Genomic DNA, 115,343 nt, shown 5'->3' on the forward strand with positions numbered 1-115,343 from the left:
GCCGCGTGAATCGTCGAGGGCGGTCCTTACTACCTGGTCCATGTTGTAATATTTGTAGCGGCCAAGGCGTCCCCCGAAGGTGAAGCGAGGGTACTCATCTGCAAGCTCCAGGTAGCGCTCCATCAGCAAGTTATTACGATCATCATTCATAGGATAGTAGGGCTCATCACCTTCCTTCCAGCTGGCAGGATATTCTCTGGTAATGACAGTACCGTTTCCCTTTCCAAATTCAAAATGCTTGTGCTCTATGATCCTGGTATAGGGCACTTCTTCTGCTGTGTAATTAACTACGGCGCAGCCCTGATAATTGTCAATATCAGGAAGGACCTCCGTCTCAAACCTAAGGGATCTGTATTCCAGATAGCCCAGCCTATGATCAAAGAATTCGTCTATCATGCCGGTGTATACGCAGTGTTCAAAGCTATCCCCGCTTCGGGAAATAATAGGCGCATCCCCGGTTATAGTCTTTTTATCAACAAGGTCATCAAAGAAAGTACCTGTCATGACAGTGATATTGTCATCACATCGTCCCCCATCTATGCCCAGGAGCTTTTCACATATCAATGTATAACCGCCCACAGGGATACCCTGATAGGGATCGTTGAAGTAGTTGTTATCATATATAAAACGGAAGGGGAGCCTCTTTATGATAAAAGAAGGAAGCTCGCTGCAGGGACGCCCCCACTGCTTTCTGGTATAACCGGCGATGAGCTTCTCATATATGTCCCTTCCTGCCAGCATCAGTCCCTGTTCTTCAAGACTCGCAGCTTCAAAAGAGGCAATATCTTCTTCCGTGACATTATCACAGCCCCTCTTATGCAGGATCTCTATTACCGCTTCCCTGCTCTGCCTGTCTATGATCTGCCTGGCTTCATCAGGAGTCTTTATCCCCCACATCTTGGAAAAAGTGTTCATGTTAAAGGGCAGATTATAGAGTTCATCATGATATACGGCAACAGGGCTGTTAACATAATTATTAAAACGAGCAAACCTGTTCATATAATTCCAGACTTCCTCATCCGAAGTATGGAAAATATGAGCTCCGTACTCATGGACAGTGATACCGTTCACATCACAGGTCCTGATATTGCCGCCTATAGCATCTCTCTTGTCTATTACCAGGCATTTCATGCCCTTGTCAGCAATCTGCCTTGCATAAACGCAGCCATACAGGCCGGCTCCCACTATAAGATAATCATATTTCATAGCTTCCACTCCTCATAAAATAAAAGACCGCCTGATCTTACAGACGGTCCCAAAAATATTCACTGATAATAGATCACAGCAGCTTATTGAGCTCATCAATATTAGCAACGTCTGTAGCTCTCTTATTCTCTGCCTGGATCTGAAGATATACTTCTTCTCGGTAGATCGGGATCTCCTTAGGTGCTGCGATACCCAGTTTAACCTGATCCCCCCTGATCTCAAGTACAGTTACCTGAATATTGTTGTTGATAATGATAGCTTCATTTTTCTTTCTTGACAGTGCAAGCATCTCTTGTCCCTCCATGACTGCGACTTTTTCCACATCCGCTTTATCTTAGCACGCATCCGGCCTTTTCGCAATATGAAAAATATCGCATGGGTATATATTCTTGGACAAAGATCACAAAAATACATAATTAATACTTAGATTTTGCCTTCATTGGCCTCTTTCATCTTTTTGAGGATCTCATAAACAGGCTGTTTTACCTCATATCTGTCATCATCTACGATAACCTGAACCGCATTTCTGTTATCGGTATTGATGATGAAGGGGCCCCTGAGATTGGCAGTCATCTTGGTCAGATCATGAGGAACAGTGATGGTTACCAGTATCAGAAGATTATCACTTCCAATGGGCTTAACATCCTCAAGTACATCATCATCGATGAGAGGATCATAATGCTCATCCACATGAAGAGGATCTATCACAGGCATGGCAAATGAAGGCTCATCAATGGATTGGAGCCACTGAATGTTGTGGGAACCTTTGTCTTTATCATACATAAGGGCAAAGCGCTTGAGATCAGGAAAACCTATGATTCCCTTAGGGAAGGTCAGAATCTTGTCATCACTGATATGTGCTTCTCCAAAAATTCTTGTATTAAGTTCCATGTTTGTCCTCCATTGCAGCCACTTAAAGCGACTATATTCATATAATATGAAAATATTGTATTGCTTTTCAAAACCATATTTCGGACAAATATACCAATAACATTATAGGTATATAAAAGAATTCGGAAATCGATATTTTGCTTCGCAAAATATCTTTTTTCCTCATCCTTTGGTATATACTCTACATAATATGATGATATACGATCTGCTACGCTGCTTTGCAGCTCTCGCAGATCTACAAATTCAATTAATCTACATAATATGATGATATACGATCTGCTACGCTGCTTTGCAGCTCTCGCAGATCTACAAGAATTCGGAAATCGATATTTTGCTTCGCAAAATATCTTTTTTCCTCATCCTTGTTACGGTCATGAAAGCAAGAATCGCTTCATGCGAGCATGAGCGATTCTTGCTTTATGACTCGTATATCATCATATGTATTTCATCAGGCTCTCGCTCATGATCTTGCTGGTGGCCATGAGGGATGACTGGTAGGTGAGCTCTGCGGTGGACAGGTTGGTAGCTACTTCTGCCAAATCTATATCCTCATTATCGGACTGCAGCGTCTTAAAGGTAGTCAGCTGATTCTGGAGCCTTGACTGGATCATGGACAGGCGCCTTGACCTGGTACCGTTTTCGGTAACGGCCACATTGGCCTTGTTCAGTGCTTCCTGGAAGCCTGTGATCTTATTGCCAAAGCCTTCCTTGAGCTCATTCTTCAGATTGTCATATACCTTCTGAACTGCATCTATTTCTTTTTGTATATTATCCTTTTTAGTAGGATCGGTCTCAGCAGACTTGGTCTCCTTCATGGTATTCAACATGGAATAATACTCGGTCATCTGGTCCACGATTCTCTGGAGATCCTCTACATTTCTCTTGACTGCCGTTGTGAATACCTCGTCAGCAGTAGTATTTACAGGTATCTCCTGACCATAACCCACATCATATTTCATGATATGATCGGCATTTCCTCCGTTATACTGGATATTGATGCCATTATCCACATTCCTGCATTTCATCAGGTTCTCAGGCCTGATGTCACCTGTTTCCCATGCAGACTTATCATAGACTACATCTATGGTATTGGCATTGACCAGTCTTCCCAGTCCTCCCAGCTTCTGCCTAAGGGCCTCAGACAAAAGCACCTCGCCGGAAGTGGAATTTACTACATAAGCATACTCGCCTTCTCCCTTCATGTTCGCCAGCTTTTCATATACTTCATCTATAACTTTAGCTTCTGTTGTAGCCTGGTCAATCACCTGTACTATAGTCCCATCATCCAGCTCTATACCGGGCTTTAATACAGTTTCTATATAAGAGCTGTGGATACTGCCGTTGGATGCCAGATTGACCACATTGGGAGTAGTTGTAAGAGTAGCACCCTTGGCGCTCTTCTCATCAGTTATCTGATAAGTACCGTCAGTATTTACCGTTGCTATATAATTGGTTCCCGTGATCACCATCTTATACGGGCTCTCAGAAGCTCCGGGCAGAGGCACAGTGAGTACTGACTCACCTGTTGTTCCCGGGGTAAAAGATACTTCGGACAGCTCCAGTGTAGAGATACTGGTAGTGACCGCCTTGATCTTGCCCACACCCATCTCATAGGCGCCACTCTTGTCGCCGCCTACCAGTACGCCGTTTTTATCCAGCTGAACGGTGCCCAGCATCCTGACTTCTCCGCTTTTACTCACATTCTCTATAGAGATGGTATAGCCCTTGGCCTTGCCTTCAAAGTCATCTATCCTGGTAGCAACATAGGAAGTGGTAGTTCCATCAGGCTCATCTACAATGATCTTATTCTCAGTAGTGGGGATACATGCCTTATGTGTGACGCCCTCAGCATCCTGATAAATGATATTCAGCGCATCCTGAGTACCCTTCTTGTGAGTTGTAGCTTCATCCAGTGTATAGAGCTTGGTGGTAGCAGATACATTCATGGATTCCCTGAAGCGAAGTGCTATATCTGCGATATAGTCTTTGTCAGGACCCACGGAAGTCTCAAGATTGTCATAGGAGAGCCTGAGCCTTCCAACCTCTACGCTGCTGATATCAGACTGAGCTACGAATTTATTGTCGCCTGCCGCAAGCTTGTATGCGCCAAGGAGTCTGGTAGATTTGTCCAGATCTCCTGCATTAAATTCATCATTGATATCTTCGTAGTAGGAGGTATCTACACCAGGGAAGGTAAGAGCTGTGTCAGTCCTGTAGCCGGTAAAGATATATCTTCCTGCGTAATTCTCATTACCTGTGGAATAATATTCATCAGACAATGCAGCCATCTCGGTCAGTATGGTCTGTACATCCTCCAGCTTCTCATACTGATTGACGCCCTTATTGGCCTGCTGTATAAGAGCCGTGAGCACGTCTGTGACTGTAGAGAGGGAATCCTGGGTAACATCCAGCCAGCTCTCAGCATCCTTGGCATTCTTTTCATAATACTGACTCAGCTCAGTAACATTGCTTCGAAGGCGCAGTGCTCTGATAGCTATAACAGGATCATCCGAAGGCCTGGTCAGCTTCTTGCCTGTGGCGATCTGAGTATTCAGATTGTCCTCGATGTTCTTGTTATTGTTGATGTTAAACATGGAATTGTTCTGCATTATCCTGTTAGTAATTCGCATTTATATCCTCCAACGGCTCGCAACCTTCGAGCCACTGCTCGAAGTTGCCCTGTAAACTCTTTGCGTTTACAGATTCATACACCGGTTTCAAGAATCAGTCTGTCGTATATCTCTGAGAAGGTCTGCACAACCTTGGCACTGAGCTGATATGCATTCTGGAACTTGACCAGATTGGCAGCCTCTTCATCTTCATCAACGCCCATAATGGACAAGCGCTGATTATCAATGGTATTGGCCAGGGAGGTATAGGTATCCTCCATGGTTTTGGCATTACTCTTATTAAGTGACGCATCAGCCAGTATCTTGTCCAGGAACTCTCCTGATGCGGCGCCTCTGAATATCTGCTTGTTGTTAAACATCTCCTTGAGATCTTTCAGCACCCCAAATTCATCTGCACCCTCTGTAATATCTGCCTTGGTGGATAGGAGGCCGGAATCCTTGACCAGAGAGGAATATACTGCAAAATTCTCAGCTGTGAGGAAATAGTAGCCATAGCTGGTGGATGTCAATTCGCTATAGGTATACTGAGCAGCAATATCTCTGGAGCCTACAGACCTATCACCTGTGAGCATATAGGAGCCCTGACCGGAATCCGATGTAAAGCCATTAGCCATAATACTGTTCACGGATCCTGCAAAATTTCTGACCCACTGGTTCATTTGGGACATATAGTAAGGAATACCCTGGTAATTGATGGAGCAGCCGATGGCTACATTTTCGCCGCCGCCCTGCTTGATCCTGGTGGTATCCACCAAGGTACCGTCATCATTTCTTTCACTTAAGGTAAATCTGTACGTAGAATCACCGTCATACTCCCAGGAATCATATTCATAGGTCCTGGTGCCGACTTCTATGACGCCCATTCCGGGAATGGTACATCTGGCCATATCCTTTAGATATCCATCTGATACACTGACTGTCAGTACTCTGGTATCTGCATTCCAGAAGCTGGACTGACCATTAAAGAACTCCTGGTTATTACCATCTCTCATCTCGATGAGACCCTTTAACTTACCGCCAATATTGGCATTATAAAGGTCAAAATCACCGATAAAGATGTTGCTGCCTTCCTCATAATCGCTGCGGACCCACTTGATATCATAGAGGCCGTCCACATCATTCTGGTTTCTGCTCTCATCTTCTCCTCTGGCTATGCAGTGGAGCTTATTATAGCTGTAGGTATCAACCAGGCACTGTCCGCCGGCTATCCACACTTCATATCTGGTAGCTCCTGTCCAGGAGTCTTCATCATAGGTAACTTCATTTTCACCTTCGGAATTGACCACTACCTTCTGGGGATAGATCTTGGACTCCTTGACCTCAACAGACACGTACTCAGAGAGCTTGTCCACCAGGGCGTCTCTTTTGTCTCTCAGGTCGTTTGCCGTAGTCCTTGTCATCTCAACTACGTTGATCTGCTCGTTGAGAGTAGCTATCTCACCTGCTATGGAGTTGATATCATCACAGGTAGTCCTTATCTCAGAGTTGATATCTGACTGAAGGTTTTTGAGATTGGTACTGAGAGTATTAAAATACTCTGTCACTGAAGACATGGATGATACAAAGGTCGCCTTGTTGGTCTCAGTGCCTGCTGATGTCATTACCGATTCCAGACTGGCTTTCATCCGGGTAAAAAGAGATGAGAATCCGGTGGTACCGTCATCTTCAAGATACTGTTCAATAATACCGCTGTAGTAGTTCTTTTCCTGATACTGCCCCAGCAAAGTCTCGTTGTCCCTATATCTCCTATCGTAAAATTCATCTCTGACTCTCTCGATAGCAATAGTATCTACACCTGCGCCTGCACATCCGTAAGTTGTAAAAACACGGAGAGCTGCGCTGGCTTCCTGAGTCACCTGCTGCCTGGAATAACCCTCGGTATTAACATTGGAGACATTGTTGGCTGTGGTGTTAAGTGCTGCATTGGCAGCCCTCAGTCCGGATGCCGCGATATTAAGTCCAAAAAATTGTGATGCCATATCTTCTCACCTCTTATGCTGCAAGCTATCAGCGACCCAAAGTTGTCACTATATGCTCAAGCATCTCGCTTACTACATTTATGAAACGACTGGATGCGTTATATGCATTCTGAAACTCTATCATGTACTCCAACTCTTCATCACTGGATACTCCTACTATCTGCTCTCTTGCGGCAGAAATTGTAGCTACGGTCATCTCCTGATTCTCTGCCAGAGTCTTGTTGACATTACCTGTATTTGCCACCTGGGAGATCATGGCGTTGTAGTAATCCAGCATATCAACCTTGGTGGTAACACTGGGATTAAGAGTGTATATCTCATCGGTAAAAACGCTCTTTAAGGCCGCAGCCGCAGCCGCATCCTCTTCTCCATCAAGAGTGATAAAGGTATTAAGGGTAGGTGTCTGGAGAAGGAGCTCATTTACCTTGGTATTGGTAACGGAAAAACCTGTCTTCACAGTTCCGGCAGGCATCATCTCAAATCCGCTGGTTTCAGAGCCTATATCATATTTCAGACAGTCTGTATCATCCATCTGGACAAAGATGTCATAGTTGGAAGGAGAATCCTTGCTTGCAGGATTCTTTAACCTGGCCAGGGTAGCCGGATTGGAAGCAGCTTCTTCAATAGCTCTGTTGACCGCCGTGACGATATTGTTGTACATCTGATCAAACTCTGCTTCCAGGTTCATGATGACTGACTGGCTGATATTCTGGTTGTAATATTCTCCTGTGGAATCCTCAGTGATATCATGCCAGGTAGCATGATGATCGCCCCTTGCCAAAAGAGTGGACCTTAGTTCTCCCACATCTGTATTCGCAACAGTGGATACCGTCTGGGTCAGATCATAGACCCTGGCTCCGCTGATATCTACTTTCTTATTGCCGTCCTCATCTCTGTACTGCTTGCCTGCATATTCCCAATATACCGTGATAAAGCCTTCGCTGCTCTCATCAGTATCACAAGCCAGATGATGAACGTTATCTGTCAGTACCAGCTGAGTTCCCTCAAAGCTGACATTGACAGTTCCAAACTTATCCTCTTCGTATTCAATATTTCCCAGCTCTCCCAATCTATCCAGGAGCTTATTTCTGGTATCTCTAAGGTCATTGGCATGCTCTACGCCGCCTGTCTCTATAGCTGTGATCTTGAGGTTCAGCTCATGGATGGCATCTGCTGTATCATTGATCTCATCCACAAGCTTTTTTACTTTGCTGTCCAGATTGTTCTGGTAATCTGTAAAGCCTTTATACACGGCCTTGGCACTCTCGGTAAACTCTGCACATCTGTTGATAAATGCTGACTGATTAACTGCGCTTGTAGGATCCTTGGACAACTCCTGTACTGCAACCCAGAGGTTATTGAGATTCTCCTTGAACTCTGCGCCGTTCATTTCCTGAAGCTGGTCTTCCACATGCTCCAGAGCCTTGGCAGATACATTGTAGAATTCGCTCCTTCCGCTCTCTTTTCTGTAAGAGGCATCCAGAAAAACGCTTCTGACCTGTTTACAATTCACATATGCACTTCCCAGGCCTATCTGCTTGTGAGCAACCGCCGGATCCATGGAGATCGTGTCATAATGTCTGTCTCCCTGGGATACCTGCTGCCTGGTGTAGCCTTCAGTACCAATATTAGCCAGGTTGTGGGCCGTGGTGTTTAAGGCATTTTGTGAAGTTTGAAGGCCGGTAACACCGACGTAGAGATTGGACATTAACATACGCACTTCTCCTTAAATTCCAAATTCCCCGCATGCCAGCATGCAGTGTTTGAATGATTTATCTAAGAATGATATACGAATTGCTCTTGACTTTAGTCATTTTCTCGCAATTCTTTAAATGTCGATTGATCCACTTAAGAATGATATACGAATTGCTCCATGACTTCGTCATTCTCGCAATTCTACAAATATTCGGAAATCGCTATTTGCTTCGCAAATTGCTTTTTTCCTCATATTTGTTAGGATCATCAATTCAAAATGTCTTGCATGCAAGCATGCAGTCATTTTGAATTGTGATACCTATATCATTTAAAAAAGCAGACACATTAGCTGTCTGCTTTGGGAACTACCGAGCGAAACGCCTTGTTACTGCCTGGCATCAAATCTGCCGCTACCGGTTCCAATCAGATCACCTGATGTGCCTGCTGCTTTGTTATAGTTTGCCGTTTCGGGAGCATTGCCTGCCTGCTGAATGATGTTCATCTCAAACTGAACCATCTCAAGTGCGCTGTTTAACAGCTCCTGATTCTGACTGTTAACTCTGCGCACCTGACCGGCGGTGGTAAATAACCTGTCCCGCACTTCTGCCAGCCTTTTCTGCTCCGATGGCCGCTTATCCAGCACGCGAACCAGATCGGTCAGTTTCAATGTCTCAACATCCTTGTTCAGTACTGCTGCAATATCAGACATGGCGGAAAGTCTTTTCTTCTCCAGTTTCTGGATCTTTCCTACGCTTGCCTGCTCCTCATCCGTGATTTGCGAAAGTTTCTCAAGATCTTCGGCCGCTATGACCAAAGTCTTTTTACTCGATAATCCCAAAAGCTCCTGATATGCTTCACACTCCTGATCCAGAATCTCTATAAGATCTTCCATCAGACTAGCCATGGGGTTATCTCCTTTTTTACAAAAGTGATAATTAACTAAAATGATCAGTCAAAGTATGCGATCATCTTGTCTGCGAAATCTTCTGCTTTTACTTCGTAGGTTCCGCTGTCAACCCGATCCTTAAGAGGAGCGATGAGCTCTTCTCTCACATCAGGTGCGTTCTTGATAGCCTGCTTGGCAACCTGGAAGTCACGACCAAAGGATGAGATCTGTACATTGTCTGTACGTACAGCCTTATCCTGTTTTTGGACCGGCGACACTTTAGCCGGGTTGTAAACCTGCTGAACCTGATTATATGCCTCGATACGCATTGCTTTCTCCTTTCCGGGGAGTTCTTTCTTGGACCTCTGGTACTGATGTGGCCGCCCGGAGAGCGAACCCTGCACTTGCCGACCTCCTTGTCTCCAAAAGCGAGTGCTTACTTCTGTTCTTACTTCATTTATCGGTAGAAGTCCTATGAACTTTAGCCCCGACAGCAATTTATTCGCACATAGTAGCATGTTTATAGCTTGTACCATAAGCCTCTGCTGGATTGTGACCATAGTACAATCTTTTTAACAAGCTCTGTTCACTTAAGGCATCCTTCCTTGTGCGAAATAAACAGCTGCATCATCTCTTCGGCTCTTCTTCTGGCCGAAATCACCAATAGCTGCACATTTGTTCATCCTGTCATCCTACATACAATACGTTTGGCATAGAAGCATATGTCAGGTCGATACATTTGATGTCATCCCCGTTCATACATTCCCCGTTTATGCCTTTTTCCTCCTTCCTGATTTAAGCTACAGCTCCTCACACTCTCCTCCACGTGCCCGTGACTTTAGTCCGGTCACACTTTTTTGCCCTTTGGTAGCGGCTGGTATCAAGCGCTGCGTTCACGTTCCTTTTTAAGTCTCTTATTTACATACAAAACACTATCCGCACGGCGTATCAGGGATCTGACGGAGCGGTTGCCCTGCTCGTTTCTCACCCAGCCAATGGATATGCTCAGTTCATAGGGACTCCTGCTGCTATGGTTCTCAACTGCAAGAGTCATATTGATGCAGTCACAAAGCCGGTCCACTTCCTCATCGGAATCGGTCTCCATGACTATGATGAACTCGTCACCTCCAAAGCGTGCTATGAAGGGACGGCCCATAACTCCTCCGCAGGCTTTCCTCAGGCAGGAGGCCACTCGTATAAGTGCCTGGTCTCCTTCATCATGGCCAAAGGTATCATTGATAGCCTTGAAGCTGTTCATGTCCATCATCAGAAGGCATACCCTGCCTCTAAGAGGAGTGGACAATCTGTGCCAGAGGTAACTGTAGAATTCATTACGGTTGTTAAGCCTGGTAAGAGGATCCAGGGATATCAGCTCGTTTTGACAATCCAGATACATGCCAAACAAATAAAACATTATAACTGCAAGCGGCAATATCTGTGTAGAGTCCAAAACGGCAAAAACTATCACCGCTATAGCGGACAGAACCCTGGCAGCTCCATCCATTATCCTACCCATCAGACCACCGCAGAAGGGCAGGGAATAACGCAGGAACTTGAAAGTATAGAGTACAAAAAATACCATCGTCAGCGCCAATATTATGAAATAGAGCACAGTCAAAAAGCCCGAAAGTACATTTAATACCTTCAGTTTGGACGAAGCGCTGATAAATCTAAGGAAATTGAGGAATATAAGAATAGTACCTCCCATGAGAATGACTCTATAAGTCCTGGGCTTATTCTTATTAGAATGGTAACGGCCAATGTTATATACGATCATTCCGCATACAAGCGCTCCAAAGCCATGGAACACAGCGGTTACAAAAAGCAGCTCCATACCTTTTCCTCCTCCATTTTTTCATACTCCCGGGTATCCTTATCGAAGCAAAATCCTGAGCAATGCTCATTTTTCCCCTTTGCCTCGGATTCCCACTTACCACACTCCGGGGAGTTTATCGGATGCTCTCTCCCAAAACTTTATAGCTGTTTTAAAATTTTTTTGAAAAATTTTTTGACGGCTCTTTATAGCCTTATATATTAAATTATGAGGTAGGTGTCAAAACAAAAAATGCCCTCTTTACCATTTTACCGGTAAAGGGGGCAGATCATATTTTTGACAAGTATATCAGCAAATATTATTTATCATTGGGATCAAGGGGCTTACCCTGAGCGATCTCAAGGTCTACACCTGTCTCGTTGGGGAGGTTGTCCTCAAACTTGTAATCCTTGCCCGGCAGTACTGCATTGAGGAATATACCTACCAATGAGCCTGTAGCCAGACCGGAGAAGGATACATCTCCGAAAGGAAGAGGAAGAGCACCTGCTGCGGAATAGCTGATACCAATGGTCAGTACCATGATCATAGCTGCAATCAGTACGTTACGGCTCTTGGTGAAGTCCACGTGAGTCTCAACCAGGTTCCTGACACCTACTGCAGAGATCATACCATAGAGAACCAGTGAGATACCGCCAATGGTACCGCCGGGCATTGTCTCAATGATAGCTGCAAACTTTGGGCAGAAGGACATCAGGCAGGCAAAGCATGCTGCAAGACGGATAACTGCAGGATCATATACCTTGGTCAGTGTGAGCACACCTGTATTCTCACCATAAGTAGTATTGGCAGGTGCGCCAAAAAGTGAAGCAAGTGCAGTTGCAAGACCGTCACCTGTCAGAGTCCTGTGAAGACCGGGATCCTTGATGTAATTGCGGTCAACTGTTGATGAGATAGCTGAAATATCTCCGATGTGCTCCATCATGGTAGCAAAAGCGATAGGCACGATAGTGATAATGGAAGTGATGAGATATCCAGTATTGCAGTTGCCAATAAGAGAGAATACTGTACTCTCCATGCGGATAGGAAGTCCGATCCAGGGAGCTGCAGCTACAGCATCAAAAGCGATCATCTCGATGCCTGCCATATCCATGACAAGAGCTACAAGATAAGAACCAAGAACGCCCAGCAGGATAGGTACGATCCTCACCATGCCTCTGCCCCAGATATTGCAGCAGATCACGATAACGATAGCTGTCAGAGCAGGGATCCAGTTCCAGTTATCAGAACAATTATTGATAGCTGAAGGTGCAAGATTAAGGCCTATTGATATGATAATGGGACCTGTTACAACAGGCGGGAAGAACTTCATGACTCTGCCTGCGCCAAAGGTCTTGAAACAGAAAGCAAGTACCAGATACAAAAGACCTGATACAGCAACACCTGCGCATGCATAAGGCAAAAGCTCGGTATTGGATGATCCATCTGCCATAAGAGGTGCTACAGCAGCATAGCCTCCCAGAAATGCAAAAGATGAACCAAGGAATGCAGGGACCTTACCCTTAGTGACCAGATGAAAGAGCAGTGTACCCAGACCTGCAAAAAGCAGTGTGGTAGACACGCTCAGACCTGTGATGATAGGAACCAGTACAGTTGCGCCGAACATGGCGAACATGTGCTGAAGTCCCAGTACCAGCATCTTGGGCGTACCCAGTTTTCTGGCATCGTAAATAGCTTCTTCACCGACTTTGACGTTAGACATGAAATCCTCCTCCCAATATTTTCACTTTGAACGGTTACTCAAATCCTTGTATATTATAATGCATGCCAAGAGGATTTCAAGCATTATTTTATGGCTGGCGGAAGTGCAGCTGCAGAAGTTATTTTATACGCTCGCTGCACTTCAAATGGCGTTTTTACTAAATTCTTCCGCAGCCTTCTTTTCAATACGCCGCACTCGAAAGAACTCGCATGGCTTCGCCCTGCTCAGACAACTTTCTCGTGGGCGCTTTGAAGGCTGCGTATGAAGAATTAGTAAAAAACTATATTCTTGGATAAAAAATCCAAGAATATAGGCCATTTGAAGTGAATGCTCGCTTAGTAAAATAATCTTCTGACGCTGCATGCTACTGACATCACGTGCGAGCAGAACTAAAAAAGGAAACTGCATCCATGTATAATGCAGCTTCCTTCATATATTCGTACATTCTTTATTATGAGATAGGTATCAAAAGTTCCTTTTAGCCCTTACTTCAGATTATTTTACTTCAAATGTCTTTTCCAACTTTTCATCACTAAAGCTGATAAGCTCGGACATTTCAAACTCAACCGGCGAATCGCTTGTTAGCGTATATGCTTCCTGACAATCTTCAATCGTTACTCCCGGCTTTATCTCCTTTTGAGATATCCCTGCATCATACATGTCGTCATCCAAAGCGATGGCAGTATCCAACTCAATTCCATCCTGATAAGCTTTAGAACTTAGCGACCATAATGCAGACTGAGCCTCATCCGAATTGTTTGTAAAATCATAATGAATGACAATCATTGGATTGCCTTCATAATCCTCGCCAAACGTTGCATCATTTATTTTTACGTGATAATCGCCCAGATCTCCCTCATCGCTAGTCGTGGCACTTTCTTCCTCTTCTGGTGCCTCGTCCTCTACAGATTCAGCTTCCTCTTCTGCTTCTGATGCTTCTTCTATTTCCTCAGCATCCTCAGGTTCTGATGTTGGCTCAACCTCTTCTTTTTCCGGTTCCGCAGTTTCTTCTTTTTGAACCTCTGTACTTGTTGCCGTTTCCGATACAGCCGTATCACCGGATGAGCTTCCGCATGCAACGAGCATGCCGCACATAGTAAATGCCATTACCGCCATGATAAACTTATTCTTCATTCATGCCTCCTTATGTTTTTTATCTAAAACAATTGCTAATACTGCCATTACCAAGCATATTGCGCCCCATCCTGCCCATATCTTAAGGTCTCCATAGCTTCCTGCACCTGCAAAACCAATCACCACAGCTATTGCATATAATACAATCAGTGCTATATTTCCCCCTTTCTTCTCACTTTTTCTGGTAGCAATAGATACGATTCCACCGGCCAGCAACATCACCGCCACAACCAAACCGGCAGTTCCGCTAACTTCACCATTTTCCGATAGTGCATTTGATAATCCTGCCGCGCAAGACTGAAGTGAAATTATCAGAAACAGTATGATATTCAGTATTCCAGACACAAGTTTCCATATTTTCATAAACCGTACCTCCTTATTTAGTTTACTTATCGGAATTTATACTCAATATATTAAGTATAGTCAACGAATTAACTATGCTACTGTTTCATAAGAGGTGAAAATCAAATGATTTCATATCAGCCTTTTTATGAAACACTCCAAAAAAGAAATATTACTGAATATGAGCTTATTTTTAAGCATGGTATATCTGCCAACACGCTTCATCGCATGAAGCATGGCAAGCCTATTACCACCTCTACTTTGGATACACTCTGCTTTATTCTGAATTGCTCTGTCGAGGAAATCCTTTATCACGATAAAAGCCAGTAAATGTACTGTACAGGCATTGTATTTTATCAATCTAACCAATTAACAATATTCTCGATCATCATATTATTCTCATGTGTATATTGATCTGAAATAGTTCTCTGTTGTCTGCCGGCAAAGATGCCAAACTAAATCATTTCTTTTTATTCCCAAAGTATTAAACTAATAGTATATAAAATATCATTTAAAAAGATTCGAAATCACAAGCATGTAATTCTTAATTTTATAATCTCGGGGGGGGGAGAGGAACACAATGAATAGACAACTATATCTACATATGATTAGTAAGACTTGGCAAACTCTCACCGCTATACTACTGTTTTCTTTTCTCATAGGCGTTTTCCCCTGCACAGACAGCAATATAATAGCCTTGGCAGCTTCCGAAGAGGCGAACATAGCTGCCGCGACCACTACAATCTCTCAGCTTGAAGAAGCCCAGCGCGCTGCCGCCATGGAAAGCGCAGAGGCAAACAGAGCTGCTGCTATAGAGACAGAGACCAAACGTCTCAAATATGAATCTGTTTACAGAAAGCTTGCCGACGGCATGGATATCAATCTTCTGATAGTAGGGGACAGCATAGGTGCGGGCTCCGGAGCATCAGATGATGAGCACAAATGGGCCAATATCCTGAAAGCAGGTCTTGAAGAAGAATATGGAGTTGCAGTCAATATGACCAATGTCTCCATGGGAGGCAATGCTTCTTATGCTGGATATGTCAGGACAATGGAGCTGGCAGCAAGCGCTGATAAAACAGGGAAAGATAGTGTCAGCAGGGAATTGGCAGATGGAGTTCCTGCAAGCGGGGAATTTACAGCCCGCGAAGACTTTGACCTTGCCATCCTTTGTTATGGGCACAATGACAGCAAGAAGAACTTTAGCCTCTTTTACGAATCTATCATCCATGCTCTGAAGATAAGCTATCCTCGCATCTCCATTATCTGCATCCAGGAATCCAGTCAAAAAGAATACACAGAAAAAATGCAGGCCATCAGCATGATCGCAGAGCATTACGGCCTGCCCGTGGTTGATACCATTGCACCCTTTCAGGACGATTATCAGAACCTGGTGAGTGACCATATCCATCCCAATGATGCAGGGCAAGAGATCTACTATGAGTGTGTGAAGTGTCTTATTGATTCACGAGTGAGTCAAAGACAAGGTCATGACCCATCCGGCATAGCTGTCATAGATGAGAGAATGGATATTTTTGATTCCTTTAGATATTATCCCCCTGAGCTCTTTGAGAGAGAAGGAAATACCCTCACTCTCTATACGCAGGATGCGGGGACAATACTTGGAATGGACTTTAAGATGACTCCCGGACTTAATTCATGCCGGGTGATCATAGACGGCGAGGAATATAGCACTGCTCAGTTTAACTTCAAGCAGGATTACAAGCAGCGCCACATCAAGGTCATCAATGGCTGGCCTGAGGGAAGCTCTTTTGAGATCAAAAAAGCCATCAGCATCGAATTCACAGACGATGCCGATGGCAAATACAGAGCCGATAACTTTGCGGGACTGATGATAAGCGGGTAAGTCAGATCATACGCTCTTTGACGATATTATGCACAAACACGTCGAACCTTGGCAGTGTGAAGCAGATAATTCCATGTGTAGAGACATCTATCAGGCCCTTGTCACGAAGCCTTGCCCTGTATTGAGCAAACTCGTTTTGCTTTTTGGAAGTGATCTCCAGCAGTTCAGATACCGGCATACTTTCTTTTTGTACTATATGTGTCATGTACCATTTATCCGTTTCTGAAAGCTCTGACCATATCTTCTTATATACATAGTGGCTAAGCGCTTCATCCAGGCGCAGCAGTACCCTATCAGTAACTGTGTGCTTATCCTCTTCCCAGACATACTTCCCCAGTGCCTGATAAGCAAAGGGATAGCCTCTTGTGATCAAGGCCATCTCCATAGCAGCTTCATAAGATATCTTCAGCACGCTTGAATATCTCTCAGCTATAAGAGTCAGATTTAAAGGCTCCATTTCATACTGGGTAGCTCTATATAAAAAAGTGAGATTCTTTTCATTTTTGAGATCATGGATATTCTTATATAGGCCGGCCATCAGTAAATATACAGGCAGGTCTTCTCTGATCAATATCTGAAAGCTGCTGGCAAATTCTCTCATATGTGAAGTATTGGATACCTCATCTACAGTAACCAACAGCCTTTTATGCTGTCTGCCAATTTCCTTTAGTATGATCTCAAGCGCCGATTCTATATCTGCAACAGGCGCCTTGCTGCTGATGTTCAGACCGATTCCAAATTTTGACAGATTAACCGAAGCATCGATAAAAGCACTAATGAATTCTCTGCTGTCATAGAGCTTTCCCACCAGACTCTCCAACATATTTCTCTCAGAGTTAAGTCTGACAATGATCCAGTCGTTCATTTCTGCAATTATCTTTTCAATAGAGGTCATGGTAACCGTTTTGCCGCTTCCTCTGGTTCCTGTCAGCATGAAGCAGTTATTCTGCGCCGCATCATCAGTCAGTTCCTGGACTATTTCATCGATCAACAGTTCTCTGCTTATGTATTGAGTTGGGACTTTCCCAAAATTGATAACAAAAGGATTACGTTCCATAGTACCTCTCTTTTATATATTTCTATATACTTTTAAAATTCTATATATTTTTATATACTTCTATATATTCTTATATACTTTTGTATTAATTATATATTTCTATATACTTTTGTCAACCTATCCTCTTTTGCAATGAATTCGTCATCAACTCAAAAAGCCCTCCAATACCAATAGCTTCTTAAACAAGAAAACCAAAGGTATTGGAAGGCTTTTATAAATCGATTATTTGATCAGTTTCCAAGGACCCCAATATCCGCTATCTGAAGGCCTGTCTCCCTGAGTCCACCAACGGGCCTGATATGTCTTGCCCTTGTAGGTGACCAGTTCGCCGCCATAATATACGGTTTTTCGGTTCCATGCCGGAACAGAGGGCTCGGGAGCTGTCTGATCATCAGCTGCTGCTCCAGTGGAAAATTCCACGTTCTTTACCTCTAGCCTAAGCTTAGAAGATGAGGAATTGTATTCTCCGTCTATTCCGCCGCCGAAAGCATAGTAAAGAGATAATGATCCCCTGTAATCTGCGGGGATGGTCACGGTCCTTTCATAGCTGTACTGCTGCCCAGCCTTTAAGCTCACTGTATCAGCCGCCAGCTCTGCGTGATCATCACCTTCAACTTTTATGAATACCTTCTTATCAACATTTGATGTAAGAGTAGAACGGAAAGTATAGGTCTTTCCTGCTTCGTACTTTAGATCTGCAAGAGATGCCTGAGCGCCCCACATGTCGCTTCCAATGGCGCTAAGATCTGCCACAAATCCGTCTTTGGCACTATTCTTTACATCAATCTTTCCCTTGCTGCCTGCCCAGCTGCCCACTTCTCCGGTGAACGTCCCTCCGTTGTCAGCCACAAGGTCCACCTTCTTGCCATCTGAGGGCTGAGAAGGCTGAGTACCCGGATCGGATGGCTGCTGGGGATCAGAAGGAGCGGTGCTTGTCACGCGTTTATATGCGCGGACATAATCTACTTCCATGGTCGCAGGGATCTGGCTGTCATCGATGTCAAAGCCCGGCCAGTCTCCGCCTATAGCCAGATTCAGTATCACATACTGGTCAATGGAAAGAGGCGCCTTTAGAGCATTGTCCTTAAGGTCCATGGTTGAATACTTGTAGTCATCCACATACCAGGTGATCTGGTTCTCATCTCTTTCTATTCCATATGTGTGCCATTTGGTGATATCTATATAGTGCCCGTAGGTACCACCTGATGTGCTGTCATTTTCTTTTCCGGGTGTTGCTGAGGGCCAATGAGCTGAACCATAGACTATGCCCTCATCATTGATGGTTTCCAAAACATCGATCTCGCCGCATTTGGGCCACTGCTGACCATTACTGCCCATCAGCCAAAATGCAGGCCATGCGCCCATAAAACTGGGCAGCTTTATCCTGGCTTCAATTTTGCCAAGCCCCAAAGATACTTTACCTTCAGTATTTAGTCTTGCAGAGGTATATGCCATACCCTGATAGTTTTCCTTGCGTGCAGTGATCTTCAAAGTTCCACCGCTCACTGCAATGTTGTTTGGACTATCAACGTAATACTGCAGCTCATTATTCCAGCCGCCGTAACCGTTAACCTCTACATTCCAATTGTTCCTGTTGAGTGAATTTCCATCGAACTCTTCACTCCATACCAGTTCATACTGATCCGCAGCTTTTGCGCTAATTGCAGTTGCAGCTGATAACAGACCGGCTGCTGCAATGGAAAAGGTTGACAGCGCAAGCATCAACTTCATAGTTGTTTTGTTTTTCATCGCTTTAATGCTCCTATTTTTTATTGCCAATTGATGAAATGCGCGAATCACTTAACCCTATTCTTTTCTAACACTACGACTGCAGTTTTCGTGTGAACACGGGCGAAACCCCCATTCCGCCCGTGTTCACGATTTTAACATATGCTAAGGGGCAAAACAATTAGTGGTTTAGCGCAACACCTTCCCCACAAAATTGATTATTTTTAACATGTGAGTCACCCAATGACTCTTAATAGCCGTATACCGACATCTCGTAGATGGAGTAGCCGTACTGGGTAGTCCTCTGCCTGCCGTATACTCTTACGTATCTGGCGCTTACGCTGTCAAAATCTGCGATGATGCTAGCGCCATCTTTGCCATTCTCTTCTCTGTATACCTCTGACCAGTCATCGCCATTTGCAGATACTTCGATGCTGTAATCCTTGCCAGCTGCGGTTTCCCAGTCAATTGATACTGAAGAAACGTTCTTTACTTCTCCCAGGTCTGCCATGATCCACTGGTCATCAAGGCCATGGGTGCTCTCCCACCTGCTGCCTGCATTGTCATCAAAGGCATTGGCTGCGCTCTGCATCTGAGTAGATGCATCATAGCCTGTTACGTTGAGCTCTACAACTTCCTGGTCTCCGGATCCATTTCCGCCTGAACCGGAACCATTATCTCCTGAACCTGAGCCGCCACCCTGGGAACTTCCATCCTGGCCATAGATCCTGAATTCAAATATGGAATAACCGTACTGGGTAGTCCTCTGCCTGCCGTATACTCTTACGTATCTGGCGCTTACACTATCAAAGTCTGCAGTGATACTATCACCATTCTTGCCATTATCAACTCTGTATACTTCTGTCCAGTTATCACCATTTGCAGATACTTCGATGCTGTAGTCCTTGCCTGCTGCAGTTTCCCAATCTATCTCTACTGAGGATACAGTCTTTACTTCTCCCAGGTCTGCCATGATCCACTGGTCATCAAGGCCATGGGTGCTCTCCCACCTGCTGCCTGCGTTGTCATCAAAGGCATTGGCTGCGCTCTGCATCTGGGTAGATGCATCATAGCCTGTTACGTTAAGCTCTACTGCATCCTGATCACCGGAGCCGCCCAAGCCGCTTCCGCCGGAGCCTGAACCACCTGAGCCGTTGCCAGCTATGGGAGCAGGCATGGTATAGATCCTGCCATCCTCTACAGGATTGCCATTGTCTCTATATGCCTCACCTGCAGGTGTAAGAGCACCTGTTGCATATCTCCAGAGGCCGTAATTAGCATCATCAAAGTCAAAGCCTGCATAACGTACTACATAATCTCTTTCATCCAGCATAGGCATTACTGCTTCCCAGAACTCCTTGGTGCCGTTGTCGCCTGTAGCTGTTACCCACTGACCATGAGTAGAGAACTCAGTGATCCAGATAGGCTTATGATAGGTTTCCCATGTGTAATCGACTACATTGTCGATAAACCAGTCTGCCATAGCCTTGCCGCCAAAGTCCTCAGGATAGCAGTGGATAGCGATGAAGTCATAATCCATGGCAGGATCTGCGGCTACCTTGGCAGCGAAAGGCTGGAACCAGTCTGTGGAAGCCTTGGGCCAGATAGCTGATACAGGAGAACTGATGAGGATCCTGTCATCCTGACAGCCCTTGAATGCTTCGTATACTTCATCCACAGTCATGTTGCACTGATCTGTGAAATCAGGCTCATTAAAGGTCAGTACATAGTCATAACCCTGATCAACCAGTTTATTGATCCTATTCTGTGCTGCAGAAGCGCTGGTCTCTTTCCATATCATAGGTACGAATTCGGTATTGGCATACTGGCTTCCTGAGCTCTTTGTCTCAGACCAGTTGTAATACCAGCCAAGTCCCAGGGCATCAAGATCCAGGTTTTCGCCCATATCTGTTGCAAGGCCCAGGCCCTTCTTGGTCACACCAAATCTGATGGTATCTGAATCCAGAGAACTTCCATCATCAAGGATAGCTCTTATTGTAAGTGAATAGTACTGTACTCCTGTTGTGTAATACTCTGCATTTCTATCTGTTGTCTGAGCTACTTCTTTGCCATTTACATATACCAGGTAATTCTTTACATTCTTGCCGGCAGGAGCATCCCAGCTGATGTTTACAAGGCCTGCGCCCACTGTCTCGTAGTGCTCAGGGCTTGTTATGTCAAAAGCGCCTTCAACCTTATCTACTCTTTCTCCCGGCTGGGGCTGGGGATCAGGATCGGGCTGATATGTTCCTTCTGTTCCATAGAGCTCAAACTCATAAATGGAATAGCCGTACTGGGTAGTTCTCTTTGTGCCGTACATCCTTACGTAGCGGGCTTCTTTACCACCAATTTCAGCTTCAAGAGTCTCGCCGCTCTTACCGTTTGTTACTGTGACAACATCTGTCCAGTTCTTGTTATCCTTGGATATCTGGATCTTATATTCTTTGCCTGCAGCTGTCTCCCATGTGATCTTAGCGCTATCTACAAGCTTTACTTCGCCAAGATCAAGAGTGATCCACTGATTGTCCTGTCCGTGAGCACTCTCCCATCGGCTGCCCATGTTATCATCAATAGCATTAGCTGCCTTCTGAAGCTCAGTGGAAGCGCTGGCAGCCACTACTGTAAGCTTGTCTCCGTAGATAGGACCGGGTACAGGTATGGAATCATCCTTTTCATATACATAATGTATTCCTGTCTTATCTGTAAAATCTTCATCAGTAGGCTGAGTGCTCCTAACTGTATGATAGGTATCTCCGTTGTTCTGATTAGGTCTTATGGTAGTCACGCCGTTTACTGCGCTTACGATACCGGGAGTGGTCATGACGCCGGGCTTTTCTCCGGTGCCTGTGCCGTTGACAATAGACTGTATACCACCGGTAACGCTTGTATTACTAAAGGTATTGATCATAGCATTCTCTACTATGACGCCGGGCTTATTAGGTATCTCCACAGCTGTATCCAGTCTGCAGTCCGCACCGTTTGTATTGATGAATACCTCATAGAGATCCAGGCCTACAGCATAGTGAGTATCTACATTATTGCCTACCTTATAGCCTGCATAGCCGTTCTTTGTACCATTGTGGCTCTTCCAGAGGTTCTGATCAGTGCAGTCATAAGGGGTCTCATACTGGTAAAAATAGCATTTGCCGCCGTTACCCAGCCACAGTGTAGAGTATTCTTCGAAATGCTCATCAAAAAGTCCGTATACTGTCACATCATCGCCGTTTACTACAATACCGTTTTTGGCCACATTTTCATTCCAGGATACGCCGTCGCCGTGATCTGCTCTCCAGATCCAGAAATGGTCACCAATAACGTCATCACTGTTGATGACAAGGCACATATCTGCTGAAGCAACGCCTGCGTATACACCGCCCACTCTAAAGAAGAGGTCAGAAAGAGTGATAGGATCAGCAGAATGGTCCCCGGCTGCATCCTCGTTACCAACCTGAAGCAGCACCTTGGAATAGGATGAAGCATCAAAGATAAGTCCGGAAATGCTGATACCGTCTGCATCCTCTACCCACATGGCAGCCTGGTCATTTTCAGGGATAATGGTAGCCATACCATAGCCCAGGACTACTGTGCCGGGATTGGTCACCCTGATAGGCTCTTCCGCATAGTAGATACCGGGAGTAAAGAGGATATTCTTGCCGGCATCAAGCTGCTTATTAATATCTGCTGCTTTGTCGCCCTCTTTTGCAACATAGAAGCTGTCAAGGCTAAGACTCTCACCCTGGCCCATATTGGTCATTGTCCAGCTGGTGCCTCTTGCATTTCTCCTGAGAGCGGGCACAAATACCTTGTATTCATCATTATCAAGGTAGAGGAAAGGCTTCTCTTTAACAGCGGGAGAATTACTAAGCTGAGTGGTCTTGCCGCCGGATGCCCAGTCTGATGTTCCATTTCCACCAAGGAGAGCATCGCCTGCAGAGAGATTACCACCTTCTACGCCCTGGAGTACAAAGTTCCAGTTAACACCGTATGCATTGCCGCCGATGCTGGAGTTTCTCATATAATACTGCTGCTGGGAATAGGAGCCTGCATCCTTCACGAATTTGCAGTCAGCAGCATAGCCGCCTGATGCCCAGCCGTACCACCAGTCAAATACGGCATTTCTCTCTACATAGAGTCTTCTGGCCGGAGCAGCCTGTGATACTGCCCACTGGAAAGCAAAATATACATCTGCATTATTATCAAGATCTATGATTGAAACGTTCTCAATTGAACGCCAGAAATTACAGGTAGCATTGTTATCTGCCAGAAATGCAGGTGTGCTGGCATTAGCAAGCTTAACCTCTGTAGGGAGCTTGCCAAGGCCTGCGATCTGTGTATAGAAGCCCACGTTCATATCCTGAGTATCTGTGTAATCTCCGGGCTTGAACATCAGCGCATATCTGCCCTTGCCAAACTGAGCCTTCTCCTGAATGTCATAGATCTCGCTGACCTTGGAATCAATGGCAGAAGCAGGATCATCATCAGAGAAAAAGATCATATTGTCGCCAAAGATCTGGCTCTCAAGAGAGATGATCTCTTCTGATACAGTAGCTGATCCGTTCTTTGCTGTTATTTTGTAGTAGTTGGAATACTTTGATCTGTTAGGAGAAGTATCTGTATAAGATGTCCCTGATACATCAGCAAGATAGCTGTAATTACCAAATCTTGAAGATGCTCTTTCAATGCGATAGGAACTAGCCCCGTTTACCTTCTGCCAGCTAAGCTTCATGCCTGCAGAGGAATAGCTGATCGACGCCTGTGATGCGCCTGCCGCCTCTGCCTGAAGACTCACAGGCAGCTTACTGCCAGCCGGCATTCCGGTCAGCAGCAGTGATGCAGCTATGATGGCTGCACCGATCTTACCCAAAAACCGTTTCATAATAGTACCTTCCTTTCTTACTCCTTCTTTGGTTACCTTTTTTATTGGCACCACCCCTAACGAATAATCCCCGTCGTGTTTCCATATCAACTGGTATAGAAACTTTTTCATCATTGTAGGAGCTTGTAAAGGTTGAAACAAGGTTTTTGGGTGTAATCTTGCATTTGTCATACTAAATATGAAAATAATACACCATGCACCTGCGGCTTATTTTCAAATTCCATTAGCGATTCTTGATCACTACTTTCTTTCCGGAAAAAGCCATGCCAAATCTGATTATTTTATCAACGCCTTCTTTAGCCATCTCCATATCATAATTATTCTGATCAATTTGATCCAAGGCATCATCAGCAAGCTTATCCAACGCTTTTTCCGTAAGCGATCTTTCCCATTTCACTTCGATTATCACTCCGGCATTTCTTCTATTTCTGGGAAACATACAAATATCATATCTTCCATCACCGGATTCACGATTAGATCTTATTTTGTAATCGTTATCCATCAATGCTATGAGACCCAGGAGCAATCCGTGATAAAAGCCTTCTGCACCGGTATCAAAAAAGCTCACCGTTTTAAGCATATATTCTCTTATATAATCCTGTAATTTCAAAATATCATTAGCATAAATGCTTTCCGCTATTCTATTAGCTGTCGTTTGAGTAATAGTGCCCATTTGTGAAAAATATGAAAGTATCTCACTTTTAAATACAGCGTTGATTTCCTTATTTGGTATAGTGATCTCACATAGATAGCTCCCATCATCCCAAAGTTCCTTTTTTTCAGCTTTGAGATATCCTGCCACCATCAGAAGACTGTAAATATTCTCAGGATTGTCTGTAAGCGATCTGTAAGCTGTCGTCTGATTCAATTTGGCAATAACTTTTTCGCCCTGCATAAGCAGGTAGAGCTTTTGCGAAATATCATCAGAAGCCACTTTCATCACATCCTCAAGTATCTCATTTTTACCTGTATTAGCCCAATATGCCCCAGGCTGGCATCCTTTAGAGATATAGTTTATGACCGACCAAGGATTGTATATTCCTTTCTCTCCAAAAAGATAACCATCATACCATTCCTTAAGCTCAGTTTCCTTGTTTGATATTCCATAATATGACATCATGTCATGTACTTCATCATCAGTAAATCCAAAATAGCTGTCATATTCTTTATCAAATATCGTATTTACTGAGAGATTATTCATTCCACTAAAAATACTTTCCTGTGAAATCCTCAGAATACCCGTCAAAAAACCATAGGTCAGATATTTATTATCTTTGAACGCACCGGAAAAGAAATTACGCATAAACCCAATGATCTCATCATAATAATCCGACGCATAGCCTTCCTGTATGGGAGTGTCATATTCATCTATTATTATTATGGGACTTATTCCATGATGAACAAAAAGCATTCTCGAAAGATTTTCCAGTGCTGATGAAAGTTCAACTTCACCAGCTTCTCCATTAACAACTTTTAAATAAAAAGCTTTTTCGAATGGCTGAAGCTTTGAACTTGTAGATAGTTCATAATGTCTTCCAAACTCAACCTGCAATAAGGAAGCAATCTTAGATAACGTATCTTGAAAAGAATCAAATTTCACATCCTTAAAAGTCAAAAATACAACAGGATATTTACCTTGATGTCTCCTATAATCATCGCCGCATCTCCATATCGCCTTGTCCCTAAAGTAAACGCTTGTGTCATTTTCGGAGATTTCAAAAAATACGCGCAGCATATCCATATTTAAGGTTTTGCCAAATCTCCTTGGTCTTGTAAATAACGAAACAAGAGGTTTAGAGTCAAGAAAATCTTTTATCATAAGTGTCTTATCAACATAATAATAATCCGCTTGTGCTCTTATATAGTCAGATATTCCGATAGGTAAAGGTTTTCTTGCTGCTCGCATATAGTTCTTGGCATACTTTCCGCTGGAGATTCTTCCATCTGCAGGGCGCAAAGAGTCATCGGGAATAATCCACATTCTGCCTTTTTTATACGCACCTGATATTTTCCCTTTATTACATAAATTAACAACTGTTCTTTCACTTATACCCCATTCTTTAGCCTTTTCCTTAACTGTTTTCATAGAAAACCTCCAAGATTTTTCCTGTTAAGTAAATTATATGCGTTATTCGGCAATATATCAAATAAATAATGACATCTTGCCGAATAACGCATGTATATTTTGCAATATAGCTATATCTTTGTCAGGCATCGAACACTAGTCATTCTGCCCCGCAAGCTTATCTATGCTGATGCAGTAATCTGAAAAGCCACTTTCCTGGGACACATACATGGTATAGGTCTCGCCTCCCCTGGCATCATCAAAAGTCAGATTTTCACCGTTGTTACAATAATCATAGGCAACACGTTCTCCCAGATGATCATATATACTGATACCAACATTGGCATCACTCATCATCCCGGATAATTCAAAGCTGTATATCCCATCTGCAGAAGGAGTAAAGCTGTAGATATTACACTGATCCCTATATTCTATACTGTCAGTCAAAAGTGTGACAGCTGATATATCACGACATTCCTTTTGCTTTCCAATGTTAATGGTATAGCTGCCATAATCCGAATACTGCCTGATCTCAAGGCTGTAGCTGTCATTTGGCGTCATGTCGTATACAGTCACGCCTTCACCGTTGTTGCTAATGCCGTCATAAGCAAGCCTCTCTCCAAGAGAGTTATATATATACATACCGAAGCCTGTCCCGGCATATACTTCTGAGAGTTCAAACCTGTAGGTCCCTGCATATGGAACAGTGAAAAAGTATCTGTTGACCTGGTCGCTATATTCTATGCTATCTGTCAGACTAGTGCATGATGTTATGTCCATTGGCACCTTAGGATATCCAATAGCCAAAGAATATGAGCCAAAGTCGTCTCTCTGAGATACCCTGACCTCATAGCTCTCTCCTGCCTGCACATCATACAGGGTCAGGCCCCCTCTGGCGAAAATATTATAATCATAAGAGACCTTATAGCCCAGAGAATCATATACCTCAAGATCCAGGGACAATTCTGCCCTGATATCGTCTATGTCTATCCTGTATTCGCCGTTTGCCGGAGCAGATATCTGATAGATATCCACCTGACCCTCGTATGTGATATCACCCTGATAGCGATCGATCCTGGTCCCTTCAGCAGCAAGATCAGAGCGCAGAATGGGATCTATACTAAGGAAATGTTCTTCCTGTGCATCTGCCACTATTGCAGAATCCACTGTTGCCTCCACATCTATGACGCCTATATCAGACTGATCATCCCCAGAAGTGGTCGTAGCCACAGGCTCCTCAGCTATAGCTTCATCTGCGCCGGCTTCATTTACTTCAACTGCGGATTTTTCTTCATCCGCAGGTGAGTCTTCTATATCGCTGGCTTTTGCCGAATGTGGCAGCGGATCATCTGGTATATCACGATCGCGTGAGGGAATGATCTGTTCAATACGGTTAGCGGCGGCACTTGCAACCACTTCAAATCTCTGCCATAAATAGTCAAAAGACCAGCTATTAAGCATAGAACAGATCAAAATGCCCATAAGAATAAGTCCTATGATCAGTACGTTCTTACGGGAAAGGAATCTGTCAATGTGCTTTAGGATGCTGCTATCCGGAAAAACCTTGGACAGCTTACCAACCAGATAATTTACCACAATTGCGCTAATGATAAACAAAAAAGTGCAGAAAAAAATAGACATGCAGAGACACCTCCCCTCAAGAAGTCAAAATGCGCCTTGTATATTGTATCAGAATTATAATCATACAAGTAGTATAAAAAGCACATAATGCAGAACATGGACCACATCTGAAGATTGGTATTGTAAAAGATTTTTTTATATAAAATTTATGCTCCGCTCTCATAAGAGACCGGAGCATGTTTTACAGTCAAATACCTGCATGTCTGACGTTTAGTTCGCAAAATGCAAACATCAACGAATAAGATTACCACCTGAATAATAATCTCAGGATTTTAGACACCAATTTCACCACAGTTTTGATCACTCTTCTTACAATAACCTGCATGGGAGGAACTACAGGCTTTGCAGGTTCCTGAGGCTTGTCCTCTTCTGCGTCATCTCCTGTGTTTTCATCAGAGGGCGTATCTTCATTATGATCATCTTCATTTTCTGAAGGATTTCCTGAATCTTCACCGCTGCCTGTACCGGTTCCCGGATCTGTTTCACTACCGGTCTCTGTATCACTGCCTGTTTCTGATCCTCCTTCACCCGGAGTGGGATCATCTGTATTATCACCATCTACAGGCTCTGTGACCTCTCCCTGATCATCACCGCCGTTATCACCTGTACCGCTTTCATCCTCGTCAGTTATATCTATGAGGGTGATGTCATCGATATAGATATCATGCTTATCTGTGATCCTCTTGCCATCTACAGATCCCATGGTGATGCCAAATCGGCAATAATCATCTGAAGGGTAATCCATAGTGAATTCAGAACTGATAGTCTGCCAATCAGGTCCTATCTCTACAGAGCCGGTATTACTGTAATTCTGCCAGCTTCCTTCATATTCCTGAACACAATAGGAAACAGCCCTTTCTATGCTGGACTTTGCCTTGAAGGACAGTCTGTATTTTCTGCCATTTTCCAGGCGCACACCATCCTGGATCAGCTGGATATACCAGGGATTGGAGCCGTCATCCATAGTATCCTCGATAGAGATAATGAATGTATTATCAGTCTCATCAGTGTCTGCTATTACATAAGAAGCATTAATGGGAGCCTGTACATATGCATAGTAGCCGGTCATGCCAAGGTCAAAAGAGCCATTCCTTATCAGCGCGCCATCGCTTAGCCTGATGTCATCAAGATAGTATGTCCCCGGCTTATTAAATATGATCTCCAAATAGGACTCTTCCCTTGAATTATCATTATTAAATGTCAGTTTTGAAGAATATTTCTTGCTTTCACCAGTGACTTCAGGCCTGTATTCTTTGCCGGATACCCTTAGGAGGATACCATCAGAGGGCGCCTCTCCTTCAGTCCTTGCAGTAAATGAGAGTTCGTAAGTGCCTTTTACAAGAGGGGAAAGAGCGCTCTGAGATAGCTTAATCTCCCCTGCGCCATCAGGAACCACAACCTTTAGTTCTCTCTTATTATCACTATTGGTCACTGATATCTGTTCCTTATCAGCGTCACTGTATTCCCAATATCCCAGTCTCTTGTCACCCTGGTCAAAAGAGCCATTGTAGATATAGTTGCCGTCTGCCCTGACTTCTTTTACCAGCTGCTCTATGACCTCTTCTCCGGACTTATGGATGATCCTGACATTAGAAATAGTCACAGGCGCTGTAGAGGGCTGTTTTCCCAGGTTGAATTCCACGCAGCCGTTGGCATCAGTCTTGTCATTCATTACAAAATCAATTGTATAGGTCTTCTTATCTGTTCCTATCCTGACAGTCTCATCCTGCAAATATCTGATCCACTGCCTGTCGGGACCGTCCACATCAACTACGATATCACGCTCCATAGTGGAATAAGCGTCAAAGCTAAGCTCATATTCCCAGCCCTTATACATGGGGATATGCTCCTGCTTTAGCTGGATCGAGTACAATTGAGATCCCGCCGATGAAGGAGTGATGGTGATACCTTCGGAGCCTGTTACATAGCTTGCTCCGTAAGCATCGCTTTCTACGTGGAATTTCCAATTATCCTTGTCTGCCGAAGCAGATCCGTCTATGCCTATATCATTTGTAAAATTGCTATTGATAACATAATTACCGGACTCATCAGCTTTTCTAAATCTGTCAGGATCCCTCTGGGGGCTGACCGCTTCATTTTCCAGTCTCTCATACTCTTCCTGAGACTTCTGATATACCCTGACATAGTCAATATCAAATGCAGCATCGTTCATAGCCTCTTTGACTTCATCCGTAGGATAGCCTACCCAGCTTCCTCCCACTGCCAGATTCAGGATCAGATAAAAATCCTGATCAAAGGGCGCAGGATATGTCAGCTGATCATCATCACCGCTTCCGGTATACCAGTCATTTGTTGTATATACCTCCTGTCCATCAACATACCAGGTCATTTTCCCGGGATCCCAGTCCAGAGTAAAAATATGGAAATCATCTGAATAATCCAAAGAAGCGCTATCAAGTGTGTATGTTCCCTGATTCTGCTTGTGACCTGAGCCCTGATCATAGCCATAATGAACTGTATGATATGACCTGGATGTATCCTGCCCCATGACTTCCATGATGTCTACTTCACCGCATTTGGGCCACTGACCATAGAAGCTCTCATTTGTAGCCATCAGCCAAAAAGCCGGAAGATAGCCTTGTCCTTTGGGTACCCTGGCCCTGGTCTCAAAACGTCCGTACTTAAAATCATGCTTGCCCTGAGTGGATATGCGGCCTGAAGTGATCTCTCCATCAAGGCTGACCTCTCCACCATCAGCATCTTCTTCAAGATTCCCCCCTGCTATGTGAGGCCTGATCCTGAGCATACCATCATGGACCTCGATATTACCTTCGTCAAGGGATGTGTATCTTTGCAGCTCTGCATTTACCCATCCTGCTTCATGGGTCTCCACATTCCAGTCCCCAAGATCAAGACCATCCCCGTCAAAGTCATCTTCCCAGACCAGCGTATAAGCATCCGGACTTTGCAGTTCATTATCCGACACCGTTTCTCCCTCTTCAGCAGCAAGAGCAGCAAAAGGGAGCATAGCCATAGCGGCGCTAGCTGTTGTCATAGACAAAGCTGCCACCAACGCTCTTCTAACATAACCCTTTACCATAGTTTCCCTCCAATATGAAATACATAAGCATCGTGCAACATAATAGTCTTTTAAAAACTGTCACTATATAAAAAGAGGGGATAAAATAGCATATTCATGACCTGAAATGATATAATCAGTACACGAATGTGTTAGAAAGTATTATAAAAAAGAAATAAAAATCCAAGATACCAGCTTGAAATACGGGATGGATTTATACAGAAACACCAAGAAAGCGACAGATATTTATGATCAATAATGAATGGGTAAAAGCAGACTTTTTGGATTCAGAGGAAGAATTCATCCACAGGGATCCTTCTGATGAAATGTACTTCTACAGGAATGTAGCTGCAGGAGATATAGATGCTGTCAGTATCAATCTGAGGCAGCGCAAGTTCATGGATGTAGAGGGTGTGGGCACACTCTCCAGAGATCCCATACTCAACAGGAAATACCACTTTGTGGTAACAGCAGGACTCATATCCAGGATATGTATAGAAAACGGCATGGAGACAGAGCTGTCATTTCGTCTCAGCGACTACTATATAGGCAAACTGGATGACCTGTTTGATGAGGAAGAGATAGAAATATTGCATGACGAAATGGCCATGGATTACGCCCGAAGAATGCAGCTTCTAAGGCAAAGCTCCACCTACTCCAGGCCCGTTTCGGAATGCATGAATTATATCTACGGACATATTAATGACAGGATAACCATCGAGGATCTGGCCAGGGCCACAGGCTGCTCTGACAGCTATATCTCCAGACTCTTCAAGCGAGAGGTAGGCATAGCCGCAAGCGAATACATCAGAAAAGTCAAAATAGACAAAGCCAAAAACCTGCTTCGCTTCAGTGATTTCTCCATGGTAGATATAGCCTCATATCTGGCCTTCTCATCCCAGAGCCACTTCATAAAGCTCTTCTATAAAGAGACCAATATGACACCCAAAAAGTACCGAAGCAAATACTTCGGTACACATTGGAAGGGGAGTATGTGAGGTATTTACAAAGCGCCAGTGGGAAATGGCTTTCTCTCGCATTTCCCATTTCCCACTTCATCAAGATAATCTGTAGGAATAAGCCAGCTGTTTCCCGTTTTTATTATGAGTCAAAATGAAACGTCACCGTGGTTTACGTTCAAATTGCATACTTGATCTTGTCCTGTACACTTATAGCTTCTCCGAGCTGCACTTCAATAAGCTTGAGCTCAGTATCTGCAATGACAGTATGCTTGGTGCCTTTAGGCATCACTACCACATCGCCCGGTGCAACCGCCCTTTCCTGGCCATCTACAATAGTCCTGCCATGACCACTAATTACAGTCCAAACCTCATCTCTATGTTCGTGACTGTGATAATTCATGGAATGTCCCGGATTAAGTGTCACCTTAATAGTCATACTGGAATTTTCCACATCTATTACCTTGAAGTCTCCCCAGGATTTCTCAGCAAATCGCACCTGCTGTACAAATCCATCTACAAAAGGCTTGATGTATGAGCTCTGCTCCTTGTCAGATACCAGAATGCCCTCAGGGGAAGCTGATATCACTACATCAGTCAGTCCCATGGCCAGTACAGGCACATCCATTTCGTTTACAATATGTACGCCCTGGCACTTATCATTCAGGTATCCCTTACCTATTATTCGTTCCTTAGTAGCCTCTGTAAGGGTATTCCAGGTACCCAGATCCTTCCACTCGCCATTAAAGTACATTACCAGAATCTATTCTTCTTTCTCATACAATAAAAGCCTAAGAAACAAGAGCACTAATGAGTGGAGTAAAAAGTCTGTATTGCTGCAAAAGCAAGAGATCCCACATTGACAATCAAGGTTATAAAAGCAATTGTAATATCTGCTCTCAAAACCGGAAACTTATCTTTATATATTTGTTCTAATACAACGGGAGAGGTAACACCTTTATTCTGTAGCTCAATCATTTCATTAAATTTCCAGTCTCTTAACAACCGATTCAGGAAGGCTTTTGATAAAGTAAACACTAACAGCATCGAAATGATACACGGAAAAATAGCGCACGCAACAAGCAACCAAAGGAAAACGCTTTGATCACTGTCAACTGGTCCCCCTAGCGTCATACAGACTAATAATTCTAAAATATAAAGCATCGCTATACTGAAAAAACCAATTGATGTTCTAGAAGCAATATGAACTAACTTGTGAAAACCATACGTATATGAAGGCTTCTCATGATTATATGCTAATTTGTCACTTATTTTTGATACATTTCTAAGAAAATATGAAAAAGTAATGCTAACGTAATAGCTATTAAAATTCAATATTGTTCCGCCAACAAATAAACATAACCCCAAAAGCGAAAAAACTCGAGTGACTGTTCCGCCTTTTGATTCAATTAATTCAATCTCAAGAAATTGAAAATAGTCCAATCTATCCATGGTAAAGACTACAAGAAATATTATACCTATCCATACCAAAATATAAACTATTTTTATAATTTTCTCTAGCATCCCCCTCTTTTTAAAACATAATGGCATCATGCTTTCTTGGACATCCTTCCAAACTTGTTTATACTCATTTGCCGAAAAATAATTATCTATTTCAGAATAATACGCACCATGTTTTAAACACAAATATAACCACACCTGAACAATAATAATACTTACAATATATAAAGAATAATACATGATGGAGTGCTGCCAATCATCCGTCCCAAATACATAATTCTTCAAAATAATTCCTCTAAGAAGGAATACGGTCAACAAAACATATAATACAATACATACGCCATCTACCATCTTTTTTCTTTTGGTTCCCACGCCGAAAAAAGCATAAACCCTTTTCATCATTTCCATAAGCTTCTCCTCTCTTTTTTATTAGTTTTCGCGTTTATATTATGTCTGTTGCATCTGATGAGAACTTTGAAGGCAAGCTGTTTGTACAATTTGTAGCGCTTCAAACCTAAAGTCCCTCAATTTCACATGTTTCAACTGTAATCTTTCCCATTTTAATAAATCACACTATATAATCTTCTCTTTATCCTTTTTTCAGGAAAAAAACTCACTAAGCTTATTTCTTTCTTTAAACAACATGCCAACAAAGTATACAATCATTATTCCCCATCGTATAAAAACTTTATCCATAAATGCATAAAACATAATACATGTAATAGCAAAATGAATACATGGTATGAGGAATGTTTTTATTGGATAAAGAGAATTTTCAAGTTTTTTTGCATATCTTGCATGCATAATCAAGGCAACAACATATGATGCAAGTGTTGTATAAGAAGCCGCTATATAACCATATTGAGGAATAAAAATAAAATTTAAAACTATATTAGTTACAGCTGCGACAGTCGTGTTTAATGTAACAAAAACTGTCTTTTTATAATAATGCTCAATATTTACATATAATGTATAAGCAAATATCACATAATTAGCTAATACTATCGGAGGGATGATACTAATACCCTCCCAATAGTCTTGACTGGCTAATAGTTTCACCACTTCTGGCGCAACTAAAATCAAACACACCATCGCATATGTCATTACATTAACATAATCAATAGCAAGTTTATTAATCTCCTCCGGTTTGTTTTCCTTCATTTTGTGAGTGAACCAAGGAAGCCACACCCCTTCCAAAGAGGTGGTAATAACCGTAGCAATCATGGAAAAGTTGTATATCAAGCTATATATACCTGTTTGAGATGCATCAGCCATTGAAGTAATCATTATTCTATCTGATTGTGACAAGATGTTTAGTGCAATTCCATGTACGATCAATGGGGCCGAAATTGCCAAACCATATTTTAGATATTCAAAACAAAAAATATGGCTTTTTCGCAACACAAGATATACTACAATTAAACCAAACAACAAGTTGATTGCAGTTGTTGGTATAATTCGACCAAGGTACGGTTCGCTCTTGAAAAAGAATAAGATTGCGCCTATTGATACAATTACTGATATCAAATTGGGTAAAACCATTAATGCTGTTCTAAATTTATAGCGATATTGCATCATTAGGTATTGAATATAATCAGTTACTATTGCAACCCCAAAAGAATGAAGCAAACACATGCAAATTAACAGAATATTTGCATTAATATTAAATACTTTGACAATCCCAATAACTACACTAATACTGGCTACAGAGACGCCTAATGTAAACAACGTAATTGTTGCCATAAAATCGTCTATCTTTTTTTCATAATCCACGAATGCAAGACGAACGCCTATGTTCAATGCGAACCCTATAATCATAGCTATAATTCCCACCCATGAGTTATAGGTGTTTATGACTCCATAGTCATAAGAAGATAGAATCCTTGTAAAAATAGGAACCGTTAAAAAAGCTACTCCTTTATTGAAAATATTCCCAATAAAGTAATATGTTCCTGCTTTCTTATAATTTACGCCATTCATACTATTATTATCCTTGCTTGTACTCATTATTGTCAGTTATCGCCCCATAATCCAAGACTTCGTCCACCATCAACAATAATATTTTGTCCTGTTACATAGTTAGCATCTTCTGAGACAAGCCAAGCCACAGTTCCTGCAATATCGTCAGTTCTCCCGTTGTGTCCCATACAATTGATATTTGCGTACAAGGTTTTACGTCCCCGATCAAATACAGTCTGGTTAACGTATCCAGGTGATATTGCATTTACTGTTATATTGAACTTCCCTAGCTCAATCGCCAAACTTCTTGTAAAACCGATGATTCCAGCTTTGGATGCTGCATAATCAGTCATACCAGATTTCCCCTGTAGACCAACAATAGAAGACATGTTTATAATTCTTCCAAACCCATCTTGTTTCATATAAGGAAGTACCACATGTGTACATTGCATTGTCCCTATCAGGTTAATACTCAAAATTTTCTTTATAACTTCAAAGTCTTGTGATGAAAAATCAGTTGAATCCCCTCGTGCACTTCCTCCAGCGTTATTTACAAGGATATGTATACCTCCAAATTCTTTGTAAAAGTCATCTATCGCTTTTTGGAATGTGTTTCTATCAGTAACATCAGAAACGATAGGAACAGCTTTACCTCCGTTCTTTTGAATGTTATCAATAACCATGTTTATCTTTTCAATGCTTCTACCACAGACTCCTACAATTGCTCCCTCCATTGCAAGGCGAAAACAGATTGCACTACCAATTGCACCGGATCCTCCAGTAACAATTACAGTTTTATTCTTTAATCTACCTTGATCCAAAACATTTAGATCATATACTGTGCTCCCGCTTAATTCACTTTTAATCTTTTCCTTGACAGTTTTGGGAAGTAGTTTTTTTATCAGATGAATATAACTCATCACCATCTCCTAGTTCATTACTTTTTTATTATTCCTTTAATCGTTCTTTTTAAAGGCTCTGGTAAAGACGCCGCAAGTTTATGTATTTGAGCAGCTGATTCAGTTTTTACGCTATTTGTAGCCACTCCCATTTGTTTTATGTCGATGTCTTTATCAGTGAATACTTCAAAGACAATTGGCTTTTTAGAATTCTTCGCTATAAATTTTTTCAGGTTCTCCTCAAATTCTTTCGCATTTCTAGCGGACAAATATTCAAATCCCCTGGATTTAACCCAACCTTCAGCGGATGCCTCATGACTAGCAGCAATATGGACATCTATTGTTTTAAAATCCTGCACCTGCTTGTAAAACGAAGAATGGAACAGCGCTCCACCTGAATTATTACAAAGCATAATCCTCGTATTACCAGTACAATAGCGATTCCATAGAGCATCCATATCATAGAAAAAGCTTAAATCGCCAATCATTAAGAATGAAAGATTCTTAGAGACATATGATTGGGCGATATACGTTGACATAGAGCCATCAATTCCGCACGTTCCACGATTGCAATACACATCAACACTCTCATGAATAGGAAACATATTCGCAATACGAACATTGTTACTATTTGAAATATGAAGTAGACTCTCATGAGGTATTTCCTCTAACAGTCTTTTAACCGCATAAACAGAAGAATATGCTATGTTTGCGTTTGAAACTGAATTCACAATCTTCTTGTCGTATAAGTTTTTCCATTCATTAAAGTAGCTATTGCTAGGTTTTTCACACAAACTAACTAATCGCTTAAAAAAGTACGGCGGAGTACATTCGACAATTGTATTCATACACATAAAAGGATCCGAAACAACACCATCAGCAGATACATGCCAATGCTGTATCCCTTCCTTACGTTTACGAATGCTCGCTGTGATATTTAGAACTTGACTTCCATTCATTGTAATAACAATATCCGGCTTTATCGAATCCCAATCTGTAGCCGTAAGATTGGAGAAAAAAACAATGTCTTCAATTTTACTCTTAATATGCAAATTTGCTAAATGGTCGCATATCAAGGTAACATTATAGTATTCACAGAATTTCTGGATTATTTCTGTTTCATCATTGCTGATCGGCAAATTTTGCCCATAGAGGATCATTACTTTATTATTCTGTAGCTCTCTTCCGATTTTTCTCCATGCTTCATCATCATCTTCTGCCATATAACGATTGATTTTTGTTACTTCTGGCAAATTTTTTTCTTCAAATTTAAAAGTTCCAAGCTTCACAGGATAATTATCATCAATCTGAAAGTTAATATGAACAGGTCCTTTTTCTCTATGATTCAACTCTAATAAAGCTTCATTGCACAAACGTGAGCAATACCAAGCATCTCGTTCATCTCTAACAATAGGCAGGTTTACCTTTGCACGGCAGACACCCTTATATAATTCCATCTGCGGAATGCACTGATCCTCCTGCTGATTCAAGAAGTAATTATTTCTATCGCTCGTCAATACTACAAGAGGAAGATGCTGATAATATGCCTCTGTAACAGCAGAGACGTAATTGCACGCAGCAGTACCAGATGTACACGCTATAGCTACTGGTTCATTTGTAGTTTGAATGAGTCCAAGGGCAAAAAAACCTGCGCTTCTCTCATCTACGATGGAATAGCATTTGAAATAATCATCATCCTCTGCTGAAAAAACCAAAGGTATGTGACGTGTCCCAGCAGAAAGGACAAGATGTCTGATACCAAACTTCTTTAAAAGTGCCATCATAATCTGAACATTTTTGTGTACCGTATACATTTTTCATTCTCCAAAATCAATTAATATATTTTTAGGCTTACAACCCTTCGACAAATTCTACAATATATTTGCCATAGCCTGTCTCTTATGAAATATGCAGAAAAGTCATAAGCGTCCAAAAGAGAATCATGGTTAACCTATATCAAGCCAAATAAAACCGCTTCCTATAGTTTCTACAGAAAACTCGCCTCTTTTGAAGTCCTCATTATTTATGCTTGTTATTTCAATCAAGTTATATTATTATCGCTTTAACTCTTTCCAATAATAGCTTTCAACCTTTTCAATATCATCTCTAATTGTAAAATTAGGTCTATCTTCCGAAAGTCGCTTATGCGCCAAATCAGTTGTCGAGCCAATAATCTTCGCCGGGTTTCCTCCGACAATAGCCCCCTTGGGGACATCCTTTGTTACTAGAGTTCCACCAGCTACAATAGATCCTTCTCCAATAACAACGCCTGGCATAATCTTAGAAAAGCCTCCAATGATTACATTATCTTCTATAGTAATAGTATCAAAGTGAGGATAAAACTTCCCAAGATCACCATACGAAACATTTAGAATATTATAGAAAACATCGTGTGTAACAAAGACAACAGAAGCGGAAATTAGAACATTATCACCAATGGATACAAGAAATGGATCAGAGGGTAAATCCCCCCAAAAATGAACGTTTTCTCCCATATGATGAAAAATGTTCTTTTTTCGAAGATATTCACCTCGCCACTTCCCCAACTTCTTTCTATAAATAGTTTTAAACAGGAAATTAATTTTATTGTATTCTTTCCTTTTACTAGCAATTGTCATTTTAAATTCGCCTTTCATTTCAATGTATCTCATTCTATTTGAATATTCGCTTATCTGAACCTAATTAAATATGCAATTTTACTTCCCAACATCCTTTCTTTTGCCACGCTTAATCATAAACAAAATGCCCATAATAACATTCAATAATAAAAATCCTACGAATATCATTGTAAGGTCATTACGTATCTGAAGTTTATCGGACTTTGCAGCATCTTCATCCTCTATTACATTAGAACCATTTTCATTTGCTATATACTCATCATAACTAGAAAAATATAATACGTCCGAATCATCATCATAATATGACGTATCTACTGTAAATATAGGGACTATTGAAGCAAATACATTGTTACTAAATTGAGCAATTCCTCCCGAAATATCTTGAGTAATAAACAAAGCTGCATCTTCGCTATCCGCAAATACATTGTTAGTAATATAATAACGGTCATTGCTGTTTACACCTACAAAACGTAATGCGTTAGCTCCTCCCTTTTCCCCTATAACTCCTGACTTATCCCATCTATAACCATTTGTTATATCCATTATATCTGTTACGTTATTTCCATCTACAAAACACTCCGCAGAAAAAGATTGTTGGTAATTATAAAACTCCATCCCCCAATAGCATTTTGATATGACATTATTACTAATTACGATATTGGTACTATTTCCGCTTGCCCCACTTGCCTTAGAATTTTGAGCTGTTATTCCTGTATCATAAATATTATTAACAGTATTATTAGAAATAGTTATATCATGACAATTATCGCTCCATACTTGAATCGCATTACCATATTTTGTATTTGTTAATAATTCAGAACCACCAATATCATGCACAAAACAGCCATTTATAATTATATTGCTACAATTACTTCCAATATTCACTCCATGCCTACCAAAGCTACATATTTCTATATTTTGTATTGAGACATTACTAGCACCTACAAGTTTTATTCCATTTTGTCCAACTGAATATTGAACAGTAGTTCCTTCAATATTGTCATTACTTTTTCTATATAGAGTTTGAGACTCCTTATCAAAATAGTAATCTCCACTATTTAATAAATAATCCTGCTTAGAAACGCGAGACCAATTATGCCTTCCGTTTTCGACTATTGCACCTATCTCAGCATCATCTAAAACAATTGAATATACATCGTCATAAGCATGAACAAAAGTATTGTTTAAGGTTCTTAATCCACTAATAACAGCTTTTTCCGAACCACCATATGTTGAAATCATCAGATTGCTACTTGTAATATTAATCTCATTGAGAAGAAATATATCTCCACTTTTTAATAAAAGTGACGCTCCAGGTATATTAAAATATGGCGTCGGATCCTTCAATGGGCTATCTGGAGATAATCCAGTATTAGTATCAGCTCCATCATTTGAAAAGAAATATTCTATGCTTGGTTCAAATGCTGTTGCCAATGATGTCTTTGGCATAAAATATGTTGCTAAAAAAATACTTATTATAATAAATAAAGCCTCTATTTTAGCAATTTTAATAATGGTGTTTTTACTCCAAACAGTATGCTTTACTCTTGTCCATTTTTTCATATCCGATTCTCTCCACTAAATTGGTGAATGAAATATCTTTATGGATAAATGTAATTCTTTATTGCTTTATCAGATAATCTTTAATATCGCTCTCAACTCTCTTTAATTTTTCACCAACTTTACCCATAGATACTTCTCTTGCCTTTACAAGACTAGCAAATTGGCAAATATAATCTTTAGTTATATCGACTGCCGTTTTAGTATTTTCATTAATAGCTGAAACAACATATGGATAATCAAGGTTTCCAAAAAGTCCTTCAAACTTTTTACTGTAAGAAAGCGGAATGCATGGCACACCAGAAGATAAGGCGCCGATAGTTGCATGCATACGAGCACCTAAAAATAAATCCATATTTGAAATATAGCTTTTTGCTTCTATTGGCGTATTAAAAGATGGAGCCATTACAGTTTTAGGAATCATGCTATGCAATTCCATGCAAGCTTTAACATCATTTTCGCCTGCATCAAAGTTTTCATTATCGATAACATGCGGAATAATGTGAACATCATAGTTCTTCTCGTTTATACAGTAATTGATTACCTGGCTACAATACTCTTTATAATCTATACCCAAATGAATTGTATCTGAGTGGCCTCCAAACCATAATAACGAAGACACATTAAAACCTACTCGGAATTTACCATCTTCAAAAGTATAACTACTCTTATTAAAAGGCAGTAAAAATGCCAAATCTGTTGCTTCTACAACCTTATCTCCTATAACAGAATTCACTTCCTTAGCTGATAATGTATCCCTTGAATACGCTTTATCAGACTTTTTTATTAAATTGTACGCCCATCTTTTTAAATAAAATTGATAATATGGCCCATATGTTTGAGGCAGAAGAACAAAAGGAGTTTTAGAATTAATTGCAATCTGCTTTGCCAGATCAGTAATTGCATTCCATTTCTTTCCATAAATATCAGAAAATCCATCTCCAAATGTCACATCAAAAATGCAATCCATCTGATCAAATTCTTTTTTCATTTTTATGCAATATGAAATTTTCTTAAGGTGAAGCCTATGATATGTAAACTTTATTTCTGGATATAATTCCTGAACTTTTCCTAAGCCTTCATATCCATAAATATGAACTTCAAGATTTTCACAATCGCATATATTTTTTAGCATTTCAATAAATGAATATGTCAATGCGACACACCCCATATTAGAGCTTCCTGCACCAAATCCAAGTAACGCAACTTTTACCATTTAATATCTCCTTAAACTAATACTTTGCGCAGATTTTTTTATATGAAATAATTAGTGAAACAAATAACACAAAAAGTCTGGTAATATCTGTTTCTTGAGCTCCAAATAGAGCTATCATATATAGAACAAACATCGTGCCGATAATTCTAAAAAACGATTTCTTCTCACAAGGTAATTTGGTTTTTTTATTCTTTAATAGGAGCCTAATATTACCAATCATCATGCTACAGTAAAAAACAACTCCTACTATGCCTGTTCTATAAAAAATATCTAAATACCCATTCTCAATTGAAGTTTTTGTCTGCCAATCGTTAACTCTATACGAAAAAGATGCAGCAATACCCTTTCCCAAAAACCAATGACCATTCATACTGACTAATACCCAATACAATAGTTCAAATCTTTGACCAACTCCAGCAGAAGAGGTATCCGACCTATTCCCTTCTTCTATTAATCGAATTGAGTTAACTATATCATCAATAAACTGAACTGGTATACTGAAAGTTTCTTTAACTAATATCATTGTAAATAACACTATTAGTATCGTCAAAAAGCGTTTGGCTTTCCGTTTTTTTGTAGTCTGAAACAGTTCAATGTTCACTAATAAAATCAACATAATAATAGGCGTTCTTGATACAGTTAATAAAACGTTTATCACACTTAGAAAGCCAAACACTTTTAAAATGGTTTTATTTTTTTTACTGATATTTGATCCTAACCTATAAATAATTAGCGCAATGACAAAAACCTGATATATTCCATATCCAATAGGTTGACCAAAGGTTGTCATGATCCTTAAAAGGCCATATCTGTAGTTATAAGTAAAAAAAGTATAGCCCGCAGGAGCATATTTCTGAAATATATTGAAATTAAATATTTCTTCTACAATGCCAAAAATATCCAGAATTGATCCACCTAAGATCAAAGCATCAATAACACTATAAAAACGCTTCTCTGAATCAATAGTACATACTACCAGATAAGGGATAATAACAAAGGAAAAAAGCCATGAAATTGCTTTGACAATTCCATCATCAACATAATAATAAAGAGCACAAAATAGCTCATATGTCCAAAAAAACGGTAACGCTTTATATACTTTCTTTGCTGGAAACTTACCTAATATTGTAAATAAGCCTATTACAGAAATTACGGTAAAATTCACTGTATTGATAGGCCCAATCAGATAAATGAATTGCGGCAATATCGGAAAAAGAAAGACAGCAAGAAGCAGTAGCCTATATCTTTTTGTCTTTATTCTGTTTTGGCTTTTTATCATCAAGCTCATATATCTTCTTATCCTTAATAAGTCGGCAACTCATCATTTTCTTCGAGTGCTTTGTGAATTGCTTCCAGATAACCATACTTATATTTCTCGTCTGGCTCTAAATATCCACATTCAGCCCATTCATTCCATGCTGTCACAAATATCATATCGGAGTTGTACACTTCTTTGGCTCTTTTAACAAGTTTTGAAAAATATTTACCAAATTTCTCAGGTGTAGCTCCGTCATATATTTTTGCTTCGCTTCCTCTTCGAGGTGTATTGTCATAACCAACAAATGCACCGGGAACATTCTTTTTACTCTCAGGTTTTCTCTTTAAGATTGCTTCCCAAGCCTTGTCATAACTTATAGGCTTATTTTTATTAAAGAAGTTCTCTCCATAGTGTAAGAGGTCTATTCCAAAATGTTTTCCTGCGAAGTTTGAAACGGATCTGCGAATAGCTTTAAGATATTTGTGCTGATTTGCAAACATATCTCTGTATGCATAAAGCGGCTCAAACTCTATATTCATGTCAAATCGGCTATCATCTTTATCTTTTGCCAGGTCAAAATCGATGTTCTGATATGCAAAGCACAATCCTTCGGAAAATCCATGTTCTTTTGCCAGTTTATTCCAATAATCCAACATAGGATTTAAGCAGTTAACTATTTCCGGTCTATACAGAACAAATAAAGGTTTATTTCCAACTTTGATGTATCTTTCATCCTTGAAGAAAGGTAATAAGTAGTCGAAATGTTCCTTCCATTCTTTTTCTTCTCCATAGCTCTGAGGAATAAGAACTTTCTTTGCATCTCCTACCCAAGCTTTTGTCCATGGTTCATTTGCCCAGCAAACACAGAATGGAAGATCAACATTTTTATTAGCAAGCATCTGCTCCATTGGCTTTTGAAGAAGCATATGTCCGTTAAACCAGTAGTGATAATAGCAAAAACCATATACGCCATATTTTTTTGCTAAATCTGCCTGCCATATTTTTACGTCATCATCAAGAAGATTATAATAATTATTATTTAATGGTACTCTTGGCTGATAGTGTCCTTCGTATAATGGCTTTGATTTCTTTACATTAACCCATTCTGTGAAACCATCTCCCCACCACTCGTCATTTTCCGGGATGTTATGAAACTGTGGGAGATAAAATGCTATTACTTTCATTCTTAACCTTACCTCGTTTTTCTAATGCTTTTTTATATGCATCTTCTAATTTTTTATAGTGATTTTCAGCAGTGTACTCTTGTTCAAATAACTGTAAAGATGCCGCTTTCATAGAATCGTATTCATCAGGTGATGCAGCTTCCATTTTCAGAACACATGCTGCCAGTTCCTCAGCATCTCCCTTTTTAAACAGATATCCATTGTCCTTTACAAGCTCGGGAATCCCTCCTATTGCAGTACCTATAATAGGCCTTCCAAGCTGCAATGCTTCAATAGCGGAATATGGACCATTTTCATACCACTCAGATGTAAGAATAACCGTCTTGCTATTACCTACTAAATCCTGTAGATCTGAACCAGACTTAAATCCAAGAACCTTAACATTTTTCATATTATGCATCTTAATATATTGAACTATCTGAGATTCCATATCTCCAGTTCCCGCAATATAAAGATTTTGGCCGCACTGTCTAAAGGCTTCCAATAATGTCAATAAGCCTTTTTCTCCTGACAGTCTTCCAAAATATAAATAATATTGTTCTGAATCAGAAGTTTTATTAATCTCAGGTTTTTGGGAATCGAGGAAATTAGATATATGAATAACTCTATCTGATGATACTCCAAATTCTTCGAATTTCTTTTTATAAAAATTACTTGGCGTTATTATTACATCAACTGAATCATAACTCTTATGGCTCTTATGATAGTAGCCTTCCAGCATTGTAATAATACTCATTGCCAAAGATCCTTTTAAGCATTTATTTAATGCGCAATGATAGTATTTACCGCCTTTGCATTGCTCACAAATCTGCCCATTCTGAAACATTCTATAATTAGGGCATATCATCTTTAATTCATGTGCTGTATATACAGTAGGGATATTATATTTTTTTATTACACTGAGTATTGATGGGGATATCTGATGCTGAAACAGATGCAAATGTATCAGGTCAGGCTTTGTATCAATTACTAACTGCTCAAATTTATTTTTTGCTTCCTTTGAATAGATGATATTTAATCCTGCTTTAGCTTTTTTAACTAATCCCCCCATGTTTTTATAATCTACATTTTCAACAAAGTATTTTTCATATGGTGAAGAATAGTTAGAATCATCCTTCATGGAAAAATCAATAACCTCATGCCCCTTGGCTTCAAGTAACTTCTTTAATGCAAAATAATATGTCTCACTCCCCCCTACTACATGAAAAAATTTATTTACCATTAATATTTTCATAATTAAACCTGTTTCATAAAAGATTTTTACGCCATACTGATCAAGCAGTCCTTACACTACTAACTATCTCTTCGGTTTTCTGAGCGGAATTCAGAAAGAGATTCTCATATCTGTCACTGATGAATTTCCAGCTATAATAATCCTGTATTCTTTTACGAGCTTTATGTGACAGTTCATAGATATCTTTTTCTGAAAGATTATCTGCTTTATTTATGAGGGCTGAAAGGTTACCATCTTCTTTGGTCCAATAAAAAGCTCCATCTTCAGCGCATTCTCTATTAAATCCAACATCAAACAGAAGATTGAGATCTGTTGATCCAAGAGCCTCCAAAAGGCTTGGATTAGTTCCTCCGACAGAGTGACCGTGGAAATAACAATATGCATTTTCTCTAATTTTTTTTAGCAATTCACAATTATATACTGTCCCTACAAACTTGATTCGCGAGTCTTTGGAAAAATGATATTTGTCCTCCAATTCTGATAAGAACTTATTATTAACATTAGTAATAATGGCAAGATTCTTGTCACTACTGCTTTTCATAAACTCGCGAATCATTACGCCATAATTATTCTCAGGGACAAATCTTCCAACTACCAGATAGTATTCTCCAGTCTTAAGTCCTTTATCATCTAGCCAGTTCACAAATACCGGATCATCATCTTTCATCACTGAAGCCTTAGTATCTGATCCATATGCTATATATGTTGTATTAGGCTTATATTGCTTATATTCCGTCTGAATGTAGTTTTCTATATTAATAGAATCGCAGATCAGAAGATCAGCATGTTTTACCATTAGTTTCTCTGAAAGCTTCCAATAACGCTTTACAGGAGCCGACCACTTAGCTCTCTTCCATTCATGACCATCCGGATTAACATACAGCACTCCACCAAGTAATTCAATTTGCTTTTTATAATATCCCACAAATACCCCAATCCTACAAGCCAGGACATAAAAAATTGGATGTAGGATTTGATGCTCTTCGCAGTAATGGATACTATAACTAAGTGCCGCAAGATCATAATAAATCGCAGATGCAGGACCTACATCAGGGCAATGTATCTTGAATACATGTGCATTATGATAAGAAAATTCCTTTACTTCTTCATTCTTATCAGTAACAACATTGCTTATTCCTGATAATTTACTCTCATCCATGCACCCATAGCCATTGGCTTTGCAAGCTATATGATATTTAATACCAGATACATCTTTATGATACTCTGTAAGCTTATCTACAAAAGTCTCATAGCCACCATACTGTCCGATAGACTTCGCACCTATTATAAAAACATGCTGAACGGCTTCACCAGTACTCACGCCAATCCTCCAATCCCTAAAAAAGACAACAAAAAACCAAACCTGTCCGAGAACAGGCTCTATATATTAATATGGGTATGAAAATATTGATCTACTTTTGCCAGACTGGATTCTTTTAGAAATATCTCTTAGAAGATTTAATCCTCATACACCATCACTTGCAAATAAGGTACCCCTACCCTTTTGATCACAGATCATTGGTTCTCGCCATAACCGTAGCTGTAACCATAGCCATATTTTTTACCATATTTATAATAGCCATAGTTCTTGCTCGATCTGTCTACCTTATTTAATACTACCCCCAGTATCCTGGAGTCTGATAACTTGATCTTGTCTCTTACCTTCTGTACTATCTGATAATTGACTCCGGCGGCTTGTATTACTATTATGCTTCCATCCGCACATGCGCTGATAATAGACGCATCTATTACGCTATTAAGAGGAGGTGTATCTATTATGATCATGTCATACTCATTTCTGAGCTTTGCTATCATATCCCTGAACTTATCAGATGCCAGAAGCTCAGATGGACTACTACTCATTGGTCCTGCAGGGATCACATAATATTCTGTCTCACCCTTATCTGATCTGTTCTTGTATACAATATCTTCTAATTTGCACTGACCTGTCAGATAATGGGTCAGGCCTTTCTTGACAACGCCGTCTGTGATCTTTCGTATGATCTCAGATTTTCTAAGGTCGCAGTCTATGAACAGTGTCTTCTTACCAAGCTCAGCAAAGGACCTGACCGTCTCCAATGATATAGTGCTCTTACCTTCACTTGGAACACTACTGGTAAATGCTACCACCTTGATATTGTCACCACTGAAGGTGATAGCAGTCCTTAGATTTTTGATCTCTTCCGCCATTGCAAAGGGCAGTTCCTTCTTTTCTAATTTAAATTCCAACATCCTTATTTCCTCTAACAGCTTATTTTTTTTGCTTTAAACCAGACTTATACTGCCAGATTACAATATGCCTTGCCTATATACCTGCACGAAATCTTTTATACATTTTCAAACCTATTTTATTTCTACTTACTTACTCTTTTTCCTGCCATAGATCAGTCCATATCCTACAAATCCTGCTGCACATGCAAGGAGGATAACAGCGATATATGTCCTCACATCACCTGTCCTGGGCGATACTGCTCTGTCCGCACCAAGGACTGCAGCACTCATTGTATTATTCTCAACTACTATAGCAACAGGCGATAAGCTCTCAAACTTACCAATGATCAGACCATCCCTGACAACTGTAGGTACTACGTGCCAATCATTATTTTCAAAGTGGAGCACATATGCCTTGGTAGATGCAGTCACTCCGGGAAAGCTAAATGAAATAAAGAGAGGATTCTCCTTAGAGACAACTGTTCCTTCATCCGGAGTAATTTCCATACTATCCAGCACTGATACATCTTTGCTTGTCAGTTTTGAATCAGAAAAGTTATTGATTATGTTTGTTACAGCTTCAATATTTCTGATAATATCAAGCGCAGCTTTTACAACTATCTCACCTACTGTAACATTATCCCCAGAGACTGTTCCTCTCTGTGCACCCAGTACCTGAGGGCCTTCCAGGTTATCTATGCTCCTGCCTATGCCTGCTACTTCTGTAGTGGTAGTTACACTGGTAGCATTTACAGGAACTGCCAGGCTCATTACAAGTGCTGCTACTGCTGTCATTACTGATAAGCATTTCTTCATCTTCATGGTTTTTCCTCCCCATGATCACCCTGTTGATTGTTGATACACTGTCCCTTATCACTTATTGTTGCTCGCTTACCTTTATATAGAAGAGCTCTAATATCAGCTCTTTGAGCGCATCTTCATCTACGTAATATTCGTCGTGGAGATCCTCATGTACGTTTTCACCGGGGAGCATCAAGACTTCTTCTGAGTACTCATAGTCTGTGAAATGATCCAGACTGTCAGCATCCACATCCTCATAGAGATTGTCCCCTGCTGTCTCTTCCATAGTCTCTATTACAGCGCTTCCCTGGCCCTTTATAGTCTGGAACATGGCCAGCATAAACTCTGTTTGTCTGGACATTCGGTCAAGATTGGAGCCGCGCACTGTCACATCTCTCCTATGTATGAAGTCCAGTGCTTTCTCGCCGTTCATATGTATCACAGCACCCTCAGTATAGGCAGGATCTATATCTGTGGCATCACTCTCTAGCTTCATGGTCACGCCGCCTATGGAATCCACTATAGGTACTACGCCTTCCATGGTCAGACTCATGACAGAATCTATCCTGGTCCTGCCCAGGAGGTCTGATACCTTCTCTCTGGTCAGATTGGATGCCCTCCTGGCATCCTGTCCGTAGGCATACTGCATAGCTATCTGCCTCTCACCCCTGGTCAGGTAGTTGCCATCATTGTCATAGACATCCACATCCACCATGGTATCTCTGTTGATCTCCAGAGCAGTGATAGTCTTCTTCTCATTATCTATGGCGAAGAGGATGATCACATCACTTCGTCCGCCTTCATCGATGCCCACTCCATCTCTGTCCTGATCACTGCTGTCTATTCCCAGGAAGAGCACCTTATCTATACGGGTATTGACTTCGTATCTGTCACCTTTATAACTGATACTACCGTCGAAGCTATCTACTATCATATCTGACGTGGGAGCCAGCTCATCTTCTATCACATATACTTCTGGGCTCTCAGGGCCTTGTGCCAGATCAGCGTCTGTCCTTCGTACTATATTGGCAGACTTATTCCCACCTAATAGAAAACCGCACAATCCTGCTACAGCGAAGATGCATATTGCTGTTACTATTAGTAGAAATGATCTGGGCTTATCCATTACTCCTTACGTCCTGTCCATCTATCCTTGTTAATACTGCAATTACCAAATATCTGTTATTTCTAAGCTTCTTATCACAGGTACTAAGCGTCACAATGCAGTCATCCTCTGTCACCTCTATATCATCAGATATTATGCTGTGATCGCTTACGCTATCTGTCTTAAGAGATTCCAGAAAAGCGGTCCTGTCAGACTCTATAGTATCGTCATAATAATAGGGTATACGCTTGTCATCGTACATTACTGCCGCAAAGACTCTGTATTCCAGGCAGTGCTCAGCTGTATAAATATTTATAAGCCTGTGCTCGTTATAAAAATCGTTATTTTTATAACAATGTAGGCCTGCAAAAACGGACCCGTCATTCATATTGTGTCCGTAGATAACAGTATTAAATTCTAAAAAGGAGCTTGAATCGCAAATTTCTATATATGGACATCCACTGACAGAAGCCGTTCCGTCAGGGCCGTGTTTCAAATAATAGCCATCATCACTAGGATGCTGAGCTATGGGATAATCTATAGACGTGCCGGGTATACTGACCCAGGCAAATATATCGGGATTGGTCTCTCTAAGAGCCTCTATATCTACAGGAGCTTCGTAGGCATTAGAAATATCTGTCTGGCCGTTTCCATCTGATACTCCATTATCGCCTGCAGGATCTTCTAAGCCGGGAGCACTGCTGCTATTGTCATAAGCTTCATCACTATCTCCTGATAAAGCCATGTCACCATCAGCTATCTCTACCCCCTCATCGCGGGCCAGCTCTCTCATGGCTTCCAGCTCATGCCTGTATCTCAGGCTGTCAGCTGCCATGTAGGACAGCGCGCCTATCACCAGAGCCAGTAATGATACTATCAGGATATATGACCATTTCTTATGCGCTTGCATTCCTCTTTGCTCTACTCTTTCTCACCTTAACAGTATCGTACTTCTCTTCCACGCTCTTCTCATACGGAATAGAAGCCAGAGTACTCAGTCCCAGATACTTTCTGACATCATCTTCATTTCTGATAGACATGTCACTAAAGTAGCTGATCAGGATGATAGCCATAGCTGCCATGGCTCCCAGGATGCCGCCCATCATAGTATTCTTACTCTTACTGGGGCTAAATGGCTTAAGCGCCGGTACTGCATCCTCAACAGAGGAAGGCTTGGTAGTATCTATTACCTCAGCAACTCTGGCCGCCAGATTATTTGCCAGGCTGTTGGCAATGTCACATGCCAGCTGAGGATCAGTGTTGGTAACTGTGATCTTGATAATACGAGAATCCTTGGGATTGGTCACTTCTACAGCTGATAGCAGAGTCTCATAATCGGTATCCAGAGCCAGCTCCTCGATTACCCTTTCAAGGACAGGTCTGCTGGTACCCAGTATCTCAAAATCCACTGTAAGCTGTGATCCCAATTGAAGATCTATAGCAGAAGTTACGGTTGTAGTCTTAGAGAAAATATAGATCATTGAAGACGACTTATAAACCGGCTGCATTAGAAAAACTGTAAAAGCCAGTGCAGCACTCGCGCCTACAACGCACGCCAAAATGATTGCAACGATGTGCTTTCTTAAGACGAAGAAGAGCTCACGAAGGTCTATTTCGTCCTCTTCCTCCAGGATTGCATTAAGTTCTCCCGTTTCCATCACCCTTAACTCCCTCAAACACCCCAAAAATTTTATCTATACATATAATATACGAAAACTATTTTTATGCAAGAGGTTTCTGTAAAATTATTTTATTAATTTTATTAAGTCAATTTTTTGCAATTCGATAATATATGTTACCGAAAGTATATCTTCAATATAATAGGCAAAAAACTAAAAGCATGTTGAATCTAAAATATTGTAATATTTTGCTGTGTATAATATGTATATTTATAAAATATATACTACTCGTTTTCGTATATTGCGTTTTCTATCATTCTTATTTCCAATAAAAAACTTGTTTGTACAAGTTGTACAAACAAGTTTTTTTCATGGGCTTATATCATATTTTTCCTGTATCAATTGCGCTAATGGTCATGCCCTTTGTTCCACTGCCAGATCCACATGCTGTATGGTGCCTACTCCTATTCCGCTCTCTCTCAGGAAGATACCTGACGACCTGATAGCGCCGCCTATGGTATCTGCCATGCCATTATCATCATAGAGATCAAAGCTAGTCTTTGCTTCGCCCAGATATATGGCTCCCACATCAGCATCCTTTAGTGACAGCAGCTTGTCATCGCCATTTTCACCCTTTATCCAGACCTTTAAGAGCTGCCAGCTGTTCTCATCATTCTCATCTATCCAGCCGTTGCCATCTTCGTCAAGTTTCTCAAGTTCCCCAAAGCCGTCTCCTGTAGTAGCGCCAAAGAGCTCGCTCCCATCACCTATCATGCCGTCGCCGTTGATATCTGCTGCCAGAAAGCCTGAGCCCGCTCCCGGAATACGTACCTGTTCTTTTACCCCGTCTGCATCCAGATCAAAGAGGAAGGACTGATCGGATATGCTGGTCAGTTCATTTCCCACATTGATGATAAGAGGATCCATGAGCATGGCAGGAAGTGCTCCCGTATTAACCTTGCTATAACTGATAAACTCTCTGCTCATCCCAAAGCTGATATTAAAATCCATGACTCTGCCATCCTCTGTGACCGCCCTTCCAAAGCCCTGAAACTGTGTGGACATTGCTTCATAATTCTGCATTGTAATAGCAGAACTACCATGCGACATTCCAAAGCCGGAGAGCCCTTTCACAGATCCTGCACTCACTAGTCCTGTCTGTCCTGCAGCTTTAAAGTCTCCTCCTGTCAGGGACCTCATCCTATCTGCTGCTCTTTCTGCAAATACCCCATTTCCATCACCAAACCTGGCCATCATCTCCAGTATCATCTGCAGGAGCCTCATTTGTATGCTCTCTATGGGACTAAGCTCCTCCTCCCTGACTACTGCCGCTGTCTGACTTACGTATGCCTCTGACTTTTCCGAGGTATACATGGATGAATAGAGGCCGCTCATGTCCATGGATAAGAGCTCGCCTGCGCCATTCCCCTTCACATACCTGTCCCGCCTTTCGCTGACACTTTTTTCCTCCGCTTCCATTTTGCTGCCCATCAAGAATCCAAAACTGCCAAAGCTATTTTTACCAGAGCTCTTATAGCTGTTTTCCGATCTTAAGGTTACGTCACTTGCTGCAATTCTCATAGCTGATACCTCCTTGAAGACATTGCATATACTTCTTTCCCCGCAAAAAGCGCACAAAAATAACGCCTCCCACGGTTGCACTCTCGTGCATTAACTGTAACTCTTCCGTGAAACGCGCCGTCCATAGCAAATGATAAATCCTTTTTCCTTTGCTAAATCATATATCGGAGATATCACATTTTAACTTTACATTTATCTTTTCTAGCTTTTGTATGATAATAGCTATAAAAACTTCCTAATAAGTGATTCTTATCATCATCAATGATATACTGTTATGGCAGGTTCTTGTAAATAAGCCTATCTGGTGTTGCCAGCATATAGACAAGTGCCATCATCCGGCTTGTTTGCAAAAGTGGTAGCTGTAACTATATTTCACTCACACAGGACATATGATCATGGCCAATATACTAATACTCGCAAATGATTCCTCAGGATTCTACCTATTCAGAAAAGAGCTCCTGATAGAGCTCATCCGCTTGGGCCACAGTGTCCGGATCAGTATTCCTGACGACAGATATGCCGGGGAGCTCTCAGACCTTGGCACTGATATTATCAAAACCGACATTGACAGGCGCGGTATTAATCCAGTCAAAGATATAAAGCTTATCAGTTCATACCTAAAGCTCTTAAAAAGCCTCCGTCCGGATCTGGTCCTGACCTATACCATCAAACCCAATGTCTACGGAGCCATAGCTTCCTCCATCAGAGGCATTCCTTACATGTCTACCATAACCGGCCTTGGTACAGCCTTTGAACGCCGGGGCATAGTCCGGAACGTTGCTGTCAGCCTTTACAAAATAGCCTGCAGAAAGGCTTCCTGCGTATTTTTTCAAAACAGCAGCAACATGGAGATCTTTAACCAAGCCGGCATCAAGGCTCCAAAGACCGTCCTTGTAAGCGGCTCCGGAGTAAATACTGATTTCTTTAGCCCGGATGCAGACTATGCAAATGATACAGATCATTCTAAGCTCAATAATATCGCTGACAAGTATGATTCCGGCTCAGGCCATGAAGAAAACGCTGACAGCACCTGCTCTGCGACCTCTTTTGTATATGTTGGAAGGCTGATGCGCGAAAAGGGTATGGATGAGTTCCTGGAAGCTGCAGGAAGGATGAAGGACAAATATGGCGACAAGGTATCCTTCCTGGCTGTAGGTTATGATGATGATAATTATGCAGAGAAGATCACTTCTAAGCCCGGCCTCATAGAGCACCTGCCTTTTACCAAGAACGTGCGTGCCATCTATGCTGCTGCCGATGCCCTTGTCCAGCCTTCATATCATGAAGGCATGTCCAACACCATCATGGAAGCCGCCTCAATGGCCACTCCTGTCCTCTGCTCAGATATCCCGGGCTGCAGAGAGCTGGTAGATGACAGCGTGACAGGCTTTTACTTTAAGCCAGCCGACAGCGCTTCACTCACAGCTGCCATGGAGCGCTTTATGGAAATGGATGCTGATGCACGCGCCAAGATGGGAACTGCCGCAAGAGCTAAGATGCTCGCCGAATTTGACAGACGAAACGTTGTAAAGAGCTATATTGATGAGATCATGAGCCTACTGTAAACATTTACAGTAGGCTCTATTTACTGTTATTTTGATAATGATCAGCAAGCAACAAATACACATTATTTACTTATCAGCAAACTTATGGTATTGTATCTTTCGTAAACTCTTCATGCTCAGAGATCACGGCATTTCGCCAACTGATTCCAACCGGCATTTTGCATTAGAGATACACGTTATTGGATTATTTTATTGCTGCTTTCCAAACAGGTTTTATGGCCTTTTCATGGTCATAGTAATCGTTTTCTGCAGTATATGCTTTTTCTGTACCCTGTGCACGAAGTGTTTTACTAATATTTACTCACGGAGGAGAAATGAAAGAACAAGGACTAAATATCGACGATCATATCTATTCCGATACAGCATATGATGATGCTTTTCGGACTATGGAAGGGAGGTGTGATGATCTTCTGATTCCCTTTGTCAGTCATATGTTCAAGGAGAACTACGGCAGAGATGCCAAAGTCAAGAGACTGCGAAATGAGCAGTTTATAGAACATGAGGACGGGTCAGAGGAGAAAAGGATTACAGATTCCAGTTTTGAGATCATCTGGAAGAACGTGACAAAACGCTATCATTTGGAATGTGAAAGCAAGAAATATGACGGCACTTTGCTGATCAGGTTATTCGAATATGACTCTCAGATAGCCAAGAACACCGCGGAAGGATCCATGTATAAACTCAAGGTCAGCATACCCAATTCCGGGCTTCTGCTGCTAAGAGGCACCGATAATACACCAAAATCAGCCGAGATAGAGATAGCCATGCCAAATGAGAGATCAGCTTCCTACAAAGTGCCCATAATGAAGATGGCTGACTATACTATCGATGATATATTCAACGAACATCTTTACATGCTGATCCCTTTTTATATTTTCAATTATGAGAAGATGCTTCCCGACATAGATTCGGACGAAAACCAGATAGATAAGCTGCTAAGTGAATACAGCGAGATCTTTGACAGGCTCCGATCAGAGCAGGAACGGGGCGTATTGTCAGCCCATTCCTACAGTGCTATCATTAAATTATCACATAGAGTAGCTTATAAACTCACGATGAAACAGGATAAGATTCAGAAGAAAGTGGGTGATTTTATGGGCGGAAAAGTACTGGACCTCCCTGAATTCAGAATATACGACGAAGGCAAAGCCGAGGGATTGGCCGAGGGATTGGCTGAAGGCGAAAAGATGCGAAAGGAAATGGCTAGTACCATCGAAGCACTAACAGCTCGCATCAAAGAGCTTGAACAACAGCAGAAAGATCAAAATCTATCAAATTGAGCTCATATAAAACAATTCAATAATTATCTCTAATGCTTCATGGCCGGGTGAATGATCACCCGGTCATGTTAATTATCTTATCTCATCCCATAATATAGCCCATCCATATTAGCGAAATGAACTGCTCCCATTCCCAGTTCACCCGGCGCCACAAAGTCCTTGCTGAGATTATCACCAATGTATACCAGATCCGGATAATCAATAGCCAGCCTCTCTTTCATGAGGATAAAGGCTTTAGAACAAGGTTTTCTGTATTCTATGCCTCCCAACTCATCCGTCACTATGATCTCGTCAAAATATTCTTCCAGACCAAGCGCCTTGATCTTTGCCCTTTGAGCTATGGGCCTGCCGTCAGTAATGAGGCCCAGTCTGCAGCCGCCCGCCTTGAGCTTTAGGAGCATATCAGCAACTCCGGGATAAAAATCTATGTCAGGCTCCTGATTTCTGTATATTCCCAGACATTTATCCTTAAGCTCATCAGTATAGATACCCTCTGAATGAAGGACGCTGTCTATGGCACTCTCCTTATTCTCAAATGCCCTCCATAGCTTACCATCTGCATCAGACACCTGCGGCAGTGCCGCAGCAATCTTCCTGTAGCCGCTTCTGACATAGGCCTTTTCTCCATAAAGAGTATCATCCAGATCAAAGATCACGCCCTTGTATTTCCTGACTAGCTCGTAGGCATCTGTAATCTTTGATATTGTGATCATTCTCCCTGACTCTCCTGCGCCAGTGATCCTATCATCCATCTTGTCCTTAATCTCTTTCTCCATCCACTACCTCTTAACGTAAGCGCTAGATGCTCCTAACCAAAAGACAGCATAGTCAGAGCTCTCATCATGCTTTATCCTTGAGGATTAATACAAATGCTCTGATCAAAACGGCTGTATATCTCTCCGTCTCTTGCAGCCCCTCTCATAAAGGTCAGTTTTTCGCCCCTGAGCATCCTGATCACAGCTTCAGCGCTATCCGCTCCTGCCTTGATGCTAAGAGGCGCGCCGCCGCCAAACCTGGGATTGATCTCGATATAATAGTTGTCACCGCTGTTATTATCCTTGATCAACTGGACCGTGATCTGTCCTGAAGGAGCAAAATCCGCTGCAAGCGTCAGCATCTCATCTATCATCAGATCATTTTGCTCTATCCTGGTCTGAAGCACTTCTCCCGCCCTTACGGCAAGCCTTTCCCTGGGTGTGATATAGACAGGCTTCCCCTCATAATCACAAAATATATCAATTGTATATTCTCTTCCTTCAATGTAGGGCTGGATAATATAATCCCCAATCTTATCAGCGTATACCCTCAGATCCTCCAGACTGTCAACCTTGTAAGCATTGATGCTGGAAGACCCGTCACAGGGCTTTATAAATACAGGAAAAGAAATCTCACCTGCAGCTAGCATCGCTTCCACTGCAGACACGCTGTTGACAGGCTTTGGCGATTTCAGACCCAGAGAAATAAAATAGTCCGCTGTATAATTCTTGTCCCTGCAGATCTTTACTTTATCGGGAGCAGCTATCAGTACCTTGCAGGCTATATCTTCAAACCTCTCCTTGTTCTGAGACAGTATAAGGAGATCTGTATCAATGGTAGGTATCAGACAGTCCACCTTCTCCCCGCGACAATAATCCAAAAGATGATCTATGTATCCAGGATCCCTTATGGGAAGCGCCTTCAAAGTACGGTCGCAAAAATAAAGAGCCGGCGCATTGGTATTCATGTCAGCTCCTATTATGGTCAAGTCTTCACCCAGCTTGTCTGCAGCATTCCTGAACGCCTGCATCAGCTCCACTCTTCTTCCTACGGAAGTAAATAATATTTTCATAGATTCTCCAGTCTGTCCCGATCAATTGTTCCCATTAAAGGGCTCCATGGTGGCATTGCCCTCCTGAGATATGCCCTCTCTCTTCACCACTGTCCTGACTGTATCCAGGACAATCCTAAGGTCAGTGATAAAGCTTATATGGTCCACATACCATACGTCCAGCTGAAACTTCTCTTTCCAGCTGATGGAATTACGCCCATGCACCTGCGCATAACCTGTAAGTCCCGGTCTGACATCATGACGACGAGCCTGCTCGGCTGAGTATAGAGGCAGATAGGACACCAAGAGCGGCCTGGGGCCAATAAAGCTCATATCCCCCTTTAGTATGTTGATAAACTCCGGAAGCTCATCCATGCTGGTAGATCTGAGCCACTTGCCAAAAGTGCCTAGCCTCTCTTCATCAGGAAGGAGCTCCCCATTCTCATCTCTCTTATCAGACATAGTACGAAATTTGTACATCTTAAATACGCGCCCCTTGTAGCCTGGCCTGTCCTGCTTAAAAAGGACGGGACTACCAAGCTTTACCCTGACCATGATCGCCAGGATCAGATAGAGCCAGCAAAAGAGCACAAGGATCATGAGAGATATTATAATGTCAATAAACCTCTTAACGATTCTTCTATACACAATCAATACCTGTAAAAAACATACCAACCACAACTTCTTTGCCGTCACTGTTCACTCGTTATCAACTCATAGACGGCAACTACATACATCATTATATCGCTTTACTCATTTGTATAGCATAAGCATATCTGAAACATTCAGGAATAATCTGCATAATCTTATTTATAATACGCAAACGACCTTCCGGGCACAACCGGAGCATGTAGCCCCGCTCATTTGTATAATAAAAAGACCTGCCGGGCACGTCTGTTTTATGTAGACTTGCTCATTTGCTTAATCCAAACGACTGCAGGGCCCTTGCGAGCGGCCGGCAGTTAGCGGCCGTCCTTTGGCCGCTTACTACCGCTGCCAGCGAGCAGGAGCGAAAGCGTGCCCAAAGTGTTTGGACTAAGCAAATGAGCGGCAGCACACATACTGTGTGCCCAATGTGTTTATCTCACACGAAGCAGCGGCAGATCATTTCGATGATAGCGTCCTGCTGCTCATGCGTCATCTTGTTGTCTGAGGGCAGACACAGTCCCCTGCGGAAAATGTCAGCGCCTACGTCAAGTGCCCTGCCTTCATCAATGTAGGCATTGGACCTGGCGCGGCCATTGCCTTCAGCTGTGATGAATGGGTGATTTCTGTAGATGGGCTGCATGTGCATGGGCTTCCAAATGGGACGACCCTCGGCATTGAAGTGCGCCAGCACATCCAGTATCTCTGAAGGACAGCTCTTGCCGCTTTCACTAACGTAGAGATAGTCATTTTCTCCCCTTACGGTCTTGCACATGGCATCTTCGTCTATGATCGCGCAGCTCAGCCAGAAGTTTGGCTCGGAATTTGCCTTGTCAAAGGGATTCATGGATAGGGGCATGTCCTTTAAGCCCTCTTTGTATCTGTAGTAGATGTCCTTTTTGGCCTGTATGTGATCTTCCAGGTGGCCTAGCTGGCCTCTGATCATACCTGCGATGATGTTACTCATGCGGTAGTTGTAGCCCAGTTCCTCATGCTGGTACCAGGGAGCATCCTCTCTGCTCTGAGTGGACCACTTGCGCACCTTGTCCGCATCCTCTCTGCTGTCTGTGAGGAACATACCCCCTGAGGAGCCTGTGATGATCTTGTTGCCGTTGAAGGAGATCACGCCATAGTCTCCCAGACTTCCTGTCTGCCTGCCCTTGTAGCTAGCACCAAAGGACTCTGCTGCATCCTCGATGATCAGAGCGTCGTGAGCATTGCAGACCTTCCTGATCTTGTCCATCTTGGCAGGAGTGCCATAGAGATGGGCTATGACCACCAGCCTGACATCAGGATATATCTCAAAGGCTCGTTCCAAAGCCTTAGGGTCCATATTCCAGGTATCTCTCTCGCTATCGATAAAGACTGCTTCTCCGCCTTCATAAGCTACGGGGTTCACAGTAGCATCAAAGGTCATATCTGAGCAAAATACCTTGTGCCCCATAAGGGCGCCTACTCCCGCAGGAGCAGGTCCATAGAGGCGCTCAGCTGCCAGCCTGACGCTAAGATGTAGGGCAGCTGTGCCTGCACTTAGGGCTACTGCATACTCACAGCCGATCTTGGCTGCAGTGATCTTCTCACATTCGTTGATATTGGCACCCACTGTGGAGAGCCAGTTGGTCTCAAAAGCCTCTCTAACATACTTCATCTCATCATCACCATGTACTGTAGGTGATGAGAGCCATATCTTCTGCTCAAAAGGCTTTAGATCTCTAAATGACTTATTGCTATGCATTATTTTTCCTCCGAGATTGCTTGCATCCGGTGACAAATACACCTTCCTATTCTCCGTTGATCTCTTCTGCAACCTTTTGCAGCTCCATCAAATGCTCTGTAGTCTTCTGACAGGCATCATTGATATTGGGATGGTACGTTGTCACTATACTCCTGACTATATCCCTTATGTCAGGGGATTCATTTCTGGCAGCCTCATTAAGTCTCTGCAGATCCACAAAGAATCTGCTCTCATCCACATCAATGGGCTTACCTATATGGATCAGGCTGTTAGCAGTATCCTGCAAGCCCTCCTCGTCCATGAGAATCTCCTCATAGAGCTTCTCACCGGGACGAAGCCCTGTAAATTCTATCCTGATATCCTCGCCCACCTTGTAGCCCGAGAGCTTGATCAGGTTCTCCGCCAGGTCCAGGATCCTCACAGGCTCTCCCATATCCAGAACGAAGATCTCTCCGCCCCTGGCATAGGCACCTGCCTGCAGTACCAGAGATACTGCCTCAGGAATAGTCATAAAGTAGCGAATGATATTAGGGTCTGTAACTGTCACAGGTCCGCCCTGGGCGATCTGCTTTTTAAAGAGAGGTATGACAGAACCGTTAGAGCCCAGTACATTACCGAATCTCACAGCTACAAATTCCGTATCATAGTGTCTGTTAAAAGTCTGAACTATCATCTCACATATACGCTTGCTGGCTCCCATGATATTGGTGGGATTAACGGCCTTGTCGGTAGATATGAGGACAAACTTCTCGGCGCCGTTCATGGCTGCAGCCATAGAAGTCTTAAAGGTACCAAATACATTGTTCTTGATAGCTTCCCCGGGGCTGTCCTCCATAAGAGGCACATGCTTGTGAGCAGCTGCATGATATACGATCTGAGGCCTGTAATGCTCAAATATCCAGTTGATACGTGCAGTATTTCTGACTGATGCTATGAGCACTTCCAGGTCAAGGTCAGGGTACTTGCGTACCAGCTCCTGCTGGATATCATAGGCATTGTTCTCATATATATCTATTATGAGGAGTTTACGCGGGTGATGTGCAGCTATCTGCCTGCAGAGCTCGCTTCCTATGGATCCGCCGCCTCCCGTTACACATACCACCTTGTCTTGTACATATCCAAGGATAGAGTCAATATCTACCACCACGGGATCTCTGCCCAGCAGGTCTTCAATCTCTACATTGTGGAGTCTTGATACATTCACCTCTCCGTTTACCAGCTGATATACACCGGGGAGAGTCTTGAGTTCGCAGTTGGTCTCCTTACATATCTCCAGGATCTTACCTATCTCACGCCTTGGAGCAGAAGGTATAGCCAGGATGATCTGGTCTATCTCATAGAGGTCGGCGCTTTCCTTGATCTTGTCCCTGCCGCCCACTACTCTGATGCCCTGGATGTAGCGTCCCCATTTGGCGGGATTATCATCTATGATGCATCTGATCTTCATGGTGAGATAGAGGCTGCTCTGGATCTCTTTGATGATCACATTTGCAGCTTCACCTGCACCTATGACCATGACATTGGAGGCATTACCACTCTTCTCCTGCCTGTGCTTCTGAGTCCTGAGAAACCTGTAGGAGAACCTGCTGATAAATATCAGAGTTATGAGAAAGAAAGTATACAAAAAGTAATAACTCTGAGGAACCGGCTGGTCTATTACCTTGTAAAACTGCAGTCCAAGGGCATTGCATATACCTGAGATAACACAGGCCACCACAAGATTCTGCAGCTCCGTCTCTCCTGCAAAAGCCCAAAGGGAGCTGTATAGGTGGAAGATTGCAAATATAGTCAGCGTGATAGCGATATTGTATGGAAGGAAGCTGTTTATAGGAGCCATGAATTCCTCCATGACTTCCTCAACATTAAACTCATACCTCATCAGGATAGCCAGGTAGCTGGCTGCTATGACACTGATGATATCGTATATTATGAGAGCTATACGCCTGTAAAAAATGGCGTAGTTAAATCCGCTCTTTTTTCCCTTATCCTTATCTTTACTCATCTCATTCCCCGTGCCAAAAAGGCAGCACTCCTCTTTATTATTTCGGGCCTTGTCCGAACATATATCCTTTTATGACCTGACTATCATACCTTTCTATCTGTGAATATCAATACAGGCATGACCAGTATCAGTGCTACGGTCATGGGATTACAGAGCTGGAAGTTCCACTCAGTAAGTCCCGCCACTGCAAAGCCGCATACTATGCCAAGAGCCACAAGTCCTGTCAGGCTCTTGTTGTTCCTGAAACAGTATACTATAGATCTCAGTCCCAGGCAGAATATCATAATAGCAAATAATAGCCCTGCAATGATACCATGGTCATTGGCAAACTGCAGATATACATTATGAGCATGTATCACCGGCTCGCCATCCTCCAGTGTAATGCCCGTTTCTGCTGATCCTGTCATGGACAGCCTGTCTATATAGGCTCTCCAGATGGTAGTCCTGCCATTGGTATAATCGCCGTCACCATCACTTTCTTCACCGCCATCCTCGTCAAGATCCTCAGCATAGGCCCTGATAGTCCATAGGTCCGTAAGGCTCCTGATATCCAATAGGCTCAGCGGAAAGCCATCCTCATCATATAGCTTATTGCCCTCATCGTCATAGTTCATGGGATCCTCGGGATAATCATAATCCGCTCCGTCCCTGCCCAGGATCTTCTCTGTAAAGAGGGTACCAAAACGCTCTATTGATATGTATTCGGTATCATCCCAGTCACCGCTTCCCCTGGTCTGGGGGGTGGCATCATCTATCTCATAGAATACAGGTCTGCCCACCATGACAGGGATCATTCTCTGCAGGGTAAAGGCTGCGGGAAAAGCAAGAGCTGCTGCAATTACCATAGAGATAGCAGCTATGAGCACGTTTCTCCTATATGCAAAGGCTGCAACAAGGAGCATCACTATAATGGTCATACCCACAGCCAAAAAGCCGGTTCTGGACACTGTAAATATCATATAAGCGCTGATAAATCCAAAGAGTCCCAGCTCCTTCCAGGAAGCTGAAAGTGCAGAGCCTAGCCCCTTCTTTTTGCTGCATGCGGCAAATCTGGCTATAAGAAGTGCTGCAGAAACTGCCTGCATCACAGTCAGGTATTCTGCAGTGACAGTCACCGTATGGAAGAGCATGCCAAAGCGTCCTGATACAAAGCCCACATAGTATCTGCGAAGCAGAGTCCATATGATAGCCATGAGCATCTGAAGGACCATAGCACCTGTCACTATCCTGATATAGTCGTCCCTGCGACCGGTATTATCATCATTCCCGGCATATCCAAGGGCATAGGATATAGCAAAAAGGGCCGCCAGTACTGTAAGAGTAATGCCCCAGCTCCTGCCGTTCCTGAATACTATCATAAGTGCAAAGGTCAGGATCATGGCGATACCTGTGATAGTAAAGGAAGGCAGCTTTTTATATTTCTTTTTGATGATCAGTTCGGCCAGACTCCTGATAAGACCTATAGCCAGGATAAGGCCTACTACTGCTATGGCTATTATAAGCTTCAGGGCCAGGTTATTAAGGTCATATTCCTTTTCCTCAATGCCCATAGCTCCCTTTTGATAATATCTGTAGCCTGCAAAACCTGCTGCCAGAACTATCAAAGGATTGTAGATATTTACAAGCGCCTTCTTCTCAAGTCCCAGGACCAGTGCTATAAGGAGGCATAGTACCATCTGCCTCTCTGAGATGGTATGAAAGATGTTATAAAGCCCGTTCATATATTCGCAGGCATAACTCATCGCAAAAGCTATGGCGATCATCCTGCCGTAAGCAGTCAGATTATCATAGATACTGCTGCCAAAGGATAGCTCTAAAGATCCGCTCTCCCCCTCCCTCTTATGAAGAAGTCCATAGAGGATATAGAGATAGGTGATAACAAGTCCCAGCTCATAGAAGACTATATCACTGATCCTGCTGTCAAAGAGCTTCATGGGAAATACCATGACTGCAAGTAGCAGATATATCACGGTGCTCACAGGAAGGAGTCCTGTAATAAGGCTCTTTTGCACACTGATATAGCCCAGCTTATCGCCGGCTGCCTTCAAAAGAAGGATAGCTCCTATTGCAAGGGCCGCTACCACTGCCATGATGACAAGGCTAAGGCTCTTTGATATAGGCAGCTCATAATTAACCGTGCACATGAGCTTTGAGCTCTCTACAGTTGTATCCTGATAATAAAAGGTCCCGAAAGAAGGATTAGCCGCATCTCCCGGTATATCCACTGTCCCCAGAGTATAGCCTGCATTCCACACTGTCATGAGGAGACGGTAATTGCCGCCTACCTCCAGATCCAGTCCCAGAGGGAGCTTCACGTATCCGGGAAGCCCTTCTTCGCCCAGATCGATGACATCATCATACATGACCTTCCAGTTGTCCACATCCCAGAAGGTGTAATACATATATCTGCCACGCTCCAGGCTGTTTACATATACATCTATGGACTCTATCCTGTCATACCTTGCTACTATGTCCTGTATAGCATCATGAGTAGAATCTACCACTTCAGTGATACCGTTTGGACTGCCTCCCGACAGGTCCTCTGCGCCGCGGGTCCATACTCTAAGGGGCCATATAGAGAGAATGATCCCTATAGCTATTATCATAATGGCTATGGATATAGCCTTTGCTTTACTTATCTGCCTGTTCATCAGCGCTCCCCGCATCAATTGTTTCTCTTATCACATACTGGGGATCCTTATTTAATGAGATATAGGATCTTCCAATATATTCTCCTGCCAGACCTACCATCAGCATCAGCATTCCTCCCATGAAGACCATGACCGACATGATAGCGGAAAAGCCAAGGGGCAGTATATCCAGCCTGTTGCCGAATATCAGCTTCTTGATAATGGTATATATTCCATAGAGGAATCCTGCAAAAGCAAATATCCCTCCGGACAGGGTAGCTACTCTCAGGGGCAGTATGCTAAAAGCGGTAAAGCCGTTGAGCCACAGCATCAGGAGCTTTTTAAAGGTATAGCCGCTGCTGCCCACTGTCCTTGCCCTGTGATCTATATCCACGTTGACTATATTGCTGGTGGTTCTAAGTACCAGGCCTACCACATAAGGATAGGAGCCGGTATATTTGACCATCTCGTCTACTACAAATCTCTTTACTGCAAAATAACTGGAAACATAAAGGTCCGCAGGCTTGCCTATCATTACCTTGGCCATCCATTCGTTCATGGCTGTACCCATATTACGGAAAAGAGAATGCCTCTTGTGCTCATATCTGGCATAAGCTGCATCTGCACCTTGCTCCACAGCATCTATCAGCCTAAAGGCCTGCATGGCAGGTGTCTGCCCGTCATCATCAAGGCATACCACAATATCTCCGGATGCCTTTGACAGACCCGCCATCAAAGCTCCGTGCTGGCCAAAATTCCTGGCAAGGTTAATGCCGGAGGCGCAGCTGACCTTCGAGCATATCTCCATGATCTTCTCCCAGGTGCCATCAGGAGAGCAGTCATTGACCAGAATCAGCTCATGATCATGATCCGTGTGCTCTTTCATCAGTTCTTCTATTTCATCTATTACAGTTCCAATAGTCTGCTCAGATCTGTAACAGGGTATCACAAAGCTGATCAGCTTCCCTGAATTCATATTATGGGACATAATATCCTTTCTGCTGCCTATGCGGTCCTAAGACGCATATAGCACCTTTGCGGCCAACGGGCCGTTAATCCTGTATTATTTATTGAGTAGCAGATATCTCGTTAAACTCGCAAACGCTTCGCTTTTTGCTCGTTATAAAATCACTGCTGACGCAGTTCTATTTTATATATTACAAAAGAATCTCCTACAAGCGCCTCCTTATGGGCCTGCACCTCTACCCCCTTGCTATTATAATACGAGAGTAGCCAATCAGTCGAACCGTCCTTCTTCATTACAAGAAGGGCTGTCCCATCTGTCAGACTCTCCATAGGAGACTTGACAGAGAGGTTTTCCAGCTTCTGTCTTTGAACAGGGCTTCCAAAGGCCCAGCCTCCGGGCAGGTCATGGCGACTAATCCCATTATCCCTATATCCAAATATTTTCTCCGAATAAGGTATCCCCTGCCAGGCAACAGATGTATATACATCCAGCCAGTAGAAATGGTCCGTATCTGAATCTATATAATCCCAAAGCTCATCATATGCTGCACTCATATCCTTCCTATCACTGATATCTCTGTCAATCAGGCCTGCCTCACCTCTAATGGCAATGACTGATATAAGCGTGGCGAGGGCAGTCACAAGGCTAAAAGCCCTGATACTGATTACCATAAGCTCTGAATGCGCATTGGAGACTTCGCGGATGATAACCGCCATAAGTATGCACAGCTCCATAAAGAAGAGACCGTGTACCACTCTCACAGGAGCTCTCTCTCCGTAGAGTATATATAACCAGAGTGCGCTCCTCACCCCAAAGAGGCATAGACTTATCAACAGTCCTCTTATATGCGGGGATGATATCACTATCAGCCCCAGATAGAGGACCATCACCAGTATATTCCACGGAGCATCTGTCTGAGGATACTCATGACTCTGCCTGGGGGATACGCTGTAGAGACGGTAGATATACTCTTTTACCGCAGCAGCAAGTCTCTCTTTAAAGGGCCTTTTGGCCTTAAGGAGCTGAGCATGATCAGCCACAGCCCGCATCACATCTGCATCTATCTCATCGTCCAGGCCATAATCATAATTATGAAAGAGCTCTACCTCACTTGCGTCCAGCCCTATGCTCTCATAGAAATCTTCATTACCTTCATAGCTAGGGATAAATTCATAATCATACAGCTTGGTCCTGGCATCAAACAGCTCTCTGAACTCCGACCACTCCGCACCTGAATAGGCCAGCTTGTCAGCGCCGTATATGAGCCCCATTCCGGCAAAGAGTACAATAGCCCATATGATATAGGCCCGCAGTCTCCCTTTATCCAAAAGGAGCCTGATAAAAAAGGCTACTCCCATAAGGGGCATCATAAGCAGCAGCATCTCTGATCTGATACCAAAGGCTATCCATATGATCAGGCAGATGATCCAGGCGCCTATCTTCATCCCGCTCCCAATATTATCAGCCAGGATAAGGAGAACAGCTGCAGCCCCCGCCATCATAGATACGGTAAAGGTATACTGGATAAAGACAAGGTGAGAAGCCAGAACACCAAAAGCAAAAAACATGACAAATAATGTAAACTGTGCTCTTAAGGTCTTATTGTCTATGCGCCTGCTGCCCTCCCTCAGGATCAGCCACAAAGCGCCAAACTGCATAAGACACAAAAAGATGCCGTATACGCCGGAGCCACCAAAGAACCTGCATAAAAGGCTAAGGAGTAAGCTTACCGGATACAGCATCTGTATATTATGTGCGGCAGGAACGCCTGTATATATACCGCTCAGGATGTCCTTTATCAGCACATCATCATTCAGGTCATAGTAGAAATCCCATCGGAAAGCCAAAAGGACTATCATACCCGCGACAAATGCCGCGGGCACAGCGTCCCGTAATATCTTCCCCAAGGCCTTTCTTTCCATAGCGATCCTCATTCTGAGCTGTTCTTATAGATTAACTGAATTTGTAGAAGTCTTTTACCTTCTGGATAACATCATCAATATCAATGTTGCGAAGCCTGTAATACATAGGCAGACGAAGGAGTCTGTCAGCTTCTTTGGTGGTATATACATCCTCGCCGTTAAAGCGTGTATATTTCAGTCCTGCCTTGGAAGAATGAAGAGGTACATAATGAGATGCAGGCAGGATGCAATTGCTCTTCATAAAGCTTATGAGCTGTGATCTCTCTTCCAGATCCTTGCACTTGATATAGAACATATGAGCATTGTGCTCACAGCCTTCGGGGATCACTGGCAGCTCAATAAGCCCCTTCTCGGCCATATCCCTAAGGCCCTCATAATATCTGTTCCAGTGGTCAAGCCTCGTATTATTGATCTCATCTGCCACCTGAAGCTGGGCATAAAGGTATGCAGCATTCATATCACTGGGCAGGAAGGATGAACCGGGTAATATCCAGGAATACTTATCCACCTTACCCAGCTTGTAAAGTGTCCTGTTAGTACCCTTCTCGCGGATGATGATAGCTTCATCCACATAGGTCTCATCTCTCAGGAGCAGTGCTCCGCCTTCTCCCATGCTGTAGTTCTTGGTCTCATGGAAGGAATAGTTACCAAAGTCTCCGATAGAGCCCAGGGCCTTGCCCTTATAGGAAGCCATAACACCCTGTGCTGCATCCTCAATGACAAGGAGATTATGGCGCTTTGCTATATCCATGATGGTGTCCATCTCGCAGGCCACACCTGCGTAGTGCACAGGTACGATAGCCCTGGTCTTTGGTGTGATAGCAGCCTCGATCTTGGTCTCATCTATATTCATGGTATCAGGCCTGATGTCAACAAATACTACAGTAGCGCCTCGCAGCACAAAGGCATTTGCAGTAGATACAAATGTGTAGGAAGGCATGATGACCTCATCGCCTTCTTTGATCCCTGCAAGCAGCGCTGCCATCTCTGTGGCATGGGTGCAGGAGGTGGTAAGAAGTGCCTTAGTAACGCCTGTCTTCTTCTCTATCCACTCATTATCCCTGGCTGTAAAGTCTCCGTCTCCGCAGATCTTCTGATTCTCTACGCACTGGCGGATATAGTCCATTTCTTTGCCTGTATAAGGCGGTATATTAAAAGGGATAAAATTATCATTCATTGTCTGCCTCCTTCTTTTCCAGCGTCAGCTTCCTGGAAATAAAGTTATAAACCATAACGATGCCTGTAGCAGCCAGCTTAAAGAATACTTCCGCAAAACTCCTGCTCATGAAGCGCTTTAAGAGCGCCCAGTTCTCATATATCACATCAACGCCCAGGTAGAGCACCAGCTCATTGATACCCATACCTATGACGCTAAGTACAAAAAAGGTGATAAACTCGCGTCTCCTGCTGATATCATCCCTTCTGACAAAGACATACTTCATGCTCAAAAGGTAATTGCATACCATGGATACGCCAAAGCCTATGACACCGGACACCAGATACATCTGCTCCGGCAGTCCCAAAGCCCTGAATATGATATTAAAAAGATTATATAATCCAAAATCTATAAAAAAGCAGACAACGCCCACTATGCCAAACTTGGCTATCTGATCCAGCAACTTCTTCAATTCCCGCTCCTTACATAAACATCCAAATTATCAGTTCCAAAGACTATATTATATCCCTTATCGTCGATATAGTCCAACATGGAGCCGATCTTGCGTCCCAGCGCATCTTCTCCGGGCACCACTTCTCCCAGATCACGCCTGGTGATGATCACTATATCCCCCTCTGCCTCCAATAGTTGCCTATCAAAGAATTCCACGGAATTGGAGCTAAGGGTGGGCCATGTAGTCTCTATGGCAGGCTCCATCCCAAAGAGAAAGGACAGGCCGGGGGCATCTCCAAACTGCAAAAGCTTATGATCAAGAAGGTCCTCGCTCTCCAAAAAGCTGTAGAGGCTATCAAGCTCGTCTATCCTGGCCCTGCTTGATACCATGCCTTTAGCTGCAGGTATGATACTGCTGGTCGCATTTCGCACAGCACCGTCGTCTCCATCACCAAAAGCAAAGCCCAGTTTAAATAGTCCTGCCTGGACATAGAGTACCAAAAGCAATGACAAGAGCACAGCCTTCCAGGGGTAATGCAGGGGTTCTCTGCTGCTGTCTGCGGATACTCTCCTGAGCAGCCTCCTGATCTGGGTCAGGGTCACCGGCATCACTATAAAGAGATTGTTTATAAGAGGAAAAGTATAGTTATCGCTTCCAAGGGGAGTAATAATTATCACCAGGAGAGACGTAAGTGCCATTATCCTCTCTATATCTGTTCCGGGAAGGAGTACCCTGCCTCTGCCCATGATATCAGCTGCCGCCGATATCAGATCAATGATATCCAGGAATATGCTAAAGATGATGATCATCATAGCTGCCTGGAAGAAGGAGTCATAATAGTGATAATTAAAAGTAAACACACCCCTTGAGAAGTAATATCTGATAAGGACTACTATGCCTGCTCCGTAAGCTACCTTGGCATAAAGCACTGCTCTGTGGTCCCTGCCTCCCCTAAAGAGCATTATCATCAGGATACCCGCAATGATGCAGGGAATGAGGATCAGCATATGCGTGGCCGTGGTCAGATATGCTTCGAGAGTGGACATAAGCGAAGAAGCTATGCCATGGCTGGAACCGGGTTCCCTGGATATCTCAGACAGCCAGGAGAACATATCGACATAAGCAGAGGGTCCATATATTAACAGACCATATATAAGAGGTAAGAGGATGCCCAGGAGATATCCTCCAATACACAAAAAGGTCTCTCTGATCAGACTGCGAAATTCCCTGCCCTGAAGCAGCGCTGCAAACCAGAGTATCAGTATAAAGGCGCTATGGGTAAGATTAGGAAGTCTTACAGCTACCCCAAGGCCAAACACCAGCCCTGCTGCCAACAGCCTGATATTCCTGCCCCTGCCTTCAAGGCTCATGATGGCATGAATGAGAAGGATCAGCCCCAGAGTCATGGCCAGGTAGGTCAGGTAATTATAGAGGATCACACAAGGGCACCAGCAAAGGCACTCAGCCAGCCATGCTCCTGCAAATATCATCCACCCGGGCATGATATTTCTAAGGCCAAAATATACTATAAGAGCTATGATACTGATGATAAAGCAGGTATATATCTTCATCCCCAGTACTGTAGCTCCTCCGGGCAAAAGACTCAGCAAATGTCCCAGTCGACTGGGCAAAAAGATAGAAAGGCCCCATCTCTTGTCCATCATATCAATAAAGAGATAATTGCCAAGGTTATAAGTACTGTCCTTGATATCCAGCCCCTGCCTGATCATGGCAACAGGCCATACAAGAAGCAGCAATTCAAAGACATAATCCTCTATGGGTGTTTGAAATTTTTTAAGATCTGCCAGGATCTTATCCAGCTTATTCTTCAAGTTCAGTCTTCACTCCCATCCCAAAGGTCGCCTTCAAGTCTCTTCACGAATCTAAAGGGCCTGCTATTGCCGTAACGACTGCTTACAAACTTAAATATCACTGCTCTTACAAAATCCACAAAGCAGCAGCTAAAGAAAAGTACGATAACACAAAGGATAAGATGCAGGAGCATGCCCGGTGCAGAATCAGGCACTCTGCCAAATATCCCCTCCATCCAGGAAAGCCATCTGCCTCGTATCTCCAGATGCTCATGGAGCAGATATATGCCAAAGCTAAAGGGAGCAAAAGCCCTTGCAAATTTTGCCAATAGACCTTCCCTTAGAGTGATATATCTAAAGAGGGAGAACAGGCCCAGCGCTCCTGTAAAACAGAAAATGAAATTGTAATGATAAGGAACCCTTGCATAATAGTTAAACCTGCCGGTCATAAGGTTGATTCTGTGAAAACCAAAGGATATAAGAAAATTCATAAGACCTGAGCCTGCAAAGAGGGCAAGACACTTTCCGGCAGTTCCCAGGAGCTTTACATCATATTTTCTGATATATGCAGCAGTAAGGTAGAGGACTATATACCAGTCAAGGTCATAGCCCATCCTGTCCGTCGCAAAGTTAACAGGGATCACGCTCTTGATAAAGCACATCCATAAAAGGAGGCCCAGTATCACTGCCCTTAGCTGCTTTCTCCTCAGATATTCCACGCCCCTGTTAAGTACCGGAGCTATGACATAGAGCATGAGATATGCGGTTGCAAAGGAATAATGCTCAGAGCTTATGGGAAAGAAGAACTGGGTAGTCTTGTAGATATAATCAGGTCTTGAAGTAGAGACAGAATTGACCATATTCATAACAAGAGTGATACCCAGTGTATAGAAATAGACCTCGGCCAGGAGCTGCAATATCCTGCTGAGCTTAAAGCCTGACCTGGAGAGGAAATAACCGCTGATCAATATCCATACGTCAACGGCTACTATGCAAAAGGACTCTATAAACTGACCAAGGACCTGCTTGGATACAGGCTCCTGTCCTGATACCAAAAGGCTCCCTGAATGATTCAGATAGTGGAGAACCAGTACCATCACTATAGCAATTATCCTTAGCAGTTCATAAGAGGCTTCTCTTTTGCGCATTGCTGCTCCTTCTTACCTTTCACGGAGGGCCTTGCCCTCTTCTATGCGGTATACCATGTCACATTTCTCGATTGTCTGCAGGCGGTGGGCGATGATGATCAGTGTCTTTCTGCCATGGAGCCTGTTGATGGAATCCATGATAGCCTTCTCTGTCTCGCCATCAAGGGCTGAGGTCGCTTCATCCAGCACCAGGACTTCAGGATCCTGATAGAGGGCCCTTGCTATACCTATCCTCTGGCGCTGACCACCGGAGAGTCTGATACCCCTTTCACCTATGCCTGTATCCAGGCCTTCGGGAAGGGACCTTACAAAGTCATCCAGCTGGGCTTCCTTAAGAGCCTGCCACACCTTCTCTTCGTCTATGTCTTCATCCTTGATGCCAAAAGCTACATTCTTTCTGATGCTGCTGTCCACCATGAATATAGTCTGAGGAATATAGCCTATGTTACGCAGCCAGCCATTATAATTATCTCTGACATCAGTTCCGTCTGCCAGTATCCTTCCGGATTCTATATCAAGAAGTCCCAGGAGCACATCCACTATAGTGGTCTTGCCTGCACCGGAGCTTCCTACGATGCCCACAGACTTGCCTACAGGTATCTCCATATCCGCATGATCAAGAACATACCTGTCAGCATCGGGATATTTGTAGCAAATATCCTCCATCTGTATCTTCTCAGTCACAGGCATCTTGGGAGCTTCAAGAGCGCTCTTGTAAGCCTGGGGATCATATTTTACAGCTGTATCCAGTACCTCTTCCCTAAGATTGTTCATGACATTATCCAGGAAGGGTTCAAAATAAGCTATGGAAGTCTGGTAATTATTGATCCTGTTGGCACTGGGAAGCAGCCTTGCCGCAGACAGGGCCAGGACAGAGAGCTGAGGCACCAGTTTCTCCAGGTCTATCCCGCCAATCATCAGCAGCAAAAAGTAACCCATCATGCTACAGATAGCCACCGTCTCAATAAGGAGCCTGGGAGTCGCGGTAAAAAGATTGTATCTCTGTACAGCCTTAACATAACCATTGCCACAGGCCGAATACTCATCTATAAAATAGCCTTCCCTTGCACCTATCTTGATCTCCTTGATACCTGTTACAGACTGACTGATCCACTTAAAAAGACCTGAATAATAGTTCTGATTCTCTTCTCCTGCCTTTGTCATAACAGGCTTAATGAACAATCTGATGATCAGGAGAGTTGCAAATAATATAATTCCAATAAAAATGGTCATCGCAGGGCTCTCAAACAGCATCATGGCTATAAGACAGGCAAATACTATACCCTCACTGATCAGCTGCAGCATGTTGAGGATCAGACCATACATATTGATAACATCAGATGTGATCATACGCTGTACTACAGCAGTATCTGCCCCCAGATAATATTCATAGGGCCTGTTAATAAAATTGATCATCATCCTTTGAGAGGTCTCAAACTGATTGGTAAATACAAATCTCAGCTGGACCTTGTTTACAAAAAAGAGAAAAACATTCTTGATGATAAAGGTGATAATAATAGCGATTATCATGACGCTTGCAAGCTGCTGCGTGCTCTGAAGTCCCAGAATGTCATATATGATCTTCAAATAACGGGATTTCTCTACGGCTTTTGGATCCATTACTGTCTTCATGACAGGCACTATCATTGCTATACCTACTGATTCCAGGATACCTCCTATAAGCATCAGTATTACTATCACTACCATCTGGCCCTTCTGTTTTCTGTTCAAAAGCACCATTAGTTCTTTCCAGATTTTTTTCATATACCAAGCTTCTTTCTGATCCCTCTGTAGAAATAGAGGGCTCTGTAATAACTGTAAAAGAGCAGATTACTCTTCATCTGCATCCTTATAAGCTTTTGCTCTTCGGGATGGATCCTCTCCCTGTAATAGGGATTGTCCTGAAAATCAGGAAGGATCTGCCTCATCTCATCAAGGAGCCTGCCTGCAAAGCCATATGCTCCCTTAAGCTCTTTTCCTGCCTGCATGGCGGAAAAAAGGGTGTTCACATAAAAGAGAAGGATAAATTTATAATCGATCTCGTTTTTGTATTTCTCATAATAGCCCTTATCCCTGGCCTCCCGGAGCATGATACGGCCTGCCTCCATCCTGTCTTCCAAGTTGCGGCGGCTAAGGGTATGCACTGTGGATGCATCATGCTGATAATAATAATACAGAGGCTCCCTTATATACTCAAATCGCCTGGCTCTCAGCATCCAGGTGCAGGCTACAGCATTGTCTTCATAGAATATATGCTCAGGGAAAATGTCAGATCCTTCTCCCCCCTCACCAAATATTATATGCCTTTTGTAAATCTTGACCACCAGGCTCCCTGCATCCAGGACCAGACTCCTGTATTTGGCTTCATCAAGGAGGCCCGCCTGATCTTCTCTGTTGCCGCTGACATGCCTTCCCTTCTCCCAGGAGTGCTTGTCCGTCAGCTGATAATCACAGCCTGCCATGTCGGCCCCGGTCTCCTCTGCCCTTGTCAGCAGCCTCTCATAATAGTCAGGCACTATCCAGTCGTCGGCATCCACAAAGCCTATCCAGTCCCCCTTTGCCATTTTCAGGCCTAGATTCTTGGCTCCGCCCTGATGTCTGTTCTCAGGGCTCCTTATCAGGTGAAAATGATCATAGAGCCTGTCATACTCCTCCATGATCTTCACAGAATCATCAGTTGATGCATCATCCACTGCTATTATCTCATATTCTTTTGGATCCAGGGTCTGACCCACCAGCGAGTCCAAACACCATTTAAGCCTGTCGTCCAAAGCCATGTTGTAGACAGGCACTATCACACTTAATCGCATGTTGTTTCTCCCGACACAGGATGTGTCGCTTGCATGTTTAGAAGTGCAGGGATGCACTTCTATGCAATTCCGACACAGGATGTGTCGCTTGCATGTTTAGAAGTGCAGGGATGCACTTCTATGCAATTCCGACACAGGATGTGTCGCTTGCATGTTTAGAAGCCGCTGTATATATAGGTGCTCACTTCTCCAAATCTGATAACGCACCATACAAAGAGAATCCCAAAGATAACTCCTTTGGCTCCATTTATTTTCATTGTCCTTGCATAATCATATGCATTTCTCCGGCAAAAGGCAAGAAAGAGCCCCGCTATGAGGAATAAATAGAGGCAGATGTAGCTGCCTACAGCCATATGTGCCAGGGGTGTCACCTTGATCACAAACCATAGCTCATCTATCATAAAGGCTTCCAAAAAATCCCTGCTAAGTGCAAAGGATGGATTCCTTATAATGGCGCCTATCAGGTCAAATGCATTTCCAGGGTCTGCCGCCCTAAAGAACACCCAGGCCAGGCTCACGTAGAGGAAGGTAAGAATGACCGCTGGAACACGGGGCATTACAGGCCTTGTGCCTCTCATCTCCCTGATAGCTCTCACGATCACATATAAGAAGCCGTGGAGCATACCCCATATGATAAAGTTTATCCCTCTTCCATGCCAGAGGCCCGAAACAAAGAATACAATGAGAAAATTGATATAGGTCCTGATCCTGCCCTTCCTGTTACCGCCAAGAGGAATATATACGTTATCCGTAAGAAAAGATGTAAGTGATATATGCCATCTCTTCCAGAAATCGTCTATATTACGGGCTTTATAAGGCTTGTTAAAATTAATCGGAAGCTCTACTCCCATCATCATAGCCAGTGCAAGTCCCATGTCGCAGTATGCGCTAAAGTCAAAATATATCTGCAGCGAATACAAGATAGCCCCAAGGAAGGCATTATAAGCAGACAGCCCCGGCACATTGTCATATACATAGCTCACTCCCCCAGCATATATATCCGCCAGGAGCACCTTCTTGGATAAGCCCATGACAAAGAGAAATACTGCCCTAAGGAAGCTTTCTCCCGATACCGGCTTTCCCCTAAATACTCCGGAGCTCTCAAGCCTGTCTCTCATATCAGAGAACCTGACTATGGGTCCCTGGAGGAGCTTGGGAAAATAGGTCATGGAGAGCAAATAATCGGAAATCGTAAAAGCGCTTACCCTGCCGCTGTATATTTCCTTTAGAAACCATATCTGACTAAAGGAATAAAAGCTCACCGCCAGGGCAAAAAAACTGCTCTGCCTAAAGAAATATACAGCCAGGATATTAAGGACTACGCCAAAAATAAAAAGCACTTTGCTTCTATGATATGCAAGGAGCCTGCCTATCAGCAGATTCACAAGGAGCGATATAAGAAATACTATAAAACTCCTAAGCCCCGCAAAGGCAAAGAAAGCTAAGGATGTTGCCATCAAGTAGAAGGAAAGATCACTCCTCCTCTTGTCCTCGTCCTTGGTGCTTTTCATAAGGATATATAATCCTGCCATGAACAGGGGCAAATATGCAAATATAAATATATATGAATTAAAAACCATTCTCTCCCCCTTTATCATGAGGATATAATGTTGCAATTCTACTAGACGATCATCGCCGTGCTTCTGCGCTATGATAAGCTATATTCCCAGGTGATATGCTTCAACCAGGTAATTCAGCGGCATGATCCAGCAACATATCTGGCAATATTTCTTACCATAGCACCCGGCATAGGGACAATTTCACGCATCTGTTCACTCGCATTTAGCACCTGCCGAGCGCCGCTGCAGTAATTATTTTACAAAGTGAGCATTTACTGCAAATGGCTGTTTTTACTTAATTCTTCATACGCAGCCTTCAAAGCGCCCACGAGAAAGCTGTTTGAACCTTTCAAAAGGGAACTATAGTTCCTTTTTGAAAGGGAGTTTCTTTCGAGTGTGGCGCATTGAAAAGAAGGCTGCGGAAGAATTTAGTAAAACGCCATTTGGAGTACAGCGAACGTGGAAAATAATTACTGCAGCGGCACACAATAGTACTAGTACAGCGAGTGAACATATGCCTTCATTCACAATCCGCATTATCAAGGATTGCGTTCAAAGAGTGCCTGGTAGTCATAGCCGGAGATGATCTGGCGCATGTCATTGCAGACGCGCTCCATATCTCCCTTCTCAAGGCGCCTCTCCCCGCTGGCAAAGCAGCTGACCATGTAGCTGTTGTATTCGGGTCTGAAGTGGATGATATCTGCATAGTTATTGATATTGGTAACTGTCTCTTCATCGGTCATGAAGTCATAGAGCTCCACATTGTCATATTCCATGAGCATCTCACCAATATAGGCCACCTGGGCAAGGGTGGCATCCAGGTGCCGCTCCTTACTCACATCGTACCAGTGCAGCACACTGTATGCAGGCAGGAATATGTAGAATCTGGTATCCGGATTGTCCCTGATAAAGGGCAGGATATTGGTCTCCATATTAGCAAGAGTACGCTCTATATAGGCGTCCTCCGGGGTCTCTTCATCTGCCTCCTTTGCGGGCTGATAATTGTGCATGACCCAGGACTCGTCATAATACTCAGGAGTCCACCAGCTGTAATAGATGGTGGCAAGGTCGCTTCCCTGCTTTTGTACAAAGGGCTTTAATATATACCTGAAGAGTACATCTTTATTAAATAGGTATTTGATATCATTTATATAATTATCATCGTAGAGATATTCAGGCAGGGGATACTTGGTAGCATCTGTGTCCGCAGTCATGACTATGGGATCCATAGCCATAAACACAGCCTTTATGCCATTTCTGCCATATGACAGACTGTCCTTGTCAAAGACGATGGCCAGTATATTCTTGTCATCTCTTGGGAGGGCCCCGCTGTAGCTGAGCTTGATGGTATCAAGCCCCAGCTCCTCTCTAAAATCATTAGTATTAAAGTTTACCGTCATGGATGAGCCTATGATACAGCTGTCATAGTTCATCCTGGCTGCCATTCCGGGGTTCTGAGAGAGCTGATTGTCTATAAAGTAAGGAAAGCCGGCAAGAGGCTCATGGTAATGGAAAAAGGGATCCACATATACCACAAGCAGAGCGATAATAAGAAGCAGTGCCAGCACAGTCATGGCAAAGGACCACGCAGCCGCCTTGATCTTGTTCATTGATTAACCTTTCTTAGTCCAGAGGGTCATCCTCTTCAATATTGTTCTGGATATGAGCTGATGCATCCTCGTAGCGGTCCATAAAGCTGTTGCCCAGGCGCACCTTCTTATCAGCATAATTTATGCCATCCAGATTGGTATATACACTGACTACTCTGTCAAAATGCACTCCCTCAAAGAAGGACAGCATCTCCATGGGCATCATGGGATCAAATACTATATCAAAGGGGTAAAGTTTTGTATAATCCAGCTCATCCCTGGGATGAGGCTTGATAAATACTGTTCCCTTTGCCTTATAATGACTTACTATATCATCAAAAAGTCTCTTTCTGGTCTCAAGGTCGCAAAGAGGCTCTGTCAGGATCAATGTTTTATCGGATCCTATAGCTGAGGCCTCTCCCGTGTTCAACACTTGATCATCCTGCTTTGTATTATCCAAAGGCGTCGACGTAGCAAGAGCCTTTCTGATCTCTTTTTCCTCTCTGACAAAGGCCTTTAATATCATCTCTTTCTCAGAGACAGACAGTGCATCTATGAGACTGCTCCTTTTTAATTCCACATAATAAGGGCAGCTTCTTTTAAGAACTGATATATCATTGACCTCCATATCCAGACAGTACTTTCCATAGCCGTTTTGTATATGGATGAGACCCAGCTTCTTGGAAAAGAAGCTCTTAAGTCCAAAATGTCCCCTGTTGTCATAATATGCAGCATCAAAGGTCACCAGACAATTAAGCCCATCCTCCACTGCATGATAAGGGATATGGGCATAGTCCAGATAATAACCTATTGGATCTGAATCGCAAAAGACATATATGCTGCGATATAACCTTAGATCCACAGGTAGTCTCTCTCCTGTCAGCTGTCCCAGCTTCCTGCAATATCTGATCCTGGAGATCATGTTGCTGGCGATATTACCCTTGTCAGTGCTCAGCTTATCAAGCTCAGGATAAAAGCCCGGCTTCTTCTCATCAAATTCTATTACTCTGTCCCATATGCCGCTCTCTACTGCACGATCCTTAAAATCACCAAAATCATTACTCATAAGCGAGATCATAAGGTCTGCAGAGTCGCCGGCATTCCCGTTACGCCTGAAAGCCAGCTCCTTTAGATATGCTACATATGCGTGATAAAAAGTATGGCAGATATAGATTCTGTCCTTTTGAGCAGCCATTAGTGCACGCTCCTCCCTATAAGGTAATTACTGTTTCCTGCCGGCGGCAACTGTGCTATATGCAGCTGCCATCAGCAAGGCGGATATTTATTCCAGGTGCCTGAGCCTGGCATGTATGCGCCTGATAGCTCTTGGGCTAGTGGCAAAGAGCATCAGATATAGCCTTTGCCTGCCGGTAAGATAGGGATTGGTCAGACTGTCGCAAACATGTCCTCTTACATATCTGCACACATTTCTGTAGAAATCATTATCAGCCTTCATCCTGGAGATGGGGATATGGAGCAGATAATCCAGGCGCTGTACCAGGCAAAACCTCACTGATACCTTGTCCAGATCCGGCCAGATACCGCAGGCATATGCCCTGACATCATCAGAATTGACCACTATGTCCGTAAAGACTCTGGGAAAATAATCCTTGTCCTTAACGTCTTTTCTGGAATTGGAGCCTGTCCTGTAATAGACGTGGTAGTCTCTGCAAGGCAGAGATACTATCTCCCCTGCCTTTGGAAGCATATGATAGAGAAGATAAAAGTCTTCATTTAGTATACCGGTAGGAAAAAGCATCTCATCGAAAAGGTCTCTTCTCACCAGCTTGGTGCAAAAGGAGGAATCCCCCCTGTGCATCAAAAGCTCAAATAGGAAATCCCTGGCTCCAACCACAGTCTCAGCAGCCGGTATCTCCACAATATCAGGCATATCGCTGCCATCCTCAGCCACCTCAGTCCTTCCTGTCTGGACAATGGGAGCTCCGGTCCTGGCAGCAGCCTCTGCCAGATGCAGGTACATATCGGGGCTGACATAGTCATCACTGTCCACAAAACCAAGATAATCTCCACCAGCCAGCTCTATGCCTCTGTTTCTGGCATCAGAAGAGCCGCCGTTCTCCTTGTGGAGCACCTTGATACGGGAGTCTGATGCTGCGATCTCATCCAATATAGCAGGACTGTTATCTGTAGAACCATCATCCACCAGAATAATCTCTGTCAGCTCCCCGGGATATGTCTGGGCTCTGACAGAGTCTACGCATCGTCTTATATATTTCTCCGTATTATATACGGGGATTATGATACTGATCTTGATATTATCCATTAGAGATTCTCACTTAAATGAACTGGCAGCCTATCCGCTGATAGCATGATATATTTCCATCAGCCTGGAATAGTTAAGGTCGGGATCATGTGTTCTGGCAGCATGCTCTCTGGCATTATCGCTGTAGATATTGCTGATCACCTTTTCCTCCCAGATCTGGCTCACGGCTGTTTCCAGGCCCTTTATGTCCGTGGGATCATAGAGTATGCCGTCCCTGCCATCATCTACCATGCTGGGAATACCGCAGGCGTTGGATGCCACAAGGGGTGTGCCCAGCAGCATAGCTTCGCCCACACTGTTAGGGGAATTCTCTACAAAAGAGGGGCAGACAAAGACCGAAGCCTTGAGGTATTGCTCCTTCATCTGCTCTGCAGAGAGCTTGCCAAGGGCTGTTACATGTCCTTCAAGGCTGCCCTCTCTGATCAGCTTCCTCAGATACTTGCCATAAGCAGGTATACGGAGCCAGAGAGGATAGATACTCCTTCCCTCGCCGGAGTCAGAGCCTGTGACCCTTGATCTGTCAGGGTTGCCTATAATGCTGTTACCTGCTACATACAGGTGGGCATCAGGATATTTACGCAGTATCCCCGGCATAGCCTCCAATATGAAATGCAGTCCCTTGATAGGATAATCTCCCTGGGATACAAAGATACTGTGAGGATCAGCCTTATCTTCACTCCAGCTTCCTGTGTAAAATTCATCCCGGAGAGTCTCATTGAGATTGTGATAGCCTGCGGCAGGATTAATGGCTGCTACAGCAGTCCTGTCAAACTCAGTCCTTCCTGCGATATGTCCGCTGGCCTTGATAGCTGCTATCTCATTTTCACCGCGCTTTATGAATTTCTCCTGCTGCTGCAGGAGAGAATCATGCTTTAGGATATCTCTGATAGTCCTGTCCTTCACCACCTGAGGAGGAAGGTCTGCCATATACCTGCTGCCTATGATATGGCAGAGTCCCTGAAGTCCCAAAAGGGTCCTCTCAGGCCTGTCATATGCCCTGATCATAGCAAGGCTGTGAGGAAACTCAGTACCAAAGACATGGATCATATCCGGCTGAAAATCATCAATGATCTGTCTGAACACATCTTCCAGCTCCGGCTTGTATTCCTCAGGACTATCCAGGTCCTCTTCAAAAGGATAGAAGCTCACAGAGTCTATATCCTTGCGGATATAGGGCTGGCCTCCAATTAATTCTTTTGATAAAGGAAAACAGACACCCAGGATCAGATCGCAGGTGCCTTCTTTTCTCTCTTTCTCTATGCGCCCATAACAACCTGAGAGCCAGCCCTCGCGGTTGGAATAGGGGATATTCTCGTGTCTGGCGTATACCGGCAGACATATATTACAAAGCCATAATACTTTCATTGTCTGTGTTTATATATAAAGCTTTTGATCTGGTTGTAAGCACCGCTGCTAATGGGATTTCTGGCAAGTCTGGAACGTAGCGGTGCCAGTGTCAGCATCCTGATAAGGTCATATTTTCTGACCTTGGAAGCAGGCATATATCTTCCCACTATCTCTTTTCTCTCCCTTTCGGATACAGCGGCTGCATCTCCCTTTTCGGAGAAGCCGCCTCCCTGATAGGAAGCGATCACAAGAGGCATGAAGTGAGTATCTGCCTTGTCCATATATATGCATCTGAGAAACTGCTCATAATCCGCCCTGATGCTAAAGGAGCTGTCAAAATGCTCAGTCAGCATAAGTGCCAGGTCATAAAAGCAGGCCTGATGACAGGGGACATTCCTGTAGAGAGTAAAATCATTTATCACAGGGCTTGAAGCTACTCTCTGCCCTGTAGCTCTCTCAAATATATCTCCGTAGAAGATGCTCCTGCCTGTCTTGTCACAGGCCGTAATGCTCTCATGCACCTTGCTGAGCACCTCATTGTCATAGAGATAATCACCGCAATTCAGGAAATATACAAAAGGCCCGTGAGACTCCTGATCCCCCTTGCCCTGTCTCCGGCTCAGTATGTTCAGAGCTTCATTCATGGCATCGTAGATGCCGCTGTCCTTGTCGGACACGATCTGCACTCTCTCATCCTCGCCATACAGCTGCCTTATTGTATCAAGACTGCCGTCTGTGCTGCCGCCGTCCTTGATCAGGACATGCCAGTCTTCGAAGGTCTGATCTGCGACTGACTTCATACTGGCGGCAAGCTCCTCGCCGGCATTATAGCTTACGATTATGATCTGAAAAAAAGCTTCTCTTTTTGTCATCTTATAAACTCTTCAAGGGGAGTAACATCAAGTGTCTCCTCTCTGGACAGCACCTGAAGGAGCTGCTTTGCCATAAGAAGGGAGCCACCATCAAAGCTGCTCTCGATGTTAAGAGGCATGATGGGCTCATGGAGTGACTTTCTAAGAAGGAGCCAGCCGCCGCCATGAGATACATTGGTATTGAACCTTACACCCTCATAGTTTTCCTCTTCCAGGAACCAGCCTTCGATCTCATCTGCTGCTTCCTTAAAGAAATCCAGCACCCTGTCTCCATTCTCCTGCAGGCTCTTGCCTTCAAGGAGTTCAGTCTTAACAGGGAACCTGATCTCAACGCTCTCTGCAGGAGTATCCAGATCTGAGATCATCTTGTCCAGATCTTCGCCCTTGCCCATCTCGATGAGGATCTTGACCATAAGGTAAGCTCCGTCATCCAGGAAGAAATTCTCCTTAAGAGCACCGTGTCCGCTGGTTTCAATAGCCAGCTGTGAATCTATGCCTGCATTGTTGAGACGGATAGATTCGTCAATAACATTTCTGTAACCTCTCTTGAAGCGGATATGCTGTCCGCCTCTTGAAGTAATAAACTCATGAAGTCCATCAGAGGTGATGGAATCTGTCACTATGGTAGTACCGGGATGCTCCCTGAGTACTATGGATGATATGATGGCGATCAGCTCATTTCTTACCAGCTTCTTGCCACTGGGAAGAATAGCTCCTGCCCTGTCTACGTCTGTATCAAAGATGATACCCAGATCCGCACCACTGTCGAATGTAGCCTTCTGAGCTGATTCAGCGGCTTCCTTGTCTTCAGGATTGGGTACGTGGTTGGGGAAATGTCCGTCAGGCTCTAGGAACTGAGATCCTTCAGTATTTGCTCCCAAAGGCTCCAGGACTCTGGTCACATAGAATCCGCCTGCGCCGTTTCCTGCATCCACTATGATGTGACGGCCCTCAAGAGGTCTGTCACCATTTCCTGCTCCGTCGATTATCTTCTTGCGCAGGAATGCTGCATAGGTCTCCATAAAGTCAACCTTGACAGCGCTGTCATCTATGCCCTCCGGCATAGTCTCATTAGCAGCGATCTGATCAGCTGCTTCTACCAGTTCCTTGATATCTTCCTTTTCCAGTCCTCCATCCCTGTCAAAGAACTTCATTCCGTTACGGAACCAGGGAAGATGGCTGGCTGTTATCATGATGCTTCCCGTATAATTCTCAAGCACCGTTGCCATGAACATGGCAGGAGTGGAGGCCAGCTCAAAGTCTATGGCCTCTGCCCCTTCTGCCTTAATTCCGCGTACAGCAGCTTTAAGGAGGGCTTCTCCGCTCAGTCTTGAATCTCTGCCGACAGCTACTTTCGGGCTTTCCTCACCCGTTATGGCCTTAAGCCTTCTGACAAAGGCCCTGGCCAGATCCTCTGAGGCTTTCTCTGTCATATTGACAGCATAGCCCTTATCATTCTCCATTGCGATTCCCCTGATGTCACTGCCGTTCTGAAGTGCACTGTAGCTCATTGATAGTCCTCCTCTTTCCCCGCTGCTGGTTATTGCCCTATTAGTATCCTATTGAAAAAATGCTTGTCATGATACCGGAAAGAATATCATTAAATTCTTCCTCGGAAGCGTTGCCTATATCGATAGTCTTGTCATCAGCCTTGATAGCTTCGATCTTGGCACCCTTTGTTAAAGTATAGCTGATCTTGCTGCCTTCAAGCTCAAACTCATCAGCAGAGATCTTGTCGATAGTCATCTCAAGTGAATTCTTGTCAGACTGTAATGTGCCGGACATTACCATATCAAGTGAAGGCATCTCGATATCAAATGCACCGTCCTTCTTGTTAAGAGTCATGACAGATGTTACACCGCTGTCGCCCTTTACTGTCTGCTTGATCTCGTCGCCATTTACCTCTATTACTGTCTCGTAGAGCAGCTTGTCGTCGTACTTGATGATCACATCATCGCCGGGATTCTTTTTGCCTTCAAAGAGGATCTCGATCTTCTCGTTCTGCTCGGGAGCTTCCAGAACAATGGCTGCAGCCTTATTCTTTGATACATATACTGTGACAAACATTGAATCAACATCTGTCAGTTCATCCAGATCCTCTTCAAGTTCATCAAGTGAGCTTCCCAGCAGGTTCTCAGCCAGAGTCACGATCTCAGGGTGCTTGTTTAAAGCATCCTTGTATACCTTGATGATATTTTTGAGCTCATCCTTGCCAAGCTCTGCCTTATAAGCAGTGCACCTCGTCTTGGCGCCCATAAGCTCGTATTCGCCTGTTCCGTCCTTCTCGAACTTCAGGACATTATATGCATCCTTGGTGGCCTTCTCAAATTCCTTTACAAGGCTGTCATAATCATTGGCAGTCTTTAAGATGACATCAAGGTCTTCAAGTGCAAAGCCGCTTTCTCTGGTCAGGATCTGTGACAGGTAGCCTGTCTTCTCATCCACATAGTTGTAAGAGAGAGTCTTGTCAAAAAGGATAGGCACATTCAGGAATAATTCCTTGTCATTCATGTAGAATGCCATGTTGGTGTTGATGCCTGAGAAATCCACATTACCTGTGATGGAAGACTCCTTCTTCTTGTGAGCGATAGTAAGATCTCCGCCCACCTTGGTGCCTTCAACATCCATATCAAAATCATATGCAAGGGTAAAGCCTTCGTCCTCTGTGAAAGTAGGAACATCGAAGACCTTTTCCTTGGGCATGCTGTTCATAACAGCCTTAAGGACCTTGTCATTTGCAGAGCCGCCAAGGAACATGGCAGCTGCAGCTGCGCCGCATCCAAGTATCAAAAGAAGCGCTGCTACAAGTCCTATAATAAGGCCTGTCTTTTTCTTCTTGGGACCTGTAGGACCTGCAGGTGCTGCTCCGGGGATCTGTCCGGGATAAGTGTACTGGCCCTGGTTATAGTACTGACCCTGCTGGGGCTGGCCGTACTGCTGGCCCTGGTTATAATACTGGCCCTGCTGGGGCTGGCCGTACTGCTGGCCCTGATTGTAGTACTGACCCTGCTGAGGCTGAGAGTACTGCTGGCCCTGGTTATAATACTGGCCCTGCTGGGGCTGAGAGTACTGCTGGCCCTGGTTGTAGTACTGACCCTGCTGAGGCTGAGAGTACTGCTGGCCCTGGTTGTAGTACTGGCCCTGCTGGGGCTGAGAGTACTGCTGGCCCTGGTTGTAATACTGGCCATAAGCAGGATTCTGAGCCTGCATGTCCTGACCCTGAGGCGCCTGGTCATTATTCTGAGCCTGAGTTGCCTGCTCTGCAGGAGCTGCCATGTCTGCGGCCTGAGTATCAGTGCTTTCTGCAGATGCAGCTGAGGGCTCTGTAGTCTGAGCAGATGTCTCTGCCTGGTCGTTTGTCTTTAGCGTAGCATCACCAGAACCTGCATTTATAGGTTCTCCGGTATAAGGATCAAAATTCACGTATTTTCCTCCATTGTTCAAAATTTTTCCCAAAATGTATGTATCATCACAATACACCATAATCATTCTATTACAATGTGGGTCTGCGGTCAAAGCATTTATCGTTAATAATCTAACAAAACGGATTTATTGCATTATCTGCGCCTATGACTGATAATAATATCATTACAGAGTTTCAGGAAAGGACAGCCATGGAAAATAAAAAAGCAGTAGTATCATTGGGCCACGACGCCCTGGGTTATACCACAGAAAAGCAAAAGGCGGCAGCGACAAACTCTGCACGCGCCCTTGCTGATCTCATACAGGCCGGCTATCAGCTGACCATCACTCATTCCAACGGACCTCAGGTCAGCATGATCCACAAGGCTATGACCGAGCTCCATCGTATCTACATAGACTACACTCCCGCTCCTATGAGCGTATGCAGCGCCATGAGCCAGGGCTATGTAGGCTACGATATCCAGAATTGTCTGATCAGTGAACTGGAGAAGAGAGGCATTTCAAGGACTGTGTCCACCATCCTCACCCAGGTTACTGTAGATCCTTATGACGAGGCATTTTATTCACCCACCAAGGCCATTGGCAGATACATGTCCAAAGAGGATGCAGATACAGAGATCAAGAAGGGCAACTTCGTCAAGGAAGTACCCGGCAAGGGATATCTCAGGATCGTAGCAGCGCCCGCACCCTTAAGAATCGTAGAGCTGGATGCCATAAAGTGCCTGGCTGATGCAGGTCAGGAGGTCATTGCCTGCGGAGGCGGCGGTATTCCCGTTCTGGAACAGGAGCATATCTATAAGGGAGCTTCTGCTGTTATCGAAAAGGACGCCATTGCCGGCAAGCTGGCAGCAGATCTTAATGCTGACTGCCTGATCATACTCACAGGTGTACCCTGTGTATACAGAAACTTTGAGAAAGAGGACCAGACTCCTATAGAAAAGATGACTCTGGCAGAGGCCAGAGACCTCATAGCCAATGATGAATTCGGAAAGGACAACATGCTGCCCAAGATAGAAGCAGCCATCACCTTCCTGGAATCCAACAAAGAAGGCTCTGTACTGATCACCTCCATCGGAAGTGTAGGCGATGCCATAAAGGGCAAGGCCGGAACTCTGATCATAGCATGATCAAATCCTGATCAAACCCTGATCAAACCCTGATCAGGGAGATCAGGGAGATCAGGGAATCTTCCTGTAAATCTTCAGCAGCTTCCTGTCGTAGGTCATGATGCCGTTTACTTCATCTTCAACGTCACTGACCTGAGTGTAGACAAAACCGCACAGGCCCTTTTGTCTCAGCGGCAGGAGCTGCTTTTTAATTAAGTCTTCGTATTCTCTGTTCAGCTCTTTTCTGCTCCTGATCACCTTATAACCATATGGATAACGACTGGCACTATGCCCCTTGGCATACCAGGTAAGGCCGCCGCATTCCGAAATAAAAGTGGCTCTTCCGAATCTGTCCACAGGTGCAGAGGGCTTTCTGAAATAATTATGGATACTAAGGAAATCTCCCGAATGCTGATCAAACCAGCCGCTGGCCGCATCAATGGGCCTGGTATTATCCACCTGCTGCAGCACCTTGGGGAGGCTTGCCGCATCAAACTGTCCCCAACCTTCATTAAAGATAGTCCAGCTTCCTATAGAGGGATAGCTCTTCAGGTAGCTGACAGTATTCTTCATCTCTGCTACAAAAGCCTCTCTCCCCGCCGCATCAGCTCTTGATAACAGGGGATAAAAGAGAGCAGAATCGTCCATGGTCCGCATGATATGGGGGAAGAGATTGGGAAGATAGGTGACAAGGGGCTTGTCATACCTGCTGCCTCCGGATACCATATCCTGGAATACTATCATCCCAAGTCTGTCGCAATGATAATACCACCTGGCTTCCTCTATCTTTACATGCTTGCGCATCATGTTAAAGCCCAGCTCCTTGACCACTTTGATATCCCGAAGCAGAGCCTTGTCAGAAGGCGCTGTCATAAGGCCGTCAGGCCAATAGCCCTGGTCCAGTATACCCTTTAGGAAATATGGCTTGTGATTAAGGCAGAACCTGGGTCTGCCTTTGGGGTCAGCCTGTACTGAGTAGTATCTCACAGCCATGTATGAACGTACTCTGTCACCTGAGTCCAGTCTGACTTCAAAGTCATAGAGATAAGGATCCTCGGGGCTCCATAGTCTTGCATCATCTATCTTCACCACTGCCTCAGCCTTATATGCATAGTCCATATCAAGGGGCATGGTATCTGATGAGGGCATATGCCTGGAAGACTGGAGCTTTAAGGGATCGCAGGGCTTAAAAGCACTCTTTTCAAGCCTTTTCTCAAAGAGCTTAACATGACCCTCACCGGGGATGTGAGCTATACTAAGGGCTGAGGGCTCATTGCAAAAGACTCTTATCTTAACATGACACAGATCCTCCATAGGCTCTGTTTCCAGCTTGACGAGAAAAGCCGAGTGCACCCACTCCAGCCATACGCTCTGCCATATACCGCTTTGAGGGCTGTAGTACATGCCGCCCCTCTTAAAGGTCTGCTTGCCCCTGGACATCCAGGAGCTGTCTGTAACATCTATGACTCTGACCAGGATCTCAGCCTTTTCCTCTGCCAGATCTCCTGTAATATCCTCTATACAGTCACTGATATCCACAGTAAAGGGCAGATAACCGCCTTCATGATGGGCTTTTTTGCGCCCGTTTACCCAGAGGTCGCATATCTGGTCCACTGCTCCAAAGTGAAGGAGAAGTCTTGACCTGCCTGCAGGCCTTCTAGGAATAGTAAACTCTTTTCTGTACCAGAGGAATTCATCACCGGTAAGGGTATGGGGCAGTACATTTCTGGGCTCCATGGCAGTATCAGACACCATAGCCAGCCTGCACTCAGGCGAAAAGGGCACTCTGATATGAGAGCGAAAAGCCTTGGGAATAGTGGCTTTGGCAGAAATAGAAAAACCCCATATTCCGTTAAGAGAGTGATAATCCTCTCTTACGAACAAGGGTCTTGGATATTCCTTTTTGGGCTCATCACAGATAGCCTCCCTTGTCCAGGGAGTCTCAAGCGCTGTCAAAGCCTCGTATTCACGTGTACGGATCATACTTCTGCTGACACCGGTCAGGTCCATAGCTACTCCTTAGTATTTGCAGTCACAATAAGTTCCCTGTAAAAAGACGCTCTGGATGCTTCAATGTAGCACTCTACCCACAAGAGAGGTATGAACAAGGTAATACAGCCCAGGATAAACACAGGCAAAAAGCTAAGATATAAGAGGAAATACTTAAGCGCATGTCCCTTCATCATGGCTGCGCTCAGCTTAAGAAGCTCCACGGCCGACTTATCCGGAAAATCCTGAAGAAGAAAGAGGCTCTGTCCAAAATAGATGCTGCATAGAATAAAAAGGATCGCAGATACAGTGCAGATCATAAGCACAAGAGGAAGGGATCTGATAACCCCATACAGATAAAGGGAATAGGGAATCTGTGCCATAAAACTGGTGATCGCAAAAGGTATCCGGATGATGATGGCTTTGTCAGCATTTTCCTTAAAGCCATGAAAAAGATCCGAAACAGAAATGCTCTGATCATATATCAGATTCATATATTGGTATGCCCTTCCGGCATTAACCACTCCTCCAAGGAGATCAATAAGAACCACAGCTATGCAGTAGATCAGATAGCTCTGAAAAAGATCAGCAGCGCCAAAAGTAAGCGCAAATATGATCACAGCCTGTATGATAAGTGTAAATATAAGAGTCCCATAGTTACCAGCCATTTTCTGTCTGGCCTTGCCTTTAACAAACACACTGGATAAGCTCTTAGTATTCATTTCGTCATTTACGTACCCTATCAGACAGCCATGTCCACATTGGCCCCCTTCATGAGTCCGATATAGGCCTTCTTTGCAGCCTTTTGGTACGGATTCTCCTCTTTTGTATATTTGATCTGGGAATTGGTAACTCCCCCTGAAACATAAGTCCGTCCGCATTCGGGACATACCGCTGTATGGATCTGGACAGAAGCTCTTATGACCTCTCCGCCATTTTCCTTTGCCTTATCATAGGCGTTGCTCACATGCTCCTGCTCGTGAGCCCTTACTCTTACAGCAGCCACAGACGGCGACATCTTCTGGGCAGTCTTAAAAGAGACATTCTCATCAGAACCATCCTGGTACTTGCGATTGCTGCATGTCTCACATTCTGCAGGCGAAGATCTCCTGCCTGCCTTTTTTACATCGGATTCTCCGGCATTAACATTAAGGCCTGCGCCGGAATCTCTGCCGGCAGCTACAGGTGAATAGGTAGCCGGTCCGTATCCAAAATATGCTCCGGAAATAGATATACCACTCATACGCGTTCCCTCGCATGCAGCTGATATCCTGCTGCTTCCTGCTTAATAGCTTTGCAGGGCCTCCAATAGTTCCTGCAGGTTCTGAGCACTTCCATCCAGCAGATAATTTCTGAAAAGACCACTGATCTCAGGATTCCTAAGCAACATCATAAAGGACATGATCACCATAAGATATGCTGCTGCAATAGCTATTGAGCCCAGGATGATACCGGTCCTGGCAGGGGCAAACATAGGTCCCTTAACAGGCCTTGATAAAACACCCATCATGACGGCTATTCCGCCAAACATAAGGCCCAGAATACCGGTGGTGGAAAAGAGGATAGCAACAACTCCTATCCATACCGATGAAGCTGCCATATTAAATCGCCTGTCCTGTTCCATCTTTTCTCCCCTTAAGGTCGTGGTCTTACCAAAATCGATTATATATCTTTGAATAAAGATCCCAAAAACATGTGCAAATAGACCATTTGTAATTATCGCAATTCTATAACAAATGTATCATATTTCGCATTATTATTCAATATTCGAAGCAGTTTTCTGATTATTCTCGCTAATGTAATGCATAGGGCCAGTCTGGCTCCTCATCTCTATCCTGGGGCCACCTACTCCTTCAATATACTCCCTGGTCAGGACTACCCTTCCGATATTGTCATCCTTTGGTATCTCATACATGATATCCAGCATGATATCTTCTATGATGGACCTAAGAGCCCTGGCTCCTGTATCTCTCTCAAGAGCCTTGTCAGCAATGGCTTCCAGGGCTCCATCGTCAAATTCAAGGTCGACCTCATCCAGCGCCAGTAGCTTCTGATACTGCTTTAATATAGCATTCTTGGGCTCCTTTAATATCTGGATCAAAGCCTCTTTGTCCAGCCCCTTAAGGGAGCAGATAATAGGAAGCCTTCCCAGAAATTCGGGGATCATGCCAAATTTCTTCAGATCTTCAGTGGTGACCTTGGCGAGGATATCCGTATCCTTGTCATACTTGTCCTTGAGCTCAGCATTAAAGCCTATGGATGAAGACTTTGTCAGCCTGTTCTTGATGATATCTTCCAGATCCGGGAATGCACCGCCGCAGATAAAGAGTATGTTTCTGGTATTCACTGTTGCAAGGGGGACCATGGCATTCTTGGAATTGGCACCTACAGGCACCTCAACCTCTGCACCTTCCAGGAGCTTGAGCATGCCCTGCTGCACGGATTCACCGCTGACATCCCTGGCAGTAGTACTCTTCTTCTTGGCTATCTTGTCAATCTCATCTATAAAGACTATTCCCTGCTCAGCCCTTGATACATCATTGCCTGCTGCAGCAAGGAGCTTGGAGATAACACTCTCTATGTCATCGCCAATGTATCCGGCCTCTGTAAGAGATGTGGCATCTGCTATAGCAAGAGGCACATTAAGGAGCCTTGCAAGAGTTTTGACAAGATAGGTCTTACCGCTTCCTGTAGGTCCTATCATGAGTATATTGGACTTCTCGATCTCGATATCGTCCATAGAATCTGTAGCCACCCTCTTGTAGTGATTGTATACAGCTACAGAGATGACCTTCTTGGCCTTCTCCTGGCCTATCACATACTCATCAAGGGACGCCTTGATCTTATGAGGTGCAGGTATATCCTTCAGGTCGATCCTGTTCTCCTTGGCATTTGGATCAGACTTTTTGACCCTTTGAGAGTTGGGAATGCCTGAGGCAAAATCCCCTCTTCCTCCAAAAAGATTGTTCATGTTGAGTTCATTCATCAGCGTGGGATTTCCCAGGAGATTGTTGTAATCAAACTGGCTCACTGCATCCATGGTGCGATGCATGCAATCCTCACATATGCAGATATTATTGGGGAGCCTGTACATACGTCCTGCCTTGGACTCAGGCCTCCTGCACACAAAGCAGATATCCTCGAAGGTATTTTCCTTCTTCTGATCTGTGCCCTGATACTCTTTATCGTTATCGCTCATATATAACCTTTCCGCATTTCTTGTATTTAGAAGCCAAAACCAAAGTCAAAATCAAATCCGAAAGGATCATAATAATCGCCTCTGCGATCATCCCTTCCATCATCCCCGGGTTCTTCTTCTATCTGTCCCTGCTGTGAATCTTCGGATTCAAGAGCCTTGTTAGCAGCCTTTTCATCCTGCAGGGTAACCTTCAGCTTCTTTGAATTATAACCTGTTTTTTCTTTTCTGAGAACTGTCACCTCAATTGTAGTACCCGCCTCATAATAATCCAAAAGGTCTATGAGATCCTCTCTTGATGTGATCTCCTTGCCGTCTATAGCAGTGATGATGTCGCCTGCTTCCATACCGCCTTCCATAGCCGCAGAGCCGTCACCTACCATGGCCACATATGCGCCCTCAATACCTGTAGGAGTGTAGACTGTGATGCCCATATAACCTCTCTTGTCACTGGACGCCTTGATCCTGGTCTCTTCAAGCTTAAGATCGTCTATGATAGGTATAGCTACGGAAATGGGAATAGCAAAGCCCATACCCTCTACTTCGGAAGAAGCAAACTTATTGGAATTGATGCCGATGACTTCTCCCTTGGCATTAAGGAGTGCTCCGCCGGAGTTGCCGGGATTGATGGCTGCATCTGTCTGGATAAAGGTACCCTCAGAGCCATCCTCAGTCTCTATCACACGATTGATGGCACTGATACAGCCTGTGGTAACAGACTGGCCATAGCCCAGGGCATTACCTATTGCTATTGCAGGCTCGCCAAGCTTTAGTGTATCTGAATTGCCAAGAGTAGCTATAGCTATCTTGTCTATGGATGAAGTCTTCATCTTCTTGAGCTGTACTGCAATTATAGCCAGGTCCATATCAGGATCTGTTCCCTTGATATCTGCTTCTACGCTGGTTCCATCTATAAAGTTGACCTTGAGCTCATCTGCCCCGTATATTACATGATTATTGGTCACTATAAGGAGCTCTGTGTCATTATTTCCAATGATGATGCCTGATCCTGATGCAGTCACCTCCTGCTCGCCCATGGAATAGCCAAAATAATTGATGCTCTCTGTATAATTGTTATCAATGGAGACGATCGCAGGCATAACATTGACTACAACCTCTGTCACATCCATGACTACAGCCTGCGCACCGCTTGTCTGTGTTTCCTTGGGGGCAGCGGTATTGCCTGTGTCTGCACCATTTTCCTGACTCTTGTCAGCGCCGCCCGCAGCTTCCTCCTCTGATCCAGAGTCTCCTTGAGGAGCATTATCCTGATCACCATCTTCTGAAGAAACAGTCTCTCCGTTTCCATCTACAGTCTCGGCTTCCTTTATCCTGTCTGCCAGATCCTCCTCTGCCTCTGTAGTCCTTGTAGTTTCCTGATGATTGATAGCCCAAAGTCCACTGGCCACTGCTGTTGCCACAAGGCTCAGTACCAGTATGAGAGCCAGAGCCTTCAGAACAGGATGCCTCTTTGCAGGCTTTTCCTCTTCTCGTACATCCGGAATATTAGCAGCAGATGAGGAGTAGGAATATGTGCCGTAGGTATTTTGGATATAGGGGTCATTAGCCCTGCCATAGGAATTATAGGGCTGCTCAGAGCCTGCAGGAGCAGTAGTTTTTGATGACTGAGAGCTATATGTTTCTGAGTTATTGGAAGCAGCTCCTGAACTATTGTTGATTGCAGAACCATTTATTTCTGTTTCCGAAGTATTGTAAATTCCGGAGCTATTTGCTTCCGATTGCGGATCATTATATGTCCCTGAAAATCTTCCATAGCCATAAGTGTAAGTATCGTTACTTACAGGTGTATTCTCTGTTTCATTGTTTTCTCTATCCATGGGATTTACATTTATGTTGTTGTTTTCTTCCATTTTTCTGCTTCCTTTCGAGTGGGTGGAATCTGACCATCTTATATCCCATAGAATAATATATAATTGTGTCCATTATGTGTCGCAGCAGCAAACTACTATCTCCACGACATGGATTCATCCGTTTCGACAATTTCCGAAAAAGCATTTTTAAATGCCGTTTCAAAACCAGCATTTTGTTCCGTACACTGCTCGTAATAAACATCGGACAAGTTTGAGACTTCATCCCCTCTAATTATAAGTTCCATAGCTTTTTGTTTTGTGTTATCATCCCAAAGCACGTCGTAGTGAAATTCTTCTATTTCCTGAAAAAATGAGTTTACCTGCATGGCATGAAATACAACAGTTTGGTAAATCTCTTCTTTGACAGGGAAAGAGCCTACTTCCGGCACAAACTCAACAAAAAGACACATTCCTTCTTCTGTTATATTAATCCTCACATTCTCAAGAAAACGAAAGTATGCTGCAGAATAATGCTCGACACTGTCCAAAATAAGCTTTTCTTTTTGAGATATGTCAAGCTCTTCCTCATCAGTCACCGTGTCCGCCTTGTCCCCTTGAAATTCATTTGGCTGACTACAAGCAGTCAGCAATAATGCTAATACCAAAGCTACAACTTTTTTACTTTGGTTCCTCATCGTCCTCTCACCTCCCATATTCATCAATACACTTCCGTTCATATTTAATTTTGGAGCAACAACTCTCATATATTTATAGACTATTGCATATTTCCTATTGACTCAGAAAAATGATGAGTCCTAGATGCCCACCTAAAATATTCAAAGGCCTTGAGTCAATTACAGACATTAGGATATATAGAAGAGCAACTTTTAGCGTAATCTAAAACACATTTTTGATTTTTCCTCCAGATGTATAAGGTGATCATTAATTAATATGTTGCCACTTGTAAGAAGTTTTTCTATTCCTCCCTCACGTATGGGAATGTACAGGATCCTGACTTATCTTGAGACCTGCGCAAGAAATGGTGTTAATGAATTCACTGCCCTCTTAAGACTGACTTCTAGAGAACCATATACTGTAGCAGAACTATTAGGCGGAGCATAACTCCGCCTAGAAATAGTGCTTTCTTTTCAACAAACATGAAGTTGTTACAACCCGATTTCTTTGTAGACTCTTTCTATAAAAGGAGTCTTATGTTCAATATACTTATCAATATCGTAAGGATAATTCCTTGCCCCTTCTTCTTTGATATGGCTGTACTCTCGCACAGCATCAGGATGGGTCCGTAGATAATCTCTGAATGCAATGTGTCTTTTCAGCTCAGGCGAATTCTCTGGACATACATACAAATGATGCTTTCTCAAATGATCTTTTCCATCGTATTTGAACGCCTCTCGCCCTGCGATGCCAAGGTCTCCTTCATGTCGATAACCTATTGCTCCCAAAGCTGATATAACTTCTTCCAATACAGTATAGTCCTTAATAACTACATCTATGTCTATAATAGGTTTTGCAGACAGTCCCTCAACAGAAGTGCTACCGACATGCTCAATCCTCATTGCCAGTTGTCCAAGAGCAGATACAAGTTCATTTTTTATCATAAGAAAATCTTGTTTCCATTGTTCATCGTATGGCAACACAACGACATGCTTGGTAATCACTCTAACTTACCTCCTTGAATTTCATTTTATTTCCTAGAGAAATGGCTATGCCCACATCCAAAAACAGGAAGTTGTCTATGCCTTATGCCTGCTTACGGCAAATATAGAGAAGATGATTTGTGTTGCCTAATAGCTCTCTCTTTTCGGAAAAAGCCAGATACCATTCAGCAAGGGCTTTAAATTCCTCATCGGTCATAGAAAAGTCAGGACGCTTTTCGATCGGCTCCATCAGTCCGTCCACACCTGCTGTTGTTATCCATTTGACAGGCTTCTCACGAAAAAGTCCCTCGAATTCTGTAACATCATATCCTGTAAACAGCTGTTCTTTGAAATGCCTTACCTGATAATCCTTTGTAAAGTTTTCTGCTTGTCCTTCAGCCCAGTTACCATAGAAATAATTCGCATACATTATCGCAAACACGGATATGAAGGCAAACAGAATTACTCCATTTGGCTTTGTGACCCGAATCGCCTCATCAATCGCGCAATTCACTTCATCCTTCTCATACAAGTGATACATGGGGCCAAGGAACAGCGTTACATCAAAAGTGTTATCTGAGAATTGGCTCAGATCTGTAGCATCTCCTTGGAAAGATTGGATATTTGCCATTCCTTTGCTGTTTTCTCTGAGAACGGCGAGATTACTCTCGACCAGTTCAACCGCTGTCACATTCATGCCTTCGCTTGCAAGGGCAATGGAGTATCTTCCCGTTCCAGCGCCAACTTCAAGAATTGCTGAATCCTCACTTGCATAGCGGTGGATATAATTCATCGTTGTGCAGAATTCCAGCTGGCCGTGCCGCGATCTTGTAGTCCGTCCTTCTTCGTCATATCGGCCATAAAAGCTGCTTACTATTTCTTTTCTGGTGCTCATATACGTTTCCTCACAAATCCCGATTTGCTTAATACAAAGATTCTAACCGTTTCAACAATAAAAATAAAGCCCACTGATGTGAGCTTCATTCTTCACTTCCATTTATCTGTGAATGGTAACAAGACTTTAGCCATCAGAAAAACCAATCATCCTCTTCCAGCACTGAGATTTCCAGATAGTCAAAGCCTATCTCCTCAATAAAGGAATCCTTTGTAAATCGGCATTTTCCGTGTTTTTTGAAATCTCTGACATTGACATCCAGCCAAATAGGCCTTGCCAGGTCCAGCTCCTCACATGCCTTGTCCAGTGCTCTCATGATCTTATGAGTGCGTGTGTCATCGGAATCATCACTTATGATGACATCCTGCTCTTCGTGATTGTCTTTAAAGCGCCGTACCCACAGCTTAAACATAGTTTACTTATCCTTTATTATAACATTTTTTTGATATAAGCCCCGGTGAAGGACTCTTTGACCTTGGCCACCTGCTCCGGAGTGCCCTTGGCCACGATTGTGCCGCCGCCGTCTCCGCCGCTGGGGCCCAGATCTATGATATAATCTGCAGTCTTGATCACATCTAGGTTGTGCTCTATGACAACAACAGAATTCCCCTGGTCAACCAATGTCTGCAATATATCCACCAGCTTGGCCACATCATCAAAGTGCAGTCCGGTGGTAGGCTCATCCAGGATATATATGGTCTTGCCTGTACTGGTCCTTGAGAGCTCTGTCGCCAGCTTGATCCTCTGAGCCTCACCTCCTGAGAGCTCTGTTGATGGCTGGCCCAGCTTTACATATCCCAGGCCTACATCATAGAGAGTCTGGATCTTCTTTCTGATCTTGGGCACATTCTGGAAGAAGTCAAGAGCTTCCTCCACAGTCATATCCAGCACATCATATATATTTTTGCCCTTATAATGTACGTCCAGAGTCTCCCTGTTGTAGCGCTTTCCTCCGCACACTTCGCAAGGCACATATACATCAGGCAAAAAGTGCATCTCTATCTTGACTATACCATCGCCTGAGCAGGCTTCGCATCGTCCGCCCTTCACATTAAAAGAGAAGCGTCCCTTGCTGTAGCCTCTGGCCTTGGCATCAGGGGTAGACGCAAAAAGGTCTCTGATCAGATCAAATACTCCTGTATATGTAGCAGGGTTGGACCTGGGGGTCCTGCCTATAGGACTCTGATCGATATCAATTACCTTATCCAGCTGCTCCATGCCTTCGATGGACTTGTGATCTCCGGGGATACACCTGGCCCTGTTCAGATCCCTGGCCAGATGCTTGTAGAGTATCTCATTAACCAGAGAGGACTTACCTGAGCCCGATACACCTGTTACCAGAGTCAGCACTCCAAGAGGTATCTTCACATCTATACCTTTGAGATTATGCTCTCTGGCCCCCTTTACAGTAAGCCAGCCTGTAGGTTTTCTGCGGCACTTTGGCACCATGATCTTCTTCTTGCCCGACAAATACATACCTGTCAGGGAAGCAGGATTATCCATGATCTCCTCTGCTGTTCCACAGGCTACTATCTCACCGCCATGGGAACCTGCACCGGGTCCCACATCCACTATATAATCCGCAGCTCTCATGGTGTCTTCATCGTGTTCTACCACAATGAGGGTATTGCCCAGATCTCTCAGGTTCTGAAGGGTGGCCAGGAGCTTGTCATTGTCCCTCTGATGGAGTCCTATACTGGGCTCATCCAGGATATAGCATACGCCGCAGAGGCCGGAGCCTATCTGGGTAGCCAGCCTGATCCTCTGAGCCTCGCCGCCTGAGAGGGTACCTGTTGCCCTGGACAGAGACAGATAGTCCAGTCCCACGTCTACCAGGAAGCCTACCCTGGCCCTGATCTCCTTTAGGAGCTGTGCACCTATGAGGAGCTGATGCTCTGACAGATCCAGCTTTGAAAGGTATGAATGCAGCTCCTTGATAGACATAGAGGTGATCTCAAATATATTTCTTGAATCTACAGTCACCGCCAGGGATTCTGCGCGTAGCCTCTGACCCTTGCAGGCTGTACAGGGAGTAATGGTCATATACTCTTCATATTCAGCCTTGGCAGACTCAGAGTATGTCTCCCTGTACCTGCGCTCCACATTTTTGATGATACCGTCAAAGAGGATGGGATAATCTCCCTCTCCCCTCTGCCCCTTGTAATGCACATTGACAGTCTTGTCCGCGCCATTTATGAGTATATTCCTGATCTTAGCCGGATAATCCTGAAAAGGGGTATCCAGGCTGAATTTATAAGCTTTGGAGAGAGCCTGCAATGTTGCATTGGTAAAGCTGCCCTCCTTGTCCGAGCTCTGCCAGCCCATGACCTGGATAGCACCTTCACTTATAGACAGTGAAGGATCCGGGATGATCAGCTTCTCATCAAATTCCATCTTGTAGCCAAGGCCTGAGCACTCAGGGCAGGCTCCGTAAGGATTGTTAAAAGAAAAGCTCCTGGGCTCTATCTCAGGTATACTGATACCGCAATCAGGGCAGGAGAAATTCTGTGAGAAATTCATCTCCTTACCGCCGATGACATCCACCAGGAGAAGACCTTCTGCCAGTCCCAGAGCATTCTCTACGGAATCTGTAAGCCTGCCTCTAATGGACTCAGGATCATCCTTGATCACCAGTCTGTCTACTATGATCTCTATGGAATGCTTGATGTTCTTATCAAGGCTAATCTCTTCGGAGAGGTCGTACTGATTGCCATCTACGCGCACACGCACATATCCGGCCTTGGTAGCCCTTTCAAAGACCTTCTCATGCATACCCTTCCTGCCTCTGACAACAGGAGCCATGATCTGGATCTTTGTGCCCGGCTCCAGAGCCAGTATCTGGTCAGCCATCTCATCTACGCTCTGTCTTCTGATCTCCCTGCCGCAGCTAGGGCAGTGGGGGATTCCTATCCTGGCATAGAGGAGACGGAAATAGTCATATATCTCTGTAACAGTACCCACTGTGGACCTGGGGTTTCTGTTGGTGGATTTCTGATCTATGGATATGGTGGGAGATAGACCCTCTATCTTTTCCACATCCGGCTTGTCCATCTGTCCCAGGAACATCCTGGCATAGGAGGACAAGGATTCCATATATCTCCTCTGTCCTTCTGCAAAAATTGTATCAAAAGCAAGGGATGACTTGCCTGAACCTGACAATCCGGTAAAGACAGTAAGACAGCCCCTTGGGATATCCACATTTATTCCCTTTAGATTGTGCTCTGCAGCTCCTCTGACCCTGATATAGTCATGGGGATCTATGGGAAGGGGATGCCTTGTATGACTGATAGTCCCTGTATATACGCTCTTTTCAGGCTCTGTAACTGCTTCCTTTTTCTTGCCTGCCATCTGCTGACTCCTTTTTAAAAAATCCTTTGAAATACTATGCTCTATAGCCTTTTACTGTGTGCTATGAATAAGCTTTGCTGCTTCTCGTAGGGCTTACGACCTGCCTATACTTTCCAGGTTCTTGTTAAGCTCTATCATCTGATCACGCAGCATGGCTGCTGATTCGAAATCCAGCTCTGCTGCAGCTTTTTGCATCTTCTTTCTGATCTTGCCGATAAGCTTTTCCAGTTCGCTCCTGCTCATGGACTCCGGATCCTTCTCGAATCTCTGCTCCTGTCTTGCAGCCTCCTTGGTGATCGCTATAAGGTCCCTGACAGCCTTGCGTATGGTAGTAGGGGTAATGCCGTGCTCCTCATTATAGGCCATCTGGATCTGCCGGCGCCTCTTAGTCTCATCTATAGCCTTCTGCATGGAGTCTGTCATATTATCCGCATACATGATAACGCGTCCTTCAGAATTACGGGCTGCACGTCCTATGGTCTGTATCAGTGAAGTCTCGGACCTGAGGAAGCCTTCCTTGTCAGCATCCAGTATTGCTACCAGACTGATCTCAGGGATGTCCAGACCTTCCCTTAGTAGGTTGATACCTACCAGTACATCAAATACGTCCAGTCGCATATCCCTTATGATCTCGCTTCGCTGAAGCGTATCTATGTCTGAATGGAGATACCTGACTTTGACGCCGTTCTCTGCCAGGTACTCTGTGAGATCCTCTGCCATGCGCTTGGTCAGGGTAGTCACCAGGACCTTGCGGCCTGCCCCTGTCTCCTTCCTGATCTCTCCTAACAGGTCGTCTATCTGCCCCTCTGTAGGTCTCACATCCACCTCGGGATCCAATAGTCCCGTAGGCCTTATGACCTGCTGAGCTCTAAGGAGCTCATGCTCGCTCTCATAGGGACCGGGAGTAGCTGAGCAAAAGAGCATCTGATCAATACGACTCTCAAACTCATTAAAATTAAGGGGTCTGTTATCCAATGCCGAAGGAAGCCTGAAGCCGTAATCAACCAGTGTCTGCTTTCTGGACCTGTCGCCATGATACATGGCACCTATCTGAGGAATGGACATATGAGACTCATCCACTATTATCAGGTAATCCCTGGGGAAGAAGTCCATAAGTGTAAGAGGCGGCTCTCCTGCCTTCATGAAGTTCAGGTGCCTGGAATAGTTCTCAATGCCTGAGCAAAAGCCTGTCTCCCTCATCATCTCTATATCAAAATTGGTCCTCTCGGAGATACGCTGCGCTTCTATAAGCTTGTCTTCCGACTTAAAAAAACGGATCTGCTCCTCCAGCTCCTTTTCAATATTGTCGCAGGCTCTGTTGATCTTCTCCTGAGGTACCACATAGTGAGAAGCTGGATAGATCATCACGTGAGAGAGCTCATTTAAGACCTTGCCGCTTAAGGGATCTGCTTCACATATCCTGTCTATCTCATCACCAAAGAATTCTATCCTGAGTATCCTGTCAGTGGCATTGGCAGGAGCCACTTCCAGCACATCCCCGTGGACTCTGAAATTACACCTGGCCAGATCCATGTCATTGCGCTGATACTGTATGGCTATCAGGTCCCTTATCACATCGTCCCTGTCCTTATTCATACCGGGCCTTAGGGATATGGACATCCCCTTAAATTCCTCAGGGCTGCCCAGACCGTATATGCAGGATACAGATGCCACTACTATGACATCTCTTCTCTCTGACAAGGAAGCTGTAGCTGATAGCCTTAGCTTGTCTATCTCATCATTGATGGCCGAGTCCTTGGCAATATACGTATCAGTCTGAGGTACGTAGGCTTCAGGCTGGTAATAATCATAGTAAGATACAAAGTATTCCACCGCGTTTTCAGGGAAGAACTCCTTCATCTCGCCGTAGAGCTGGCCTGCCAAAGTCTTATTATGAGATATTATAAGTGTGGGCTTGTTAAGGGCCGCAATGATATTGGCCATGGTAAAGGTCTTACCGGAACCTGTAACGCCAAGCAGGGTCTCAAACTGGTTACCCTGTATGAAGCCCTCGACAAGTTCCTTTATAGCCTGCGGCTGGTCGCCCGTAGGTTTGAAATCCGAATGTAATTTGAAGTTCATTCTCTATTATTCCTCAGCACTCAATATCAACCTTGTACATTTCCTGTTGCTATATATGCTAAAAATCCACCATAAGTCTCTATGCCGGATTATACTATATTTCGCATTAGCATTTCAAGTTCTCTTTTGTATGCTTTTTCAGCACATTCAATACTATAAGTAACTGTTCACCCCTATGCAAAGACAAAAATAGCGCTGCTGCAGAAGTACATTTTCTGCAGCAGCGCCATATGATCACCTACAGTGTTTGAACAGCTACCAGCACATCAATTAAGCATGGCTGCCACTTCCTGAAGGGCTCTGTTGAGCTGATTATCACTGCCGTTTTCTTTGTAGGCATCTATATCATAGTCCAGCTCAATATCAGGCTCGATACCTGTACCATGGATATTTACGCCCGAGGGAGTGTAATACTTACTCACTGTGAGCTTCACTGCCGTGCCGTCACTAAAGGGAATGACCTTTTGCACGATACCCTTACCGTAGGTGGTGGTGCCGATCAAAGTTCCCTTATTGTAATCCTTGATAGCTCCTGCCAGGATCTCGGAGGCACTGGCTGAATAGCCGTTTACCAGTACTGTCATGGGCACATCAAGTTCATTCTTGCCATTGCACTCATAGTCTATCCTCTTGCCATCCTTATCGACGGTATATACTATGACGCCCTTGGGCAGTATCATCTTGGCTATGTCACATACTGCAGCAAGGCTTCCGCCGGGATTACTCCTCAGATCCAGTACCAGCCCTCTCATGCCCTGATCCTGCAGATCTTCCAGCGCATCTGCAAACTGCTGGGTAGTCACAGTATCAAACTCTGAGATCTTGATATAGCCTATATCCCCTTCTTTCATCTCATGGGATACTGTAGGAGTCTCTACCTTGCGGCGCTCTACTTCCTGTTCAATAAAGTCACTCTCTCCCTGTCTGTAGAGAGTCAGGGTCACTATAGTATGCTCCTCGCCCTTGACCTTGCTGACGAACTCTTCAAGAGTCATGCCATCTGTCTCTATACCATCTACCTTGTAGCAGATATCACCTGCCATCAGTCCTGCCTCCTGAGCAGGTGTACCCTCCATGATACCGGAGATCACAGGAAGCCCTGTATCCTGATCAAGAGATATATAAGCACCAATGCCATAATAGATACCTTCTGTATCACTCATGAGCTCGGTCAACTGTTCTTCGGTGTAATATACCGAATAGGGATCTCCCAGGCTGTCCAGCATGCCTGTGTAGATGCCGTTTTCCAGTTCAGAGGCAGATATCTCCGAAGCATCCAGATAATTATCTTCAATGGTATCCTCAAGAAGCTGCAATTTGGCATTTACTTCATCATTGACAATGGAGATATACTCTTCTTCGTCGTCTTCATAAGCCTTGTTCTCATCATCAGAAGCCTTCGCTTCGTCCTTATCAGCCGCAGATGACGCCGACGCTTCCCCACCATGAGAGAGAAGTGACTCTTTGGCTTCATTGTAATCCACTCTGTGGACTTCAGGCCCACGCCTCATCACCACAAGTATTACAAAAGCTGCAGACATAGCCATCCCCAGGATCACGCCTATGAGGATCCCCAGAAATACAGCCAGGCCCTTGCCTTTCTTCTTCTGAACAGGTGGATAATTGTTGTTGTAATAATAGTTGTCCATTTCTATACTTCCTAATATCTGTTACTTAAGATAATTCCAGGGGCTTACATAGCCTCCGTTTAATCGCACACCAAAGTGAAGGTGAGGACCTGTGGATCGTCCAGTGGAACCTACTGCTGCAATATTCTGCCCGGCTGTGACGTTCTGACCTGCAGATACATAGAGGGCAGATGCGTGCATGTACACTGTATACAGGCCATCGCCATGATCGATCATCACATAATTGCCCATGGATGAAGAGTATGCTGCCGCAATCACGGTGCCATTATAGGCCGCCAGTATGGACGAGCCTGTGGGCGCTGCCAGGTCCACTCCATTGTGCATCTTCTGTATGCCCAGAGTAGGATGCATTCTCATACCATAGTCATCAGATATCCTGGTATAGCCTGGACATGGCCAGGTGAACATGCCTCCGTCATAACTCCTCTTGGGAGTATTAAGTGCTGCCTTTTCCTGGGCAACTGCCTTTTCCAGAGCGGCGATGGTGGCATTTTCTTCTGCTATCTGAGCCTCATAGGCAGCAATAGCAGAATCCTTGTCCTTGATATCTCCATTGACCGCAGCCAGCTCGCCTCTTTTGATCTCCAGGGCAGCTTCCATATCCTTTCTGTCCTGCTCAGCCACGGCTTTGGCCTCTTCCAGAGTAGCCTGCTCTTCTTCCAGAGTCTCCTTGGTGGCCTTGACCAGCTCTGTGGTCTCTATATACTCAGCCAGTTTATTCTGGTCATATTCGGAGAGTTCCTTGATATACTCGGCTTTATTGAGCATATCCGAGTAATTATCTGCTTCCAGGACCATCTCCAGCATATATACATCTCCCCGCTCATACATAAAGCGGATCCTCTTTTTCATGGACTCATACTGCGCTTCCTGCCTGGCCTGGGATTCTTCCAGCTCTTTCTTTGTCTTTGCTATCTCTTCTTCTTTTTCGCTGATCTTCTTCTCCAGCTCGTCCAGGGTCTCCTGCATTTTGGTCAGTTCCGCGTCGATATCCTTAATCTTTGAGTTTATATCCGCTTTACTTGATTCCAGTTTCTGCTTGAGGTCTTTAAGTCCTTTCAAAGAGTTCTTGAGATTATCTCTTTCCTTCTTTTCCTGGCTGATCTTATTCTCTTTTTCCCTGATACTGTCAGTGGTGGCAGCATATATTGGAGTGACCGGTGCCTCTCTAACAACTCCGGCGCATAGCGCCAGTACAATGCCTACCCTGATCAGTCTCCCCCGCAGCTGTAAGCTCTTCAAACAAAGTCTCCCGATTATACTTTAAGATGATGATGTACGGTTACAAAGCTTCCGATGAAGCCGATGCCCACGCCTATACCTACAGACAAAGGTACCAGATTGTCAAAGACATTCTGGACAGGAAGGAACACCAGAATATTCTCCAGAAGAGAATAATGTACTCCCACATATGCCACCACCTTGGTATAGAGGTAGAATACAAGGGCAAGAGGTATCATGGAGCCTACAAGTCCTATGATGACACCTTCTATCACGAAGGGAGCTCTGACAAAATAGTCTGTAGCTCCGATGTACTTGGCTATCTCAATCTCATCCTTACGAACAGCTATACCGATAGTGACAGTATTGCTGATCAGGAATATAGATACTGCCAAAAGGACTGCAATGATACATACGGACACCAGGGCAATAAACCTGTTCATACCGCTAAGGGTAGATGCTGTCACTTCAGACCTTCTCACTTCCCTGACTATATTGATGCTCTCAATATAGGTTACCAGCTGTGGCTGCATGGACACATCCTTCATGTAAATCTGAAGGTTGGAGGAATCTTCCAGAGGGTTCTCTGTAAAGCCGTCTGCATATTCTCCCAGATACTCATCTTTAAAGCTGTTCCAGGCATCCTCTGCGGATACATAATCAACCTTGGATACTTCAGTCCTCTTCTCCAGCTGACTTGCAAGAGCCGTCATCTCATCCTCTGAAGTGCCCTCGTTAAAAAATACTGTTATGGACACGCCTTCTTCCGCCGTCTTTACAATATTCTGGAAATTGGCAACTATGGAATAGAACATTCCAAGCAGGAAGAGACAGGCCGTCATAGTAGCGATGGAGGCCAGTGTATACCACCTGTTTCGGGTCAGATTCCTGAAGCCCTGGCCAATAGTATAAAAGAAAGTACTAATACTCTTCATCTATGTATACACCCTTCTCTGCATCATCTATGATGACGCCTTTCTTCATGGTAATAACACGCTTCTGCATTTCATTGACGATCTCTCTGTTATGAGTGACCATGACCACAGTGGTACCTGCTGCATTGATCTTATCAAGCAGCTTCATGATCTCCCAGGAAGTATTGGGATCCAGGTTACCTGTAGGCTCATCTGCCAGCAAAATAGCAGGCTTATTAACAAGAGCTCTTGCAAGTGCCACCCTCTGCTGCTCACCGCCGGAGAGCTGTGTCACCTTACTCCTGTACTTACCTGCCAGGCCAACAGTTGCAAGGATCCTCTGGACGTTACGTCTGATGATCCTGCCGGGTACCTGTATTATGTGCTGTGCAAAGGCAACGTTGTCATATACGTTGCGATCGGGCAGCAATCTGAAATCCTGGAAAACAATGCCGATATTACGGCGGAATTTGGGTATCTTACCGTGAGTGATCTTCCCAAGATTATATCCCATTACTGTGATATCACCGCTTGTGGGCTTAAGCTCTCTCATAAGTAGCTTAATCAGAGTGGACTTGCCGCTTCCGCTATCGCCCACTATAAATACAAACTCACCCTTTTTGATATGGAGATTTACTCCGTTAAGTGCGTTTACGTTATTAGTGCTGTCGGGATATATTTTTGTGACGTTTTCAAGAGTAATGATCTCGTCACCGGGAATCCTCTTCTTTTTTCTCTTAGTCCCCTTATCCATTAACTCCTCCCCAATATTTTACCTGTACTCGAATTTCTCCATATATTTCATATACTTGACAACCATAAGAGCGATCTTGAAGGTAATGGCATCTTCAAACACCCTAAGGTCCAGACCGGTACTCTTCTGAAGCTTGTCCAGCCTGTATACAAGAGTGTTACGATGTATGAACAGCTGACGGGATGTCTCTGATACGTTGAGATTATTTTCAAAGAACTTGTCGATGGTCACAAGTGTCTCTTCATCAAAATCATCAGGATTCCTGCCGCCGAATATCTCATTGATGAACATCCTGCAAAGAGGGATGGGCAGCTGATAGATCAGCCTTCCAATGCCCAGCTCAGCATAGCTGATGACCTTTCTGCCATCAAAGAAGATTTTGCCTACATCAAGAGCCATCTTGGCCTCCTTGTATGAACGGCTGACTTCCTTAAGCTCGCCCACAATGGTACCAAGGGATATCTTGACCTTCTTGAGTCCTGCCTTCTCCAGTTCCTTGGACAGTTCTCTGGCATAGAGACTCAGATCACTGACGCTGTCATAGTTAGTCGCATCCTTGACTATGATAACGTTGTCCTCATCAACCTCGGTCACAAAGTCATCACCACTGCCAATGGCAGTCTTGGTGATCTCAAGAGCTCCTGCCTCTCTTCCGTTGGAAGACTCCATGATCATGGTGATACGGGGAGTTTCTGACTGAATGTGAAGCTTCTTTGCCCTGGAATAGATATCCACAAGGAGCAGATTATCCAGAAGGAGATTCTTGATAAAGTTGTCCTTATCAAAACGCTCTTTATAGGCAACAAGCAGCCCCTGAAGCTGGAATGCGATCATCTTGCCCAGCATGTATGTATTCTCACCGCTGCCACTGGCGATCAGTATATACTCAAGCTGCTGCTCGTCAAAAATCTTAAAAAACTGCTGGCCCTGAATCTCCTGGGACTGGGCAGGTGATGATACAAAGTCTCTTGCGGCCACGGAAACATCGGCAGCTTCAGACATAGTAGATGCTACCTCCTTGCCGTCCACATCAAGCACACACAGCTCCACATGAGCTATGTTCCTAAGTCCGTCAATTGTACTTTGCAGGATCTGATTCGAGATCATAATGTATGCCCCCTTCGAACATTCAATATAAGAGTTACCCCTACTGTATTGTAAAGCAGTTTACTGCAAAAATCTACAATAATCGCCTTGTTTTTTGTGAAATATTTACAGACGACTATTTTTTTGCATAATATTATCCTTTTTTCGTCTGCATATTAACTAAATCTTGCACAAAAGCAGCTAGTAATTTTTGATCTGCGAATAGCCGATATATATTTAAGCAAAAAGCACAAGGAGGTGGTTCCAATGGATATTGCAGGATTATCAACCGCTCTGTCAATGAACAGGACAATGAACGATGTGGGTATCGCAGTTCTTTCCAAGCAGCTGGATGCCAACAAGGATGCGGGACAGGCTATGATCGCCAGCATGAATGCCATGCCGGGGCCTTCAGAAAGCTCTGTAAACCCATCAGTGGGAAGCCACATTGACATTTCGGTATGACCGAAAGATGCTTATTGCCTACACATCAAAGAAGCTGCCGCAGCTGCGGCAGCTTCTGATCATATATGGAATTTTAAGAAATGCTCTGTCAAAAACATGGCCCAATTATTTACCTTACAGCCTTAGGACTTTCTCCTGATACCTCTTTCAGTGATCTCTATCTTTCCCTCTTTGAGAAGGCGGCCCACGGCACGTTTGAATTCATTTTTGCTCATGGAGATCTTCTCTTTGATGATGTCGGGGCTGGCCTTGTCTGTAAAGGGAAGTAGTCCATTATAAGCATCTATCTCTTCCAGTATCCTGACTCCGTCTATATCCATCTGCTCAGAGGTCTTTTCCCTGATGCTCAGAGTAAGCTTGCCATCCTCTCTTACCTTGATGACTCTGGCCTCTATCTCATCGCTTATGCGGATATCCTTGTAGAGCTCTTTTTTGGGGATCAGAGCTGAGAAGATATCATCCACAGCTACAAATGCTCCGAAATTATCACTCATCTCGTATACAACGCCCCTGACCTTATCCCCTTCCTTATAGGGGCTGTCTGTCCTAAGATACTCGTAGACATTCATGGTTACGCACAGGCGGCTGGATTTGTCTATGTACATGGCGCAGAGGACATCTTCGTCCTTTTTTACACGCCTGGTCTGCTCATGGTAGGGAAGGAGCACATCCTTTTCCAGTCCCCAATCGCAGAAGGCTCCAATCTTGCCCACATCCTTGACATGTAGCCTTGTCACACCTCCCAGCATGATAAGTGGCTTTGCCATAGTTGATATGAGTCTGTCCTTGGAATCCTTATATAAAAATACCGTGAGCTCATCACCGATCTTGGTACCTTCCGGCACCTGTTTGCCGGGGAGCAGTACTCTCTCCGAGCCATCTGTTCCGGGCTCTGCAAGATAAATACCAAACTCTACTTTCTTGATAACTTTAAGTGTCTGTTCCTGACCTAAATTCAACATTGTTAGGCCTCCTTGTATATTCGTCCTATATTAGTGTCAATTCTATGACAGAATATGCGCGCTGCGCATCATCATCCAGTGAACAATAAAGGGTCCTGCCCTCTGAATTACACGTAGCACAGATCCTGGGATATATAACATCTCCCAGCCTTGCCTGCTTTCTGTACTCGGCCCTGATCCTGCCTATGGCACTCTCATCTACACCTAGGCAGTCCATAGCCATTTTGATATATTTGCCATTGTTCACATGCATGTTGGTATCCAGATGGAAGGGTGCTACTGTGACAGGGTCACAGGAGCTCACATCTGCGTTTTCGGGAAAAATTATCTTCCTTCCCATATATTCCATCGGCAATTTATCTTCAAGAGGATAGCCCTTTATGATATCTTCTGTTATCCTCTCAGGAGTCCCCCTGTCTGTATTCACAAGAGCCCATACCGAGTTGGCTACCGCAAGGCGCCTGCCTCCCATGTCATCCATAAAGAAATTTCTGTAGCCCACAAAGCCCTTAAGCTCATAGGGCACAGTGCCTGTAACTACATTTTCCCCAAGCTTTGGCCTTCTGAATATGTCTACCTGCCAGGAATTAACAACCCATACAAGCTTCCTGTCAGCCAAAAAGCTGATACCAACTCCTGAGTCCTCGGACTGAAATGTGGAGCAGTCCTGAAAATAATTCATAAGGGCCTCGGCTGTGAGCTCACCTGAAGGTCCCACTTCACTATAACGGATACGCGAATCAAACTTATACATATATTGTACTCCTTAACGACGGGAATCTCATCTATAAACAAGTATAGAAGATATATCTCCGCAGCCGATCACTGCCGCTGCTGCATCCTTATATGCCTGGGCATTGTCAGTATCAAGATTGGCATAATAGGCAAAGGCCGGTTTCTCTGAGCCGTCCTGCCTCCTTAGACCATTGGCCAGGCCCTGTGCTATCTCTCCGGGATCGTCCTTTTCTCTGCTGAGGATAAAGCCGTCTATGTGGCTGTTAGCCATAGCCTGTTCATAGCCAAAGGTCACGGACGCCGCCTGAAGGCCCTCTCCCTGGCTGGAGGTATAGCCCACCTCCGAGCAGAGGATGCTGCGTACTGAGCCGTCTCTCTTCAGGTAAGATGCACTACACATGTAATCTGTCAGCACTTCAATATTCTGCATTGTGATAAACCAGGTATCCCCGGAATGACTCACATATTTGGATGGGTTACTCCAGCTGGTGGGATTATAGAGGAATACGTTGTAGGGATGATGAGCCAGATCCCAGCCTATATTTCCTTCTCTGGCTATATAACTGTTAAAGGAGTCCAGAAAAGCCCTTCCGCCATAATACTTACCGGGCTCAGAGGTTTTACTCCACTGCTGGTCTATAGGCAGATATACCCCCGCATTGGCATTCTCAGACTTGATGGCTGTATAGAATATCCTGAAGGAATCTGCTATAGCCCTGGCATATGTATCTACATCAACAGCTGACATATAATTCCAGTCCTGCCTGGCATTGACCTCATTGCCTATTATAAAATTATCCACCTGGCCATGAGCGCCGCTGTAGTGACTGGCCAGAAAGGATCCCACAGCTGCCAGTCTCTGAGCGCCCTCCGCATCAGAAGCATTAAATGCATAATAATGTCCAGCTCCCGGCACCCTTGATGAAGGATGGATAGTGGTCTGATCTGCCTGCCAGTCATTTAATATGATAAGGCTCACCCTGACACCGCACTGGGCAAAAACCTGCATCATGGAATCGTAAGCCGTGATCAGCCCCGCGCTAAAGTTGTAGGTCCTGCCGTTATACTCGTAGGGAATAGTACCACCCGAAGAGCTAAGGAGCTGGGAGAGCAAAATATTGTAGGTCGCCTGATCCGCCCCAACCGATGTAAGAGCAGCAGCTGATATGGGCGCTGCAGGAAGTATTCCTTTCTTACCGGCAGGTACTCTGGCCACCGTATGATCAGCTATTGCCTCAGGATTGACTATGTAAGCCGCATTGCTCACCATAGTCATGACACCGTCAATGACTGCTCCTACCATAAACTTCTTGTAGAGCCTGGAATCAGCTGTATCCGCCTTGAGGGACAGATGAAATACCGCTGTCCTGCCTGCCGAAGCAAAGGCAATAGAACGGCCATGAAGGGAATCAGAGCTCTCATATACATCTGCAGCATAGAGGTGGAGCATGCCATCATCAGTTCTAAACTCAGAAGGAGATGTAGCTGTCACGGTCACCGCACCGGAAACTATCCTTGCTGACAAACTGTAATGCCTGCCCGAGGCTGCATGGGCCCTTGTAGCAGCAAATCCGTCTCCTATAGCTGGAAATGCTATATCACCAGGCCAGGAAACTATCAAAAGAATTGCTGTTAAAAATATGGAAAGGAACTTTATAAAATATCTCATTTGTCCGATGTCATTTGTAGCGGCTTTATTATTCACAGATAAAGTCCTCCCTGCGACAAAAAAAAATCCCGTATGGCAATTACCATACGGGAGACGATAACTGGGCTAGCAGGATTCGAACCTGCGAAGTGACGGAGTCAGAGTCCGTTGCCTTACCGCTTGGCGATAGCCCACCGACAAGAATGTACTATACATGATATAGGGATGATTGTCAACAGGTATCCAATAATTTTTTGTGTTTTTTTATCATATCAGAATAAGGAGGTCAAAAATGGCCCAATCTTCCTCAGCATCCACAAAGAAAAATCGCAAGCTTGTCCTTAGTATTATCAAGGTGGCATTCCTGGCAGTTATTATCGAGGCAGTAGTCCTGCTGATAGTAGCTGCTACGAATATCAAAAAAGCTTACGTTACAGCCTTTGACAAGGAGCTCAGTGCAAGCTGTGTTCAATTGGACGAAATGCTTGGTAACATCCAGAGCGGCGACTGGGCTTATGACGGAAGCACCCTTACAAGAGATGGAGAGCCTGTATATGATGCATATAAGGAAAGTCTGACGAACCTTCGTAATAATACAGGCATTGAATATACCATTTTCTACGGCGACACCAGGATCATATCCACCATGGCAGGTGTAGAAGGTACCAAGGCATCTGATACTGTCATCTCACATGTACTAAAAGGCGGCAATCGCTATCTGGCCAAGAACATCCTCATAGGCGACACCAGATATTATGCCTATTACATTCCTATCAAGAACTCTGATGGCAAGATCGTAGGCATGCTCTATTCCGGAGAAAATGCAACTTCAGTTAATAAAAGCCTCACCGATGCACGTATCATGATGATCATAATAGCAGTGATCATAATAATCATAGTAATGGGTATAGGCCTCTTCCAGTTAAAGACATCCTCCGCAGCCATCAAGGATATCACAGGGAGCCTGGCCATGATAAGAGAAGGTGACCTTACATTTAAATTTACAGATGCTACAAATGCCAGGAAGGACGAGCTGGGCATTATAGCAGAAGAGCTGACCAATCTCAGAGATAAGCTCTCATCTGTAATATCAACTACTCTGGAGCTGTCAGGCAAGGTCGAAGACTCCGGCAATTCCCTGTCAGATTCTGCAAGAGGAGCCAATGAAGCTTCAGATCAGGTCACCTCTGCTATCAGCGATATCTCCAGAAGCGCCCAGTCACAGGCAGATTCAGTCACAAACAGCGCCAGCAACACAGAGGAGATCGGCAACAACGTAGAGGCCATCTCCAGCAGTATAGATACTCTCAACAATGCAGCCAGCGAAATGATGACCGCTTCCAACCGTACAGTCAGCACTCTGGACAGACTCCTTCAGCGCAACAAGGAAGTCATGCAGTCAATGGAAGAGATCGATGCCCAGATCAGAGCCACCAACGATGCCGTCCAGGAGATCGCCAACGCTTCAGTGATCATCAATTCCATATCCGGCCAGACTAACCTACTTGCCCTGAATGCTTCTATTGAAGCTGCCAGAGCAGGAGATGCGGGTAAAGGCTTTGCAGTAGTAGCAAATGAGATCGGATCCCTGGCTGACCAGTCCGGCGAAGCTGCCGTATCCATCAGGCAGATCGTAGAAAACCTGGTAGCCGAATCCCAGAAATCCGTAGATACCATTGAAGGTCTCAAAGAAGGCTTCTCCAGTCAGAATGAGCAGCTGGGCGAGACCAAAAATGATATGGACGTAGTAATGGAAAACGTAGACAACGTAGACAGCGAGGCAAAAGAGATCGCTAGCAAGGTAAAGCTCCTAAGCTCCTCCAAGGACCGCCTCAACGAGATCATTTCCTCCCTCTCTGCCATCTCCAAGGACAACGTCTCCCTCACCAGCGAGACCAACAGCTCCATGGAGAACCTCAACTCCGCCTTCGAATACATAAACGGCACAGCAGGCGACCTCAAGAAATACGCCGACGACCTCCACACCGAGGTCAGCTTCTTCAAGGTAGGCACCTAAGCCGCCCCATACTCAACCAACACAGCCGCTCCCCTGCATAAGTGCCTTTTTCTGCTCACGCGAAGCTCGGGCGTTCATGGCCCTCCGCTCATCACTCTTTTTGATATGGCTCTGAACTCACGCCCCTTTTGGCCGATTCCTTGGTTTGTATCCGCAGTGAACGTTCATGAAAATGCTTGCTTTTACTTAGGCTCGATACGCAGCCTTTAACGCGCCCGTGAGAAATTTGTTTGAGCAGGGCGATTTGAAGCCATTTCAACAATGGTCATTGGGTGCTCTGCACCCATAAAGAACCCGAAAGTCCATCATACTAAACTTGTTTAGCGATTGGACTTTCGGGTTCTTTTATTACGCTCGCAAAGCGAGCTAATGACCATTGTTTAGTTAATTCCATCACTCGCCCTGCGAGTTTATTTCGAACGTGGCGCATTCTAAAAAGGCTGCGCGAGCCTTAGAAAAAGCAGCATTTGAAATGTTGTGAACGAGGATACAAACCAAGGAATCGGCCGGGGCGCTCAAACAACGAGCCATAGCAATCAAAAAGAGTTCTTTGCGGAGGGCTCATGAACGTATCCTTCTCTTCGCCAATCGCCAAAAGGCACTTATGCAGGGGAGCGGCTCCTGCCAGGTAGTGGCCGGGGGGCGGCGGAAGGGCAGCCCGGGGGGATCCTTAGCGGAGCTTGCCGTTTTGGGGAGCGTTGATGCGCAGGACGTCGCCTTCCTCGGGGAGGCAGCTGAGGGTGACCCTAAGCTGCTGCTTTGGATGGGGAGCGGAGTCCATGGGGGTGCCGTCAGCGTCAGTAATAGAGAGGACGCTGGCCAGAATATCCCTGCCGTCACGCTTCATGATCTCAATCTCTTCACCTACCGAGAACTTGTTGCGTTGCTCCAGCTCAAAGCCGGAATCAGCGTGGACAGCGCCTACTGTGCCCAGGTAGGTGTACTCATTGACATAGGTGTTGCTGTCGTAGATCTGGGCATCCTCTGCGGGCTTGCCATAGTAAAAGCCTGTCGTAAACTGACGATAAGTGCAGGAGCGGATTTCCCTCCTGTACCAGTCCATATTGGCCTCGTACTTCTCAGCTGATTCAAAATAGTCATCCAGGGCCTTTCTATAGGTCCTGGCCACGGTAGCTACGTAGAGAGCTGTCTTCATCCTGCCTTCGATCTTGCAGGAGTCCACGCCTGCATTTACCAGATCCGGGATGTGGTCTATCATGCACAGATCCTTGGAATTAAAGATAAAGGTGCCTCTTTCATTCTCGTATACAGGCAGGTATTCTCCGGGCCTTGATTCCTCCATGACAGCATATTTCCATCTGCAGGGATGGGTGCAGGCACCCTTATTGGCATCTCTGCCTGTAAAGTAGTTGGACAAGAGGCATCTTCCCGAATATGAGATACACATAGCGCCGTGTATAAAAGCTTCTATCTCAAGGTCCTCAGGGATATTTTCCCTGATGGTCCTGATCTCATTAAGAGAGAGTTCTCTGGCTGCCACTACCCTCTTGGCACCCAGCTTGTACCAGAATTTATAAGTCTCGTAATTGGTATTATTGGCCTGGGTAGATACATGGATATCTATCTCAGGACAGATCTCCCTGGCCATCATGAACATGCCGGGATCTGCTATGATCAGAGCATCAGGGCCCAGTTCCTTTAATTCGTGAAAATACTCTCTTGCTCCGTCCAGGTCATAATTGTGAGCCAGGATATTGGCTGTCACATGGACTTTGACAGAGTGAGCATGGGCATATTCTATGGCTTTGGCCATATCCTCTTTGCCAAAGTTTTTGGCACCGGCCCTGAGGCCAAAGGCTTCTCCGCCTATATACACGGCATCTGCGCCGTAATCAACAGCAGTCTTAAATACTTCAAGACTTCCTGCAGGTATGAGGAGTTCAGGTTTTCTCATAAGCTTCCTTTCTTACTTTTACTTTTTTACAGACAGCGCCACACCGTCTCCTACAGTGAGGATACTGCTGACCAGTCTCTCATCATGAGTCAGGGTATGGAGATATTCTCTCATCCTTGCATGGATGGTACGATTTCGCCTGGTCACAGCAAAGCGCGACTCCACTACATCTCCGTCCTGGAGGACATTATCTGAGACCAATAGTCCCCCCGGAGCAAGTAGTCTTACTGCATCTTCAAAAAATGCAGGGTATTGACCCTTGGCTGCATCCATAAAAATAAAATCATACTCCCCTTCAAGACTCCCAAGTATCTCCAGAGCGTCCCCCTCAAGAAGTGTGATCTTATTATCAGTGTCATATGCAGCAAAATGCTCTTTGGCAATGGGTATCCTTACCTCATACTTCTCAATCGTAGTAATAGTGGTATCCTTGCCGGTATAATGTGCCATGAGAAGGGCTGAAAAGCCTGTAGCGGTCCCCACCTCCAGGATCCTTGCGGGGCGACTCAGCTGCAGCAGAGTCTTTAACAAGCTCTGCGTATCCCTTCTGATAATGGGTACGTCTTCCCTTATGGCTTCCTCTTCCAGCTTGTCCAGCCAGTCCGGGCCGCCGCTATCCATGGCACATATAAATGTGCGAAGCCTCTCCTG

Annotated in this window: 89 protein-coding genes and 1 tRNA gene (2 of these 90 running past the window's edge); 9 read left to right on the top strand and 81 right to left on the bottom strand. The window is 44.1% G+C overall.

What is annotated here, in order from left to right; translation table 11 throughout:
* The 12 genes from glf to G636_RS0100535 all read right to left on the bottom strand — a co-directional run.
* Positions 1 to 1,206, bottom strand: partial view of a UDP-galactopyranose mutase gene (glf, locus tag G636_RS0100475; protein ID WP_026506412.1) — the 5' portion only. The gene continues 3 nt to the left of window position 1, outside the view; only the first 1,206 of its 1,209 coding nucleotides appear in the window; its start codon is at positions 1,204 to 1,206; its stop codon lies beyond the left edge, outside the window.
* Positions 1,207 to 1,279: 73 nt separating this feature from the next.
* Positions 1,280 to 1,495: a carbon storage regulator CsrA gene (gene csrA / locus G636_RS0100480; protein WP_026506413.1), complete on the bottom strand. Its 216-nt coding sequence runs from the start codon at positions 1,493 to 1,495 to the stop codon at positions 1,280 to 1,282.
* Between the two features lie 134 nt (positions 1,496 to 1,629).
* Complete coding sequence (fliW, locus tag G636_RS0100485; RefSeq protein WP_026506414.1) at positions 1,630 to 2,097, bottom strand: flagellar assembly protein FliW; 468 nt, start codon at positions 2,095 to 2,097, stop codon at positions 1,630 to 1,632.
* Positions 2,098 to 2,531: 434 nt separating this feature from the next.
* On the bottom strand, positions 2,532 to 4,727 hold the full coding sequence (locus G636_RS16625; protein WP_081668192.1) for a flagellin N-terminal helical domain-containing protein: 2,196 nt from the start codon (positions 4,725 to 4,727) through the stop codon (positions 2,532 to 2,534).
* Positions 4,728 to 4,801: 74 nt separating this feature from the next.
* Entirely contained in the window at positions 4,802 to 6,706 is a 1,905-nt protein-coding gene (flgK, locus tag G636_RS19125) for a flagellar hook-associated protein FlgK (protein WP_026506415.1), read from the bottom strand.
* 28 nt (positions 6,707 to 6,734) lie between these two features.
* Positions 6,735 to 8,420: a flagellar hook-associated protein FlgK gene (gene flgK / locus G636_RS0100500; RefSeq protein WP_081668193.1), complete on the bottom strand. Its 1,686-nt coding sequence runs from the start codon at positions 8,418 to 8,420 to the stop codon at positions 6,735 to 6,737.
* Between the two features lie 366 nt (positions 8,421 to 8,786).
* On the bottom strand, positions 8,787 to 9,305 hold the full coding sequence (locus tag G636_RS0100505; RefSeq protein ID WP_242826892.1) for a flagellar protein FlgN: 519 nt from the start codon (positions 9,303 to 9,305) through the stop codon (positions 8,787 to 8,789).
* A gap of 44 nt (positions 9,306 to 9,349) precedes the next feature.
* Positions 9,350 to 9,691 (bottom strand): flagellar biosynthesis anti-sigma factor FlgM, encoded by a 342-nt coding sequence (gene flgM, locus G636_RS0100510; RefSeq protein ID WP_242826893.1) that lies wholly within the window; start codon positions 9,689 to 9,691, stop codon positions 9,350 to 9,352.
* 476 nt (positions 9,692 to 10,167) lie between these two features.
* On the bottom strand, positions 10,168 to 11,121 hold the full coding sequence (locus G636_RS19130) for a GGDEF domain-containing protein (protein WP_051226346.1): 954 nt from the start codon (positions 11,119 to 11,121) through the stop codon (positions 10,168 to 10,170).
* Positions 11,122 to 11,419: 298 nt separating this feature from the next.
* Complete coding sequence (locus G636_RS0100520; RefSeq protein WP_026506420.1) at positions 11,420 to 12,820, bottom strand: uracil-xanthine permease family protein; 1,401 nt, start codon at positions 12,818 to 12,820, stop codon at positions 11,420 to 11,422.
* Between the two features lie 495 nt (positions 12,821 to 13,315).
* Positions 13,316 to 13,954: a DUF5067 domain-containing protein gene (locus tag G636_RS19135; RefSeq protein WP_051226347.1), complete on the bottom strand. Its 639-nt coding sequence runs from the start codon at positions 13,952 to 13,954 to the stop codon at positions 13,316 to 13,318.
* Positions 13,955 to 14,317 (bottom strand): hypothetical protein, encoded by a 363-nt coding sequence (locus G636_RS0100535; RefSeq protein ID WP_026506422.1) that lies wholly within the window; start codon positions 14,315 to 14,317, stop codon positions 13,955 to 13,957.
* Between the two features lie 105 nt (positions 14,318 to 14,422).
* On the opposite strand from G636_RS0100535, the gene G636_RS21130 reads away from it, so the two are divergent.
* Both G636_RS21130 and G636_RS0100545 read left to right on the top strand, forming a co-directional pair.
* Positions 14,423 to 14,626, top strand: a complete 204-nt coding sequence (locus G636_RS21130) for a helix-turn-helix domain-containing protein (RefSeq protein ID WP_026506423.1) — start codon at positions 14,423 to 14,425, stop codon at positions 14,624 to 14,626.
* A gap of 274 nt (positions 14,627 to 14,900) precedes the next feature.
* Positions 14,901 to 16,163, top strand: coding sequence for an SGNH/GDSL hydrolase family protein (locus G636_RS0100545; protein WP_026506424.1), 1,263 nt, complete (start codon positions 14,901 to 14,903; stop codon positions 16,161 to 16,163).
* A 1-nt stretch (position 16,164) separates the two neighbouring features.
* Here G636_RS0100545 and G636_RS0100550 read toward each other — a convergent pair whose 3' ends face one another.
* The 6 genes from G636_RS0100550 to G636_RS16650 form a co-directional block, all read right to left on the bottom strand.
* Positions 16,165 to 17,220 carry an ATP-binding protein gene (locus G636_RS0100550; RefSeq protein WP_026506425.1) on the bottom strand — a complete coding sequence of 352 codons (1,056 nt, stop codon included), beginning with the start codon at positions 17,218 to 17,220 and terminating at the stop codon, positions 16,165 to 16,167.
* Between the two features lie 222 nt (positions 17,221 to 17,442).
* Positions 17,443 to 18,969 (bottom strand): family 16 glycosylhydrolase, encoded by a 1,527-nt coding sequence (locus tag G636_RS21020; RefSeq protein WP_051226348.1) that lies wholly within the window; start codon positions 18,967 to 18,969, stop codon positions 17,443 to 17,445.
* Between the two features lie 229 nt (positions 18,970 to 19,198).
* Positions 19,199 to 23,824: a discoidin domain-containing protein gene (locus tag G636_RS19145; protein ID WP_196802991.1), complete on the bottom strand. Its 4,626-nt coding sequence runs from the start codon at positions 23,822 to 23,824 to the stop codon at positions 19,199 to 19,201.
* 223 nt (positions 23,825 to 24,047) lie between these two features.
* Positions 24,048 to 25,910, bottom strand: coding sequence for an AAA family ATPase (locus tag G636_RS0100565; protein ID WP_026506426.1), 1,863 nt, complete (start codon positions 25,908 to 25,910; stop codon positions 24,048 to 24,050).
* A gap of 135 nt (positions 25,911 to 26,045) precedes the next feature.
* On the bottom strand, positions 26,046 to 27,530 hold the full coding sequence (locus tag G636_RS0100570; RefSeq protein WP_026506427.1) for a hypothetical protein: 1,485 nt from the start codon (positions 27,528 to 27,530) through the stop codon (positions 26,046 to 26,048).
* Positions 27,531 to 27,774: 244 nt separating this feature from the next.
* On the bottom strand, positions 27,775 to 30,591 hold the full coding sequence (locus G636_RS16650) for a carbohydrate binding domain-containing protein (protein ID WP_051226350.1): 2,817 nt from the start codon (positions 30,589 to 30,591) through the stop codon (positions 27,775 to 27,777).
* Positions 30,592 to 30,818: 227 nt separating this feature from the next.
* Here G636_RS16650 and G636_RS0100580 point away from each other — a divergent pair, with 227 nt between their 5' ends.
* Positions 30,819 to 31,568, top strand: a complete 750-nt coding sequence (locus G636_RS0100580; RefSeq protein ID WP_035778348.1) for a helix-turn-helix transcriptional regulator — start codon at positions 30,819 to 30,821, stop codon at positions 31,566 to 31,568.
* A gap of 139 nt (positions 31,569 to 31,707) precedes the next feature.
* Here G636_RS0100580 and G636_RS16655 read toward each other — a convergent pair whose 3' ends face one another.
* The 18 genes from G636_RS16655 to G636_RS19155 all read right to left on the bottom strand — a co-directional run bounded on the left by G636_RS16655 (position 31,708) and on the right by G636_RS19155 (position 52,235).
* The gene (locus G636_RS16655) at positions 31,708 to 32,283 is read right to left on the bottom strand and encodes a phosphomannose isomerase type II C-terminal cupin domain (protein WP_081668196.1); all 576 of its coding nucleotides are present in this window, start codon (positions 32,281 to 32,283) and stop codon (positions 31,708 to 31,710) included.
* Between the two features lie 53 nt (positions 32,284 to 32,336).
* Entirely contained in the window at positions 32,337 to 33,398 is a 1,062-nt protein-coding gene (locus G636_RS0100590; RefSeq protein WP_026506429.1) for a hypothetical protein, read from the bottom strand.
* A 192-nt stretch (positions 33,399 to 33,590) separates the two neighbouring features.
* Positions 33,591 to 34,997: a lipopolysaccharide biosynthesis protein gene (locus G636_RS16660; RefSeq protein WP_051226351.1), complete on the bottom strand. Its 1,407-nt coding sequence runs from the start codon at positions 34,995 to 34,997 to the stop codon at positions 33,591 to 33,593.
* A gap of 5 nt (positions 34,998 to 35,002) precedes the next feature.
* Positions 35,003 to 35,869, bottom strand: coding sequence for an SDR family NAD(P)-dependent oxidoreductase (locus G636_RS0100600; protein WP_051226352.1), 867 nt, complete (start codon positions 35,867 to 35,869; stop codon positions 35,003 to 35,005).
* Positions 35,870 to 35,886: 17 nt separating this feature from the next.
* Entirely contained in the window at positions 35,887 to 37,662 is a 1,776-nt protein-coding gene (menD, locus tag G636_RS16665) for a 2-succinyl-5-enolpyruvyl-6-hydroxy-3-cyclohexene-1-carboxylic-acid synthase (RefSeq protein ID WP_051226353.1), read from the bottom strand.
* A 240-nt stretch (positions 37,663 to 37,902) separates the two neighbouring features.
* Complete coding sequence (locus tag G636_RS0100610) at positions 37,903 to 38,484, bottom strand: acyltransferase (RefSeq protein WP_051226354.1); 582 nt, start codon at positions 38,482 to 38,484, stop codon at positions 37,903 to 37,905.
* A gap of 60 nt (positions 38,485 to 38,544) precedes the next feature.
* Complete coding sequence (locus G636_RS0100615) at positions 38,545 to 40,029, bottom strand: right-handed parallel beta-helix repeat-containing protein (RefSeq protein ID WP_026506432.1); 1,485 nt, start codon at positions 40,027 to 40,029, stop codon at positions 38,545 to 38,547.
* Between the two features lie 58 nt (positions 40,030 to 40,087).
* On the bottom strand, positions 40,088 to 41,242 hold the full coding sequence (locus G636_RS0100620) for a polysaccharide pyruvyl transferase family protein (RefSeq protein ID WP_026506433.1): 1,155 nt from the start codon (positions 41,240 to 41,242) through the stop codon (positions 40,088 to 40,090).
* A 16-nt stretch (positions 41,243 to 41,258) separates the two neighbouring features.
* Positions 41,259 to 42,407 carry an O-antigen ligase family protein gene (locus G636_RS0100625; RefSeq protein WP_196802992.1) on the bottom strand — a complete coding sequence of 383 codons (1,149 nt, stop codon included), beginning with the start codon at positions 42,405 to 42,407 and terminating at the stop codon, positions 41,259 to 41,261.
* 137 nt (positions 42,408 to 42,544) lie between these two features.
* Entirely contained in the window at positions 42,545 to 43,684 is a 1,140-nt protein-coding gene (locus tag G636_RS0100630; RefSeq protein ID WP_026506435.1) for a glycosyltransferase WbsX family protein, read from the bottom strand.
* A complete protein-coding gene (locus G636_RS16670) occupies positions 43,647 to 44,918 on the bottom strand; it encodes a glycosyltransferase (RefSeq protein ID WP_081668199.1) in 1,272 nt (423 codons plus the stop codon). Before G636_RS16670 ends, G636_RS0100630 begins: the two co-directional genes overlap by 38 nt.
* 40 nt (positions 44,919 to 44,958) lie before the next feature.
* On the bottom strand, positions 44,959 to 46,239 hold the full coding sequence (cps2T, locus tag G636_RS0100640; RefSeq protein WP_035778352.1) for a beta 1-4 rhamnosyltransferase Cps2T: 1,281 nt from the start codon (positions 46,237 to 46,239) through the stop codon (positions 44,959 to 44,961).
* 194 nt (positions 46,240 to 46,433) lie between these two features.
* Positions 46,434 to 47,150, bottom strand: coding sequence for a CpsD/CapB family tyrosine-protein kinase (locus G636_RS0100645; RefSeq protein WP_026506437.1), 717 nt, complete (start codon positions 47,148 to 47,150; stop codon positions 46,434 to 46,436).
* 126 nt (positions 47,151 to 47,276) lie between these two features.
* Positions 47,277 to 47,951 carry a hypothetical protein gene (locus G636_RS19150; protein WP_051226355.1) on the bottom strand — a complete coding sequence of 225 codons (675 nt, stop codon included), beginning with the start codon at positions 47,949 to 47,951 and terminating at the stop codon, positions 47,277 to 47,279.
* Between the two features lie 55 nt (positions 47,952 to 48,006).
* Positions 48,007 to 49,056, bottom strand: a complete 1,050-nt coding sequence (locus tag G636_RS16680; RefSeq protein ID WP_051226356.1) for an LCP family protein — start codon at positions 49,054 to 49,056, stop codon at positions 48,007 to 48,009.
* Positions 49,049 to 49,945 carry a class B sortase gene (locus G636_RS16685; RefSeq protein WP_051226357.1) on the bottom strand — a complete coding sequence of 299 codons (897 nt, stop codon included), beginning with the start codon at positions 49,943 to 49,945 and terminating at the stop codon, positions 49,049 to 49,051. Before G636_RS16685 ends, G636_RS16680 begins: the two co-directional genes overlap by 8 nt.
* On the bottom strand, positions 49,932 to 50,693 hold the full coding sequence (locus G636_RS0100665) for a YveK family protein (protein WP_035778354.1): 762 nt from the start codon (positions 50,691 to 50,693) through the stop codon (positions 49,932 to 49,934). Before G636_RS0100665 ends, G636_RS16685 begins: the two co-directional genes overlap by 14 nt.
* A 375-nt stretch (positions 50,694 to 51,068) precedes the next feature.
* Positions 51,069 to 52,235 carry a hypothetical protein gene (locus G636_RS19155; protein ID WP_051226358.1) on the bottom strand — a complete coding sequence of 389 codons (1,167 nt, stop codon included), beginning with the start codon at positions 52,233 to 52,235 and terminating at the stop codon, positions 51,069 to 51,071.
* Between the two features lie 395 nt (positions 52,236 to 52,630).
* On the opposite strand from G636_RS19155, the gene G636_RS0100675 reads away from it, so the two are divergent.
* Together G636_RS0100675 and G636_RS16695 are read left to right on the top strand one after the other, a co-directional pair.
* Positions 52,631 to 53,800: a glycosyltransferase family 4 protein gene (locus G636_RS0100675; protein WP_026506439.1), complete on the top strand. Its 1,170-nt coding sequence runs from the start codon at positions 52,631 to 52,633 to the stop codon at positions 53,798 to 53,800.
* Positions 53,801 to 54,114: 314 nt separating this feature from the next.
* Positions 54,115 to 55,080 carry a hypothetical protein gene (locus G636_RS16695; protein WP_051226360.1) on the top strand — a complete coding sequence of 322 codons (966 nt, stop codon included), beginning with the start codon at positions 54,115 to 54,117 and terminating at the stop codon, positions 55,078 to 55,080.
* Positions 55,081 to 55,157: 77 nt separating this feature from the next.
* On the opposite strand, the gene G636_RS0100685 is transcribed toward G636_RS16695, so the two are convergent.
* The 22 genes from G636_RS0100685 to G636_RS19160 form a co-directional block, all read right to left on the bottom strand.
* Positions 55,158 to 55,856, bottom strand: a complete 699-nt coding sequence (locus tag G636_RS0100685; protein ID WP_242826894.1) for an HAD family hydrolase — start codon at positions 55,854 to 55,856, stop codon at positions 55,158 to 55,160.
* A gap of 71 nt (positions 55,857 to 55,927) precedes the next feature.
* Entirely contained in the window at positions 55,928 to 56,908 is a 981-nt protein-coding gene (locus G636_RS0100690; protein WP_026506441.1) for an ATP-grasp domain-containing protein, read from the bottom strand.
* A 21-nt stretch (positions 56,909 to 56,929) separates the two neighbouring features.
* Complete coding sequence (locus tag G636_RS0100695; protein WP_026506442.1) at positions 56,930 to 57,535, bottom strand: sugar transferase; 606 nt, start codon at positions 57,533 to 57,535, stop codon at positions 56,930 to 56,932.
* Positions 57,536 to 57,971: 436 nt separating this feature from the next.
* Positions 57,972 to 59,267 (bottom strand): DegT/DnrJ/EryC1/StrS family aminotransferase, encoded by a 1,296-nt coding sequence (locus tag G636_RS0100700; protein ID WP_051226361.1) that lies wholly within the window; start codon positions 59,265 to 59,267, stop codon positions 57,972 to 57,974.
* A gap of 46 nt (positions 59,268 to 59,313) precedes the next feature.
* Complete coding sequence (locus G636_RS0100705; protein WP_026506444.1) at positions 59,314 to 61,269, bottom strand: polysaccharide biosynthesis protein; 1,956 nt, start codon at positions 61,267 to 61,269, stop codon at positions 59,314 to 59,316.
* An 83-nt stretch (positions 61,270 to 61,352) separates the two neighbouring features.
* A complete protein-coding gene (locus G636_RS0100710) occupies positions 61,353 to 63,920 on the bottom strand; it encodes an O-antigen ligase family protein (RefSeq protein WP_026506445.1) in 2,568 nt (855 codons plus the stop codon).
* A complete protein-coding gene (locus G636_RS0100715; RefSeq protein ID WP_026506446.1) occupies positions 63,901 to 64,875 on the bottom strand; it encodes a glycosyltransferase family 2 protein in 975 nt (324 codons plus the stop codon). The genes G636_RS0100710 and G636_RS0100715 overlap by 20 nt, the downstream gene beginning before the upstream one ends.
* 152 nt (positions 64,876 to 65,027) lie before the next feature.
* A complete protein-coding gene (locus G636_RS0100720; RefSeq protein ID WP_026506447.1) occupies positions 65,028 to 66,788 on the bottom strand; it encodes a hypothetical protein in 1,761 nt (586 codons plus the stop codon).
* Between the two features lie 31 nt (positions 66,789 to 66,819).
* On the bottom strand, positions 66,820 to 67,965 hold the full coding sequence (gene rffA, locus G636_RS0100725) for a dTDP-4-amino-4,6-dideoxygalactose transaminase (protein WP_026506448.1): 1,146 nt from the start codon (positions 67,963 to 67,965) through the stop codon (positions 66,820 to 66,822).
* Positions 67,958 to 68,416 carry a GtrA family protein gene (locus tag G636_RS0100730; protein WP_026506449.1) on the bottom strand — a complete coding sequence of 153 codons (459 nt, stop codon included), beginning with the start codon at positions 68,414 to 68,416 and terminating at the stop codon, positions 67,958 to 67,960. The genes rffA and G636_RS0100730 overlap by 8 nt, the downstream gene beginning before the upstream one ends.
* Positions 68,413 to 70,230, bottom strand: a complete 1,818-nt coding sequence (locus G636_RS0100735) for a hypothetical protein (RefSeq protein WP_026506450.1) — start codon at positions 70,228 to 70,230, stop codon at positions 68,413 to 68,415. The genes G636_RS0100730 and G636_RS0100735 overlap by 4 nt, the downstream gene beginning before the upstream one ends.
* Before the next feature lie 2 nt (positions 70,231 to 70,232).
* Positions 70,233 to 71,357, bottom strand: a complete 1,125-nt coding sequence (locus tag G636_RS0100740; RefSeq protein ID WP_026506451.1) for an acyltransferase — start codon at positions 71,355 to 71,357, stop codon at positions 70,233 to 70,235.
* Between the two features lie 12 nt (positions 71,358 to 71,369).
* The gene (locus G636_RS0100745) at positions 71,370 to 73,121 is read right to left on the bottom strand and encodes an ABC transporter ATP-binding protein (RefSeq protein ID WP_026506452.1); all 1,752 of its coding nucleotides are present in this window, start codon (positions 73,119 to 73,121) and stop codon (positions 71,370 to 71,372) included.
* Positions 73,118 to 74,167 (bottom strand): glycosyltransferase family 2 protein, encoded by a 1,050-nt coding sequence (locus tag G636_RS0100750; RefSeq protein ID WP_026506453.1) that lies wholly within the window; start codon positions 74,165 to 74,167, stop codon positions 73,118 to 73,120. The genes G636_RS0100745 and G636_RS0100750 overlap by 4 nt, the downstream gene beginning before the upstream one ends.
* Positions 74,168 to 74,322: 155 nt before the next feature.
* Complete coding sequence (locus G636_RS16700; protein ID WP_196802993.1) at positions 74,323 to 75,678, bottom strand: MBOAT family O-acyltransferase; 1,356 nt, start codon at positions 75,676 to 75,678, stop codon at positions 74,323 to 74,325.
* A gap of 587 nt (positions 75,679 to 76,265) precedes the next feature.
* Complete coding sequence (locus G636_RS0100760; protein ID WP_026506455.1) at positions 76,266 to 77,336, bottom strand: hypothetical protein; 1,071 nt, start codon at positions 77,334 to 77,336, stop codon at positions 76,266 to 76,268.
* 13 nt (positions 77,337 to 77,349) lie between these two features.
* Positions 77,350 to 78,510 (bottom strand): glycosyltransferase family 52, encoded by a 1,161-nt coding sequence (locus tag G636_RS16705; RefSeq protein ID WP_035778363.1) that lies wholly within the window; start codon positions 78,508 to 78,510, stop codon positions 77,350 to 77,352.
* An 87-nt stretch (positions 78,511 to 78,597) separates the two neighbouring features.
* Positions 78,598 to 79,599, bottom strand: coding sequence for a glycosyltransferase family 2 protein (locus G636_RS0100770; RefSeq protein WP_026506456.1), 1,002 nt, complete (start codon positions 79,597 to 79,599; stop codon positions 78,598 to 78,600).
* 30 nt (positions 79,600 to 79,629) lie between these two features.
* Complete coding sequence (locus G636_RS0100775) at positions 79,630 to 80,964, bottom strand: glycosyltransferase family 4 protein (RefSeq protein ID WP_026506457.1); 1,335 nt, start codon at positions 80,962 to 80,964, stop codon at positions 79,630 to 79,632.
* Positions 80,961 to 81,818 carry a glycosyltransferase gene (locus G636_RS0100780; RefSeq protein ID WP_026506458.1) on the bottom strand — a complete coding sequence of 286 codons (858 nt, stop codon included), beginning with the start codon at positions 81,816 to 81,818 and terminating at the stop codon, positions 80,961 to 80,963. Before G636_RS0100780 ends, G636_RS0100775 begins: the two co-directional genes overlap by 4 nt.
* Positions 81,815 to 83,329 carry a phosphoglucomutase gene (locus tag G636_RS0100785; RefSeq protein ID WP_026506459.1) on the bottom strand — a complete coding sequence of 505 codons (1,515 nt, stop codon included), beginning with the start codon at positions 83,327 to 83,329 and terminating at the stop codon, positions 81,815 to 81,817. The genes G636_RS0100780 and G636_RS0100785 overlap by 4 nt, the downstream gene beginning before the upstream one ends.
* A gap of 40 nt (positions 83,330 to 83,369) precedes the next feature.
* Positions 83,370 to 85,241 (bottom strand): hypothetical protein, encoded by a 1,872-nt coding sequence (locus G636_RS19160; protein ID WP_051226362.1) that lies wholly within the window; start codon positions 85,239 to 85,241, stop codon positions 83,370 to 83,372.
* A gap of 191 nt (positions 85,242 to 85,432) precedes the next feature.
* Here G636_RS19160 and arcC point away from each other — a divergent pair, with 191 nt between their 5' ends.
* Positions 85,433 to 86,368, top strand: a complete 936-nt coding sequence (gene arcC / locus G636_RS0100795) for a carbamate kinase (RefSeq protein ID WP_026506460.1) — start codon at positions 85,433 to 85,435, stop codon at positions 86,366 to 86,368.
* 51 nt (positions 86,369 to 86,419) lie between these two features.
* Here arcC and G636_RS0100800 read toward each other — a convergent pair whose 3' ends face one another.
* The 7 genes from G636_RS0100800 to G636_RS0100830 form a co-directional block, all read right to left on the bottom strand.
* Positions 86,420 to 88,357: a glycoside hydrolase family 2 protein gene (locus G636_RS0100800; protein ID WP_035778364.1), complete on the bottom strand. Its 1,938-nt coding sequence runs from the start codon at positions 88,355 to 88,357 to the stop codon at positions 86,420 to 86,422.
* A 2-nt stretch (positions 88,358 to 88,359) separates the two neighbouring features.
* Complete coding sequence (locus tag G636_RS0100805) at positions 88,360 to 89,058, bottom strand: DUF975 family protein (RefSeq protein WP_026506462.1); 699 nt, start codon at positions 89,056 to 89,058, stop codon at positions 88,360 to 88,362.
* Between the two features lie 20 nt (positions 89,059 to 89,078).
* Complete coding sequence (locus G636_RS0100810) at positions 89,079 to 89,579, bottom strand: hypothetical protein (RefSeq protein ID WP_026506463.1); 501 nt, start codon at positions 89,577 to 89,579, stop codon at positions 89,079 to 89,081.
* Positions 89,580 to 89,621: 42 nt separating this feature from the next.
* Positions 89,622 to 89,960: a hypothetical protein gene (locus G636_RS0100815; RefSeq protein WP_026506464.1), complete on the bottom strand. Its 339-nt coding sequence runs from the start codon at positions 89,958 to 89,960 to the stop codon at positions 89,622 to 89,624.
* A 132-nt stretch (positions 89,961 to 90,092) separates the two neighbouring features.
* The gene (gene clpX, locus G636_RS16715) at positions 90,093 to 91,535 is read right to left on the bottom strand and encodes an ATP-dependent Clp protease ATP-binding subunit ClpX (protein ID WP_051226363.1); all 1,443 of its coding nucleotides are present in this window, start codon (positions 91,533 to 91,535) and stop codon (positions 90,093 to 90,095) included.
* Between the two features lie 26 nt (positions 91,536 to 91,561).
* Entirely contained in the window at positions 91,562 to 93,403 is a 1,842-nt protein-coding gene (locus tag G636_RS19165) for a S1C family serine protease (protein ID WP_051226364.1), read from the bottom strand.
* 95 nt (positions 93,404 to 93,498) lie between these two features.
* A complete protein-coding gene (locus tag G636_RS0100830; protein ID WP_196802994.1) occupies positions 93,499 to 94,080 on the bottom strand; it encodes a hypothetical protein in 582 nt (193 codons plus the stop codon).
* Between the two features lie 256 nt (positions 94,081 to 94,336).
* On the opposite strand from G636_RS0100830, the gene G636_RS20960 reads away from it, so the two are divergent.
* Positions 94,337 to 94,465 (top strand): hypothetical protein, encoded by a 129-nt coding sequence (locus G636_RS20960; protein ID WP_256379600.1) that lies wholly within the window; start codon positions 94,337 to 94,339, stop codon positions 94,463 to 94,465.
* Positions 94,466 to 94,509: 44 nt separating this feature from the next.
* Here the strand turns inward: G636_RS20960 and G636_RS0100835 are convergent, their stop codons facing one another.
* The 10 genes from G636_RS0100835 to G636_RS0100880 form a co-directional block, all read right to left on the bottom strand.
* Positions 94,510 to 95,022 carry a GrpB family protein gene (locus tag G636_RS0100835; RefSeq protein ID WP_026506466.1) on the bottom strand — a complete coding sequence of 171 codons (513 nt, stop codon included), beginning with the start codon at positions 95,020 to 95,022 and terminating at the stop codon, positions 94,510 to 94,512.
* 82 nt (positions 95,023 to 95,104) lie between these two features.
* The gene (locus tag G636_RS0100840) at positions 95,105 to 95,896 is read right to left on the bottom strand and encodes a class I SAM-dependent methyltransferase (protein ID WP_026506467.1); all 792 of its coding nucleotides are present in this window, start codon (positions 95,894 to 95,896) and stop codon (positions 95,105 to 95,107) included.
* A gap of 133 nt (positions 95,897 to 96,029) precedes the next feature.
* The gene (locus G636_RS0100845; RefSeq protein ID WP_026506468.1) at positions 96,030 to 96,308 is read right to left on the bottom strand and encodes a hypothetical protein; all 279 of its coding nucleotides are present in this window, start codon (positions 96,306 to 96,308) and stop codon (positions 96,030 to 96,032) included.
* A gap of 17 nt (positions 96,309 to 96,325) precedes the next feature.
* Positions 96,326 to 99,244, bottom strand: a complete 2,919-nt coding sequence (gene uvrA, locus G636_RS0100850) for an excinuclease ABC subunit UvrA (RefSeq protein WP_081668202.1) — start codon at positions 99,242 to 99,244, stop codon at positions 96,326 to 96,328.
* Positions 99,245 to 99,337: 93 nt separating this feature from the next.
* The gene (gene uvrB, locus G636_RS0100855) at positions 99,338 to 101,326 is read right to left on the bottom strand and encodes an excinuclease ABC subunit UvrB (RefSeq protein ID WP_026506470.1); all 1,989 of its coding nucleotides are present in this window, start codon (positions 101,324 to 101,326) and stop codon (positions 99,338 to 99,340) included.
* 266 nt (positions 101,327 to 101,592) lie between these two features.
* Positions 101,593 to 102,975 (bottom strand): S41 family peptidase, encoded by a 1,383-nt coding sequence (locus G636_RS16725; protein ID WP_051226365.1) that lies wholly within the window; start codon positions 102,973 to 102,975, stop codon positions 101,593 to 101,595.
* 21 nt (positions 102,976 to 102,996) lie between these two features.
* Positions 102,997 to 104,217 (bottom strand): murein hydrolase activator EnvC family protein, encoded by a 1,221-nt coding sequence (locus G636_RS0100865; protein WP_026506471.1) that lies wholly within the window; start codon positions 104,215 to 104,217, stop codon positions 102,997 to 102,999.
* A 14-nt stretch (positions 104,218 to 104,231) separates the two neighbouring features.
* The gene (gene ftsX / locus G636_RS0100870; RefSeq protein WP_035778367.1) at positions 104,232 to 105,131 is read right to left on the bottom strand and encodes a permease-like cell division protein FtsX; all 900 of its coding nucleotides are present in this window, start codon (positions 105,129 to 105,131) and stop codon (positions 104,232 to 104,234) included.
* Positions 105,118 to 105,816, bottom strand: a complete 699-nt coding sequence (gene ftsE, locus G636_RS0100875; protein WP_026506473.1) for a cell division ATP-binding protein FtsE — start codon at positions 105,814 to 105,816, stop codon at positions 105,118 to 105,120. Before ftsE ends, ftsX begins: the two co-directional genes overlap by 14 nt.
* A gap of 66 nt (positions 105,817 to 105,882) precedes the next feature.
* Positions 105,883 to 106,971 carry a PucR family transcriptional regulator gene (locus G636_RS0100880; RefSeq protein WP_026506474.1) on the bottom strand — a complete coding sequence of 363 codons (1,089 nt, stop codon included), beginning with the start codon at positions 106,969 to 106,971 and terminating at the stop codon, positions 105,883 to 105,885.
* 246 nt (positions 106,972 to 107,217) lie between these two features.
* Between G636_RS0100880 and G636_RS0100885 the strand changes: the two genes are divergently transcribed.
* Positions 107,218 to 107,415: a YjfB family protein gene (locus G636_RS0100885; RefSeq protein WP_026506475.1), complete on the top strand. Its 198-nt coding sequence runs from the start codon at positions 107,218 to 107,220 to the stop codon at positions 107,413 to 107,415.
* Positions 107,416 to 107,537: 122 nt separating this feature from the next.
* Here the strand turns inward: G636_RS0100885 and G636_RS0100890 are convergent, their stop codons facing one another.
* The 4 genes from G636_RS0100890 to G636_RS0100905 all read right to left on the bottom strand — a co-directional run bounded on the left by G636_RS0100890 (position 107,538) and on the right by G636_RS0100905 (position 110,954).
* A complete protein-coding gene (locus tag G636_RS0100890) occupies positions 107,538 to 108,377 on the bottom strand; it encodes a CvfB family protein (RefSeq protein WP_026506476.1) in 840 nt (279 codons plus the stop codon).
* A 25-nt stretch (positions 108,378 to 108,402) separates the two neighbouring features.
* Complete coding sequence (locus tag G636_RS0100895; RefSeq protein WP_026506477.1) at positions 108,403 to 109,131, bottom strand: acyl-[acyl-carrier-protein] thioesterase; 729 nt, start codon at positions 109,129 to 109,131, stop codon at positions 108,403 to 108,405.
* Between the two features lie 27 nt (positions 109,132 to 109,158).
* Entirely contained in the window at positions 109,159 to 110,817 is a 1,659-nt protein-coding gene (locus G636_RS0100900) for a DUF5722 domain-containing protein (protein WP_026506478.1), read from the bottom strand.
* A 64-nt stretch (positions 110,818 to 110,881) separates the two neighbouring features.
* Positions 110,882 to 110,954 (bottom strand) — tRNA-Gln (locus G636_RS0100905).
* Positions 110,955 to 111,052: 98 nt separating this feature from the next.
* Between G636_RS0100905 and G636_RS0100910 the strand changes: the two genes are divergently transcribed.
* Positions 111,053 to 112,777, top strand: a complete 1,725-nt coding sequence (locus G636_RS0100910) for a methyl-accepting chemotaxis protein (RefSeq protein ID WP_026506479.1) — start codon at positions 111,053 to 111,055, stop codon at positions 112,775 to 112,777.
* A 670-nt stretch (positions 112,778 to 113,447) separates the two neighbouring features.
* Here the strand turns inward: G636_RS0100910 and G636_RS0100915 are convergent.
* Positions 113,448 to 114,692, bottom strand: a complete 1,245-nt coding sequence (locus G636_RS0100915) for a peptidase U32 family protein (protein ID WP_026506480.1) — start codon at positions 114,690 to 114,692, stop codon at positions 113,448 to 113,450.
* Positions 114,693 to 114,710: 18 nt separating this feature from the next.
* Positions 114,711 to 115,343, bottom strand: partial view of an O-methyltransferase gene (locus tag G636_RS0100920; RefSeq protein WP_051226366.1) — the 3' portion only. The gene runs 39 nt beyond the window's last position; the window shows 633 of its 672 coding nt (coding positions 40-672); its start codon lies off the right edge, out of view; the stop codon is at positions 114,711 to 114,713.

The organism is Butyrivibrio sp. MC2013 (genome assembly GCF_000424585.1).
Lineage (GTDB): Bacteria > Bacillota > Clostridia > Lachnospirales > Lachnospiraceae > Butyrivibrio.

Excerpts from the sequence above, each read along its gene's own strand:
- csrA (WP_026506413.1), bottom strand. The coding sequence starts at position 1,495 with ATGCTTGCACTGTCAAGAAAGAAAAATGAAGCTATCATTATCAACAAC.
- fliW (WP_026506414.1), bottom strand. The coding sequence starts at position 2,097 with ATGGAACTTAATACAAGAATTTTTGGAGAAGCACATATCAGTGATGAC.
- G636_RS16625 (WP_081668192.1), bottom strand. The coding sequence starts at position 4,727 with ATGCGAATTACTAACAGGATAATGCAGAACAATTCCATGTTTAACATC.
- flgK (WP_026506415.1), bottom strand. The coding sequence starts at position 6,706 with ATGGCATCACAATTTTTTGGACTTAATATCGCGGCATCCGGACTGAGG.
- flgK (WP_081668193.1), bottom strand. The coding sequence starts at position 8,420 with ATGTTAATGTCCAATCTCTACGTCGGTGTTACCGGCCTTCAAACTTCA.
- G636_RS0100505 (WP_242826892.1), bottom strand. The coding sequence starts at position 9,305 with ATGGCTAGTCTGATGGAAGATCTTATAGAGATTCTGGATCAGGAGTGT.
- G636_RS19130 (WP_051226346.1), bottom strand. The coding sequence starts at position 11,121 with ATGGAGCTGCTTTTTGTAACCGCTGTGTTCCATGGCTTTGGAGCGCTT.
- G636_RS0100520 (WP_026506420.1), bottom strand. The coding sequence starts at position 12,820 with ATGTCTAACGTCAAAGTCGGTGAAGAAGCTATTTACGATGCCAGAAAA.
- G636_RS19135 (WP_051226347.1), bottom strand. The coding sequence starts at position 13,954 with ATGAAGAATAAGTTTATCATGGCGGTAATGGCATTTACTATGTGCGGC.
- G636_RS0100535 (WP_026506422.1), bottom strand. The coding sequence starts at position 14,317 with ATGAAAATATGGAAACTTGTGTCTGGAATACTGAATATCATACTGTTT.
- G636_RS21130 (WP_026506423.1), top strand. The coding sequence starts at position 14,423 with ATGATTTCATATCAGCCTTTTTATGAAACACTCCAAAAAAGAAATATT.
- G636_RS0100545 (WP_026506424.1), top strand. The coding sequence starts at position 14,901 with ATGATTAGTAAGACTTGGCAAACTCTCACCGCTATACTACTGTTTTCT.
- G636_RS0100550 (WP_026506425.1), bottom strand. The coding sequence starts at position 17,220 with ATGGAACGTAATCCTTTTGTTATCAATTTTGGGAAAGTCCCAACTCAA.
- G636_RS21020 (WP_051226348.1), bottom strand. The coding sequence starts at position 18,969 with ATGAAAAACAAAACAACTATGAAGTTGATGCTTGCGCTGTCAACCTTT.
- G636_RS19145 (WP_196802991.1), bottom strand. The coding sequence starts at position 23,824 with ATGAAACGGTTTTTGGGTAAGATCGGTGCAGCCATCATAGCTGCATCA.
- G636_RS0100565 (WP_026506426.1), bottom strand. The coding sequence starts at position 25,910 with ATGAAAACAGTTAAGGAAAAGGCTAAAGAATGGGGTATAAGTGAAAGA.
- G636_RS0100570 (WP_026506427.1), bottom strand. The coding sequence starts at position 27,530 with ATGTCTATTTTTTTCTGCACTTTTTTGTTTATCATTAGCGCAATTGTG.
- G636_RS16650 (WP_051226350.1), bottom strand. The coding sequence starts at position 30,591 with ATGGTAAAGGGTTATGTTAGAAGAGCGTTGGTGGCAGCTTTGTCTATG.
- G636_RS0100580 (WP_035778348.1), top strand. The coding sequence starts at position 30,819 with ATGATCAATAATGAATGGGTAAAAGCAGACTTTTTGGATTCAGAGGAA.
- G636_RS16655 (WP_081668196.1), bottom strand. The coding sequence starts at position 32,283 with ATGTACTTTAATGGCGAGTGGAAGGATCTGGGTACCTGGAATACCCTT.
- G636_RS0100590 (WP_026506429.1), bottom strand. The coding sequence starts at position 33,398 with ATGGAAATGATGAAAAGGGTTTATGCTTTTTTCGGCGTGGGAACCAAA.
- G636_RS16660 (WP_051226351.1), bottom strand. The coding sequence starts at position 34,997 with ATGAGTACAAGCAAGGATAATAATAGTATGAATGGCGTAAATTATAAG.
- G636_RS0100600 (WP_051226352.1), bottom strand. The coding sequence starts at position 35,869 with ATGAGTTATATTCATCTGATAAAAAAACTACTTCCCAAAACTGTCAAG.
- menD (WP_051226353.1), bottom strand. The coding sequence starts at position 37,662 with ATGTATACGGTACACAAAAATGTTCAGATTATGATGGCACTTTTAAAG.
- G636_RS0100610 (WP_051226354.1), bottom strand. The coding sequence starts at position 38,484 with ATGAAAGGCGAATTTAAAATGACAATTGCTAGTAAAAGGAAAGAATAC.
- G636_RS0100615 (WP_026506432.1), bottom strand. The coding sequence starts at position 40,029 with ATGAAAAAATGGACAAGAGTAAAGCATACTGTTTGGAGTAAAAACACC.
- G636_RS0100620 (WP_026506433.1), bottom strand. The coding sequence starts at position 41,242 with ATGGTAAAAGTTGCGTTACTTGGATTTGGTGCAGGAAGCTCTAATATG.
- G636_RS0100630 (WP_026506435.1), bottom strand. The coding sequence starts at position 43,684 with ATGAAAGTAATAGCATTTTATCTCCCACAGTTTCATAACATCCCGGAA.
- G636_RS16670 (WP_081668199.1), bottom strand. The coding sequence starts at position 44,918 with ATGAAAATATTAATGGTAAATAAATTTTTTCATGTAGTAGGGGGGAGT.
- G636_RS0100645 (WP_026506437.1), bottom strand. The coding sequence starts at position 47,150 with ATGTTGGAATTTAAATTAGAAAAGAAGGAACTGCCCTTTGCAATGGCG.
- G636_RS19150 (WP_051226355.1), bottom strand. The coding sequence starts at position 47,951 with ATGAAGATGAAGAAATGCTTATCAGTAATGACAGCAGTAGCAGCACTT.
- G636_RS16680 (WP_051226356.1), bottom strand. The coding sequence starts at position 49,056 with ATGGATAAGCCCAGATCATTTCTACTAATAGTAACAGCAATATGCATC.
- G636_RS16685 (WP_051226357.1), bottom strand. The coding sequence starts at position 49,945 with ATGCAAGCGCATAAGAAATGGTCATATATCCTGATAGTATCATTACTG.
- G636_RS0100665 (WP_035778354.1), bottom strand. The coding sequence starts at position 50,693 with ATGGAAACGGGAGAACTTAATGCAATCCTGGAGGAAGAGGACGAAATA.
- G636_RS19155 (WP_051226358.1), bottom strand. The coding sequence starts at position 52,235 with ATGAGAATTGCAGCAAGTGACGTAACCTTAAGATCGGAAAACAGCTAT.
- G636_RS0100675 (WP_026506439.1), top strand. The coding sequence starts at position 52,631 with ATGGCCAATATACTAATACTCGCAAATGATTCCTCAGGATTCTACCTA.
- G636_RS16695 (WP_051226360.1), top strand. The coding sequence starts at position 54,115 with ATGAAAGAACAAGGACTAAATATCGACGATCATATCTATTCCGATACA.
- G636_RS0100685 (WP_242826894.1), bottom strand. The coding sequence starts at position 55,856 with ATGGAGAAAGAGATTAAGGACAAGATGGATGATAGGATCACTGGCGCA.
- G636_RS0100690 (WP_026506441.1), bottom strand. The coding sequence starts at position 56,908 with ATGAAAATATTATTTACTTCCGTAGGAAGAAGAGTGGAGCTGATGCAG.
- G636_RS0100700 (WP_051226361.1), bottom strand. The coding sequence starts at position 59,267 with ATGCATAGCAATAAGTCATTTAGAGATCTAAAGCCTTTTGAGCAGAAG.
- G636_RS0100705 (WP_026506444.1), bottom strand. The coding sequence starts at position 61,269 with ATGAGTAAAGATAAGGATAAGGGAAAAAAGAGCGGATTTAACTACGCC.
- G636_RS0100710 (WP_026506445.1), bottom strand. The coding sequence starts at position 63,920 with ATGAACAGGCAGATAAGTAAAGCAAAGGCTATATCCATAGCCATTATG.
- G636_RS0100715 (WP_026506446.1), bottom strand. The coding sequence starts at position 64,875 with ATGAATTCAGGGAAGCTGATCAGCTTTGTGATACCCTGTTACAGATCT.
- G636_RS0100720 (WP_026506447.1), bottom strand. The coding sequence starts at position 66,788 with ATGGAAAGAAAGGCCTTGGGGAAGATATTACGGGACGCTGTGCCCGCG.
- rffA (WP_026506448.1), bottom strand. The coding sequence starts at position 67,965 with ATGAATGATAATTTTATCCCTTTTAATATACCGCCTTATACAGGCAAA.
- G636_RS0100740 (WP_026506451.1), bottom strand. The coding sequence starts at position 71,357 with ATGCGCAAAAGAGAAGCCTCTTATGAACTGCTAAGGATAATTGCTATA.
- G636_RS0100745 (WP_026506452.1), bottom strand. The coding sequence starts at position 73,121 with ATGAAAAAAATCTGGAAAGAACTAATGGTGCTTTTGAACAGAAAACAG.
- G636_RS0100750 (WP_026506453.1), bottom strand. The coding sequence starts at position 74,167 with ATGCGATTAAGTGTGATAGTGCCTGTCTACAACATGGCTTTGGACGAC.
- G636_RS16700 (WP_196802993.1), bottom strand. The coding sequence starts at position 75,678 with ATGAAAAGCACCAAGGACGAGGACAAGAGGAGGAGTGATCTTTCCTTC.
- G636_RS0100760 (WP_026506455.1), bottom strand. The coding sequence starts at position 77,336 with ATGAACAAGATCAAGGCGGCTGCGTGGTCCTTTGCCATGACTGTGCTG.
- G636_RS16705 (WP_035778363.1), bottom strand. The coding sequence starts at position 78,510 with ATGGCTGCTCAAAAGGACAGAATCTATATCTGCCATACTTTTTATCAC.
- G636_RS0100770 (WP_026506456.1), bottom strand. The coding sequence starts at position 79,599 with ATGGATAATATCAAGATCAGTATCATAATCCCCGTATATAATACGGAG.
- G636_RS0100775 (WP_026506457.1), bottom strand. The coding sequence starts at position 80,964 with ATGAAAGTATTATGGCTTTGTAATATATGTCTGCCGGTATACGCCAGA.
- G636_RS0100780 (WP_026506458.1), bottom strand. The coding sequence starts at position 81,818 with ATGACAAAAAGAGAAGCTTTTTTTCAGATCATAATCGTAAGCTATAAT.
- G636_RS0100785 (WP_026506459.1), bottom strand. The coding sequence starts at position 83,329 with ATGAGCTACAGTGCACTTCAGAACGGCAGTGACATCAGGGGAATCGCA.
- arcC (WP_026506460.1), top strand. The coding sequence starts at position 85,433 with ATGGAAAATAAAAAAGCAGTAGTATCATTGGGCCACGACGCCCTGGGT.
- G636_RS0100800 (WP_035778364.1), bottom strand. The coding sequence starts at position 88,357 with ATGGACCTGACCGGTGTCAGCAGAAGTATGATCCGTACACGTGAATAC.
- G636_RS0100805 (WP_026506462.1), bottom strand. The coding sequence starts at position 89,058 with ATGAATACTAAGAGCTTATCCAGTGTGTTTGTTAAAGGCAAGGCCAGA.
- G636_RS0100810 (WP_026506463.1), bottom strand. The coding sequence starts at position 89,579 with ATGAGTGGTATATCTATTTCCGGAGCATATTTTGGATACGGACCGGCT.
- G636_RS0100815 (WP_026506464.1), bottom strand. The coding sequence starts at position 89,960 with ATGGAACAGGACAGGCGATTTAATATGGCAGCTTCATCGGTATGGATA.
- clpX (WP_051226363.1), bottom strand. The coding sequence starts at position 91,535 with ATGAGCGATAACGATAAAGAGTATCAGGGCACAGATCAGAAGAAGGAA.
- G636_RS19165 (WP_051226364.1), bottom strand. The coding sequence starts at position 93,403 with ATGGAAGAAAACAACAACATAAATGTAAATCCCATGGATAGAGAAAAC.
- G636_RS0100830 (WP_196802994.1), bottom strand. The coding sequence starts at position 94,080 with ATGAACGGAAGTGTATTGATGAATATGGGAGGTGAGAGGACGATGAGG.
- G636_RS20960 (WP_256379600.1), top strand. The coding sequence starts at position 94,337 with ATGGGAATGTACAGGATCCTGACTTATCTTGAGACCTGCGCAAGAAAT.
- G636_RS0100840 (WP_026506467.1), bottom strand. The coding sequence starts at position 95,896 with ATGAGCACCAGAAAAGAAATAGTAAGCAGCTTTTATGGCCGATATGAC.
- G636_RS0100845 (WP_026506468.1), bottom strand. The coding sequence starts at position 96,308 with ATGTTTAAGCTGTGGGTACGGCGCTTTAAAGACAATCACGAAGAGCAG.
- uvrA (WP_081668202.1), bottom strand. The coding sequence starts at position 99,244 with ATGGCAGGCAAGAAAAAGGAAGCAGTTACAGAGCCTGAAAAGAGCGTA.
- uvrB (WP_026506470.1), bottom strand. The coding sequence starts at position 101,326 with ATGAACTTCAAATTACATTCGGATTTCAAACCTACGGGCGACCAGCCG.
- G636_RS16725 (WP_051226365.1), bottom strand. The coding sequence starts at position 102,975 with ATGGACAACTATTATTACAACAACAATTATCCACCTGTTCAGAAGAAG.
- ftsX (WP_035778367.1), bottom strand. The coding sequence starts at position 105,131 with ATGAAGAGTATTAGTACTTTCTTTTATACTATTGGCCAGGGCTTCAGG.
- G636_RS0100880 (WP_026506474.1), bottom strand. The coding sequence starts at position 106,971 with ATGATCTCGAATCAGATCCTGCAAAGTACAATTGACGGACTTAGGAAC.
- G636_RS0100885 (WP_026506475.1), top strand. The coding sequence starts at position 107,218 with ATGGATATTGCAGGATTATCAACCGCTCTGTCAATGAACAGGACAATG.
- G636_RS0100890 (WP_026506476.1), bottom strand. The coding sequence starts at position 108,377 with ATGTTGAATTTAGGTCAGGAACAGACACTTAAAGTTATCAAGAAAGTA.
- G636_RS0100895 (WP_026506477.1), bottom strand. The coding sequence starts at position 109,131 with ATGTATAAGTTTGATTCGCGTATCCGTTATAGTGAAGTGGGACCTTCA.
- G636_RS0100910 (WP_026506479.1), top strand. The coding sequence starts at position 111,053 with ATGGCCCAATCTTCCTCAGCATCCACAAAGAAAAATCGCAAGCTTGTC.
- G636_RS0100915 (WP_026506480.1), bottom strand. The coding sequence starts at position 114,692 with ATGAGAAAACCTGAACTCCTCATACCTGCAGGAAGTCTTGAAGTATTT.